Below are 115343 nucleotides of genomic sequence, written 5' to 3' on the forward strand. Positions count from 1 at the left end.
CATAAACGGGCGTATTCATGGGCTTGGTTTACGCCACCTTGAATGCGTGTATAGACTTTGTCATTGCCAATTAATGCAAAGCCCACTTCAGCCTCTTCTTGAATAATGCGGATTTCCTCTAAAGCGTCATAAGGAAGGTGATCGCTTTCATCAATAACGACTAAACCTTGCGTACCTTTAATTTTCTTGGTGATAAGGCGACTTAAGCGGTCTTTACGACGTGGTGCATCATTAATGCCAAGCTCTAATGCAAGTTCGTATAAAATTGAACTTAGCGTTGCTCTTGCTGGGCTTGCGGTAATCATCCACACGTTTTGATTATGCTTTTTGTATTCTTGGCAGGCTTTTGTCTTACCCACACCTGAAGCACCGTAAACAGTGACCATTGTGGGTAAAATGCGTGCCATATCTAACGCACCAAATACTTTCTTAGCAGTTGGAATTTCGATAAAGTGCGGTGCTTCTACGAAGACTTTTTCTTTCTTTTCTTGTGTCGCAAGCCAGTTCGTGAGTGCACTCTCGATGTTGTCGATATTGCCTGCATAATTACCCTTTAAATAAGCACTCAATGCACCTGCTGAAATGCCAATTTGCTGTGCAATATCACGTTGACTAATATTTCCTGATGCTTTAATTGCATTGATTTGGTTAATTAAGCTCATTTGATTTCTCCTATTTAATGCCTTTTTCCTGTTTAATCATTTCAAGACCTTTACGCCAGCCCTGCTCGAAGGTATCTTCTTCATCATCAAGAACGACTTCTGTCTTTTTCACTACATTGCCTTGTGTGTGAAAGAGTTCAATAATTTGGGGTTGTTGGATTTCTTCTTCAAAAGTTGGCTCTGGTAGAAAACGAGCAGACTCCTGAGCATCCATAGAAAGTTGTGCTTTTGCCGCTTGTTTTTGCGCTTTAACCCATTTTTTACGTGCTTTATCGTGTTCACGACCTGCTGCTTTATCACCGAATGCTTTAGCACTTGAACAGAAAGCTTCTGCTAAGAAAATGCCGTCTAATGAATACACCCAAACTTTGTTGTGTAGGTCGGCAGGGTCAAACTTAACCACCACTTTTTTATGGTGGGAGCCGATGAGATCAATTGCTTCGTATTCGTTTTTACCGCCGTGGACTTTACCCCCAACATCAAGTGTAAATTTGCCGTTTTTCTTGAGGGTAGTTGCCTCACTCATGAGCATTAAGAAACGCATTTGTTCTTGGCTGGCTTTACGCACTCTCGCTTTTGCATAGTCACGTTCAAACACTTGGCTGAAACTGTAAACGCCTTGACAGATTTCGGTTTCACGACCTTCTCGTTCGTTAAAGGTACGGATGCCATCTTCTAACGCTAAGATAAAGGTGTCATAGTCCACACCTGCTTTCCCACCATTGTAGTTGTCGGGTTTGTTGTAGATATTTTCCCCTGCGTAGAACCCTGCTAATTTAGGGTGTTTATCTACTAACTCACCAAGCCCCCCGTGAGAAAATGCACGTTCAACTGGTTTTGCTTGTCCGTGACCTTTACCAAACTGTATAGAAGTCCATAACAATTCGATACCTAGCAGAGGAATGATCCCTTTCACGTCATCTTCTTTTACTTTGAAGCGATAGCGGTTTTTCACCCCACCTGTCATCCATTTATTCGCAGCAGCCCTTGTGTTATCAATCGTGCATTTTTTCGGTATGCCGTATTTCCAGATTAAATCCATCAAGCTTAGGCGGATGGTGTCGCTGTTTTCGCTTAAATCGACACGGTACGCTAAGATTTTGCGTGTTCTAATGTCTTGCCAAATCCAAGTTTTCGGTCTGACGATGTCGCCGTTATGCCATTCAACAAACACGTTGTGCTGATAGCCATCACCGTTGATCCATTCCAAGGCTTCTAAATCAGCCACACTGCGTTGCATGGTTGGGTAATATTGGCTAAGAGCATGCTCGCCATCTCTTAAAAACACTTGTTGCACTTTTGGTATTTCACGTTCGATTTTGCGTTTCACACTGCTTAGGGAAGGGATGACCCAACCTTGTTCATGTGCGGCACGTTTTAATCTTTCATAACAAGAACCAAGCTGTGGGCGTTCATTGCGGAAATAATCTGCTTTGAAGGATTCCCACGCTTCAGGCGTGAACTCAGCTTCTGCACTTTTTCTGTTTGTGCCGTGTTTATCAATCAATAACGGCAACCAATCAGAACGTTCAAAGGTTCTCACTTTGTAGTACCAGCGTTTAAGTGAGCCTTTCGCTACATTAAACTCGGTCGCCACCATCTCTAATGCATCCATTAACTTGATATTATTGCGAGTTAAATCATCAATTTTGTGTAACAAAACTAGCTTTTGTTGTGCTTCCGAACGTTGTTTTTCACTCGCTTTGTCAAACGGTGCCCAAATGACTTCAGGTAAGTAGTTTTTGTGCGCTACACCACGAGTTGGCTCTGTAAAACATTTGTTCTCAGTGTGTTTTAATAAAATTTCAGCTTGGATTTCTTGCGGTAAACTCTCAAATGCATATTCAAGTCCACCACCGCGACCTTCACGTTTACGTGCGGTCCAACACTCACGTTTTGCTTTTTCTTGTACATTTTTGTGTGCGTGCGGTGCAGAATTTAACTTAAATGATGCAATCTCCATTGCAGAGTAGTGCGTTTTTATTTTTAAGTTACTCATAAACGTTCCTTTTCTCTTTCATTTAACGTAAAAGTTGTTTATGATTAAAACTTATCAATTAATTTTGGACGAAAATTACGTTGTGAAAATCGCTCAGCCCATATAACTTCAGGCGGTACGCCAATTGCATTCGCAATGATTCGTTCACATTTTGGATAAGATTTGTTTAACGCAGATTTGAGTGTGCTGTAGCTCAGCTCACATTCTTCTGCTAAGGAACGTAATGACCAGCCATTCTTTTTTAAGGCTGCGATGATATCCGCACGATGCCAGTCTGTTGCGGCTTTTTTAGTTTCGTTTAATACACCCATTTTATACACCCTTTGAGCTGTCTTAATGAGTGTATTAAAATGTAAAAGTTTAATTAAATCAGGCGTAAATGTTTAAATGTTTGAATTATTTTATGTAAAAGTTTAATTTTATATAAAAAACAAACACTTAAAACAAACATTTATGCGTAAATCTTTGCGCGACAAAAGGTAAAAGATGAGTAAGCCAAACATTTACGATAAGGACTTTTCTGAGAGAATGTCTTTAATTGCAAAAACACTGTTTAAAGATAACTACAGTGAATTTGCAAGAGCAGTAGGAGTTGTACAGCCATCACTTGTTAGATGGGTCAAGGGAGAAGCTGACACGAGCCGAACCAATTTGATAAAAATTGCAGAAGTAACCAACGTAAGTGTTGAATGGTTACTGACAGGAAAAGGAGAAATGTTTAAAAGCGCTGAAAACACTATAAAGAAAAACGCAACATCTGTATCTGAGCCATCAAATGTGGTGATGATACCAAGTTATTCGTCCGTTCAGGTTTCAGCAGGATTTGGTAGCTTTAATGATGGCGTGACTAAACCTGATGATTATATTCCTTACCCAACGTCATTATTACAAAAACTGGGCGTTAAACCACAATTTGCTGCGGTATTTTGGGCGAATGGTACGTCAATGCGCCCAACCATAGATGATAAAGATCAAATGTTAGTGGATTTAGCTAGAAAAGAAATCAAGGGCAATAACATTTATTTGGTTCAGAGTGAGTCCAGCGTTTGGGTGAAGCGTGTAAAAATGAATTGGAACAGTATAGAATTGATTTCAGACAACCAAGAAGAGTACAAGCCAATTATTCTTTCAAAAGATGAAGCTGAAAAACTTCAAGTTATTGGGCTAGTCACCCATATTGGAAAAAATATGATTTAAACGCAATTTAAACACTTTTAAACTTGGTTTTTAATTTCCCATTTTAAACGGTTAAATTTGCATTTTCGCGAATTTTTTCCCATTTCATTATTTTTCTTTTTTCTTGATATAAAACAGGGGCTAAATTCTCTCAAGCCCCTGTTTATGCGGTTTCCGTCCCATTTAATCCCGAATTTTCCCGCCAAATCCCTATTTCTCTTTTTTTCTCATTTTAAATGGTTGGTTACAAAAGTATATAACTTATACTAAGTTTAGAAGCTGAGCTTCAATTTATTGAGGTAATAAAATCAATAACTTTATATAATTTCACAAATTATTTAAAATCTTCAAGAGGTTAATTTATGTCAACTATTGATAAAGCAATATTAGATACAGATAAAGTTATTTGTAGAAATATAGATAATCTATGTGGAGAGAGAGGTTTTTTATCTCAAAATATATTGTCTCATTTAAGAAACTTAATAGAATATATTAGTCAGAAAATATTTGTTTGTTATTCTGAACCTAATGATTATGAAAGTAAAAAGAAAGCGTTAAAAAATTTAAAATATAAAAAACAAGGGGAGTTAAAGTTTCTATATGATTTTCATGAGCTATTGCAAAAATCCGTTTCTCATTACACTCTTGATGAAAATAGTTCAGAAAGATTAATGTTGAAATATTATGAATATTTATTAAAAACTAAGAGCTACTTGAAAAATCATTATGAGCTAGAAATTTTAGGTAATATTCATAAATTTCCAATAAATATAGATAAGGGATTGCAGGAGTATTACGAGAAAATTTATGCGAAAATATTTCACGCATCAAAAGAAGGAAAATATTTAGATTATCAGGATAGATATTATATTAAAAAAGTAAAACCAGTTTTTTTTAATGGTGATGTTTTCTATGAAGTTACTTTTAATATTGCAGATGATAAAGTAAGTAAATTTGACCGAATAATTGCATTTACTAGGCTTGATATTTTAAATAATTATGCAGTAAAACTAAATATAAGGGAAGAGTTTATTGATGTTTTAGAAAATAAAATGCCTATAAAAATTATTGATGCTTGGGAGGTATCAATTAGACCATGTGAGTTGAAAAGCTTTTCAAAAATATTTGGAATGCCATCTGTGCATCATGCAAGCAAAGAATATTCTGCATTAATGTATTTATTAACAAGCAGAAATATAAATTTTTTAGATGTTATTAAGTTTGAAGATAATGAATATGATAATTTTAAACAAGAAATTATTGATAAAGCTAAGACTGATAATTTTGTTAGAGTATTAGATAGATGTAGAAGTATTGTATTAGGACAAATAAAAGGATGTAATGTCATAGCTTATTTGCTTTATAGATTGAATAATAAAATTATAAAAAAACAGTATTCTGAAAATAAATGTCATCAGCTATCTGATTTAAATTTATCGTATGGTTGTATTCCTTTTGACGAGATGCCATTTGCAACATCTTTAGTGAATCACAATCCAACAATATATGATTTGATGGGTAGTATAAATGATGTTGGTAGAGAACATGAATTCTTAGCTAGGAGTATTAAAAATAAAACGGAGACTGATGGCACGCTTTTTGTTCATAAAAATAATTTAGTAAACTTTCCTAATTTAAGTAATTTGCTACAAACTTATAATGGTAAGATATATCACAAGCATAATAATAGAAAACTCATTGAATATGGAGATTATATTTATACGAAGGGTTATGTAGAAGATTGTAACTATATAATAGATAAAATAAAATCATTATCAAAATCTGGTTTGTCAGGATATGCTAATTCAGTTGATTCTTGGCTTGAAAATACTTCAAATAATATTGACTGCCCACAAAAATTAGGTTTATTAAAGAATATGTTCAAAGATTCAAAGGTTTCTCTTATTTATGGATCAGCAGGAACAGGAAAGTCAACTATGATAAATCACATTTCTAAATTCTGGTCGGATAAAAATAAAGTATTTTTAACTAATACAAACCCAGCAATAAATAACTTAAAAAGAAAAGTAACTTCTAGTAATTGTACTTTTTATACAATAAATAAATTTCTTATTTCTAAACATATAAATAGAAAAATGGATATATTGATTATTGATGAGTGTAGTACTGTTAGTAATAGAGATATGAAAGAGATTTTAAATGTATCAAAGTTTGAATTACTTGTTTTAGTTGGGGATTCTTATCAAATTGAATCTATAGTATTTGGAAATTGGTTCTATATAATAAAAGATTTTATTAAATCTTCATCAATACTTGAACTTACTATCCCATATAGAACCTCAAATAAAAAGCTATTAACTATTTGGGATAGAGTAAGAAATCTCGATATTGCAATATTGGAACCTTTGGTTAAGAATGATTACTCCACTTATTTAGATACATCTATTCTAGAAAAAAGAGAAGATGATGAGATTATACTTTGTCTAAATTATGATGGTATATATGGAATTAATAATATTAATAAATTCTTACAAAGCTCTAACGAAAATGAAGCAATAACTTGGGGGGTTAATACTTATAAAATTGGCGATCCAATATTATTTAACGAAATAGAAAGGTTTTACCCTCTTATTCATAATAATATGAAAGGTAAAATTATAGATATTAATAAATATGATAAAAAAATCGATTTTACTATTGAGCTGGATATAGCAATAAATGAATTGGATGCGAAGATATATGACTTTACTTTATTGGGGAATTCAAATAATAGTAACTCAATAATTAGATTTTCAGTTAATCAATATCCAGGGACTGATGAGGATGATGACTCATCTAGCTCTCTAGTACCATTCCAAATTGCTTATGCGGTATCAATACATAAAGCACAAGGATTAGAATATAAGTCAGTAAAAATTGTGGTCACTAATGAGGTTCAAGAGTTAGTTACCCATAATATCTTTTATACGGCTATTACGAGAGCTAAAGAAAAACTCAAAATTTACTGGTCTCCAGAATCAGAAAAGAAAGTTCTAGAAGGTTTTAAACTTAAGAATTCCAATATAGACATAGGATTGTTAAGAAAAATAATGAATAATTGATATAGAAAAAGTTTTAATTTGGTCTGGTTATATAATCTATTTAACTTAGATAGTGTTTTAAAAACTCTATTTTTTATAGTTTGAGTTATTATTAAGGCACTAGTAAATAAGTGAGTAAGTGCTAGATTTAAAGTAATAAGTTTGCGTTTGCTCATCCATAAAACTTCAAGAAAATAAGCAATTTTAAGTGGCTATGATAGCTAAAATTATCTATATTCGCATCTACTTAAAACAAACTCTGCTGCCCTTCCAAAAACTCAGGCTTGGCTTTCACATCAAATCCAAGCTCCGCCAAATAGCCTTTTAACGTTTCGATATTGTAGAACGAATGGCTTTTAGTAGTGTTTTGGAAATAGAGATAGAGCCTGTCAAATTCGGCTCGGCGTTGGTGGAGTAGGAGAGCTAAACCTTGTAATTCGGCTTCGATATAGCGGTAATCGTGGCGTTCTGCCGCGGATTGGGCTTTGTGCCAGTGCGGATTGCGACCGTGTAGACGCAGGTAAGCAGTGCGTTGGTTGGGGTAAAATTGAAAGTCGGGCAGCCCGATATTTTGCGGATAATCCACATTACACCAAATGAGGTTCTCTTTGCCGCGAAAATAGTCCAACACCGACTGCGTATGCCAACTTGGGTGGCGAAATTCAATCGAGAGCGGGTAGTCGGCAAACCACGACACCAGCTCAGCAAGATAGTAGCGGTTGGCGTGAGTGCGTTCAAAACTGGACGGAAACTGCACGAACAAATTCGCCAAGCAATTTGCTTCCACCAACACTTGCAACGCCTGTAAAAAAGCAATTGCTTGCGCGCGCGTGGCGGTGCGTTTATGGCTAAAATCCTGATGTAATTTTACCGAAAACTTGAGCCGCCCCTGCGCCTTTTTCAGCATTCCCTGCAACGCCTTCGCCCCAATCGGCGCGTGAAAGGTGCTGTTGATCTCAACTGTATCGTAGTGCTGGCTGTAAATGGATAGAAATTCGGTTTTTTCTGTACCAAAAGGGTACAGCGACCCGATTAAATCAGTATCGCTGTAACCGCCTGTGCCGATGAGGATTTGGGGTGTTTGCATAGGAAAATGATTAATTATGTAAATATACTACTGAATTTATAAATTGCCCCTAAAATTCCTGCTAATACAATGAATAATGTATAGGCTGGGTGGGCTTTTATTAATTCTGGAATAATTGAGTAATGGAATCCATACTTTTCTCTAAATGTTCCGTTGTTTATCAATGTGTTGGCATGAGCACGATCAAAAAAATTAGCTAGCATATCTAGTTTTCTTAGCGTGGACATATGTAGGGCTTTGTAGCCTTTATTTTTAAAGGCGTTTGCTTCATCTTCACCATTCATTGCATCTTTTATTGCGACATTATTCATAGCCGCTAGAACCATCATTCGTCCATTATATGTAACACCGTCTTTTTCATATTTATGGCTGGCGTAATTACGGCCATATAAAGAAACTAGCACTCTTGCTAGATCAAACTTGCGATTATCTGACATAACAAATGGTTCACCTCCAAGAACCCTATATCTATGCTCTAAAGCTTGAAAGCCATAATTAATATCTCTCATGTTCCAATGAATATAATGAGCTTTTGGATTCATTCGAATAAAGTTAAAATAAGAGTCTAAAACATCTTTTTCTAGTTCATCTAATGATGAATCTATCTCATTTTTTTTCTTTATTTCTGCGGATAGCCAAATTGACCAATAGTGTGTTTGAGCATCTTCTAAATTTCTTAACCCGATAGATGTTACTCTTCCGGTTCTAAACTCTTTCTTTTCTTCATCATAAAATGATTCGCAAGAATAGTGAACTATGTAATTATTGGATTTATTGGAATAAATTTCATTCATTAGCTCACGATTACGTTTTCTATTTTTTAATCGTTCTAGTTCTGATACTGCTGTTTTACTCATTAGCCATATCCTTAAGTTACAAAAATATTTTAAATGGTCGTTAAAGAAGTTTTAATTTCACTTCATCACCACCCCCAACCACTTCACCATTTCTCTCTCATCCCACCCTTTCCTTTTCGCATAATCCATCGCTTGATCTTCATCAATCCGTCCTAGTGTGAAGTAGCTACTCGCAGGGTGGGAGAAGTACCAGCCACAAACTGACGCCGCAGGCCACATTGCGTAGCTTTCGGTGAGTTTCATACCGATGCGTTGTTCGACTTCGAGCAAGTCCCAGATGATTTCTTTTTCGGTGTGTTCTGGGCAGCTTGGGTAGCCGGGGGCGGGGCGGATGCCGATGTATTTTTCGTCAATTAGGTCTTGATTGTTGAAGCCCTCGTTTGGCGAATATCCCCAAATTTTTAACCGCACTTGGTGGTGCAGATATTCCGCCATTGCTTCGGCGAGGCGGTCGCCGACCGCTTGCAGCAAGATGGCGTTATAGTCGTCGCCAGCGGCTTTGTAGCCCTCGACTAAGTCGTGCTCTTCCGTGCCGGCGCACACAGCGAACATTCCGAGCCAGTCTTTTTGTCCGCTTTCTTTATCGGCGATAAAGTCGCTCAAGCAGAGGTTATACGGACTTTTGCTGTTTTTGCTGCGTTCGCTCTGTTGGCGCAAGTGGTAGCAAGTGCCTGCCACTTCGGTGCGCGCTTCATCGCGGTAAACCACAATATCATCGCCCACGCGTTCGGCAGGGAAGATGCCCAAAATCCCCGTTGGGTTGAGCTTGCGGTTTTGTGCCAGTTCGTCCAGCACCACTTGCGCATCGTTCCACACTTTGCGCGCTTCTTCGCCGCCTTCAGGGAAGTCGAAGGCGTCAGGGTAGCCACCCATCAAGCCCCACACGCGGAAGAACGGCGACCAGTCGATATACTCGCGCAATGTTTCGATTGGGACGTGTTTGAATTCGACAATTCCTGTTTGCTGCGGCTGTGGCACTTGGTAATCCGCCCATTCGCCCGCGAAGGCGTTGAAACGGTTTTCGCGCGCCTGTTCGATTGGCAACTGTTTGCGCAGCGGTTTGCGGTTGGAGAACGATTGCTGAATTTGCTCGTACTCTTTTTTGGTGCGCTCCCACAGTTCCGCTTTGGTTTCAGGGTTCATCAACGCCGCACAAACCGTTACCGCGCGCGAAGCGTTGGTGGTGTAGATCACTTCGTATTTATATTTCGGGTAGAGCTTGATCGCGGTGTGTTCTTTGGAGGTGGTCGCGCCGCCGATTAACACAGGAATGTTCAAGCCCAAGCGGTTCATTTCGTCGAGGAAATATTCCATTTCGTCCAGCGATGGTGTGATTAAGCCGCTCAAGCCGATGATGTCGGCTTTTTCGTTGATCGCGGTTTCGATGATTTTGTCTGCCGGCACCATTACGCCAAGGTCGATCACTTCAAAGTTGTTACATTGCAGCACCACGCTCACGATGTTTTTACCGATGTCGTGTACGTCGCCTTTCACGGTGGCGATCACGACTTTACCGCTCGATGAACCTTTCTGTTTGGTGGCGTTGATAAACGGCTCAAGGTAGGCGACCGACTGCTTCATCACACGCGCCGATTTCACCACTTGCGGCAGGAACATTTTGCCGTCGCCGAACAGGTCGCCGACCACGTCCATTCCTGCCATTAGCGGCCCTTCGATCACTTCCAGCGGCGAGCTAAATTGTTGGCGCGCTTCCTCGGTGTCTTCGATGATGTGAGTGGTAATGCCCTTGACCAGCGCGTGTTTGAGGCGTTCAGCTACCGGCAAAAGTCGCCATTCTGCGACCGCACTTTCGTTGTCGCTACAAGCGGTCTGATCGCGTAATTTTTCTGCAAATTCGAGCAAGCGGTCGGTGGCGTCCGCATTGCGATTGAGCACCGCATCTTCCACCACTTCGCGCAGTTCAGGATCGAGATCGTCATAGATCGCCAACTGCCCTGCGTTCACAATCCCCATATCCATTCCCTGCTTGATCGCGTGGTAGAGAAACACGGCGTGAATCGCCTCGCGCATTGGGTTGTTGCCGCGGAAGGAGAACGACACGTTCGACACACCGCCCGAAATTTTGGCGTGCGGCAGACTGCGTTTAATGCGCCCTGTGGCGTTGATGAAGTCCACGCCGTAGTTGTTGTGTTCTTCGATCCCCGTGCCGATGGCGAAAATGTTCGGGTCGAAAATGATGTCTTCAGGCGGGAAGCCGACTTGCTCCACTAAGATGTTGTAAGCGCGGGTACAAATTTCCACTTTTCGATCTTCGGTGTCCGCTTGCCCCACTTCATCGAACGCCATTACGACCACCGCCGCGCCGTAGCGGCGCACCAGCTTGGCTTGGCGGATGAAGTTTTCCTCGCCTTCTTTGAGTGAGATCGAGTTCACAATCCCTTTGCCTTGAATGGATTGCAAGCCTGCCTCAATCACTTCCCATTTGGAAGAGTCAATCATCACGGGGACTTTCGCCGCATCGGGTTCGGTCGCCATAATGTTGAGGAAGCGCGTCATACATTTTTTGGAGTCGAGCAGGGCTTCGTCCATATTGACATCAATCACTTGCGCGCCGTTTTCCACCTGATCGATCGCGATCTCCATCGCCTCGGCGTATTTTTCTTCCTTAATTAACCGCTTGAACTTCGCCGAACCCGTTACGTTATTGCGCTCGCCCACGTTCACAAACAGGCTTTCGTCATCAATGTTGAGCGGCTCCAAGCCCGACAAACGCATTGCGGTTTTGAGCTGCGGCAGGGCGCGCGGTTTGATGCCTTTAGTTACTTCGGCAAAGGCTTTGATGTGTTCGGGCGTTGTGCCACAGCAGCCGCCGACAATATTCAAAAAGCCGCTCTCTGCCCACTCTTTGATGTGCGCCGCCATTTCGTCCGCGCCCAAATCGTAGCCGCCAAAGGCGTTCGGCAAGCCTGCGTTCGGGTGGGTGGAAACGTAGCACTCACAGATTTTGGATAATTGTTCCATATATTGTCGCAGTTCTTTGGGTCCCAAGGCACAGTTTAAGCCAAAGCTGATTGGTTTAGCATGCCGAAGAGAATTGTAGAATGCCTCGGTAGTTTGCCCTGACAATGTGCGACCAGATGCATCAGTAATTGTGCCAGAAATCATAACTGGTAGTTCGATATTTAATTCTTCAAATACTTGATCAATCGCAAAGGCAGCTGCTTTAGCATTGAGAGTATCAAAAATAGTTTCGATCATAATCAGATCTGCACCACCAGTAATGAGCCCTCTCGTTGCTTCGGCGTAAGCATCAACTAATTGCATAAACGTGACATTGCGAAAACCTGGGTCATTAACATCTGGCGAGATCGAGGCTGTACGGTTGGTCGGACCTAAAATTCCAGCAACGAAACGCGGTTTTTCTGGTGTAGAGTATTGATCTGCAATTTCACGAGCCAGTTTCGCGCTTTCAAAATTAAGCTCATAGGCAATTGATTCTAAGGCATAATCGGCTTGAGCAATGGTCGTTGAGCTAAAGGTATTGGTTTCAATGATATCTGCGCCAGCTTGTAAGTATTGTGCGTGAATTTCTCGGATGATTTCTGGTTTGGTTAAGCTCAATAGATCATTGTTGCCGCGTAAATCAATTGCGCTATTGGCAAAACGTTCGCCGCGAAAATCTTGTTCTGTGAGCTTATATTTTTGGATCATTGTACCCATCGCACCATCTAAGATTAGAATGCGTTGTGCGAGGGCGTTTTTAAGTAATACAGTTGTGTTTTTCAAAGTAATTGTGTCCATTTTCGAGTGTTTTATAAACTAAATGAATAATAAAAAGCCACTATAACACTGTCAAATTTTATCTTTATATTTTGTATCAATATGATATGAGGAGGAAAATGGGACTATTTATGATAGTTTCTTGCACCAAAAATTGCAGTACCAATTCTTACCATTGTTGAACCGCACTGAATTGCACTTGCCATATCATCGGTCATGCCCATAGAAAGCGTATCAATTTGAGCGTCAGGGAATGATTGTTGCAATTCTATAAATAATGCGTTCATTGCATTAAATGCTTGTTCTTGCTGTTGAATGTCATCTGTTGGAGCAGGGATTGCCATTAAACCACGTAAGCGTAAGTGCGGTAAGTTTTGAATGTGCTTTGCTAAAGTCAACATTTCGCTTGGTACAATACCTGATTTACTGTTTTCGTCGCTGATATTAATTTGAATTAGAATATTTAATGGTGCTTTGTAATAAGGACGTTGTTCATTGAGGCGGTCGGCAATTTTTATACGATCAAGCGTTTGCATCCAGTCAAAGTGTTCTGCGACTAAACGTGTTTTATTCGACTGTAAGGGACCAATGAAATGCCATTCTAATTCGATATTTTGTTGTTGAAAATAACTAATTTTGTCGATGCCTTCTTGTACATAATTTTCACCGAATGCTATTTGCCCCGCTTGATATGCCGCTAAAATGGCATCAACGGGCTTAGTTTTAGAAACTGCTAATAACTTGACTGCACTTTGAGGGCGGTTGGCTTGGTCTAAATAGTAATTTATTTGAGTTTGAATTTGGGTAATATTTTGTTGGATTGTCATACAGAAGGTATCCTGCTAGGAAATCGTTTGCAATTATGGTTGAGTTAAAAAATATCAGCTATATTACAAGAACTTGCCGGATTTGAAAAATTTATAATATTTTTGCATTTTCTGTTTGACAACCCCAGTAAATTTAGGTATTTCTTACACATCCTTTTTTTATTTTTAACCAATATGATGAATAAACGCACTTCTGTAACCATGATGATTATGACCACCACCATTATTATGATGAATGGTGCGGGTTAGTGCGTAGCAAAAAGATCGAATTCGACAAAACCCGTGCTCAGTAAAAAGTGCGGGTTTTTTTATGAAATTTTTATAATATTTTGAAATTCACAACATCTAGGAGATTTTATTATGCGTGTATTAAAATTCGGGGGGACTTCGTTAGCTAATCCAGAGCGTTTCTCGCAGGCGGCACAACTGATTGAAAAAGCACACTTTGAAGAACAAGCCGCGGGCGTTTTATCTGCACCTGCTAAAATTACTAACCATCTTGTCGCCCTTTCTGAAAAAGCCAGTTTAAATCAACCTACCGATACGCATTTTGATGAAGCTTTAGAGATTTTTTATCACATTATTAATGGATTACACGCAGAAAATAATCAATTCGATCTTGCTGGTACTAAAGCATTGATTGATGCTGAATTTGCACAGATCAAAGCAGCTTTAGAAGAAATTCGTCAGCAAGGTTTTGTTTCTGATGCGTTAAAAGCAAGCATTGATTGTCGAGGGGAAAAATTATCAATTGCGATGATGAAAGCTTGGTTTGAAGCGCGTGGTTATGAGGTCACATTAATTAATCCTGTTGAGAAATTATTAGCGCATGGCAGTTATTTAGAATCTTCAGTGGACATTGAAGAATCGACTAAACGTGTTGATGCAAAATCTATTCCAACAAAAAACGTGGTTCTGATGGCAGGTTTTACCGCAGGCAATGAAAAAGGCGAGTTAGTTTTATTAGGACGTAATGGCTCTGATTATTCGGCTGCGTGTTTAGCTGCGTGTTTAGGTGCCAGTGCTTGTGAGATTTGGACTGATGTTGATGGGGTTTTCACTTGTGATCCGCGTTTAGTGCCAGATGCTCGCCTGTTACCAAGTTTATCTTACCGTGAAGCGATGGAACTTTCTTATTTCGGTGCGAAAGTGATTCACCCTCGTACCATCGGTCCTTTAGTACAAGGTAATATTCCTTGTTTAATTAAAAATACAGGGAATCCAACCGCACCAGGTTCAATTATTGATGGCAATGTGAAATCTGAACAGCTACAAGTCAAGGGGATTACAAATTTAGATAATGTGGCTATGTTTAATGTTTCTGGCCCTGGTATGCAAGGTATGGTGGGGATGGCTACACGTGTTTTCTCTGCGATGTCGAATGCGGGGGTATCAGTTATTTTAATCACGCAGTCTTCGTCGGAATATAGTATTAGTTTCTGTGTACCGGCAAAATTAGTCGATGTGGCAAAACAGGCGTTGGAAAAAGAATTTGAGCAAGAGTTGAAAACAAATGATCTTGAGCCAATAGACGTGATTAAAGATTTGTCGATTATTTCAGTTGTTGGTGATGGAATGAAGCAAGCGAAGGGGATTGCGGCGCGTTTCTTCTCAGCACTTGCTCAAGCTAATCTCAGTATTGTTGCGATTGCACAAGGTTCATCGGAACGTTCAATTTCTGCGGTCGTGTCATTAAATAAAGCGATTGAAGCAGTAAAAGCCACACATCAAGCGTTATTTAATAATAAAAAAGTGGTGGATGTCTTTTTAGTTGGTGTTGGTGGTGTTGGTGGTGAGTTAATCGAACAAATTAAAAACCAAAAAGCGTATTTAGCAAAAAAGGACATTGAAATTCGTGTTTGTGCAATTGCTAATTCTAATAAGATGTTACTTAAAGCGGATGGATTATGTTTAGAGAATTGGCAATCTGAATTAGAAAATGCGACGCAACCCTCTGATTTTGATGTATTGCTTTCATTCATTAAGTTACATCATGTCGTGAATCCTGTATTCGTTGACTGTACTTCGGCTGAATCAGTATCGGGCTTGTATGCAAGAGCACTAAGTGAAGGATTCCATGTGGTTACGCCAAATAAAAAGGCCAATACACGTGAGTTAGCCTATTATAATGCATTGCGTGAAAATGCGCGTAGTAACCAACGTAAGTTCTTATATGATACAAACGTGGGTGCGGGTTTACCTGTAATTGAAAATTTGCAGAATTTGTTAGCCGCAGGTGATGAGGTGATGAAATTTAATGGCATTTTATCGGGTTCATTGTCATTTATTTTTGGTGAATTAGAAAATGGGCTTTCATTATCGGCAGCAACTGCACTTGCACGTGAAAAAGGGTTTACTGAACCTGACCCGAGAGAAGATTTGTCTGGGCAAGATGTCGCACGTAAGTTGCTTATTTTGGCTCGTGAAACAGGATTACAACTTGAGCTAACTGATGTGGAAGTAGAAAGTGTATTACCTGTAGGATTTGCAGAAGGAAAAACGACTGCTGAATTTATGGCGATGTTACCTGAGTTAGATAGTGAATTTGCAGCCCGTGTTGAGAAAGCTAAATCAATGGGTAAAGTACTACGCTATGTTGGGCAAATTGAAAACGGCAAATGTAAGGTGTCTATTGTAGAAGTGGATGCAGAAGACCCATTGTATAAAGTAAAAAATGGTGAAAATGCTTTAGCCTTTTATACACGTTATTATCAACCAGCACCGTTACTTTTACGTGGTTATGGCGCAGGTAATGCTGTGACGGCGGCGGGTATTTTTGCTGATATTTTAAGAACGCTACAAGCTTAATTAGGTAAATAGATGGAAAAGAATATGCTTAGAATTTATGCACCTGCATCAAGTGCGAATTTAAGTGTGGGATTTGATACTTTGGGGGCAGCAGTGTCCCCTATTGATGGTTCATTATTGGGTGATGTGGTGCAAATTGACGCAATTGCAGCTGGATTTGAGCTAGAAAATGCGGGTTATTTTGTACGTAAATTACCAAAAGAGCCGCAAAAGAACATTGTATATCAAGCTTATGTGTTATTCAGTGAGCGTTTAAAGTTACGTGGTATATCAGTTCGTTCATTACGTTTAACACTTGAAAAAAATATGCCAATTGGCTCTGGCCTTGGTTCGAGTGCTTGTTCAATCGTGGCAGCATTAGTTGCCTTAAATCAATTCCATGACGAACCTTTTTCTAAGATGGAATTATTAGAGATGATGGGGGAGTTAGAGGGGCGTATTTCAGGCTCGATTCACTATGATAACGTAGCGCCTTGTTATTTAGGTGGTGTGCAATTAATGGTGCAGTCTTTAGGGAATATTTGTCAGCGATTGCCATTTTTTGATGATTGGTATTGGGTGCTAGCTTATCCGGGAATTGAAGTGTCAACTGCAGAAGCGCGTGCGATTTTACCAAAGAGTTATACGCGCCAAGATGTGATTGCACAGGCGCGTCATTTAGGTAGTTTTGTGCATGCTTGTCATACTAAACAAGCACAACTTGCAGCGTTAATGATGAAAGATGTTATCGCAGAGCCTTATCGTGAAGTTTTATTACCGAACTTTGCTGATGTAAAACAAGCGACACGTGATTTAGGGGCATTAGTGACAGGTATTTCAGGTTCAGGTCCAACGATTTTTGCTATCGCACCTGATTTAGCTACAGCAATGAAATTATCGACGTATTTAGAAAATCATTACTTGCAAAATAATGAAGGTTTTGTACATATTTGTAAGGTTGATAATGTGGGTGCAAGAGCACTAGGTTAATTGAAAAAACGGAAAGAATATGAATTTATACAACATCAAACATCCTGAAGAACAAGTCAACTTCGCTCAAGCTGTACGCCAAGGTCTAGGTAAGAACCAAGGTTTATTTTTCCCTGAAAACATACCGCACTTTGATGATATCGATGAATTATTGGCATTGCCGCTAGTTGAACGTAGTCAAAAAATTCTTAGTGCATTAATCAGTACAGAAATGACAGAAAGCCAGTTAGCGCAAATGGTAAAAAATGCGTTCACCTTTCCTGCGCCTGTCGTGAAGGTCGAAGATAATGTGTATGCCTTAGAATTATTTCATGGTCCGACATTAGCTTTTAAAGATTTTGGTGGGCGTTTTATGGCACAAGCCTTAGCGACAGTGCGTGGCGATGGTAAAATTACAATTTTAACGGCAACATCTGGTGATACAGGGGCGGCCGTTGCCCATGCCTTCTATGGCTTAGAAAATATTGATGTAGTAATTTTGTATCCACAAGGCAAAATCAGTCCGTTACAAGAAAAACTATTTTGCACTTTAGGTGGTAATATTCGCACAGTGGCAATTAAAGGGGATTTTGATGATTGCCAAGCCTTAGTGAAGCAAGCTTTTGATGATGTTGAATTGCGCCAAACGATTGGATTAAATTCAGCCAACTCAATTAATATTAGTCGCTTGCTAGCCCAAGTTTGTTATTACTTTGAAGCAATGGCTCAATTACCAAAAGAGATGCGTAATAATGTCGTTGTCTCTGTACCAAGTGGTAACTTTGGTAACTTAACTGCGGGGTTAATTGCTAAGTCATTAGGTTTACCAATTAAACGTTTTGTCGCTTCAACTAATGTTAATGACACGGTACCACGTTATTTACGTAGTGGTAATTGGCAGCCGAATGATACTGTTGCAACACTGTCTAATGCGATGGATGTGAGCCGTCCAAATAACTGGCCACGTGTTGAGGAGTTATTTAAACGTAATGGGTGGGCATTATCAGAACTGCATTCTGATGCAGTGAATGACAGTGAAACTGAGCAAACTTTAAAACAAATGTATGATAAAGGTTATTTATGTGAACCACATGGTGCGGTTGCGTACCGTGTTTTAAAGCAAGATTTGCAAGAGGGTGAAAATGGATTATTTTTATGTACAGCTCATCCTGCGAAATTTAAGGAAAGTGTCGAACGTATTCTGCAACTTGAATTAGATTTACCAGAAACCTTAGCGAAACATGCTGCATTGCCATTATTATCCGATGTAATGGAAAATGATTTTGCAACCTTGAGAGCTTATTTATTAGGATAAACTATTTTCCCCTCTTGGTTTCAAGAGGGGAAAATATTGAGATAAGCAATCTGTGTTTATGCCATGAAAAATCAAGACAAATGATGTTAAAGAAGAAGGAAAAGAGATTTTTAAATGAGCACTTTTATTGCTTACGCTAACATCCACCAGCCCTATCCTCTAGACACTATTCCTTCTGAACTGTTAAGTGAGAAGCTACGCCAACCTTTAAAAAGCCAAAATCAACGAGTAAAAACACGTCATCGTTGTCGCTGGGTTGCGCATTTCTTATTATGGGAATTACTCAAAATTTCTCAAAAACCGACCGCACTTTTAAAACACATTGACTATAGTGAAAATGGTCGCCCACAATTACCTATTGATGAGGTAGATTTTAATATCAGTCATTCTGGCGATTGGGTAGCGGTTATTTTACATGTTGTGCCTCAAGGAAAAAGTACCGTAGGGATTGATATTGAATGCCCAAATAAAAAACGTGATTTTACTGCACTATTAGCCCATTTTGCTGCGCAACCAGAGCAAGATTGGTTTCAGCAACAGCAAGATCATCAGGCTGCTTTTTATTTAACTTGGTGTTTGCGTGAAGCTGTATTGAAATCGCAAGGGATTGGAATTGTAAAGTTGGCGGAGGTGAGCCATGACCCGATTTTACGTCAAATAAGATCAGATTATTGTCCAACAGGTCAGCTTATTTTTAGTCAAAAACTCCCTTTTTATTTGGCTTTTTTTGTGAATACGCTTGAGCCAATTGATTTTCGTTATTTTGCGTGGGATGGTCAACAATTAGCTATAACCGCTTCACCACCCTATATTCATTATGTTGTAAATCAAAAGTGACGAAGATGGCATTAATTATGTTGTTTTCAGAGTATCTTGTAGCGCTGGAACAACGTGTCATGTGGAATGATTATAAAGGTTATACTAGTAAGATTAAGTAAAAATCACCACAATGTCTGATTTAACAGCGAGGCGACAAAAACATTGTATTTCAATTATTTATCATTTTTTATCAATGCTATCTGATAGTGATTTTTTAGTAGTTTTAGTGCTTAAAAAATGGAAATGTGTCATGGTTCCTCTTAGCTTGCGGCTTATTTTTTTGTTGGCACTTTAAATCGTAAAAAATATCCCCATTTAGTAACGGGTTTCGTTAGACTTAATACAATATTTTGTTTAGACTGTTAAAATTTGTTTAAGCAAGTAACAATTTTTTGACAAATGGAGAACGTAATGTCATTGAACGGTTCAGATCAAGATCCTTGGGGCAAACCAGGGCAGAAAAAGCCTGAAAACAATCGTCCTGATAATGAGGGTGGACAGCCGAATTGGAACGATAATTCACGCGGAAAACAAAACAATCGCGATCAATCGCCACCAGATATTGAAGAAATGTTTAATAATCTTCTGAAAAAGCTCGGAGGGACAGGTAATGGCGGTAAACGTAATAACTCAAATCAACCTCCAGTATTGAATTTGGGTAAATTATTACCTGTTGCAGCAGTAGTTGGTGCTATTGTTTGGGGTGTGAGTGGTTTTTATACCGTGAAAGAAGCCGAGCGTGGTGTTGTCATGCGTTTTGGTGAATTGCACTCAATTGTACAACCTGGTTTAAACTGGAAACCGACTTTTATCGATCGTGTTATTCCTGTTAACGTCGAACAAGTGAAAGAGTTAAGAACTCAAGGTGCTATGTTAACGCAAGATGAAAACATGGTGAAAGTGGAAATGACTGTGCAATATCGTGTGCATGATCCTGCTAAATATTTATTTAGTGTGACTAATGCGGATGATAGTTTGAACCAAGCAACAGATAGTGCATTACGTTATGTGATTGGTCATATGTCGATGGACGATATTTTAACCACTGGTCGTTCTGTTGTGCGTGAGAATACTTGGAAGACCTTGAACACAATTATTGAGTCTTATGATATGGGGCTTGAGGTTGTTGATGTTAACTTCCAATCAGCTCGTCCGCCAGAAGAAGTAAAAGATGCTTTTGATGATGCGATTAAAGCGCAAGAAGATGAACAGCGTTATATTCGTGAAGCAGAAGCTTATGCGCGTGAACGTGAGCCAATTGCTCGTGGTGACGCACAACGTATTTTAGAAGAAGCAACAGCTTATAAAGATCGCGTAGTATTAGATGCGAAAGGGGAAGTCGAACGTTTTGAGCGTTTATTACCTGAATTTAAAGCAGCACCAGAATTATTACGTGAGCGTTTGTATATTCAAACGATGGAAAAAGTGATGGCAAATACACCTAAAGTGATGTTAGATGCAAATAGTGGTAATAATTTAACTATATTGCCATTAGAACAAATTTTAAAAGGGCAAGCGAATAAATCTAAAGCGACTCAAAGTAATGTTGAAGAAAGTCGTCCTGTTATTCGCGTTGAAACACAATCAACAACGCCATCATATTCTGCACCTGCAACAAGACAAGAGAATACTCGCCAAGGGAGATTTAACTAATGCGTAAATTTTTAACCCCTGTTATCGTGATTATTGCGGCAATTTTGTATTCTAGTATTGTGATTGTCTCAGAAGGCACACGTGGCATTATGCTTCGTTTTAGTAAAGTACATCGTGATGCAGATAATAAAGTTGTTGTTTACAATCCAGGTTTACATTTCAAAATTCCATTTATTGATTCTATTAAGATTTTAGATGCTCGTATTCGCACTCTTGATGGACAAGCCGATCGTTTTGTCACTGTAGAGAAAAAAGACTTACTCGTAGATTCTTACGTGAAATGGCGAATTAGTGATTTTGGTCGCTTCTATACTGCTACAGGTGGTGGTGACTATGCACAAGCCTCTAATTTATTACGTCGTAAAGTGAATGACCGTTTACGTTCTGAAACAGGTTCAAGAACAATTAAAGATATTGTATCTGGTACGCGTGGTGAATTAATGGAAGGTGCACGTAAAGCACTTAATACTGGTGCAGATAGTACGGCAGAGCTAGGGATTGAAGTCGTTGATGTGCGTGTAAAACAAATTAATTTACCTGATGAAGTATCCTCATCTATTTATCAACGTATGCGTGCAGAGCGTGATGCTGTAGCGCGTGAACATCGTTCACAAGGTCGTGAAAAAGCGGCATTTATTCAAGCAGACGTTGATCGTAAAGTGACTTTAATTTTGGCTAATGCAAATAGAACAGCACAGGAATTACGCGGTTCTGGTGATGCAACTGCAGCAAAAGTATTTTCTGATGCGTTTTCACAAGAGCCACAATTCTATAGCTTCTTGAGAAGTTTAAAGGCTTATGAAAGTAGCTTTGCAAATTCAGAGAATATGATGATTTTAAAGCCTGACAGTGAATTTTTCCGCTTCATGCAGGCACCAACCAAGTAACGCTTTGTGAATTGTAAAAAAGGCGTTAGTTTCAAAACTAACGCCTTTTGTCTTTTGAGGGACATTTGTTATTCTTCTAACATTAATTCTTTCAAATACTGAAAAATTTCGCGATATGCTTTTGGTGGTTTATTTTGCGCTTTTTCTTTTTGGGCAGAACGGATTAAATAACGTAAATGCTGACGATCTGCTTCAGGATGTTGGTCTAAAAATTGTGTAAAAGCATCATCATTGTCAATTAATGTATCACGTAACATTTCCAGTTTATGTAACAGTGCTTGCTGTTGATTATGCTTATTTTCTAGCTTGTCTAATGCTTCTTGAATCGGCTCAACTTCAATATTGCGTAACAATTTACCGATATATTGTAGCTGGCGGCGCTTTGCTTCTTTTTGTAAACGTTGTGCTAACTCAATCGCTTCGAGTAACTTATCTTCTAATGGAATTTTATCTAATTTTGCTTTGTTGAGGTTAACCAACTTTTCACCGAGTTTTTTTAATGCTTCGGCATCACGTTTAATTTCACTTTTACTCACCCAAATAATTTCTTCTTGTTCTTCAGCGTCCCAATCGGTGTTATCCCAATCAATGTTCTTTTTGCCACGCTTTGCCATTTTCTTTCCTTTATCTTACAAAAAATAAGCCAACATTTTAGCATGAAAATTGAAAATAGGATAAAATGCCACAAATTTGTTTGAAGGAATCAATATGGAAAATACTGAAAAATCGACCGCACTTTTATTGCAACAAGAGCAAGAATTGCGTGAAGCAGTAAGTTATGCTGTGGCCATCGCACAAAAGGCAGGGGCAACTGCTGAAGTGGCTGTGACTAAAGTAAGTGGTTTATCTGTTTCAACGCGTTTACAAGAAGTTGAAAATGTTGAATTTAATAATGATGGTGCCCTAGGTATTTCAGTATATTTAGGCAAGCAAAAAGGCAATGCGTCGACTTCGGATTTAAGTCATGATGCAATTAAAAGTGCGGTTGAAGCGGCATTGGCGATTGCGAAATATACTTCACCTGATGAGTGTGCTGGTTTAGCTGATCGTGAATTAATGGCATTTGATGCACCTGATTTGGATTTATATCATGCTGCAGAGATTGATGTAGATCAGGCGCTAGAACTTGCTTTAAGAACAGAACAAGCAGCATTGGAATATGATAAACGCATCGTGAATAGTGAAGGTGCAGCATTTAATTCGCATACTGGAGTACGTGTGTATGGTAATAGCCATGGTATGTTGCAAAGTTATTTATCAAGTCGCTATTCGCTCTCATGTTCTGTCATTGGTGGTATTGATGCTCAATTAGAGCGTGATTATGAATATACTATTTCACGTAATGTCAATCAGTTAGAAAGTGCCAATTGGGTGGGGGAGAACTGTGCTAAGAAAGCCTTAGCACGCTTGCAACCTCAGAAATTGGCAACTCAGCAAGTGCCAGTGATTTTTGCTAATGATGTTGCAACAGGATTAATGAGTCATTTAACTGCTGCGATTAGTGGTGGAAGTTTATACCGTAAAGCCAGCTTTTTATTGGATCATTTAGGTAAGCAAGTGTTGCCAGATTGGTTTCAGATTAGTGAGCGTCCACATTTAATTGGGCAATTAGCATCGTCACCTTTTGATAGTGAAGGAGTACGTACTCAGAACCGTGAGATCATCGAACAAGGGATTTTACAAACATATTTATTGACCAGTTATAGTGGTAAAAAGTTAGGGATGCAAAGCACGGGACATGCTGGTGGTATTCATAATTGGTTAGTCAAACCAAATTTAACGGGTGGCTTGCAAGCACTGTTACGTCAAATGGGGACAGGTTTACTCGTCACTGAGCTAATGGGACAGGGGATAAACTTAGTGACTGGTGACTATTCACGCGGTGCAGCGGGTTTCTGGGTTGAAAATGGTGAAATTCAATATCCTGTCGCTGAAATTACTATTGCAGGGCAATTGAAAGATATGTTGGCGAATATCGTTGCAGTAACTGATGATATTGAGTATCGTTCTAATATTCAAACTGGATCAATTTTATTAGATAACTTAAAAGTATCGGGTAATTAATTTTTGAAAATGAGAATAATTCCTATTGACATGTATAAATTATTTGCTAAGATACGTACATCTGTTAGAGATTCGGTTGAGAATGATAGAGTAGGTCGTTTTCAGTTAGGGTCATACTCCAAACAGGTAGAGTAGAAAGTAAATTCGTTAGGGTATTTGTGGGCTGAAGGTTTAAACTTCAGCCTTTTTTTTGTAGAATGCACTTTTACAATCCCTATATAAGGTAAAACAAAATGAAAAAACACCATGTTGGTATTTTAATCTCAGAAGAGAAAGTTCGTGCTCGTATTCAAGAACTTGGTCGTGAAATTACGCAGTATTACCAACAAAAAGCAGTAGATAAATTGATTGTTGTTGGACTTTTACGTGGTTCATTTATGTTTATGGCGGATTTGGTCCGTGAAATTAGTTTGCCAGTTGAAATTGAATTTATGACAACGTCAAGCTATGGCAGTGGCATGACAACGAATCATGATGTGAAAATTAGTAAAGATCTTGATGGCGATATTAAAGATGAACATGTCTTGATTATTGAAGATATTATTGATACTGGTTATACCTTACAAAAAGTGCGTGAGATCTTGAAATTACGCGATCCAACGTCTCTTACTATCTGTACACTACTTGATAAACCCTCTCGTCGTGAAGTTGAAGTGCCTGTTGAATGGGTAGGTTTCACTATTCCAGATGAATTTGTTGTAGGCTATGGTATTGATTATGCACAGCGTTATCGTAACTTAGGCTATATTGGTCATGTTGTTTTAGAAGAAGAATAAAATTATTGTTGGAGATTAAGTAAAAGGAGAATTTATGTATTTTGATCAAATTAAAGCGGAATTAAATGAAGCGGCTGAAGTTTTAAATAAATTTATTAGTGATGAAAATAACATGAAATTAATTCAGCAGGCCGCGTTATTAATTTCGAATAGCTTCCAGCAAGGTGGCAAAGTATTATCTTGTGGTAATGGTGGATCACATTGCGATGCAATGCATTTTGCAGAAGAGTTGACAGGACGTTATCGTGAAAATCGTCCGGGTTATCCTGCAATTGCAATTTCTGATGTTAGCCACATAAGCTGTGTGAGTAACGACTTTGGTTATGAATATGTCTTTTCACGTTATGTTGAAGCAGTTGGTCAAAAAGGAGATGTATTGTTTGGTTTATCCACATCAGGTAATTCAAAAAATATTCTGAATGCTATTCAGGCAGCAAAAGAAAAAGGCATGAAAGTGATTGCATTGACAGGTAAAGATGGTGGTCAGATGGCTGGTCTTGCGGATGTTGAAATTCGTGTTCCACATTTTGGTTATGCAGATCGAATTCAAGAGATCCATATTAAAGTCATTCATATTTTAATGATGTTAATTGAATTTGAGATGGCAAAAGCGCAATAGTCTTTGTTTTGACCGTAAAAAAGTGCGGTCAATTTTGTTACTTTTTTATATAGTACAATCCTCAATCATTGCATGATTGGGGATTTTTTTATTGGTGATATTTTTTCTACAATATTTATTGCATAATTATGCAATAAATATTAATATTATTGCAGTTTTGCAAATATAGAGATTTTTTAAACAATGGCAATTAGTGTTAAAAATTTAAACTTTTTTTATGGTTCTTCACAGGCTCTGTTTGATATCAGCCTAAACGCAGAAGAAGGCGATACTGTCGTATTGTTAGGACCAAGTGGGGCGGGAAAAAGTACATTAATTCGTACTTTAAATTTATTAGAAGTGCCGGCATCTGGTGAGTTAGTTATTGCAAATAACAAATTTGACTTATCAGCAACAACGACTAACCCAAAACAAATTTGTCGTTTGCGTCAAGATGTTGGGATGGTTTTCCAACAATACAACCTATGGCCACATTTAACAGTTATTGAAAATTTGATTGAAGCACCTAAAAAAGTGCTACAGCTTGATGATCATACGGCACGAAAAGAAGCATTGGAGTTATTAACACGTTTACGTTTAGCACAATTTGCAGACCGTTTTCCATTACATTTATCGGGTGGTCAACAACAGCGTGTGGCGATTGCTCGTGCATTAATGATGAAACCACAAGTTTTGTTATTTGATGAGCCAACTGCCGCGTTAGATCCTGAAATTACAGCACAGGTTGTTGATATTATTAAAGAACTGCAACAAACGGGGATTACCCAAGTGATTGTTACCCATGAGGTTGCCGTGGCTAAAAAAGTTGCGACTAAAGTTGTATATATGGAACAAGGTCACATTGTAGAAATGGGCGATGCAAGTTGTTTTGTACAACCCAAAACAGAACAATTCAAACAATATTTATCACACTAAAATAAGGACACAACATGAAAAAATTACTTTTAACTGCACTTTTAGCAAGTACTGCGTTTGCTGCGACGGCGAAGGATATTACATTTGCCATGGAGCCAAGTTATCCACCATTTGAGTTAACAAATGAGAAAGGGGAAATTATTGGTTTTGATGTGGACATTGCGAATGCAATTTGTAAAGAAATCCAAGCAACTTGCCATTTTAAAGGACAAGCCTTCGATAGTTTAATTACGGGATTGCGTTCTAAGCATTTTGATGCGGCGATTTCTGCAATCGATATTACAGAAGCTCGTGCAAAACAAGTGAGCTTTAGTGATCCTTACTATGATAGCTCGACGAGCTTTATTGCGGTGAAAGGTAAGCTAAATGATTTAACTCAAGTGAAAAAAGTTGGTGTGCAAAATGGAACAACGTATCAACAATACATTGTTGCTGAAGCGAAACAATATCAACCAGTACCTTATGCAAGCTTACAAAATGCAGTATTGGATTTGAAAAATGGCCGTATTGATGTGATTTTTGGTGATACTGCGGTATTAGTTGATATGCTACAAAAAGAAGAAAGCTTAGGTTTTATTGGAGATAAAGTGACAAACCAAAAATATTTTGGTAACGGTTTTGGCATTGCAGTTAATAAAGCAAGTAAAGAGCTATTAGCAGATCTTAATAAAGGATTGGCTGCGATTAAAGCAAGTGGCGAATACCAAAAAATTTATGATAAATGGATGACACAATAATCGATTATGTTTTTTGATTATCTTTCTTTGATGTATAGCGCAACCCTAATGACCTTAGGGTTAGCGCTTTGTTCATTAATTGTTGGCTTAATTTTGTCTGTACTATTTGTGGTATTAGAAACCAGCAAATGGGCATTAATTCGTAAACCAACTTCTGTTGTCGTCACTTTACTACGTGGCTTACCTGAAATTCTCGTCGTGTTATTAATTTATTTTGGTTCAACTGAAGTCGTTGAAATGATAACTGGAGAATTCATTCAATTTAGTGCTTTTAGTTGTGGTGTGTTTGCACTTTCAATTATTTTTGCTGCTTATGCTTCTCAATCATTGCGTGGTGCGATTCAAGCTATTCCGTTGGGACAGTGGGAATCAGGCGCAGCGTTAGGTTTAAGTCGAGGTTATACTTTTGTACATATTGTGATGCCACAAGTATGGCGCCATGCACTACCGGGACTAAGTAATCAATGGTTAGTGTTGTTAAAAGATACTGCACTTGTTTCACTAATTGGTGTAGAAGATTTAATGCGTCAAGCAGAACTGGTCAATACTGTCACTCATCAGCCTTTCACTTGGTATGGTATCGCTGCGTTATTATATTTAGTGATTACTTTGGTAAGCCAATTTATTATTCGTAAATTGGAACTGCGTTTTACTCGTTTTGAAAGAGAGGTGAAATAATGTTTCAAGAATATTTCATGGTGATTATTCAAGGTATCCCGACTAGCCTATTATTGACTGTAGTTTCCTTAGTAGTTGCCTTTGTGCTCGCTTTACTATTCACTTTTGCTTTATCTATTGGGAATAAGTTAGTTAAATGTGCGATTAATGTTTATTTGACTTTATTTACTGGTACGCCATTGTTAGTCCAGTTTTTCTTGATTTATGCAGGACCGGGACAGTTCCAATGGGTGGTCGACAGCGCGTTATGGCCGTTGTTTTCAAATGCATGGTTTTGTGCAATGTTGACATTAGCGTTAAACAGTGCGGCTTATTCAACGCAACTTTTTCATGGTGCGGTGAAAGCAATTAGTAAAGGGCAATGGGAAAGCTGTGCTGCGCTTGGGTTTACCCGTTTAGAAACCTTAAAAATTTTGATGCCATATGCTTTGAAACGAGCATTACCTTCTTATAGTAATGAAATTATCTTAGTGTTTAAAGGCACAGCGCTTGCTTCAACAATCACTATTATGGATATCATGGGCTATGCTCGACAGCTTTATGGTACGGAGTATGATGCATTAACTATTTATGGTATTGCTGGCGCAATTTATTTAGTCATCACTGCACTGGCGACAGTATTATTGCGTAGACTTGAAACGAAAGTGCTTACCTTTGAGCGTTTAGAGGTTGAGAAAACATAATTAGCTAGAGTTAAGTGCGGTGGAAAAAAAGCGAATTTTAAACAAAATTCGCTTTTTTGGTTAATTAACAATCCAACTAGCAATACTAATGACTAAAGCAAAAATAATAAACCACACTAAATGTAATTTAGCACTTTGTTTATTAATTTCTTGATTATGTAAACGTCGTTCTTCTAGCTTCTGTCGATAAAGCGCCAAATCTTCTTCTTTAAATGAAAAGCCACAATGAGGGCAACTGAGTGCACTGTCACTTACTTTATGCCGACATTCTGGACAACGATGTAAAGCCATTTTTCCTCTCTGATTGCAATTTTTGCTCGGATCCTATCATAGTCATATTGAAAAGTGCGGTCATTTTTTTACAAATTTTAAACAAAATTACATCACAAGAAGCAATAAATTTCATTTTAAAGTAATAGATTAACTGCTAAATCGTGATAGGTATCACAAAGTACACCTGTTTCCATATGATCAGTGTATGGGACTGCTAAATCGTGATAGGTATCACAAAGTTGTAAATATTTTGTAGTGTCAATTTATTATACAGTTTACTTGCTTGTAACAAGTGAAATAAAATACGCAATGCTTTTTATAAGAAAAGTTGTTTTAATATTTCATCTATTAAAATAGGTACTTTATTATGTTATGGTTCTTCTTTTGCGTTGCAATTTTATTGCTTGGTTATTTTGTATACGGAAAATTCATTGAAAAGGTCTTTGTGATCAATCCAAGAAAAACAACACCAGCTTATAGCATGAATGACGGTGTTGACTATATGCCAATGTCAACCAAGAAAATTTGGTTAATTCAGTTATTAAATATTGCTGGTACAGGTCCAATTTTTGGTCCGATTTTAGGGGCATTATATGGACCAGTTGCAATGTTATGGATTGTGATTGGTTGTATCTTTGCTGGCGCGGTACATGATTATTTTTGTGGTATGTTAAGTGTACGCAATGGTGGAGCATCAATGCCAACATTAGCTGGTCGCTATTTAGGTGCGCCGGTCAAAGCGTTCATTAATTTACTTGCTGTTGTGTTATTACTTTTAGTTGGTGTAGTATTCGTTGCAAGTCCTGCGAAATTATTGAGTACAATTACAGTCGATAATTTAGGTGTTGTTGAAAGTGCAGGGGCAGCTGCAACAGTATTTGGTTACGATGCTGCAACAGTATTAGTGATTTGGACAACTATCATCTTTGTGTATTACATCATCGCGACATTATTACCAATTGATAAAATTATTGGTCGTATCTATCCATTATTTGGAGCATTATTGCTCTTCATGACATTTGGTATGATGTATGGTTTAGTCAGCAGCCACTTAAATTCAGCTGAACCAATTGAGTTTTTCCGTACAGTTGGTGGTTTAGATTTCGATAAATTCTTCCAAAACCTGCAACCTAAAGGTGATTTACCAATTTGGCCATTATTATTCTTAACGATTTCTTGTGGTGCATTATCAGGTTTCCATGCTACACAAACACCATTGATGGCACGTTGTGCACAAAATGAAAAAGAAGGGCGCTTTATTTTCTATGGTGCAATGATTGCAGAAGGGGGTGATTGCATTAGTATGGTGTGCGGTAGGTTTAAGTTTCTATCAAGATCCAGCAGCATTACAAGCTGTTATTGATGCTGGTTCACCATCAAAAGTGGTTTATGATTCATCAATATATTTCTTAGGTGCTGTAGGTGGTGTATTTGCAATTTTAGGTGTTGTTGTATTGCCAATTACTTCTGGAGATACTGCTTTCCGTGCTGCTCGTTTAATTATTGCTGAGTTCTTTAAATTTGAACAAAAAACACTGGTTAAGCGTTTAGTGATTGCGATTCCATTATTTGTGTTAGGTTTTATCGTATCGAAAATTGACTTTAGCGTATTATGGCGTTACTTCAGTTGGGCAAATCAAACCACTGCGATGGTGATGTTATGGACTGCTGCTGCTTATTTATTCCGCTACGGCAAATTCCACTGGGTATGTACTTTACCAGCGATGTTTATCAGCACCGTATGCTTTACATACTTAGCTTACAACAAGATCGGTTTCAACTTAGATTACCAACTTTCCGTTTATATTGGTTTAGGGTTAACTGTATTCTGTAGTATCTTATTCTTCACCTTATTAAAACCAATTGCAAAAGGTGATCCTGACGCGTTAGTCGATGACTTAGTCAAACAGTAATCATATCAAATTTAAGTATTTACTACACCCTATCAATTCATATTGGTAGGGTGTTTTTTATTCTGCTTTCTTACTTATGTTTAAGTAACAACATTATTGCATAGCTTACTTTTTCATCTAATGAAAAATATACAAAACTTTACTTCTGAAACAGTTAAATTGCTTGCAAGTTAAGCAAACTAATAATAAACTTAAGAAAAGTGGTAATAAGTGGAGTTTTGTGGTAAAAGTTAGCAAAAATTCCTAAATTTCATCTTGTAACAATCACAAAAGGGAAACAATGATGTTTCGTGGTGCTTCAGCAGTTAATTTAGATTCGAAAGGTCGCATTGCGATCCCGACTCGTTATCGTGCTGAAATTCTTGAGCAGAATGCCGGTCAAATGGTATGCACTGTGGATATTCGCCAACCTTGTTTGTTACTTTATCCATTAAAAGAATGGGAATTAGTCGAACAAAAACTTTTAGCGCTATCAAATTTCGATCCGAATCAACGTAGTTTACAACGCGTCATGTTAGGTTATGCCACCGAATGTGAGTTAGATAGTGCAGGACGTATCTTAATTAGCGGTCCATTACGCCATCACGCGAAATTAGAAAAGAGCCTAATGCTTGTTGGGCAATTAAATAAATTTGAAATTTGGAGCGATGCAGAATGGCAAGCTCAAATTGAAAAAGATATGGTGTTAGGTACGAGTGGTCAATTTGCACTATCAGAAGAATTAAAAATGCTGTCATTATAAAGAAAGGTGACTTTCTCACAACAGAACAGCAGCACTAGCAAAAGATAAGCGGTGCTAAGCACCGCGTTATCTTACCTTAACATTTTATCCCTTTTATTTTTTGTACCATTGGTAACTGTTATGAATATGCAAAATACTTTTTCATCGCCTGAACATATCACCGTTTTATTACATGAAGCGGTTAATGGGTTAGCATTGAAAGAAAAAGGTATTTATATTGATGGTACATTCGGACGAGGTGGTCATTCTCGTTTGATCCTTTCCCAACTTGCCGATAATGGTCGTTTGATTGCAATTGATCGTGATCCACGAGCTATTGCAGAAGCAAATAAAATTCAAGATCCACGTTTTCATATTGAACATAATAGTTTTTCTGCAATTCCAGCAATTTGTGAAAAACTTGGATTAACAGGCAAGATAGATGGCATTTTATTAGATCTTGGTGTGTCTTCTCCACAACTTGATGAAGCAGAACGTGGTTTTAGCTTTATGAAAGATGGTCCGTTAGATATGCGAATGGATACCACACAAGGTCTGTCTGCCGCTCAGTGGTTACAACAAGTTTCTGAACAAGACTTGGCTTGGGTGCTAAAAACTTTTGGTGAAGAGCGTTTTGCTAAACGTATTGCGAATGCCATCGTCAATTACAACAAAAGTGCATTACAAAATAATACAGAACCTTTAACACGAACATTACAGCTTGCTGAATTAGTAGCTGATGCAGTGCCTTTTAAAGACAAACATAAACACCCTGCTACGCGAACTTTTCAAGCCATTCGTATCTTTATTAATGCTGAATTAGATGAATTAGAAAGCGTATTGCAGTCGGCACTTGCGATGTTAGCAGAAAAAGGACGTTTAGCAATTATCAGTTTTCACTCGTTAGAAGATCGTATGGTGAAGCACTTTATGCGTAAGCAAACTAAGGGGGAGACGCTACCAAAAGGTTTACCATTACGTGATGACCAAATTAAACGTACACAAACTTTAAAAACCATTGGTAAAGCAATTATGCCAAGTGAACAAGAGCAGGCACAGAATCCACGCTCAAGAAGTGCGGTATTACGTATTGCGGAGAAGATTTGATGTTAGAAAATAATGATCGCTATCCGCTACAAAATATTATTTTAGAAGATTTATTTAATTCAAATAAAACTATCATGGCATTGTTGTTACTGATTGTGGTTACTGCATTAGCGACTATTTGGATGACACATCAAACGCGTATTTTAGTCGCTGAAAAGGGACAGTTAGTACTAGAACACCAAGCTCTTGAAAATGAATATTTGAATTTAAAATTAGAAGAAGCAACGCAAAGTGATAATACACGTATTGAGGCGATTGCGAGTCAATTAGGTATGAAGCGAGTTCAACCAGAACAAGAAGTGTTGATCCTAGAGTAATATTTGAGGATAACAGTATGGTTAAATTTAATACGACAAAGAAAATTAAACGAGCGAAAAGTGTAAAAATAGCAAAAAATGACGCGATTAAACTAAATAAGCCAAAAGTGGTTTATGAAAATAGTTTTTTAAAATGGCGTTATTTTGCCGCATTGGCTGTTATTATGAGTTGCTTAGTCGTGTTAATTGGTAAAGCTGCGAATGTGCAAATCATTAATGCGGATTCTTTAGCTGATGAAGCAGATAAACGTTCTTTGCGTACACAGGAAATTCAATCTGTGCGTGGCTCGATTTTAGATCGGCATGGACAATTACTTTCTGTTAGTGTACCGATGTATTCTATCGTGGCAGATCCTAAAGATATTTTTGAGAAAAATTCTTTGGTGGATAAAGAGCGTTGGAAAGCTTTAGCGGAAGCCTTAGGGGTTTCTTATAATGATATTCTCAAGCGTATCGAAAAAAATCCAAAATCACGCTTTGTTTATCTTTCGCGTCAAGTATCGCCAACAGTCGCCGATTATGTGCGTGAATTAAAATTAAAAGGAGTTGTACTGAAAAATGAAGCACGCCGTTTTTATCCGCGTGTTGAAGAAGTCGCTCATTTGGTTGGTTATACCAATATTGATGGTGAAGGAATTGAAGGAATTGAAAAGAGTTTTGATTCATTATTAATTGGTAAATCAGGTTCTCGTACTTATCGTAAAGATAAATTCGGCAATATTGTTGAGAACATTGCAGATGTTAAAAAATATGATGCACAAGATGTCACCTTAAGTATTGATGAAAAATTACAATCCATGGTGTATCGTGAAATTAAAAAAGCAGTAGCAGAGAACAAAGCTGAGTCTGGTACCGCAGTATTAGTGGATGTGCGTACTGGTGAAGTATTAGCAATGGCAAATGCCCCTTCTTATAACCCAAATAATCGTGTTGGCGTCAAAGCGGATTTAATGCGTAACCGAGCAATTACGGACACTTTTGAACCAGGTTCAACAGTCAAACCATTTGTGGTGCTTGCGGCATTACAGCGCGGAGCTGCGAAACGTAATGAAGTGATTAATACTGGTCCTTTGGTGTTGAATGGGCATGAAGTACGAGATGTTGCGCCTCGTGATCAATTAACACTAGATGGTATTTTAGAACATTCAAGTAACCGTGGTGTGAGTCGTTTAGCATTACGTATGCCACCAAATGCCTTAATGGAAACTTATATGAATGCGGGGTTAGGCAAGCCAACTGATCTTGGTTTAATTGGTGAACAATCGGGTTTGTTAAATGCAAACCGTAAACGTTGGTCTGATATTGAACGCGCTAACGTCGCTTATGGTTATGGCATCAATGCAACACCATTACAAATTGCGCGAGCTTATGTCACCTTAGGAAGTTTCGGTATTTATCGTCCACTTTCTATCACTAAAGTTGATCCGCCTGTTATCGGACAACGTGTGTATTCTGAAAAGATTACACGTGAAGTGGTGAATATGATGGAAAAAGTAGCGATTAAGAATAAAAAAGCGATGGTAGAAGGCTACCGTGTTGGTATTAAAACGGGGACTGCCAAAAAACTTGAGAATGGTCGCTATGTGGATAAATATATTGCTTATACTGCGGGTGTCGCCCCAATTTCAGATCCTCGTTATGCTTTGATTGTATTAATTAATGATCCAAAAGCAGGGCAATATTATGGTGGGGCAATTTCAGCACCAGTGTTCTCAAATATTATGGGCTATGCACTGAGAACTAATAATATTCCACCAGATGCAATGCCACAAGATAAAACGGCAAGACGCGTTGTGCGTTTGAATAGTGATAATGGAACGAAAACCAATTAAGAAAAAATTATGCGAAAATTGACCGCACTTTTGGGGCAAGTTGAACTTGCCCCAAACATTGAACTTACGGAAATGATTTTAGACAGTCGAGCAGTACAGCAAGGCTGTCTTTTCGTTGCTTTAAAAGGACATCAAGTAGATGGTCGTCACTACATTTCACAAGCTATTGAAAATGGAGCGGCTGCTGTATTATCTGAAGCCGATTTGGCAACACAGCATCTACAAATCCGCTTTGAACAGCATGTACCTATCATTTCTTTCTATCAACTCAGTCAACATTTATCGCAGCTAGCTGATCTTTTCTACAATCATCCATCGCAAAAACTAACCTTAGTTGGTGTGACCGGAACGAATGGTAAAACCACAATTTCACAGCTTTTAGCACAGTGGACAACATTACTAGGACATAAAAGTGCAGTCATGGGGACGATTGGAAATGGCTTATTTGGACAAGTAGAAGAAGCTGCGAATACGACAGGGTCTGCTATTGAAATCCAATCTGGATTAGCCAGTTTTGTTAAACAGGGGGCTGAGTTTGCTGCGATAGAAGTATCATCACATGGTTTGGTGCAACATCGTGTCGAAGCACTCGATTTTGCGGTCACTATTTTTACAAATTTAAGTCGCGATCATCTTGATTATCATCACACGATGGAAAACTATGCAGCAGCGAAAAAGCGCTTGTTTACTGAATTAAGGTCAAAACATCAGATTATTAATGTGGACGATGAGATCGGTCGTGCTTGGTTAACACAACTTCCTTCGGCAGTCGCGGTGAGCTGTAATCCAAATTTCCAAACAACGCAGCAACAATGGCTAAAAGCGACACGTATTGTTTTTAACAATAAAGGTGCTCATGTGCATTTTGAATCAAGCTGGGGTAATGGTGAACTACAAAGCCATCTAATTGGCGAATTTAATGTGAGTAATTTACTGTTAGTGTTTGCTGCTTTGCTTTCTCTTGGTTATGAGCAACAACAATTAATGCAGAGCGTCGCACAATTAACGGGCGTTTGTGGGCGTATGGAAATGTTGAGTGCAGAAAAGCATGCGACTGCAATTGTAGATTATGCACATACGCCAGATGCACTAGAAAAAGCATTACAAGCTGCACGTTTACATTGTCATGGTCAGTTGTGGTGTGTGTTTGGCTGTGGTGGTGATCGTGATCGTGGTAAACGTCCGTTAATGGCGGCAATCGCTGAACAATTGGCGGATAAAGTCATTGTGACTGATGATAACCCTCGTACTGAGTCGCCTATTCAAATTGTTTCCGATATTTTGGCGGGGTTTAGTTCACAAGCTGAAGTAAAAGTGATTCATGAGCGTGAAAATGCTATTGCTTTTGCTATTCAACAAGCAGCAAAAGATGATGTGATTTTGATCGCAGGGAAGGGACATGAGGATTACCAAATTATTGGTCAACAAAAGCAGCATTTTTCTGATCAAGAAACGGTTCGAAAATATTTTAATATGAGTTATTAGCATGCTTAAACTGACAACAAAACAATTAGCTGAAATTTTAAATGCACAGCTTGTAGGCAGCAGCGATGTCGTGGTGGAAAATATCAATACTGACACACGTCAAACGGTTGGCAAAAGCCTTTTTTTTGCGTTAAAGGGTGAACATTTTGATGCACATAATTATTTAGCGCAGGCTGTTGAACAAGGGGCGGTTGCTTTAGTTGTACAACAATGGGATCCAAACGTTTTCGTACCGCAATTGGTCGTGCAGGATAGTCGAGTCGCGTTAGGAGTATTAGCCAAGTGGATAAAAGCTAAAGTTGCACCTTTAACTGTTGCTATGACGGGATCTTCTGGTAAGACAACCGTGAAAGAGATGACGGCAAGTATCTTACAAAGTGCGGTCGGTTTTGACAAAGTTTTGTTTACTCAAGGTAACTTTAATAATGATATTGGCGTGCCGTTGACTTTATTACGTCTGACTGAGCAACATCAATTTGCGGTGATTGAATTAGGCGCTAATCATCAAGGTGAAATTGCTTATACTACCAGTTTAGCTCAACCAGATGTGGCGTTAGTAAATAATGTTGCTGCGGCACATTTAGAAGGCTTTGGTAGCCTTGAGGGCGTGGCAAAAGCGAAGGGGGAAATTTTTCGCGGTTTGCCAGATCGTGGCATTGCTATTGTTAATAAAGAGCATGATTACTGTCCATCAATGTGGGCTGCGGAAATTGGTGAGTGTAAAGTCCAATATTTTGCTTATGAAGACAGTAGAGCCGATTTTTATGCAGATAAAATACAATTTACAGAATCAGGTTCCATTTTTGATTTACATACCCCAGCAGGGCATGTTCAAATTCAATTGCCTTATTTAGGTGAGCATAATATTAAAAATGCTTTAGCCGCCACAGCGTTGGCAATGAATGTTGGAGCAAGCTTAGCACAAGTTAAACACGGCTTGGAAGTGCGTTCACAGGTAAAAGGGCGTTTATTTCCGGTACAACCCTGCGCTAATTTATTGTTATTAGATGATACTTATAATGCGAATGTGGATTCATTACAATCTGCGATTAATGTGCTAAAAAAATATACTGCTTTTCGCATTTTAGTCGTTGGCGATATGGCAGAATTGGGTGAAAATACGCAATTTTGTCATCAACAAGTTGCGGATTATGCTAAAGCCGCGCAATTAGAGTTAGTGTTATCTTTTGGCTCAGAAAGTGCGTCAATTTCTCAAGCTTGTTTAGGACAACATTTTACTGAAAAAGCACCACTTTGTGCTTATTTAACGACTTTGATTAAAGAAAAATTACAACAAAATCAAAAGATTGTATTATTAGCAAAAGGATCGCGTCGGATGAAAATGGAAGATGTGATTAATACCTTAAAGGATAATTTTATATGTTAGTCTGGCTTGGTGAGTTTTTACAGCAATATCACAGTGGATTTAATGTGATTTCTTATATTACAGTGCGTGCAATTCTTGCATTATTGACCGCACTTTTATTGTCGTTATGGATTGGACCTAAAGTGATTCGCCGCTTACAACTACTAAAATTTGGGCAAGAAGTGCGTGATGATGGTCCAGAAAGCCATTTTAGTAAGCGTGGTACACCGACAATGGGTGGCGTAATGATTTTATTTTCTATTGGGGTGAGTACTATTTTATGGGCAAATTTAGCTAATCCTTATATTTGGTTTAGCTTGTTTGTGTTATTTGGTTATGGTGCAGTGGGTTTTATTGATGACTACCGCAAGATTACACGTAAAAATACCGATGGTCTGATTGCGCGTTGGAAATATTTTTGGTTATCCGCCATTGCACTTGTTGCTGTATTTGGTATGTATACGTTAGGTAAAGATACTGATGCTACGCGTTTAGTCGTACCATTCTTTAAAGAAGTTATGCCTCAATTAGGCTTATTTTATATTGTATTAGCTTATTTTGTGATTGTTGGCACAAGTAATGCAGTTAATTTAACTGATGGTTTAGATGGCTTAGCCATTATGCCAACCGTTTTTGTCGCAGGTGCATTTGCTTTGATCGCATGGGCGACTGGTAACATTAATTTTGCTGAATATTTACATATTCCTTATATTAAATTTAGTGCTGAATTAGTTGTCTTTTGTACTGCTATTGTCGGTGCAGGACTAGGATTCCTATGGTTTAATACTTATCCTGCTCAAGTTTTTATGGGCGATGTGGGTTCCCTTGCGCTTGGCGGCGCATTAGGTGTAGTGGCAGTGTTAGTACGCCAAGAGTTTTTATTAGTAATTATGGGCGGGGTGTTTGTGGTTGAAACCTTATCTGTGATTTTGCAAGTAGGCTCCTATAAGTTACGTAAGCAACGTATTTTCCGGATGGCACCAATTCATCACCATTTTGAATTAAAAGGCTGGCCAGAACCACGTGTGATTGTGCGTTTTTGGATTATTTCTTTAATGCTTGTGTTAATTGGCTTAGTCACCTTGAAATTGCGTTAACGATAAAATTATAAGAGAAAAACAATGCAAACTTCCTATCAAAATAAAAAAGTCTGTGTTATTGGATTAGGCAAAACGGGTTTATCCTGTGTTGATTTTTTGTTAGCAAAACAAGCCGATGTGCGTGTTATTGATACGCGTCAACAACCAACAGGGGCAGAACAATTAGCACAGCATATCCCACTGCATACTGGAAGCTTAAACCAACAGTGGTTGTTGGAAAGTGATTTAATCGTGATTAGCCCAGGCTTGGCTATCAAAACGCCTGAAATTCAGACCGCACTTGCTGCTGGGGTAGAGGTAGTTGGTGATATTGAGTTATTTTGCCGTGAAGCAGACAAACCGATTATTGCTATTACAGGCTCGAATGGCAAAAGTACTGTCACAACATTAGTCGCAGAAATGGCAAAAGCAGCAGGCTTAAAAGTCGGTATGGGGGGAAATATTGGTATTCCGGTCCTTTCTTTACTGGATCAAGTTTATGATATTTATGTGCTAGAACTTTCTAGTTTTCAGCTAGAAACCACTTATAGTTTACAAGCAATATCTGCCACAGTATTAAATGTGACAGAAGATCACATGAATCGTTATGTTGATTTAGAAGACTATCGCCAAGCTAAATTAAAAATTTATCATAATGCAAAAACGGCAGTGGTCAATATCGAGGATCCATTAACGTCAACAGAAAGTGTGAAAAGTGCGGTCAGTTTTGGCGAAAAAAATGCGGATTATTGGTTAAAAACAGAAAATGGCCAGCAGTATTTAATGGCAAAAGAGCAAATGATTTTGCCTTGTGATGAAATGAAATTAGTTGGTCGTCATAATTATATGAATGCGTTAGCCGCTATAGCTTTGGCACAGGCTGCTGGTATTAATCTGGAAGGCATTCGTACTGCATTACGCCACTTTGCAGGTTTAGCGCATCGTTTCCAATTGGCACATGTTGCTCATGGTGTGCGTTGGGTCAATGATTCAAAAGCAACGAATGTGGGAAGTACTGTTGCAGCATTAACAGGATTACATGTCGAAGGTAATTTGCACTTGCTCTTAGGTGGTGATGGCAAAGGTGCTGATTTTTCAGAATTAGCACATTTAATTAACCAGCCACATATTTATTGTTATTGTTTTGGGCAAGATGGGGCAAAATTAGCCAATTTATCAACGCAAAGTCAACTTTTTGATAATATGGAACAAGCGATTATGCAGCTACGCTCTCGTTTAAAAGCGGGTGATATGGTACTCCTTTCTCCTGCTTGTGCTAGTTTAGATCAATTTCCAAGTTTTGAGAAACGCGGTGAAGCGTTTACCCGTTTAGCCCAATTAAGTTAGGTAATACATCAATGCAATTTTTAGAAGAAGTAAAACAGCAATATGATCGTTGGACGCGTATTACACCGACCAACTTGTTGTACGATCGTGCCTTACTTTGGTTATTTATTGTATTACTTTTAATTGGATTGCTGGCAGTTTCTTCAGCCTCTATTCCTGTCGGCACACGCTTGTTTAAAGATCCATTCCATTTTGCGAAACGTGATGCGATTTATGTTTTTCTTTCTTGTGTAACTTGTTATTTGTGTGTACAGATTCCAATTGAAAAATGGGAGAAATGGCATGTACGTATTTTTGCCTTAGCTTTATTTTTATTGGTTATTGTTTTGATTCCTGGGATCGGTTTATCTGTTAATGGCGCTCGGCGTTGGATTCCAATGATGTTGTTTAATTTTCAGCCAGCAGAATTTGCCAAGCTCGCACTCACTTGTTTTTTAGCCAGTTATTTTACCCGTAAATATGATGAGGTTCGTAGCCGTAAATTAAGTGCTTTTAAGCCTTTTGCTTTAATGGGGATCATGGGGGCATTTTTACTTTTACAGCCCGACTTAGGGAGTACCGTCGTACTTTTTGTGATTACTTTTGGGTTGTTATTTATTGTTGGCGCGAATTTCTGGCAGTTCGTGGGGTTAATCGCATTTGGTGGACTTTTATTTGTCTGGTTAGTCCTTTCTTCTGCCTATCGTTTAAAACGTTTCACTGGCTTTTTAGATCCATTCAAAGACCCTTATGGTACAGGTTTCCAATTATCTAATTCACTGATGGCATTTGGTCGCGGTGAATGGGGTGGTGAAGGCTTAGGTAACTCGATTCAAAAATTAGAGTATTTGCCAGAAGCGCATACTGACTTTGTGATGGCGGTAGTGGGTGAAGAATTTGGTTTCTTTGGCATTGTGGTGATTGTTATTCTGCTTGGTTTATTAATTCTACGCGCCATGAAAATTGGGCGAGAATCTTTATTATTAGAGCAACGTTTCAGAGGCTTTTTAGCATTTGGGATTAGTTTTTGGATTTTCTTTCAGGGCTTTGTCAATTTAGGCATGTCATTAGGTTTATTACCAACCAAAGGGCTTACTTTCCCTTTGATCAGTTATGGTGGTTCAAGTTTAATTATTATGTCTATGACTGTAGGGTTGTTATTACGTATCGATCATGAAAATCGTTTAATGCAGATTGGTCAAGCTCGTTTGCGAGACGATTAAAATTGGTAAAAAATCGACTGCACTTTTGTTAAAAGTAACATTAACTGGCAAATCGCAAATAAGATAAAAAAGGAAAGAATGTGACGGGGCAAAACAAAAGATTATTAGTTATGGCAGGCGGAACGGGCGGGCATGTGTTTCCTGCGATTGCTGTTGCACAATGTTTACAAGAACACGGCTGGGAGATCTGTTGGTTGGGAACGAAAGATCGTATGGAAGCCCAGTTGGTCCCAAAACACGGAATCCCAATTCGATTTATTCAAATTTCTGGTTTACGAGGTAAAGGCATTAAAGCGTTACTTGCGGCGCCTTTTGCTATTTTTCGCGCAGTATTGCAGGCTCGACAAATTATTAAAGAATATCAACCTCATGCAGTATTAGGCATGGGTGGCTATGTTTCAGGACCGGGTGGACTTGCTGCAAAACTTTGTGGTGTACCAGTCATTTTACATGAACAAAATGCCGTAGCTGGATTAACAAATAGTTGGCTAGCTAAAATTGCAAGGCGTGTATTGCAGGCTTTTCCAACTGCCTTTCCAAACGCTGAAGTCGTGGGCAACCCTGTCCGCCAAGATCTGTTTTTACAACCAACTCCAGAGCAACGCTTTGCTGATCGTGAAGGTAAATTACGTATCTTAGTGGTTGGTGGTAGTCAAGGGGCAAGAGTATTAAATCATACTTTACCCCAAGTGATTGCCCAATTGAGCGATAAGCTTGAAGTGCGTCATCAAGTAGGAAAAGGTGCAGTAGAAGAAGTAGAAGCACTATATGCAACTCATGCTGCTGTGAGTGTGACAGAATTTATTGATGACATAGCAGAAGCTTATGCTTGGGCAGATATTGTTATTTGCCGTTCTGGGGCGTTAACTGTTTGTGAATTAGCTGCCGTCGGCACAGCGGCTATTTTTGTGCCATTCCAACATAAAGACCAACAACAATATTTAAATGCAAAATATTTGGCTGATGTCGGTGCAGCAGAAATTATTCAGCAAAAAGATTTGAGTGCACAAGCATTAGTTGATTTATTAAATCAATTGGATCGCGAAAAACTGCGAGTAATGGCAACCAAAGCCAAAGCGATGGCAACACCACTTGCTGCACAACGCGTCGCTGACGTGATCATTGAAGAAGCAAATTAAAAAGTAGGACAGAAGCATGATGAGATCAAAATGTGGAAAAGAATTTCAACAACGAGTACGCGATGTTATTCCTGAAATGCGCCGTGTACGCCAGATTCATTTTGTAGGAATTGGTGGTGCTGGTATGGGAGGAATTGCTGAAGTCTTACTGAATGAAGGATATTTTGTGACAGGCTCTGACATTATGGAAAGTGCGGTCACAAATCGTTTAATTTCATTAGGAGCCAAAATTCATTTTTCCCATGCCGCAGAAAACATTGATGGCGCAAGCGTAGTTGTTGTATCAAGTGCAATTAAGCCAGATAATCTTGAAGTTGTTGCTGCTCAAGAAAAACGTATTCCTGTGATCCAACGTGCACAGATGTTAGCAGAAATTATGCGTTTTCGTCATGGCATTGCTATTGCTGGGACACATGGTAAAACTACAACTACCGCAATGATTTCAATGATTTATGCTCAGGCAGGATTAGACCCTACTTTTGTTAATGGGGGATTGGTTAAATCAGCAGGAACTAATGCCCATTTAGGTTGTAGTCGCTATTTAATTGCAGAGGCGGATGAAAGTGATGCGTCTTTTTTACATTTGCAACCTATGGTGTCTGTTGTAACGAATATTGAACCAGATCATATGGAAACTTATCATGGCTCTTTTGAGGAAATGAAACAAACTTATGTGAATTTTCTCCATAACTTACCTTTCTACGGTTTAGCCGTTCTTTGTGCTGATGATGATGTTCTTACTGAGCTGACACCTAAAGTTGGACGTCAAGTGATTACTTATGGTTTTACTGAAAAAGCAGATTATCGCATTGAAGATTATCAACAAACGGGCTTCCAAGGACATTATACGGTAATTACACCAACAGGTGAGTGTATTGATGTTTTGTTAAATGTACCGGGTCGTCACAATGCATTAAATGCAACAGCTGCTTTAGCTGTAGCAAAAGAAGAAGGTATTGCTAATGAAGCGATTTTAGCTGCATTAGCAGATTTCCAAGGAGCTGGTCGCCGTTTTGATCAATTAGGGCAATTCATTCGTCCAAATGGCAAAGTGATGTTGGTAGACGATTATGGTCATCATCCAACAGAAGTTGGAGTCACTATTCAAGCGGCACGTCAAGGCTGGGGAAATAAACGTGTTGTGATGATTTTCCAACCTCATCGTTATTCAAGAACCAGAGATTTGTTTGATGATTTTGTCCAAGTGCTTTCGCAAGTTGACACATTGGTTATGCTTGATGTGTATGCTGCTGGTGAGGCACCAATTGCAGGTGCAGATAGTCGTTCGTTATGCCGTTCAATTCGCAATTTGGGTAAAGTCGATCCGATTTTTGTTGCTGATCATAGCCAATTAGGTGAGATTCTCGATCAAGTATTACAAGACGGTGATTTAATTTTGGCACAAGGTGCTGGCAATGTGAGTAAAATTGCGCGTCAATTAGCGGAAAGCTGGAGCAAAGCATAAATGGATAACAAGATGAAAAAAGCACTAAAACAACAAAAAATAGCAGTGTTATTAGGCGGAACCTCGGCGGAACGAGAAGTATCGTTAAATTCAGGCCAAGCGGTATTAAATGCGCTATTGAATCAGGGCTTTAATGCTCATCCAATCGATCCAAAAGAGTTCCCTGTTGCGACATTAAAAGAACAAGGTTTTGATCGCGTATTTAATATCTTACATGGCCGTGGTGGTGAAGATGGCACGATGCAAGGTCTATTAGAACAAATTGGTATTCCTTATACTGGTTGTGGCGTGATGGCATCTGCATTAACAATGGATAAAATGCGTACAAAAATGTTATGGAAAGCCTTTGGTTTGCCTGTGGCCGAGATGGAAATTGTGACGAAAAACAATGTATCAGAACTTAATCCAAGCGCTGTTGTCGAAAAATTAGGCTTGCCACTTATGGTAAAACCTTCGTTAGAGGGATCCAGTGTTGGGTTAACGAAGGTCAACACTGTTGGAGAATTGAAAAGTGCGGTAGATTTCGCACTTAAATATGATGAAACAGTGTTAATTGAAGAGTGGCTAGCGGGTGATGAATTGACCGTGCCTGTATTAGATAATGAAGTGTTGCCATCAATTCGTATTGTACCTGAAGGTGAATTTTATGATTATGAGGCAAAATATGTTTCAGATAATACACAATATTTTTGCCCGTCTGGTTTGAGTGAAGAACGAGAATTAAAATTAAAACAATTAGTTAAGCGTGCTTATGATGTTGTAGGTTGTCGTGGTTGGAGCCGTGTTGATGTTATGTTAGATAGCAAAGGCGAGTTCCGTTTAGTGGAAGTCAATACTAACCCAGGCATGACAAGCCATAGTTTGTTTCCTAAATCTGCAGCAACAGTTGGCTATTCTTTCGAACAATTAGTAGTCAGAATTTTGGAGTTGAGCGCTGAATGAAAGGCTTAAAACGTAAAACGACCCAAGGTATTAAAAAACCAAGTGATTCAAAAGCACTTCTGATTAAGAATGTGAAATTAGTTTGCTTGTTATTTTTTGCTGCGGTGTTTTTTTATGCTTATTCCAATTGGCAAAAATTGATGGAACGGTTAGATAATAAGCCAATTAGCGCGTTTATTCTTGCTGGTACGCCAGGTTTTACTACCTATGATGATATACGAGATGCTGTGTTGAAAATGGGTGAACTGAAAGGTTTTTTTGGGCAAGATATTGATGCAGTTCGTGAACAAATTGAAACGATGCCTTGGGTAAAAGGTGCTGTCGTACGCAAAATATGGCCTGATAAGTTAAGTATTACGTTGGCTGAATATACACCAATTGCCATTTGGAATGAGAGTGAATTTTTATCCAGCGATGGTTCTATCTTTCAGTTACCATTTGAAAAGTTAAATGATAAAAACTTACCGCACTTATCTGGACCTGACTATCAAAGTGCCAAAGTATTAGAGGCTTGGAATCAAGTTTATGCAAATCTAAAAGAAAAAGGTTTGGTTTTAAAAGCAGTTGCAATTGATGATCGTGGTGCATGGCAAATTGTACTTGATAATGATCTTGTATTAAAATTAGGCAGAGGTGAGTGGAAGGCAAAACTTGACCGTTTTGTCACAATTTATCCACAAATTGAAGTCCCAGAGAATAAGAAATTATCTTATGTTGATTTGAGATATCGTGTTGGTGCAGCAATTGGATTTTCAGATACTAACACAAATTAGTTTAGATAATATGAAGTGATAAAAAATGGCAAAAATTGTGGAATCAAAAATTATTGTTGGATTGGAGGTGGGCACCTCTAAAGTGGTTGCGTTAGTTGGAGAACTTTTACCTGATGGCGTAGTGAATATTTTAGGCGTAGGAAGTTGTCCAGCAAAGGGGATTGATAAAGGAAATATTACGGATTTGAATGCTGTTGTCACTTCAGTTCAGCGTGCTATTGAACTTGCCGAATCTGTCGCAGATTGTGAAATTATTAGTGTGACTTTAGCCATTACTGGTCAACATATTCAAAGTTGGAATGATAGCGGAGCAGCACCAATTGCAGATGGTGAAGTGACTCAAGAGGATATTGATGCTGCTTTGCATACGGCAAGCTCCATTAAAATGCCAGAAGGATTGGCGGTTTTACACCGTTTGCCACAAGAATATGCAGTTGATCAGCAAAAAAATATTAAAAATCCACTAGGATTCCAGGGTGGTCGTTTAACTTCAAATGTGCACTTAATTGCTTGTCACCAAGATTGGTTAAATAATTTACGTCAAGCGGTTGAACGTTGTAAGTTAAAAATTGATAAAGTGATTTTTTCAGGGATTGCAACGAGCCATTCTGTATTAACAGAAGATGAAAAAGATTTAGGTGTTTGCTTGATTGATTTTGGTGCAGGTACGATGGAAGTCATGGTTTATACCAATGGCTCTTTGCGTTTTAGTAAAGTCATTCCTTATGCAGGTAATCGTGTGACTGATGATATAGCATATGATTTAACTACTTCACGAGTAGAAGCAGAAAACATCAAAGTAAAATATGGCAGTGCAGTTAGCCCACCAAGACAAAATCCAGATGAGCAATTTGATGTGATGAGTATTGATGGCAGTGTAATTGAGCGTTGTTCGAAAGCACGTTTATCTATGGTGACTGCGGGACGCTATCGAGAAATTCTAGAACTAGTCAAAGAAGAGCTCATTCAGCTTAAATATGATTTAGAAAGTAAACAAATGAAATTTGAGCTCATTGCTGGTATTGTGATTACTGGTGGTGGGGCACAAATTAAAGATTTAAAAGAGTGTGCAACGGAAGTATTTGGGTTGCATGTACGTATTGGTAATCCATTAAATATTACAGGGGTAACTCACCTTGTTGAGAAAAAACCGCAATATTCTACTGTACTGGGTTTGTTACAATATGAATATAGCAGTAATGATGAAAGTCCGATGAATGATGCTTATAGTAATGAAAGTGGATTTTTTGGTTCTTTATGGTCGGGAATGAAAAAATTTGCAAAGAAAGTGGGTTCAGAATTTTGAGAATTCCAGTTTTTCATCTACAATAAGAAATATTTAGGTTTTAATAATGTGCTAGCAGAGAATTAGCATTGACGGAGAATGAATATGTTTGAACCAGTAGATTACGATCTTGGTGAAATGGACGGAGCTCTCATCAAAGTTGTGGGCGTCGGTGGCGGCGGTGGTAACGCTGTAAACCATATGGTAGCCAGTATGATTAAAAATGATATTGGTGGTACGCTATTAGACGAAGCTATAATGAATTCAGATGAACATGGCAAAATTATTTTTTATGCTGTGAATACTGATGCTCAAGCGTTACGCAAAAGCCAAGTTCAACAAACTGTACAGATTGGTGGTTCAACAACGAAAGGCTTAGGTGCAGGTGCAAATCCAAATGTTGGACGTAAAGCTGCAGAAGACGATCAAGAAGCTATTCGTGCAATGCTTGAAGGTGCTGATATGGTCTTTATTGCTGCTGGTATGGGTGGTGGTACAGGGACTGGTGCTGCTCCAATTGTTGCGCAGATTGCAAAAGAGCTTGGTATTTTAACCGTTGCTGTTGTTACTAAACCATTCTCATTTGAAGGCAAAAAGCGTATGTTGTTTGCTGAAATGGGGATTAAAGAACTTTCTAAACACGTCGATTCTCTAATTATTATTCCTAATGAACAATTAGCTAAAGCATTACCTAAAAATGCAACATTACTCCAAGCCTTCTCTGCTGCTAATGATGTGTTACGTAATTCAGTAACAGGTATTTCAGATATGATTACTTCACCAGGTTTAATCAACGTGGACTTTGCAGACGTTCGTACCGTTATGTCTGAAATGGGACAAGCTATGATTGGCTTTGGTTCTTGTAAAGGTCCTGCTGGTGAAGGTCGTGCAGAAGATGCGACACGCATTGCAGTAAAAAGTGATTTATTAGAACGTGTCGATCTTTCTGGTGCGAAAGGTGTGTTAGTCAATATCACCTCTGGTATGGATCTTGGTTTAGACGAGTTTAATGTAGTTGGTCAAACTGTAGCTGAGTTTGCTTCTGAAGAAGCAACGGTTGTAATTGGAACAACATTAGTACCAGAAATGGTAGATGAAATTCGTGTAACTATTGTAGCAACAGGTATTGGTGATATTGAAGGACCAGAAATGCCGCAAATGCATCGTCAACAACCTATTCAACATACTACTGCTGGCGAATCAAGACCATTACAACCTGCTAATTTAAGTAGTCATCCAGCAGCGACACAGGGCTATGGGGCACAACCAAACCATGTTCCACCACGCCCAACAGATTTGACTAAAACAAGTATTTTGGACACACCAATTACTGCGCGTCCAACGAATAACTTGCAAAAAGATGAAAATTTGTTTAATGTACAAAATTTCATCCGTAATACAGATAAATAATTTGCAATTAATCTTGTTGTACACACAATAAGTTAAGAGAAGAATATGATTAAACAGAGAACATTAAAACAAAGCATTAAAGTAACTGGTGTGGGGTTGCATAGTGGTAATAAAGTCACATTGACTTTACGCCCTGCGATGCCAAACACAGGGGTGATTTATTGTCGTACAGATTTAAATCCACCGGTCACTTTTCCTGCAAATGCTAATGCAGTGCGTGATACCATGCTTTGTACTTGTTTAGTAAATGAAGAAGGTGTGCGTATTTCGACAGTTGAACACTTAAATGCAGCACTTGCTGGTTTAGGGATTGATAACGTCATTATTGAAGTTGATGCACCAGAAATTCCAATTATGGATGGTAGTGCAAGTCCGTTTATCTACCTTTTACTTGATGCTGGTATTGAAGAGCAAAATGCAGCGAAGAAATTTATTCGTGTAAAACAAAAAGTACGTGTAGAAGACGGTGATAAATGGGCTGAATTTACGCCATATAATGGTTTTCACTTAGATTTCACGATTGATTTTGAACATCCTGCAATTGGTAAAGATGTTCGTAACTATGTTATGGATTTTTCAGCACAGGCTTTTGTTCAACAAATTAGCCGTGCAAGAACGTTTGGTTTTATGAAAGATATTGAATATCTTCAGTCGCAAGGTCTTGCATTAGGTGGTAGTTTAGATAATGCGATTGTATTAGATGATTACCGTATTTTGAATGAAGATGGCTTACGTTTTAAAGATGAATTAGTTCGCCATAAAATGTTGGATGCTATCGGTGATTTATATATGGCTGGTTATAATATTATTGGTGATTTTAAAGCTTATAAATCAGGTCATGGCTTAAATAACAAATTGTTAAGAGCGGTGTTAGAGAATCAAGATGCTTGGGAGTTCGTTACTTTTGAAGACAAGCAAACTGTGCCGCAAGGTTATGCCGCACCAACGCAAGTGTTGATTTAATTCGCTTATTTTGATGAAAAAGCTATACTTTTAACCGAGTATAGCTTTTTTATTTTCTCGTATATTTAGCTGTTAAGATCAGCTCAGTATTAAGTATATTGCTGACAAGGAATTTGAAGCTTAATTAGAACTAAAACACTATTGCTAGTGCTAACGTGTTAAAATTTGCGAAAAATTGACCGCACTTTAAATATCGTGTGAGTACTATTTCATCAAAAGGAGAATGAGTATGCTTAATTTTACATTCCAATTACCTACATTAGCGATGTTTGGTAAAGGTCAAATTCAGGCTATCAATAAGCACATTCCGCGAAATGCTCGTATTCTAGTTACTACAGGTGGTGGTAGTGTGAGGAAAAATGGTGTATTTGCACAGGTTGAACAAGCATTAGATGGTTTTCATTGGGTTGAGTTTTCTGGTATTGAGCCAAATCCAACTTATGAAACTTTGATGAATGCCGTTGCACTGGTTAAGCAAGAAAACTTAGATTTTATTCTGGCTGTGGGAGGTGGTTCTGTATTAGATGGTAGCAAGTTTATTGCTAGTGCGGTTCACTTTAATGGGGAAGCTTGGGATATTTTGGCAAAACATGCACGAATTGAACGTGCTTTACCGATTGGTGTTATCATGACATTGCCTGCGACTGGCTCAGAAATGAATAGCTATGCGGTAATTAGCCGTAAACAAACCGCTGAAAAATTATCTTTTGCTTCGCGTTTGATTCGCCCACAATTTGCTGTACTTGATCCCACCACGACTTATTCTTTACCTGCTCGACAAACTGCAAATGGGGTAGTAGATGCCTTTGTACACACTTTTGAGCAGTATATGACATATCCTGTTAATGCAAAAATTCAAGATCGTTTTGCAGAAGGGGTATTCCAAACCTTAATTGAAGAAGGACCAAAAGCACTGGTTAATCCAACAGATTATGATGTAAAAGCAAATATTATGTGGTCAGCAACGATGGCATTAAATGATATTTTAGGTGTTGGTGTACCGCAAGATTGGGCATCCCATGCCATTGGACACGAACTGACCGCACAATATGGCTTAGATCATGCTCAAACATTAGCTGTCATTGTCCCTGCTTTAATGGCATATCAAAAAGCACATAAACGTGAAAAATTAATTCAATTCGCACAACGTGTGTGGGGCTATCAAGGTCAGGATCAAGATGAAGCTGTACAAGTTGCTATTGATAAAACCCGCTACTTCTTTGAACAAATGGGGGTTAAAACACGTTTTCGTGATTATGCTATTGATGACAGCCAATTTTCTGTTATTTTAGATAAATTAATTAAACATCAAGGTAGTAACTTAGGTGAACATAAGAACTTAGATCGTCAGGCGATCAAGGAAATCTTATATGCCGCATTATAATACTTAGCGAAAGTGCGGTTAGTTTTTCCCGAGTTTTGATTTGATACAGGAAAGTCATATGTCTTTTGATTTAAGTGAAATTCGTCAGCAAATTACACAAATTGATCGTAATTTGTTGAAATTATTATCTGAGCGCCATCGTTTGGCTTTTGATGTTGCACGCAGTAAAGAAGTCAGCCAAAAGCCATTACGTGATTTGGAGCGCGAACAACAGTTATTACAGGAATTAATTCAATTCGCACAAACGCAGAATTATCAGCTTGAAGCGCAATATATTACTCAAATTTTTCAACGGATCATTGAAGATTCTGTCGCTACACAGCAAGTCTATTTACAGAAAAAATTAAATGAGCAGCGCGAGCAAAATATTCATATTGCGTTCTTAGGTAAACGAGGTTCTTATTCGCATTTGGCAGCTCGTAATTATGCCACGCGATATCAGGAACAGTTAGTCGAATTAAGTTGTAGTACCTTTGATGAGATTTTTGCCAAAGTGAGTCAAGGGGAGGCTGATTATGGTGTATTACCTTTAGAAAATACGACTTCAGGCGCGATTAATGAAGTCTATGATTTGTTACAACATACTGATTTATCCTTAGTTGGCGAGCTAGCATATCCTATTCGTCATTGTGTATTAGTGAATGAGCAAGAGGATTTTAGCCAAATTGATACGCTATATAGCCATCCCCAAGTAATCCAGCAATGTAGCCAATTTATTAAAAGCTTAGATCGTGTTCATATTGAATATTGTGAAAGCAGCTCTCATGCAATGCAACTCGTAGCGAGTTTAAATAAACCCAATATTGCTGCATTGGGTAATGAAGATGGTGGGCTTTTATATGGATTGAAAGTACTAAAAACCGATATTGCGAATCAATCAAATAATATTACGCGCTTTATTGTTGTTGCCAAGACAGCATTAAAAGTATCGCCTCAAATTCATACTAAAACGTTACTTTTGATGAGTACTGCACAAAGAGCAGGGGCATTGGTTGATGCTTTGTTAGTCTTTAAAAGGCATCAAATTAATATGACTAAATTAGAATCGCGTCCTATTTATGGTAAACCTTGGGAGGAGATGTTTTATTTAGAAATCGAAGCGAATATTCATAATCCTGAAACACAACAAGCGCTTGAAGAGCTTAAACAATACAGTAACTATTTAAAAGTATTAGGTTGCTATCCAAGTGAAATTATCAAACCCGTTGAACTTGAGGTATAACATATCTTTTTTGTGATGTATTTATTTCTTTAAAAGTCAAAAAGTTTAAGTATTGAAGGAGATTGAATCTTGATAAAGAGCAATTTCCTTTTTTATTTAGGTATTAAATGTCGTAATGGAACGATTGATTGGATTATGATGAATACCATCAGACTAAGAGTGGTTCTTTAATAAGCAAAACGAAACAAACAAGTTATGATGTTATTAATACAGCTATTCATCAAGGCAGCCAGTTTGCAGCGCAAAATATTGTGTTACAGGCAGGTAATCAGTTGAATAGTACTGGATTGAAAACAAGCGCCAAACAGATTCAAGCTGACGCGAAGGCGATTGAATTAGGCACAGTCACAGATGATCGTGCGGAAACCCATTGGTCACAACGAAGTAAATGAGGCTTAGTTGGTAGTGCCAAAGGTGGCGTGGCTGTGAGGCATTAGCGTCTAAAAGGCGAGCATAATAGTAAAACATTTGATGAGAACGTGCAGGTCAGCCAATTTGCGACAGAAGGGGATATTCGTCTGAAAGCGAATGAGGCATTGACTTTAAATGCAGCGCAATTGCGAGCCGAGCAGGATATTTATTTAGAAAGTAAGACAGTTAATATCAATGTTGTTGATGAGGCATATCGTAGTCATGATAGCCACTACAGTCAAACTTTAGGCATTGGTATCGATATGGTATATAACTCTAAGGAAAATAAAATGTGGCATATTTATAAAGATGATCATTCTGATCTTAATTTTGCATTAGAATGTTTATATTGCGATGCAATATCTTTACAAGAATTTAAGGAATGGATTGAATTGGTTATTTTGTCTATGGATATTGATGATATTCCATATTATATCTATGATCTTTTAGATTTTGATGAGCCATTATTTCATATACCTAAAATTATTGGCTTTGATGTTATTAACCAACTTTCTAGTAATGATATATATAGTATTTATGGTATTGCTTATTTAAGGGGAAATAATATATATGAATCACCAATAAATAGAGAAGAAGCAATATTAATCCTAAAGGATAATTTTTCTGTAGCAAATAATTTTAAAAAGTTTTTTCCTTTTATTGAAATTAAATTTTCAGATAAGAACTATCTTGGATAAATCTTTGAGGAGCAGATCAAAGTGCGGTCAATTTTAGAAAAGTATTAAAAGTTGTGAAAACTTGACTGCACTTTATTGGATGAGAGTTAGAATTGATAGGTGGCACCTAAGTTTATAAGTTCATTGTCTTTTTTACTGCCTTGAGTAGATAAGTTATAACCTACTTGTAAACTCAAACCATCTCGTAATGCATAAGAGGCACCCAATCCAAACCAAGAGATATGTTTATTTTGCGTCACACCATGAATATGTATTGTGTCTGCAAAGCCTGTGAATTTGGCATCAAACCCAAAATCATTATCTTTTGGTGTATATGCGTGGCTGAAACTGGTATTGAGAGTCAGCTTGTCGAATGTCATCTTCGTTCTCATACCAAGAATAACGGAATTCATGTGGTAAGTTTTTGCTTTGGCATCAATGCCAAAGGCGACATTTTCTTTAAAACTGCCTCGATTTATAGTATGGAAAGCATTTGCAATAAAAGGATTGATTTTGGTTTTAGCAAAATAGACATTAGTGCCTAATTCAGTATAGAAGTTATAAATTTTACTGTTAAATTTGCTCTCTACTTGTTTATCAATAACAACCCTATTTACATTATTGGTGGCATAGTTAAAGCCAGCAATTGTTGCTAAATAAAAGTTGTTAATATGATAAGCACCGTAGAGGGAAGCCGTTGTGCTTTTAGTTTTGCTTTTACCCGCCTCGTGATTAAACTCAGTATTAGTGGTGCTTTGATTTAGGGCAAGTCCCAATGTCAATGTCTCTGATATTTTGTTGTCAAAACCGATTTGTGAGCCAGTTGTTTTAGCATTAGCGCTTGCATACCCTTTTTGGTGAATCTTGCTATGTGCATAAATGCCATCTAACCAAAATCCATTTTTTGTGCTGTCATTGACAGACATAACACGCTGGCTTAAGGCTTGATTGGTGACTAGGTTTTGATTGATGATAGCCTGTTGGCTAGACGCATAAATTTCTCCTGAAAGCGAGTCGATAATTGCTGGTAACTGAGCTTTATCTACTTGCAATAGGCTTGCTGCAGCTGGACTAAAAGGATGATATTTATCACTACTTGCAAGCGTATCCAGTACTTTATCTATATTGCTCGCTGTTTGTATTGCGCTTTTAGGCGTGTAGTTTATTGTTTCAAGGACATAAGCGGTTGAGTTTCTCTTATATTTTACGTTTATCTCTTTATTTTCTTTGACGTAAAATTGAGAAATATCGATGTAATTGTTTATTTTATTCGCTTTTGCATAAGTGATATTTTGATGGTTTGAGATCGACTGCGCAGAAATGATTGTTCTCTCTTTTTCATTTTGACTTGGTATCCCATTAGGATTTGAAGTTAATGACGCTATTTCTTTTACATCAGCAACGATTTTACTTGAACCACCTAGATCCATAGTACCAGTCACTTCTAGTTTCGATTTATCTATATCAATTACGATTCTAGAATTGGCATTGCCTATATAGTTGCCATTTATAGTTAATCCTTCCCCATACACACTGAGCGAGCCATTATTTTTTACGGTGTAGTGTTGTGTATTTTCATTTTTTCCAAGAACGACTTTTTGGTTTTGGTTGTTATATTTTTTAGTATCAAATTCAGCTAAAAGCGTGCCACCTTGATTGATGATGACTTCAGATGTTAATGAGTGGCCTATACCTAATACACCACTATCAACAATGGTTTTACCTTGATATTGATTTTTACCATTTAGGTATAGGGTACCGCTACCTTGTTTTAATATACCTGCATCACCTTTAATGTCATTACTCCAAGTAAGTTTTTCTTTATCTTGGTAATGTCTAAAATCGAAATTGACCACTAATAGATCTTTACTGCTATTTTTACCTGAAATATTTATATTTTTCTCGAATTTATCATCATTTAATAATTTTGCATCTTTATTAGTCAGCAATCGTTTATCAAACAGTGCAGGTCCTTTTAAAGCCCGTCTTTCATTTAAAAGACCCCAACCAAATTTAGCTTCGGGATTTGTTGTTGGTTCACCGCATTCTCTCATATTCTCATTTTGGCATTCACCGTCTTGACCTTTTAAGAATGTGTCCGGTTTATCCGCAGTAGATAATATGCTGACGACGACTAAGTGATGATCCATCCAAGGAAATTTTGTCCATACATTCGCGGTTGCAGCAGTGACTCTCGGCGTTGCAAATGAAGTTCCTGTTGTAGGGACATTTTTGTATGAGTTGCTTTCTTGTGCTTTTAATAAAAACCTATAGGTTCCTTGCGCTGCAATGCCCCAAGTTTTTGCACTTTCACCTATGTAGTTAGAAGCGCTGTTTCTTCCGTATCTTTTTCGCTCAGTAGTTCCTTTGATTCCTTGGCTATAATCCGCCTCAGCAACACTTATCCAACCATTTCTTGCATCATCATCTATCATTGGATAGACAGAATCTGGGGTACCGTGATTTTGATTTTCATTGCCAGCGACCCATACAAAGATGCTATCTTCTTTAGCATATTTTACTATATTGCCGATAGGCTTTATTGGATATTCATGGACAAGTGCATCTGCACCATAAGAGTTATTAAAAATTCTTATGCCTTTATTGTGTGCTGTATCATAGTCATGGCTTCGTATTCTGAAGATTTCATTTGTATCATGGTATGCGTTATAAGCATCTATTATTGCGGTTTTGTTATATCGATTAATTACTGCGGCGACCATTGTGCCATGAGAATATGGCGTTAAAGTTAAGGCAGGATTTTGGTTATTTGTTTGTAATCTTAACTTACCCTTTTCATCTTTAAAGCTATCACTTAGGGAGTAGGAGGTATCTATTACGGCAATATTTTTCACTTTGTTTTCATCATCAATATATTGCATGTCCTTGGTTAAGGATAATGTGCCAGATGAATGGATATTGTGAGTTGCACTATTAGATTGTTCATCTTTATTATGTGGTGTAGGTCGCGGTGCCTGTGGATCGTTTTCAGACGATTTAGGCGCGTCTGGGCTTATAAGGAGATCTGGAGAATTTGGGGTAGAAGATGGTGGTGGATTATGAAGATGAGGATTCTCATTATTTTTATCCATTGGCGGTATTGGCAAATCCAAATTAGGTGCAGGCGCGACGTTTGAATTAGATTCCTTGTCTAAATCTAAATTCATACTGTCTAAGCCTATATTTTCTGATTGATCAGTATTAGGTAATGAAGAATGATTATTTGTTGATGAATCATGATGATTAATTGGCGGTGGAGGATTGGTACCGCCACCACCACCTCCACAAGAGGCAAAAAAGAGCGATAACGTCGGTATGATAATTTTTGATATTTTTGTTTCATAATTGGTTATTTTCTGAGATTGTTTAAAGTAATCATATAATTAGAATTTATCATCAGTTTTTTAGCAAATTAATAAAATTACCTGTTTAAAATTTAGGCTGATATTGACTGGTTGTGATGCTGTGTTAACGTATTGTTAACTATTTTATTATGACGAATAATATAAATGTGAATATAGCTAGTTAAAAATACATTATTGTAAATTTAAAGTATGCTTTTTTATTTGTTATTTTATGTAAAAATATTTTATAAATAAAATTATATCTATTTTGATATTACAGTTAATTGTTTAGTAAACTCATTACCGTTTTGCTTAATTTATCGTATTTTTAATATTTAATTTAGACTATTTTTCATAATTAATTAAGTTCATGTTTTTTATTAAACCCTTATTTAAAAATAAAGAATAGAACGTGGGATTGCCCACGTTTTCTGTTTATAAAGCTTGGATTGATTCGCGTAGGATAAGCTCAGGTTGTAGAAGTAAAGTGCGGTGTGTTTCTGATGGATTTTTAATACGTTGTAGTAGTGTTTCTACCGCTAGTTTTCCTAGTTCTGCTTTAGGTTGGTTGATCGTGCTAAGTGGTGGAGACATATATTGGGCAAGGGTAATATTATCGTAACCAATAATTGAAATATCTTGAGGGATAATTAAACCTTGCCGCCATATAGTTTGATAAGCACCAAAAGCGATACTATCACTACAAGCAAAAACTGCTGTTGGGCGCGGGGTGAGAGCAAGGACTTTTTCCATACCAATCATCCCTCCTTCAAAGTCAAAATGGCTTTCAATGATAAATTCAGATTTTAATGGAATGTTAGCTTCGGCAAGGGCTTTTTTATAGCCATTAAGTCTGTTATGCGCGAGTGATTTTTTGAGATTACCGGTGATAATTGCAATTTGTTGATGCCCTTTTTCGATTAACGCTTTTGTTGCAAGATAACCGCCATATTCTGAATTTTCAAAGATTTTATCTGCGTCTTCTTCAGTTGGCCACCAGTCCATAATGACAAAAGGCAAATTTAAATTGAGGTCTTTCCCAATTTGAATACGGGAGTCAGAACACATTAATAATAAGCCATCAACTTGCTTTTGGATTAGCGTCTGTAGATTGTTACGCAAGCGATCGGTATTACCTTCAGTATTAGATAAGATCAGATTGTAATTATGTTGATTACAATATTGTTCAACGCCACTTACTACTTCTGTAAAAAAAGGGTTATTTGTTGCGGTCACCAGTAAACCGATGGTTTTGGTTTCTTTTACTTTGAGGCTGCGGGCGAGGGCAGAGGGCGTATAGTTGAGCTCTTGAACGACATTGAGCACTTTAGCTCGGATTTCATCGCTGACAAAACGTGAATTATTAATGACATGAGATACGGTGGAAGTTGATACTTGTGCTATCCTAGCGATGTCTTTCATTGTTGCCATAACGTCATTTTTCCTTGTTTTTTAAGTATCTTACTTTCTTTGCTCAAGCAAAGAAAGTAAGCAAAGAAATGCACTCCGATTAAACTGCTATTCTTCTCTTAAAGAAAATCTTTTTAACCAACAATTTCACAGTTGTTTCTTTCAAAAAATGCCTTCAAGTCCGAGCGGTTTATACGGGTAAATTGATAACTATGTATTACTTTTTAGAAAATTCAGTGTTTCTTCTCTCGTTGGGATTGAAGGTTGGGCACCTTGTCTGGTGACGCTAATTGCGGCGGCGGCATGGGCAAAGCGGATTGCTTCAGCAAGCGGCTTATCTTCTAATAATGCTGTCATTAAGGCACCATTGAACGTATCACCTGCGGCAGTTGTATCTTTGGCTTCAACACGGAAACCCGTAATGATTTGGTTAGTTTTTCCTTGGCTAACATAAACACCTTTTGAGCCGAGCGTGATCAAAACGGTTTCAATGCCTTTTTGATGGAAAACTTGTGCTGCTTGTTGTGCACTTTGTTCATCTACTACTTTGACACCCGTTAAAATTTCGGTTTCTGTTTCATTGGGAGTGATCATATCTAACAGAGTAAGTAGTTCATCTGGTAGCGCTTGGGCAGGTGCTGGGTTTAAGACAACTTGAGTATGAGATGATTTGGCTAATTTTGCCGCAGAAATGACCGCACTTAATGGGGTTTCAAGTTGCATTAATAAGGCGTCTGCTTGCATGATTTTATCGGCAAATGTATCAACGATGTCTTCATTTAAATAGGCATTTGCACCAGCAGAAATGACTATGCTGTTTTCTCCACTCGCTGCAACTTGAATCATTGCAATACCTGTCATTTCATTTTTGATTTCAACAACAGCATCAGTATTCATACCATCTTGTATAAATGTTTTCTTCATTGCTTGACCAATATCATCGTCACCAATACAAGCAATAAAATCAATATTGGCGCCTAAGCGTGCTGCAGCAACTGCTTGGTTCGCACCTTTACCGCCATAAGCAATATGATAGTGGCTACCGGTGAGGGTTTCGCCTGGTTTAGCAAAATGAGGCACGGAAATCACATGATCGGCATTGACACTGCCAAGAACGGTTAATTTTTTCATCTTCTTTTCGCTTATCTTTGTCTGTTACTACATTTAAATTTGGGCAGATCTGATGATCTGCCCGATAAATCGCCATAAATACGATATATTATTGACTAATGACTTTTAAATCTACAGGGATTTTAGCGTCGACTTTTTCACCTTTTAACAGTTTATCTGCGGTAGCAACACCAAGTGCACCAATTAAATCAGGCTGTTGCGCAATTGTTGCTGCCATTTTACCTGTTTCAACTGCTTTTACACCATCATCGGTACCATCAAATCCGACGACTAAAACTTCTTTATTTGCAGCTTTGATCGCACGTAATGCACCTAATGCCATTTCGTCATTTTGCGCAAATACAGCTTTTACATCGCCTTTGCTTGCAAGCAAGTTTTCCATGACATTTAAGCCTTTGGTACGATCAAAATCAGCAGGTTGGCTTGCTAATACATCAAATTTGTGAGCTTCAATAGCTTGTTTGAAACCTTCACCGCGTTCACGTGCTGCTGATGTACCTGCGATACCTTCTAATTGAATAACTTTAGTACCAGCGCCTAATTTTTGTGCGATAAAATCACCTGCCATTTTACCACCTGCAACGTTATCTGAGGCAATATGGCTTACAACATCACCAGCAACTGCACCACGGTCTAACGTGATAACAGGGATCTTATTGCGATTTGCCATTTTCACTGCATTGACTACTGCTTCAGAATCTGTTGGGTTGATTAGTAATACTTTTACACCACGAACAGTGAGATCTTCAACATTAGCCAATTCTTTAGCGGGATCGTTTTGTGAATCAAGCACGACGAGTTTATAACCCAGCTCATCCGCTTTTTTCTGCGCACCATCTTTTAATGTCACGAAAAATGGGTTATCTAGGGTTGATACTGCTAATGCAATTGTTTCTTTAGCTAGTACAGTACCGCTAACTGCGAGGCTTAGCATTAATGCTGAAGTTAATGTGGTTAATTTTTGAAGTTTTTTCATAATGAGTTCTCCTACAAAGTGAGTGGGTTAAACTTTTTTCGTCCCTAAGTAATTATCGGCTAAAACTGCAACCAAAATAACTAAGGCTTTGGCAATCATCTGATAATAAGATGAGATATCTAATAGGTTGAGTGCATTGTTTAAGAAGCCAATAATTAATGCGCCAATTAATGTCCCCATGACACGTCCTTTACCGCCCATTAAGCTGGTACCACCAACAACAACCGCTGCGATAGCATCTAATTCATAAGAAACCCCTGCAGTAGGTTGGGCAGATGAGAGACGTGAAGTGACGATTAAACCTGCCAGTGCAGATAAGAAACCGCTGACTGCAAAGACAAAAATTTTGATTTTATTGACGTTTATGCCTGATAGTTGGGTGGCTGATTCATTACCACCTAGGGCATAGATATAGCGACCAATACGAGTATGTTTTAACACATACCAAGAAGCAGCAAAAACAAATGCCATAATCCAAATTGGTACAGGAATACCCAATATATAGCCAGTACCTAGGAAAGCAAAGGCGTCAGCACCTTCTGAGAAACCCGTGCTAATTGGGCGTCCATCGGTATAGACCATCGTCACACCACGTAATAATGTCATTGTCACTAAGGTCGCAATAAACGCCTGTACTTTACCTTTAGCCACGATCACACCGCTGACACCACCGAGTAATGTACCGATGAGAAGTGTCGCTGGAATGACGAGCAAAATAGGCAGCTCTGCGCCGACCATAGAAGCCGCAATGGCGCCTGTTAGCGCTAACACCGATCCTACTGAAAGATCGATACCAGCAATTAAAATGACAAAAGTCATGCCAACTGCAATAATTGCATTGACAGAAGTTTGACGTAGAATGTTGAGAATGTTATCAACACTGAAAAAATCAGGATTGATGATAGAAACAATCGCGATCAATACCAATAGTGCAATGACTGAGCGTTGTTCGATTAAAAATTTACCTAATTGAAAGGGTTTGGTTTGAGTTGTCATAATAAATCCTTAAAATTTAGACCGCACTTTTGCCAATGGCAGCTGCTAATAATTTCTCTTGAGTGGCTTCGCCACGTTGGAATTCCGCACTGATACGTCCTTCATGCATCACTAAAATACGATCGCTCATACCAAGTACTTCTGGCATTTCAGAAGAAACAATAATGATACTTAAGCCATCTTTTTTGAATTCATTGATCAGTTGGTAAATTTCTTTTTTGGCGCCCACATCAACACCTCGTGTTGGCTCATCTAAGATCAAGACTTTAGGGCGTGTCATTAACCCTTTTGCAATCGCGACTTTTTGTTGATTACCACCAGAAAGTAAGCCGATTTGTTGATCTTGGCTTGGCGTTTTAATGTTGAACATGGTGATAAAATCGCCGACAGCCAGTTTTTCTGCGCTATGATCGATTTGAATGGCTTTAGAAAAATAATCAAGGGCTGTCAATGACATATTTTCTTTGACCGACATGCCAAGAATTAAACCATCGCCTTTACGGTCTTCAGAAATATAGACAATGCCATTATTTAAACCATCTTGTGGACAAGTATTGTGAATTTCTTTCCCATTTAGACGTACTTTTCCACTACTACGTGGTAATGCTCCATAGAGGACTTTCATGAGTTCAGTTCGACCAGCGCCCATTAAACCTGAAATACCGAGAATTTCGCCTCGATGTAAATTAAAGGTCACATCATGTACACCACTACCAGTTAAGCCTTCTACTTCAAGTAATACCTCGCCTGCTGTTTGAGCTAAATGAGGATATTGTTCATCTAGGCGACGTCCGACCATCATTTCAATCAAGCGATCTTCATCAAGATCGACAACAGCAGCTTCACCAATGAACTGACCATCACGTAGTACGGTGACATCATCGCAAATTTCGAAAATTTCTTTAATGCGGTGTGAAATATAGACAATGCCACGTTTTTCAGCTTTTAGTTCACGAATGACTTTAAATAAGGCTTCAGTTTCAGTATCGGTTAACGCATCAGTTGGTTCATCCATAATGATGACTTTAGATTCAAAACTGAGCGCTTTGGCAATTTCCACCATTTGTTGTTCGCCAATAGACAGTTCAGCACAAAGCTGGTGGCTACTATGTGGTACACCAAGATGTTTGAGCAATTTATCGGCTTCTTGGTGCATTTTTTTCCAATCAATCCCGCCCCAAGGTGTGGTAAATTCGCGACCTAAGAAAATATTTTCAGCGATAGTTAAGTTACTGACTAAATTCAGTTCTTGATGGATAATACTGATTCCTGCTTCTTGAGAATCTTTAGGACCTTTAAACGCGACTTGTTGACCCAAATATTCAATGGTCCCTGCATCTTTGCTGTAAATACCAGTTAATACTTTCATTAGGGTTGATTTTCCCGCCCCATTTTCACCCATTAATGCCATTGCCCGTCCGGCATAAACCGATAAACATGCGTTACTGAGTGCTTTTACACCGGGGAAAGATTTATCAATACCGCTAATTTTGAGTAAAGGTTGATGTTGCATGTTGAGTACCCCTTAAAATGGTACGCCTGAATATAAAATGACATTGGCATAAGGTGAACATTCGCCACTGCGCACAATCGCTTTGCAGTGATAGGTATAAGCTTTGAATGCCTCATGATGAACATATTCCACTTTAATGTGATTTCCTTGTTGCTGTTCTAGCTGAGTAAGGCTGTTTAAAAGTGCGGTTAAAATTTTGGGATTTTTCTCTTTAATTTCTTGTGCGATCACTGCGCGCTCGACAAACATTTCTGTTGCTACTGCGTTGAAGGTTTGCAAGAAGCTTGGCACACCTGCACTTAAGGCTAAATCAACACGTTCAACGGGTGTTGGAATGGGTAAGCCTGCATCACAAATGGTTAAGCTATCTGTATGACCTAATTTGGCAATCACTTGGGATAATTGCGCATTGAGTACAGTTGTTTTTTTCATTACATACCTCAACTTTGTTTTGTTTCTTTTTTATCGAAACGTTTCGATAAGCTTTGAAGTTTAGTGTAAGAGTAAATAAAAAAAGTGCAAAAGGGTTTTATTCGATCTGTGAAGTAGATCAAACTATTTCGCTTTATACCTAGATTATTTGTATTTAAAATAACTTCAATTGATAGTTAAAACATAATGAAGGGAAGATAAAATGAAACGCATTTTGTTTGGATTACTTATTTTAATCATTTCTTATAATGCCGTCGCAAAACGAGTGAGCTGCAAGAGTTTTAAAACACAGGCACAAGCACAAGCTTATATGGAAAGGTATGCAGCATATCATTTAGATGGCGATGGTGATGGTGAGGCTTGTGAATGTTTACCGGGTGGGAGTAGCTATGGTTCTTCGAAGTGTCGCAAATAATAAAAAATGTGCTATTAACGGATGTTTTAATAGCACATTTTGCATATTAGGCCTTTTTCAAAAATTCAGATTTTAATGAAAAGCTTTGTCCATCAATTTTACAATCGACATCGTGATCTGCATCCACTAAACGAATGTTTTTTGCTTTAGTACCTTTCTTCAGGACAATTGAGGAACCTTTTACTTTTAAATCTTTAATTAGAATGACAGCATCACCATCTTGTAAAATATTACCGTTACTATCTTTAACGACTTTTTCATCATTTTCTACCACGTCGTTGCCAGACCATTCGTGACTACAATCGGGACAAACAAAATTGATTGAGTCATGATAAACATATTCGCTATGGCATTTTGGGCAATTTGGCATTTGTTCCATTCTTTAATTTCCTTCTTCAATAAAATGACGCGAAAGTATAGCAAAGAAGCAAGATTTTACCAAAATTCCGCGTTAACAACTCTGATTTGTTGAGATTCGCTTTTCCAGTAGAATCGCTGCATTTACTACAAAATAAGGAAAATAAAATGAAAAAAATTACCTTCAGTTTAGGGCTTGCTACCATGTTATTTGTTCCATCTTTATTTGCCCATAACATTCAATTGAATATGCATTTACCCGTAGTGAATGTTGCCACTGATGGTGAATTAATGCTACAAGGGGAACAAGTCAATTATCAAGCTTGGAATTCAGCAAATTTAGCTGGGAAAGTTCGTATTGTGCATCATTTTGCTGGACGCAGTAGCGTAAAGGAAAAAAATGAGCCTTTAATGGCTGCAATTAAGGCGGCACAATTGAGTGCAGAGAAATACCAAACGACGACAATTATTAATGCTGATGATGCAGTGTTTGGAACAGGTGGCTTTGTTAAAAGTAGTGCGGAGAAAGGGAAAAAAAGCAATGCGCGTAGTCAAGTAATTTTAGATCAGCAAAGTGCGGTCAAGAATGCATGGAATTTGAAAGAGAAAGAAAGCCTAATTGTGGTGCTAGATAAAAATGGTAAAGTGAAATTTGTCAATGAAGGCGCATTGTCAGCACAACAAGTGCAGGATGTGATTAGTTTAGTGACAGAATTAACCAAATAATAAACAAATATTGATAAAAATCTGTTCCTTAAATTATGTCAATGACATAATGTATCTCTGGGAACAGATTTTATGTTTCTATCTCATGCTGTCGATTGTAATAGGTTGTTTATCAACTTAGCGTTATCTCACAAGATACAAGAGAAAATTGCATCTGAGGTGATATCAGATGCCAGCCTTGCGGTTTTCAGCAGTATCTAACCAGACTTATCCAAATAGAATTTTTTATTATCCAGCACAAAAGGAGATCTTATGTCAATTAATCTCACTAGAGTACAGGGCATTATTAAAAAACTTGCTTCAATATCTTCTGTTGAAGGTGAGTTAACACGTTTAGCATTTAGTCCTGAAGATGAACTTGCACACAATTATTTGATTGAACTATGTCAAGGGTATGAGCTGTCGATTCGACGTGATGAAGTTGGTAATTTGTTTATTCGTAAAGCAGGAGTTGAAGATCATTTACCCGCAGTTGCTTTTGGTTCACATATTGATACTGTTGTTAATGCAGGCACTCTTGATGGGCCTTTAGGCTCTGTTGCCGGTTTGGAAATCTTATTAAACGCTTGTGAACAAGACATAAAAACACGCTACCCTTTGGAATTGATTATTTTTACTTGTGAAGAATCCAGCCGCTTTAATTATGCGACGCTAGGCAGTAAAGTTATGTGTGGTGTTGTGGATAAAGTGGGACTGAGCCTGTTAAAGGATAAACAAGGGAAAAGTTTAGCGGATGCGCTCGCAGAGGTGGGATTAAATTTTGAGTTAGTCGACAATGCACGACGCCAAGCTAACGAATTTAAATGTTTCTTTGAGCTACATATTGAGCAAGGACCTCGTTTAGAAAATGAAAATAAAACGATTGGTATCGTGACCGGGATTGCGGCACCAATTCGCTGTCGAGTGAAGATTAAAGGGCAAGCAGATCATTCTGGTGCGACAGCAATGCATTATCGCCATGATGCGTTATTAGGTGGTGCAGAGCTTGCTTTAGCTATTGAACAAGCGGCTATTGTAGCAGGACATTCAACCGTTGCAACCGTTGGAAATTTAGTGGCTAAACCCGGCGTGATGAATGTAGTTCCCGGTGATTGTGAATTGTTAGTGGATATTCGAGGTATTGATGTTGCTGCCAGAGAATCGGTTTTTATTGCCTTGCAGCAACAACTTGAGCAGGTTTCAGCAAGACGTGGTTTAGCGATAGAATTACAACTGATTTCTAAAGATAGTCCAGTTATATTATCTGATGGCATTATCGAGCTTATTCGTACGACAGCCGAACAGTTGGGTTATGATTATGAAATTATGCCAAGTGGTGCAGGGCATGATGCTATGCATATGGCAAAATTATGTCCAACAGGAATGATTTTTGTGCCATCTCGTGAGGGGATTAGCCATAATCCGTTGGAGTTTACTACATGGGAAGATATTGAGGCTGGAATTTGTGTATTACAACAGGTCGTGTTAACACAAGCAGAATTGATTAAGTCTTGAATGGGGCTGTTAGAGTAAAAGTGCGGTCAGTTTTTAGCAAATTTTATTATGATGTTGTTAATCAAGTGAGCAAGCTTTGATGTCACACTTATATTGAACTGTTAGAGTGGATATATGCATTTGAGTGTGATAATTCAGTAGATGAGAAGCTTATATTGTTGTAGATAAATACATCTTGAACAGTAAGTAAAAAATGGGCATCTTAAATGACAGGTCGTCGAAAGATGCCCATTTTTTAATTTGATACTTGCTATTTTTTGTAATAGACCTGCTCAAAAGGAATGCGATAACGCTCTCCCCAGATGCCCCTGCCTGCTTTACGTACACCACAAGCAACGATCATATTGATTTCAGCACCAGCTGGAAGCGCCAAAGTTTTCTTAACACGATTGCTGTCTAGCCCTTCGATTGGACAAGTATCATAGCCTTGTTCTGTCATTGCAAGCATGAACGTTTGTGCGACTAATCCACAACTTTTGTGGGTTACTATACGCATATCCGCTTCCGACATTTCGGTATAGATAGGGCGCCATAGGCTGATTGTTTTAGCTAATACTTTTCTAAATAAACCGAGTAGACCAAAACAACGGCGGTAAGCAAAGGGCATTAATTTGGCGTAATAATCCGTTTTGCCTTTAATACGATTAGCATGACGCTCGACAGGGCTGTTACGTTTTATGTTGTCAATTTCAAAATCTAAAATTGCCTGTGCACGCTGTTGATATAAATCTTGACGCGCGACAAACACAACCATTTGTTGTGCTGTTGTGGCTGCTTGTTGATTTAAACAAGCTTCGGCTAATTTGCTCAGTAATGCGTTATCCGTAATATGATAAAACTCATACAGTTGCATATTAGAACTGGTTGGCGCCAATGTGGCGAGCTGTAAGCAATGCTTTACTTTTTGGCTATCAAGAGGTTGCTCTGGATCGAAATAGCGTACGGCTCGGCGTCGCTGGAGAAGGTCGGATAAAGTCATCATAATTATTCCTTACAAAGAGATGAACTGCTTAATTTCAGTGTAGGTTAAGGGTGAATACTATAACAAACTGAGCAGGATATCGACTATGTATTTCGACAGATAAATTAGGATTTAACGCAATAAAATTAGCTGATGTACTTAAATTAGCAATAAGTTAAACGTTTTTTTACTATTTATTAAATCGTGCTGATCATTTTTTTAACGATTTTAATGTGGTGATATAGGTCAGTCCAAAAATCTCAATTTGTGTTAATACTTGCTGAAATTGCATACCAAGTTCAGTCAAACTGTATTCAACTCGTGGTGGAACTTCAGCAAAGACTTTTCTCTCTACTAATTTATCTTTTTCAAGTTGGCGCAATTGTCGAGTTAATACTGTTCGTGTTGCTTGTGGTATCAGCTTTTCAAGTTGATTAAATCGCTTAGTGCCAGTATTGAGATGATATAAAACCACAATTGCCCATTTTCCTTGTAATACTTTTTGCGTAGTAATGTAAGGGCATTGCTCATAATTAATTGACATAAAAATACCTTTTAAAATCAATGATAGTCATCTATTTGATACTATGTATTATAAATGTGCGTACTTGTTAAATGAAGACTAGGGAGTATAACATAGTTCAAGTTGAAGATGTCTTCTATTTTACTCAGGAGGATGAGCATGAAAAATGAGATGATGAAGGTATTTAATACTTATACCCAAGCGTTAGCTTCTGGTGATTTTGCCGCTGCATTTGCTTGTATGGCTGATGACATTAAATGGCATATGGGAGGAGAAAGTCCTTTATCTGGCTTAGTTGTTGGTAAATCTGCATTACAAGCACGTTTAGCCGAGTTTGTTAAGCGTAGCAATGGCACTTTTCGAGTTGTCACACATTGGGCAGCATGTAATGATGATTTTGTTGCGGCAAGTGTTGTTTCTTCTGCACAACGTAGTGCTCAAGATAGACTGAATATGCCAGGTATTGATTTATTTAAAATTACCGACGGCAAAATTCAAGAGGTATGGACCTTTGCTCAATTTCAGGATGTGGAAGATCTATTTTGGCAACAGTAGCTTGGTATCTAAGCTGAATCTAGAATCAATATCAGAAATGGCAAAAATGCACCAAAACTGACCGCACTTTTGCCTGATTGCAATTAGGTGAGATTGCTGATGTTATTGTACAGCGCAAAAACAAAGGCACCAGCAATCACAGATAACAAGATTTTCTCATTTGTTTTGAGTTGCAAGCATTTACCTTGATATTGGTATCTTGAATATAAATAAATAGCGATTCCGGGTACGTAAAGTAATACCGACAGTAATAAGTAGTTTAAGCCTGCGGCGTAAATAATCCATAAGCCATAGATCGATGCCATTAAACCCGTTAATTTAATGTACCAGGCGCTATTTTGTTGAATAGACAATTTGAGTAAATAAGCGCCAATTAACAAATAGGGTACGAGGATCATTGAGGTTGAGATCAGTAAAAGAGCATTATAACTTTTGCCTGTCATTAAGACTAAAATTAAACAGAATTGTACAATGAAGTTAGTGAACCAAAGAGAATTGATTGGTGTCTCGTTTTCATTTATTTTGTTCAAGATTTGTGGAAATGCGCCATTTTTTGCACCACGATAAGGGACTTCAGCAGAATACATTGTCCAACTAATGTATGAGGCGAGTACGGAAACAATTAAGCAAGCAGTAATAATGATTTTTCCACTATGACCAATCATATTTTCCAATAACCCCGCCATAGACGGATTCGGCATATTCGCAATAGTTTCGCGTGGTAAGATCCCGAGTGATAAAACTGTAATTGCAACATATAAAATTAATGCAATGACAATACCGAATACTGTTGCTAATCCTACATCACTGCGTTTTTTAGCATGTGCCGAAAGCACTGCCGCACCTTCAACACCAACAAACACCCATAATGTAATTAACATCGTATTTTTAACTTGATCTGAAATATTATTCTTTAATTCAACAGCGTTAATATCATGATTAAAAGTTTGTGGTGAGAAATACCAAGCCGCTAAGACAATGAATAATACGAGCGGAAATGCTTTGACAAAAGTTGCGAGTAGGTTAAGAAAAGCAGCCTCTTTCACGCCTCTTGTGATGAGCCAATGCACCAACCATACTACAATTGAAGCACCCAAAAATGCAAAAAATGTATTACCTTGCCCAAATAATACACGATCTTCATTATCAGTGAATAAACCTAATCCTTCAAAGGCAACGACCAAATATCCCACACTACCAATAGTCGCACACAACCAATATCCCCATGCGGAGAGGAAACCAACTAAATCACCAAAGCCTTCGCGCGCATAAGTATAAATACCGCCATCAAGCTCGGGTTTTAAACGCGAGATATAGAAAAAAGATAAGCCAAGAAAGATAATGCCGATACCTGTGATAACCCAGCCAATGATTAATGCTTGTGCGCCTGCGACTTCAGCCATATTCTGCGGCAAACTGAAAATTCCCGAACCAATCATTGAACTTAGCACTAATGCGGTGAGGGATAATAATCCGATTTTTTTATTCGACATCTTGTCTTCTCTTATTTTTATTATGAATGTGAATGAAAAAGCACCGCACTTTGGGAAGTAAAGTGCGGTGCTTTTTTAGTGAGTTTTATACGTTAAAGCGGAAATGCATGACATCGCCATCTTGTACAACATAATCTTTTCCTTCAAGGCGCCATTTACCCGCTTCTTTTGCACCAGCTTCACCTTTATATTGAATGAAATCTGCATAAGAGATCACTTCAGCACGAATAAAGCCTTTTTCAAAATCAGTATGAATTACCCCTGCTGATTTTGGTGCAGTTGCACCAATTGGAATTGTCCAAGCACGCACTTCTTTGACACCAGCGGTGAAGTAGGTTTGTAAATTAAGTAATTTATAACCAGCACGAATAACACGATTCAAGCCCGGTTCTTCAATGCCTAAATCTTGCAGAAAATCAACTTTTTCTTCATCATCTAATTCAGCAATTTCAGATTCAATTGCTGCACAAACAGGCACAACAACAGCACCTTCTTTCTCTGCAATGTCACGTACAAGATCTAAATAAGGGTTATTTTCAAAGCCATCTTCATTAACGTTAGCAATGTACATTGTGGGTTTTAAGGTTAAGAAATTGTAACCTTTGATAGCTTGTAATTCCTCTTTATCTAAACCTATCGAACGAATCATACCGGCATTTTCAAGTACTGGTAAGATTTTTTCCATAATAGAAAGCTCGAATTTAGCGTCTTTATCACCACCTTTAGCGCGTTTTTGTAAACGTTGGATTGCGCGTTCACAGCTATCTAAATCAGCTAAGGCAAGTTCGGTATTAATGGTGTCAATATCTTCGGCGGGATCAATTTTACCCGCGACGTGCACGATATCGTCATTTTCAAAACAACGCACAACATGACCAATTGCATCGGTTTCACGAATGTTGGCTAAGAACTTATTTCCTAAACCCTCGCCTTTACTGGCACCAGCGACTAAACCTGCAATATCGACAAATTCCATTGTCGTTGGCAGAATGCGTTCTGGATTGACGATAGCTGCGAGTGCATCTAAACGTGGATCTGGCATCGGTACTACGCCTGTATTGGGTTCAATCGTGCAGAAAGGGTAGTTTGCTGCTTCAATACCTGCTTTAGTTAATGCATTAAATAGTGTAGATTTTCCCACGTTAGGTAAACCTACAATGCCACATTTAAATCCCATAATTTTTCCTTACTTAATAAATTTGATTTTATTGAACTTTACTTACATCGTTTAAGTGGTACATTTTCCCCCACTTTCGCAGTGACTTTGCCTGTTGGTGTCTCAAGTGGGGTAAGCGTATTTATTCGAACAGAGCACTCTTTTCCCGTAAATTGATAATGCAGCTCATAGTCAACACCAGCTTTAGGCATAAACTCTGCATTGATTTCACAGTAAGTATTTGAGTGCGTTTTTGCATTGCCAACATAGCCAGTAGTGCCAAACCAAGTTGTACCACTGACGATTGCGGGTTCATTCGCAATAATACGCTGCTCAATAAATGAGACAGTATCAAAGTAGCTATCTCGTTTAAGCGTATCAACGCTATATTGTGTTTGGGGCATGCCAATCGAGACACTCTTTAATGTACGTCTCGGCAATCCATTATGCGTGTTTTCACTTTTAAACGGATTGCGACTACGGATCTGTTTTTGACCTTCTTGAACTTGTTTACAACTTGTTGCACTGAGTATCTTGGTTGTTTTATTACCATTTGATTGATAGATTCGAATTCTTGCATCTGTTGTTGGGTCATAGGCTGTTTTTTTCTGTACAAGTACTGCACGAGCAGAACAACCGCTTAATACAACAGCAATTAATAATGTAGGCAATAATTTTTTCATGTTTAGCTCCTCACAGTTAAGCTTTAAAACTATTTAAACGATTTGTTGCTTTTGTAATTCCTTCTTTGATTAAGATCTCTATACAATCCGTTGCTTCATCAAGAACTTTATCCATTAATTGCCAATCTGCTGGGGAAGGTTTACTAAGCACATAAGCAGAAACTAAATTTTTATCTCCTGGGTGACCAATACCAATGCGTAAACGATAGAAATTTTTGTTATTCGCTAGTTGTGTGATTGTATCGCGTAGCCCATTATGCCCACCATGCCCACCACCTTGTTTAATTTTAGCAACGCCAGGTGGTAGATCTAATTCATCATGAATGACTAAAATTTCTTCAGGTTTAATACGATAGAAGTTGGCTAGTGTGCTGACGGCTTTACCACTTAGATTCATAAATGTAGTAGGCACTAAAAAACGCACTTCATGTCCATGAATCAATGCGCGTGCTGTTTTACCAAAATACTTATTTTCTGGCACTAAATTAAGATTAAAACGACGCGTTAAACGCTCAATTAACCATTCTCCAGCATTGTGGCGAGTATCCGCATATTTATCGCCCGGATTTGCTAATCCCACAATTAATTTTATTTCAGACATTCTTCTCTTCCACGACTCAAAAATAGTGGCGTATTGTAGCGGAAAACTACTTTTTACTCAATGTTGTGATTTGTTGCGTTAACCAAGGAATTGCGTTTTCTAATGGAAAGTTTTGTGTATCGCCAGAATAAGTATTTTCTTGGTGAGCACTAATGATTTTAAGGTGAGGTACATGAGCAGGAATTAAGGGTTCCCAAGTGCCTAAATTAGGTTGACTATTCGCAAAAAAACTGAGTAATGGCTTTTGGAAAGCACAAGCTAAATGCAAAGAACCACCATCGACAGCAATCACGAAATCAGCACTTTCAATAAGCGCTAAATATTCATCTAGGCGGGTTTGTGGTGAAAGTTTAATGTCTAATGTTGGGCACAACGCATGAAGTTGTTGGTAATAATTAGGGACTGTTGGGGTGTAACCTATAATACATTCGACTTGTGTAGCTAAGTTGCTTGTTAAACTACGGTTCAGTAATTCAGCCAATTCGGCTGCGGGAATTTGACGTTTACTCCCCTGGGGGCAAAGCAGTAAACGAAATTTATTCGCTTGCCAATAAGCAGCAATTTTTTGCTGATTTTGTTGTGTCGTATGCAGCACACTTTCAGGTTCAGGCAGTGAAAAATGTTCTGCAAACACCGATTGCATTAAATAGTGACTTAAACGCTCATTATCCTTTTGTGGGCAATGAATATCGTAACTTTTAATTGTCTCAAAATTGTAATATTTCTTATTATATTTACGGAAAATGACAATCCATTTTGGCATCAAAATGCGATCCATAAAGAGGGATGCGGAATTAAAGTTGTTTTCAAAATCGAGTAAGAGATCCCACTTTTTGCAATGCTTGATATAGCTTGGCAGATTACGTTCTACAAATTCATCAACCAGTCCCGAAGCTTGGTAAATCGCTTTATTGGCACCACGTACAACAACCCCTAGTTTGGCTTTAGGAAAGAGAGTTTTAAGTTGTTTGAGGTGAGCGGTATGCACAGCAGCATCGCCAATTGCAAAGCCTAAAGGACGAAGTAGGATAGATTGAATTTGATCAAATTGAATTGGGGATGGGTGTTTTTGGCGATTTTCTAATAATAAAATAAATAGTTGTTTAAAGTTCATTGTTATTGTCCCAATTCTTTGCTTATTTAGAGCGCGCTTTTCCGCTATAATACACAAAATTTTTTTGAAAAATAAGTAGTAATAATATGCCAATAATTAATCAAAGTGCTTTGGTCGCCTATAGTGCTGAACAAATGTATCAATTAGTGAATAATTATGAACAATATCCTGAATTTGTACCTGGTTGCGTCGCAGGGCGAACATTAACCCACCAAGCAAATCAAGTGACAGCAGAGTTAGTGATTGCAAAAGCAGGGATTAGTCAACGTTTTACCACTCAAAACACGATGCTAACAAATCGTTCAATCAAAATGCAATTAGTTGAAGGACCATTTAAATTTTTACAGGGGGAATGGATTTTTGATGAGTTAGATGAACGTTGTTGTAAAATTGCATTAAGACTGGAGTTTGAATTTTCTAATCCCATTATTGCTATGGCTTTTGGACAAATTTTTACACATTTAACCACAAGAATGATCAACGCATTTAAACAGCGTGCAAAAGAGGTGTATGGTGGCACAAATTAATATTGAAATTGTTTATGCCTATCCTAATCGCCATTACTTAAAAAAATTAATGGTGGAAGAGGGCACGATGATTCAAACTGCTATTTTACAATCTGGTATTTTGCAGCAGTTTACCGAAATTGATTTACGTGAAAATAAAGTTGGGATTTTCAGTCGTCCTGCAAAATTAACAGATCAGTTAAAAGAGGGTGATCGGATTGAAATTTACCGTCCGTTATTAGCCGATCCAAAAGAAATTCGTCGCAAACGTGCTGAACAGCAAGCTGCGCAAGTCAAAGAAAAACAGAAATAGGATAACGAGATGACATTTTGCTTACCAGAAAAAATTACACCAGAGATTTTCTTACGTGATTATTGGCAAAAAAAGCCATTGCTAATTCGTCAGGGATTACCGCAAATTATTGGTCTATTTGAGCCTGTTGATATTATTGAATTGGCGCAGCAAGAAGAAGTTACTGCACGTCTTATCAAACAATTTTCTGAAGATAATTGGCAATTAAAGCGAAGCCCATTAAATGCAAAAGATTTTGAAAACTTGCCTACCCAATGGTCTGTGTTAGTCCAAAATTTAGAACAGTGGTCAACTGAACTGGGGAAACTTTGGAGCGCATTTGGTTTTATTCCACAATGGCAGCGTGATGATATTATGGCGTCTTATGCGCCTAGGGGTGGTTCAGTTGGGAAACACTATGATGAATATGATGTCTTTTTGGTTCAAGGCTATGGTCATCGCCGTTGGCAACTTGGTAAATGGTGCGATCCAAGTACTGAATTTAAACCAAATCAGCCAATTCGTATTTTTGATGATATGGGTGATTTGATTTTAGATGAAGTGATGGCACCTGGCGATATCTTATATGTCCCTTCTCGTCTATCGCATTATGGTGTTGCCGAAGATGATTGTTTGACTTTCTCATTTGGACTACGTTATCCCAACTTAGCAGATTTATTAGACCATGTTAACCAAGCTTTTGATCAGCCATATCCTGAAATTGATTTAAATGAGTTTAATATTCCATTGCGATTAAGTCCGAGTGTACAAAAAACAGGGAAGCTTGATCCAGCGATGGTACAAACTATGAAACAGCAGTTATTAGCTAAACTAGCAAGTTCAACACAATTTGATCGTTTATTCCAGCAAGCTGTGGCGACAGCTGTCAGTACAAGACGTTACGATCTACTGGAAACAGAAGAATATTGCGATTTAGATGAGATACGTTTGTTTTTGCAGCAAGGGGCTGTGTTGAGCCAAGACAATAATTGCAAATTACTTTATACAGAAAATCCATTACTGCTTTATGCTAATGGTGAATGGCTTGATGAGTTAAATGAAATTGAAGCTGAATTATTGAAGCGTTTAGCTGATGGTGAGCAATTAACTTGGCAAAATTTAACTACACTTTGTGCTCAGTCGACTGATCCAGCTAATGCAATGGCTCTACTGTTAGATACCTTATGCAATTGGATCGATGATGGCTGGGTATTGATTCAGTGAGCGATATAAAAAGTAAGTAAAAAATATATCTTGTAGTAAGTTATTTTGCGGCTAGATTTAATTTTTAATGAGGTATCTTATATATTATTCTCATTTATGAGTCTTATTTTTATCTTTTTAGTTACTCGTTATTTGAATTAAAAGGCAGAGGCATGTCCGATCAAATTTATTCTGTTTCTCAACTTAATCAATCCGTTCGTTTAATGCTTGAAAATCAGCTTAGGCAAGTTTGGTTGACTGGTGAGATTTCAAATTTTAGTCAGCCTGTATCAGGGCATTGGTACTTAACGTTAAAAGATGAGAATGCACAAGTGCGTGCCGCCATGTTTCGAATGAAAAATTTGCGTGTTGGCTTCCGTCCTCAAAATGGCATGCAAGTATTAGTGCGTGCCAGTGTCAGTTTGTATGAGCCGCGTGGTGATTATCAAATTATTATTGAAAGTATGCATCCTGCTGGAGAAGGTTTACTGCAACAACAGTTTGAGGCTTTAAAAATGAAGCTAGCGGCGGAAGGTTTGTTTGCACAAAATCTCAAGAAAAACATACCGCACTTTAGTAAAGCTGTAGGGATTGTGACTTCCAAAACAGGCGCAGCATTACAAGATATTTTGCATATTTTGCAGCGACGTGATCCTACTTTAAACGTAGTGATTTATCCTACTGCAGTACAAGGCAAAGAAGCTAGTACGGAAATTGTACAAATGATTGAGCTTGCTAATCGTCGTCAAGAAGTGGATGTGTTAATTGTGGGACGAGGTGGTGGCTCTTTAGAAGATCTCTGCTGTTTTAATGAAGAAGGTGTTGCTCGTGCAATTTTTAATTCTGTTATTCCTATTATCAGTGCAGTAGGTCATGAAACTGATGTGACAATTGCAGATTTCGTCGCTGATTTACGTGCACCAACGCCTTCTGCTGCGGCAGAACTTGTCAGTCGTAATCAACAAGAATTATTGCAACAGCTATATTATAAAAAGCAGCGTTTGGAAATGGCATTCGATCGTTTATTTAGCGAGAAAAACCAGGAACTACAACGCCTTCGCTTGCGTTTACAACATCAACATCCACACAATCAATTACGTTCTCAGCAGCAGAGAATGCAGCAATTATCTCATCGTTTGCAGTTCGCTATGCAAGGCATGGTGAATAAAAGTCGTTATAGATTGACCGCACTTTCAGAGCGAATTGAGAAAAATCCATTGCCTTTTCAAGTGCAAAAACAGCAGCAATATATTTATCAGCTTGAGGCAAGGTTACATGCTGGATTAAATCGTTCATTAACATATAAACAACATCAACTCGCGAGAATTTGTGACAAATTAGATGGATTAAGCCCATTAAAAGTATTAGCGAGGGGCTATTCTATTGCAGAAAATGTAAGAGGGCATACAGTGACTCAGATTGAGCAAGTGAGTATTGGGGAACGATTAACTACCAAATTAAGCAGCGGCGAAATTATTAGCCAAATCGTTGAATTAAAAGCAAACTAAAAAGAAACAATACTTGTTCCTTTTTTATTGTTAGCTTTTGATATGTTTAGCTAAAGATTTGTGCTGAATTTGCACATTTTTGCCTTTGGCTTGGAAATATTGTCCAAGCTGTTGAGTAATATACACGGAACGATGTTTTCCACCTGTACAGCCAATCGCGATAGTTAAGTAACTACGGTTATTCTGTTCTAACATCGGTAGCCAAGTTTCAATATAATTGCGTGTTAAATAGATAAAATTATTAACTTCGTTATGTTTATTTAAAAATTCAGCGACGGGTTCATCTAGACCAGTGAGGGGACGTAATTCTGAATGCCAATGTGGATTTGGTAAAAAGCGCACATCAAATACATAATCTGCATCTAATGGTACACCATACTTAAAGCCGAAAGATTGGAAAATAATTTTTAAGTCTTTATCTGATGTTCCGCATAAGAAATTACGTAAACGTTCTGCTAACTCATGAGTTGAAAGACGTGTAGTATCAATAATTAAATTAGCATGCTGAATCAATGGCTCTAAATGTTTTTGCTCTTCATCGATTGCGGCTTCTAGTGATAAATCTTGAATGGATAATGGGTGTAAGCGACGTGAATCGCTATAGCGGCGAATTAAAGTACCGCGATCAGTCTCTAGAAAAATAATCTTAATTTGATGTTGTGCTTGTACTTTATTGAGGAGCTGTTCGAGCGTTTGTGAAGAATGTGGTAAGTTACGAATATCTAGACTGATTGCCACAGATTTATGATTTACTGACAAAATGTCGGCTAATTTAGGCAGTAAATCCAGTGGTAAATTATCAACACAATAATAACCAATATCTTCTAAGGCTCGTAAAGCGACGGATTTACCAGCCCCAGAACGTCCACTTACAATAATAATATCCATAAGCCTACTCGTTACTAATTAAACAGATTTGTTATTGTCATCAACAATTTCATCATTATCTTGATGTTCATTTGGCATATTTTGTTGCATATTTAGCTGATCTACATTTTCAAAAATATGCCAAATCTCATCTGCATTTTGTGCTGTACGTAATTGCTTGCAAAGCGTTTTATCGGAAAGCGTTTCGGCAATTTGAGGCAAGACTGAAATATATTTTTCGCACATTTTCTCTGGCACCAATAAGGCAAATACTAAATCCACATTACGATGATCAGCGGACTCGTAGTCAATCGGTGAATCTAAATGAATAAAAACTGCTAGAGGGTCATTGCCTTCTGGAATACGCGCTTTGGGCATAGCGACGCCATTCCCTAAACCAGAGTTGCCAATTTTTTCACGACTTAATAAGCATTCAAAGCAAAACTGTTCTGCATTTTCTAATTGAATTTGATCTGCAATCACTTGTGTGATGATTTCAAATAAACGTTTTTTGCTAGAACAAATGAGTCCCTGACGAATATTCTCAGGTTTAAGTAATTCAGTAAATTTAAGCATAGTAAAGTTAAAGTTTAAATTCTTCACCTAAGTAAACACGTTTTACTTGTTCGTTATTGAGTATCTCTTCAGGTGTACCAGTTGCAATCATTTTTCCCGCGCTGACAATGTAAGCTCGTTCACATACATCAAGTGTTTCTCTTACGTTATGATCGGTAATTAATACACCTAAACCACGATCACGTAAATCCATGATAATCTTTTTGATATCAATCACTGAAATTGGATCAACGCCTGCAAAAGGTTCATCTAATAAAATAAATTTAGGGTTTGCTGCTAAAGCGCGTGCGATTTCAACACGACGGCGCTCACCACCAGATAAGGATTGACCTAAATTGTTGCGAATATGACCTATATTAAATTCATCGATCAGTTCATCTGCTCTAGCACGGCGTTGATCTAGACTGAGATCTTTGCGGATTTCAAGCACTGCCATCAAGTTATCATAGACACTTAAACGGCGAAAAATAGACGCTTCTTGCGGTAAGTAACCAATACCACGCTGTGCACGGTTATGCATGGGTAGTAAACTAATGTCTTGATCATCAATACGAATTTTACCTTGGTCGTGATTTACCAGACCGACTACCATATAGAAAGTGGTTGTTTTGCCAGCACCATTTGGACCAAGCAGACCCACAATTTCATTTGAATGCACGGTTAAACTTACATCTGAAACAACTTGGCGATTTTTGTAGCTTTTTGCTAAATTTTCAGCATAAAGAATAGACATACAAAACCTTATTTTTTATTTTTATCATTTAATTGAGTTGGAATGAGCACGGTTCGGACCCGTGAATGACCTGAACTATTCGCCTTTAATTGCTGTTTATTCACATCATAAGTAATTACGTCACTATTAATTTTACTATCTAACTGTTTTAATTCGGCGTTACCTGTTAACGTTAAAAACTCATGAGTCAGATCGTAATGAACTTTATTCGCTTGACCTTCAACAGGTTTTCCATCGTCTAGTTTTTGATAGAAAGTTACTGGATTGCCAAAGGCTTCGATCGTTTCTTTTTTGCCTGAATTTTCAGGTGGGCGTTTAATAATGACTTTACTTGCTTTGATTAAAATAGAGCCTTGTGTAATCACAACATTATCTGTAAAAGTCACGATACTATTATCCATATCTAAAGATTGGTGATCAGAGACAATATTAATTGGTTGCTGTGAATCATTTTTAAGCGCAAAAGCAGGCAATGTTACTGTAAATAATGCGGCTAAAAGGAAAATATTATTGCTTGTTAATTTCATAGTACGTATTTACCTGCTCTTTTAAAGTCGCTACTTGCTGTTGCAAGTTACCTGTTAATTTTAAACCTGTTGAGTGGAAGTTTTGTCCATAAATCTTCACTGTTTTATCGGATGTGATATCTTGTGTTGATAAATTAACGACAGCACTTTCTGTTTCAACACGTTGTAAACGAGAACTGGTAAAAAGACTTTCTGCAATAACATTTCCTTCTAAATAAAGCATGTTGTCTTTTGTTAAAATGGCTTTGCTCGCACTTAATTTCCAGCTTTCTTTCTCTTTTTCTGAATTTTCTTGTGTTTCAATTTCAAATAAATAAACCTCTGGCAATTGAAAATGAGTTTGTCCAGAAGTAGTGAAATGTTCAACGGATTCAGAGCTTGCTAAATATTGTTTTTTTCCAGTTGGAGAGAACACGGTTGTTCTCATTTTTTGTCCAGTATATTCAGGGCTATCTGATTTTTTGATAAGCGTATTTAAATCTTGTTCACTTTGATTGAGTGAATAAAACCAGCCTAATAGCGCAAGTGCAATAACTGATAAAACAATATTCCAACGAATATTCATAGAACTTATTTTCAATTTGCTAGGGTTAATCATTGAGCTGTAATCATAGCATAATTTTAATAAAACAAATCAAAGTGCGGTAGGTTTTCAGAAAATTTTTATGTTAAGGAACATTTTCAAACAACAATAGTCAAAAGAGCGTATGTTTTATATTGACGAAAATTTGACATTCAAGTGGAATTAATAGAATATCCCACTTTGTTTTGAGATAGCTTAATTTAAAAAGAGACGTTATGAGTAATCCCTTAATTGAAGTGAAAAATCTCACTTTTAAACGAGGCGAGCGAACCATCTATGACAACCTGAATTTGCAGTTTGAAAAAGGTAAAATTACTGCAATTATGGGACCATCCGGTATTGGTAAAACCACTTTATTAAAGTTAATTGGTGGGCAATTACATCCTGAAAAAGGTGAAATTTGGTTCGAAGGACAAGATATTTGCCAATTGTCTAATTCAGAACTGTATCAAGTACGCCAAAAAATGGGAATGCTATTCCAGTCAGGCGCACTATTCACTGATATTTCAACATTTGATAATGTTGCATTTCCAATTCGTGAGCATACTCGCCTGCCAGAAGAATTAATCCGTAAGATTGTGTTAATGAAGCTTGAAGCTGTTGGTTTACGCGGCGCAGCAGAGCTGATGCCTTCGGAGTTATCTGGAGGAATGGCAAGACGCGCAGCTTTAGCAAGAGCGATCGCGCTTGATCCTGAATTAATTATGTTTGATGAACCTTTTGCTGGACAAGATCCAATTAGCATGGGAGTGATCTTGAGTCTAATTAAGCGTTTAAATGAAGCATTGCAATTGACTTCTATTGTCGTTTCCCACGATGTGCAAGAAGTGTTAAGTATTGCGGATTATGCTTATATTATTGCAGACAAGCGTGTTATTGCAGAAGGGAGCGCAGCACAGTTGCTGCAAAGTGAAGATCCACAAGTTCGCCAATTCTTAGATGGTGAAGCGGATGGGCCTGTCCGTTTTCATTTTCCTGCGCAAGATTATGTGGAGGAACTGTTTAAATGATCAAATTTATTGCTAATTTTGGACACAATGCAATTAGTGCTTGCCGTGCAGTTGGGCGTGCTGGGTTTATGTTGTTTGGTGCGCTAGTGGGTCAGCCTCGAGTAAGAAAACATTTTCCTTTATTGGTAAAACAATTACATGTGCTTGGTGTGCAATCTTTACTTATTATTATGCTGTCAGGTCTATTTATTGGTATGGTGTTAGGTTTGCAAGGCTATGTTGTTTTAGTGGATTTTTCCGCTGAAACGAGTTTAGGGCAGCTTGTTGCACTTTCGCTATTACGTGAATTAGGACCCGTTGTGACCGCACTTTTATTTGCTGGTCGTGCGGGTTCTGCTTTAACTGCTGAAATCGGTTTAATGAAAGCAACAGAACAATTATCTAGTTTAGAGATGATGGCGGTAGATCCCTTACGTCGTGTGATTGCACCACGTTTTTGGGCGGGAGTCATGGCAATGCCAATTCTTGCTGTGATTTTTACCGCAATTGGTATTTGGGGCGGTTCTTTAGTCGGTGTAGATTGGAAAGGGGTTGATGCAGGTAGTTTTTGGTCTGTAATGCAGAATTCAGTGACTTGGGAAAATGATTTATTGAATGGCTTTATTAAAAGTGTTTGTTTTGCTATTGCAGTTGTTTGGATCGCATTATTTAATGGCTATGATTGTATTCCAACCTCAGAAGGGATTAGTAAAGCGACGACAAGAACAGTTGTACATGCTTCATTAGTTGTGTTGGGCTTAGATTTTGTATTAACAGCATTAATGTTTGGTGCAAGTTAATTACTGCTTGATTTAATTATTTGGATATTAAAGGAAATATTATGCGACAAACGCGGATATATGAATTTTGGGTTGGTTTGTTTTTGTTACTTGGTATTGGTGCATTGGTCTTTTTAGGCTTAAAGGTTGCCAATATACAAGGATTTAGTGAAACCAAATCTTATAAAATTCATGCAACTTTTGACAATATTGGTGGGCTAAAAGTCCGTGCACCACTGAAAGTGGGTGGTGTTGTTATTGGTCGAGTGACTGAGATTACATTAGATGAAAAAAGCTATTTACCCATTGTGACGGTGGCGATTGATGAACGCTATAATGAAATTCCAGAAACAAGTGCTTTGTCAATTAAAACATCTGGCTTATTAGGCGAACAATATATTGCATTAAGTGTTGGTTTTGATGATGGTGAAGTCGCAATGTGGAAAGAAGGTACTCGCGTTGTAGATACTAAATCTGCGTTAGTGTTGGAAGATTTAGTTGGACAATTCTTATATGGTGATCGTAATAAGAACGAGGCGAGCACAGCGCCAGGGGCAAGTGAACAATAGCGCTGAATGTTCAATTTTTTTAGGAAGTTAAGTAGGAGAATACTATGTTGGCAACATTGAAAAGCATGATGGCAAAAATTGTGGTAGTTTTGACCGCACTTTTTTCAGTTCAAGTATTTGCAGCAGAGACACCTTATGATTTAACCGTAGAAGTGTCTGAGAAATTATTTAAAAACATTACAGCTAATCAAGCTAAAATCAAACAAGATCCTAATTATTTGAGAACAATTGTACGTTCTGAACTTATGCCTTATGTTCATGTTAAATATGCAGGTTCAAAAGTATTAGGTAAAAATTTTAAAGCAACTACGCCAGAGCAAAGAGAAAAATTCTTTACTGCTTTTGAGCAATATATTGAACAAACTTATGCACAAGTACTAACTTTGTATTCGGATCAAAAATTACAAATTGATAAGCCAAAAACAGAATCAGCAGATAAAACGGCAAGTATTCGTGTCAAAGTTATTCAAAGTGGTAATCAAGCGCCAGTTAATTTAACTTTTTATTGGTATAAAAACAGTAAATCTGGGAAATGGCAAGTATTTGATATGAGCGCCGAAGGCGTAAGTATGGTAGAAACGAAAGAGAAAGAGTGGGCACCGATAATTGTAAAAAGCGGCTTAGATACACTCACTGAACAAGTTGAAAAAGCAGCAAAAGTACCAGTGACTTTAAGTAAATAAGCAAATGAAAACAGTAAAAAGTTTAACTTGGGCAATAAAACAAAATGATGATAATATAACTCTCCAATTCATTGGGGAGTTATCTCGTGACACGTTGCTGCCTTTATGGGAGCAACGTGCTTCTTTTTTATCAGCAGAAAAACGCAATACGTCATATATCTTTTGGGACCTATCCCAAGTGAGTAGAATTGATTCTGCTGGTTTTGCATTATTGTGTGATTTTTTGCAATATTGCCAAACTGTAGTAAAGCAGGAATATCACATTGTGTTAAAAAATGCACCAAGCCAATTATTCACATTGGCAGATTTATTTGGGCTATCCGCTTGGATAGCAACATTTGTTCAATCCGACGGAAATAATTAATGGAAACGCAAGAAATAGAACGAATTTTAAAAGAAGCATTAAACTTAGATGAGGTTTATGTTCAAGGTGAGAATGCGCATTATGGTGTGATTGCGGTTAGTGATGAGTTTGCAGGTTTATCAAGAGTCAAGCAACAACAACTTATTTATGCTCCATTAATGGAACATATTTCAAGTAACGCGATTCATGCATTGACAATTAAAACTTATACCGTTGACAAGTGGAAGCGTGAGCGCTTGTTTAATCAACCTTCTTAAAGTAAGCAGTAGGATATTCTTATGCAAAAATTTCGTGTTTATGGGCAATCTCGTTTAAAAGGTTCGGTTAATATTTCTGGTGCAAAAAATGCGGCATTACCTATTCTGTTCGCTGCTATTCTGGCGGAAGAACCAGTGACGTTAACGAATGTACCTGAGTTAAAGGATATTGAAACAACATTAAAAATTTTACGTAAATTAGGGGTTGTTGTAGAACGTGGTGAAAATGGCGCGGTGCATTTAGATGCGTCAAGTATCGATCATTTTGTTGCACCATATGAATTGGTTAAAACGATGCGTGCTTCTATTTGGGCTTTGGCGCCACTCGTTGCACGTTTTAACCAAGGACAAGTTTCATTGCCAGGTGGTTGCTCTATTGGTGCGCGTCCGGTAGATTTGCATATTAGCGGGTTAGAGCGTTTAGGGGCACAAATTGCATTAGAAGATGGTTATGTTAAAGCATTTGTTGATCATCGTTTAGTTGGAACGCGTATTGTTGTAGAGAAAGTGAGTGTAGGTGCCACTTTATCTATTATGATGGCAGCAACCTTAGCTAAAGGTAAAACAACGATCGAGAATGCCGCGCGTGAACCTGAAATTACAGATACTGCGATTTTCTTAAATAAAATGGGCGCTAAAATTTCAGGTGCTGGTACAGATACGATCATTGTAGAAGGTGTTGATCGTTTAACTGGTTGTGAACATCGTATTGTGCCAGATCGTATTGAAACGGGGACATTCCTGGTCGCTGCTGCAATTTCTGGTGGTCGTATTGAATGCCATAATACTAAAGCTGATACGCTTGATGCTGTGATCGATAAATTACGTGAAGCAGGTGCGCAAATTGATGTAACAGAAAACAGCATCGTTTTGGATATGTTAGGTAATCGTCCTCGTGCAGTAAATATTCGTACTGCACCATACCCGGGTTTCCCAACTGATATGCAAGCACAATTTACTTTATTAAATATGGTAGCTTCAGGTACAAGTATCATTACTGAAACTATTTTTGAAAACCGTTTCATGCATATTCCAGAATTAATTCGTATGGGCGGAAAAGCTGAAATTGAAGGAAATACGGCGATTTGTCATGGTGTCGATCATCTTTCTGGTGCTGAAGTCATGGCAACAGATCTGCGTGCATCAATTAGTCTTGTGCTAGCGGGCTGCATAGCAACAGGGGAAACGATTGTTGATCGTATATATCATATTGATCGTGGTTATGAACGTATCGAAGAAAAATTACGCGGTTTAGGTGCGCGAATTGAGCGTTTTTCAAGCGAAACAGAAGAGTGTTAATAGTTTGATGTGCTAATATTCTGTTTTTATTCTTTATTAAAAAACCACTTCAAGATAGGAAGTGGTTTTTTATAGGATTAATTTTTTAATTAACACTTTATTTTCTTATTTCTGCTGAACTGGGATGACAATAATACTCCTTGTTTCTTCTTTTACTTCGCAAAGTTGTACTTGGATCACATCGCCAATTTTGTAAGCAAGCTTACCTTGAATATAAAGTGAAAGCTCATCAGAATTAACGCTCATTTCCTCTTTATTGTCATGTAAAGTAGGTGCTGGAATAAAGGCATAAGCGCCATTTTCAAGCAGTTGGACACGTAAACCACTACGCATTACATCTTGTACTTTAGCTTCAAATTCGGGTTTTTGTGCAACTTTCTCGGCTAGATAACGACAATATAACCAATCTGCAATATCACGCTCAACTAAACGATTTTGACGACGTGCCTCTTGTAAGCGAAGCAAGATTTCATCTTGTGGTTTTTCATAGGGTTGATTAGTTAAAATGGCTTTAATTAAGCGGTGGTTTACCATATCTGAATATTTACGGATAGGTGAGGTCCAAGTAGCATAACCTGTCAATCCTAAGCCAAAATGTGGCGCGAATTCAGTTTTAAATTCTGCAAAAGTTAACAGACGGCGTAAACGAAATTCCAAATAATCATTGTCTACTTGTTCAATATCACGACGCATTTGGCAATAGCCTGTGAGCGTGGTGAGATTATCTACCGAATAGCGTTCTGTTAACAGAGCATGATTCGTGTCATTTGCCAAATTAGTGAGTAGAAAATGATGTGCTGTGTCAAGGTTCTTTTTATCGAAGCCTGCATGTGTATTGAAAATGCCACATTTTGCATGTTCATCTAAATATTCTGCTGCACAAATATTTGCAATAATCATGGCTTCTTCTACGATTTGATTCGCGATACGTCGATATTCCGCTTTGATTTCAGCCACTTTGCCATTTTCAGCCAAAATGAAGTGATAATCAGGTTTTTCTTTAAAAAGTAAAGAATGTTGCTTACGCCACTGGATACGTGCTTGTGTGAATTGATGTAGCCAGTCAATTTGTTGTGCTATTTCTACGGTTTCAGGCTGCCAAGCATTAACTGCTTGTTCTAAATAGTCAGAAACGTGTTCATAAACTAATTTCGCTTTTGATTGAATATAAGCAGAAACAAAATGCGGTTTTGCACTAAGATTTCCAGCTAAATCTGTTTCAATATAACAAACTAATGCTGGGCGAATTTGATCTTTGGTTAATGAACAGATTTCATCCGCTAGCTCTCTTGGTAACATTGGAATATTAAAGCCAGGTAAGTAATTAGTAAAACAACGTTGTTTGGCATCTTGTTCAATCGTTGAATCAGACGGTATGTATGCTGTTGGGTCCGCGATAGCAACAACTAATTTCCAGCCTGTTTGCTGCTCACCTTGCTTAATAGGTTCAATATATAGTGCATCATCCATATCAAGCGTGGTTTCGGCATCTATGGTAACAAAGTGAAGTGCGGTCAGATCTTCGCGAGTTTGCTGATCGTGCATTTGATAGCTCGTTAATCCATTTACTGGATAGCGAGATTGTTCATGGCGTGCCAAAGTAACCCACCATGGTGCGAATTCATCATCGGCATGACAAATAAATTCATTAATTTGTGCAAAGAAAAAGCGATCATCACGTAAAGGATGGGTTTTAAGGTTTGCTACGACCCAATCACCTTCTTGCAACTCTTCTTTGATCGCTTTTGCTTTATTTGCGCCAATTGCGTGGTTAATTTGCGGATGATCAACTAAGATTTGGAGTTTTTTCTCTTTATTAAAGCGCACACGTGCAATGAAGCGAGTCAGCATTGGTTCGAGGAGTTGATCTGGTTCAGCTTGTTCTTTGTCACCAATAACTTCAATCAAGGCTTTGATCTTATCGCCATGCATCACTTTTTTCATTGCTGCAGGAGGAATGAAATAACTTTTTTTGTCACATTCAAGGAAGCCAAAGGCTTTATCAGAGGCTTTAACCGTGCCTTCAACTTGCAGTTTACTTTCTCGGATTTGTTGTTTTAATTGGGAAAGAAGGGGATTGTTTTGGAACATTGAGAAATATCCATTAAAAAGTCAAAAAAAGCGGACAAGATCGTCCGCTTAGAATAAACAATAAAAACCTATTCAAGTTCGCCCATAGCGACAATGCTGAAACCTGCATCAACATGCAATACTTCACCAGTGACGCCAGCTGCAAGATCTGAACACAAGAATGCAGCAGAGTTACCAACATCTTCAATAGTTACAGTGCGGCGTAAAGGTGCAGTCTGTTCAAAATTGGCAAGCATTTTTTTGAAGTTTTTAATGCCTGATGCAGCCAGTGTGCGGATTGGTCCTGCAGAAATAGCATTGACTCGAATGCCTTCTTTTCCTAAAGACGCTGCCATAAAACGAGTATTTGCTTCTAGTGACGCTTTGGCTAAGCCCATTACGTTATAGTTTGGAATTGCACGCTCTGCACCTAAGTATGAAAGGGTTAATAAGGCAGAGTTTGGATTTAACATTTGGCGAGCAGCTTTGGCCATGGCAACGAAACTATAAGAACTGACATCATGAGCAATACGGAAACCTTCACGATTGACTGCATCAACATAATCGCCATCTAATTGATCCGCTGGTGCGAATGCAATTGAATGGACAAAACCATCAAATTTATCCCAATGTTTTGCTAGCTCAGTAAAACATTGTTCAATGCTTTCATCTGTCCCTACGTCACAAGGGATGACAATATCTGAACCTAATTCTTTTGCAAATTCTTCCACACGGCTTTTTAATTTGTCATTTTGATAGGTGAAGGCTAATTCAGCACCTTCACGTTTCATCGCTTGCGCAATACCGTAAGCAATAGAACGATTGCTTGCAACCCCAGCAATTAAAATACGTTTATTTGTTAAAAACCCCATAATCAATACCTTTTCGTATGTTAAAAATTGTGGCTAGTATAAGGGAAAATATGGATAAATACAAAGCTGACCTTATTTAAGCCGGATTATCAATATCTTTAAACTCAACAGCTAAACCATAAGTTTGTGTTAGCCATTCGCCTAATGCTTGGATACCATAACGCTCAGTAGCATGATGACCAGCAGCGAAGAAATGAATGCCTTGTTCACGGGCTGAATGGATAGTTTGTTCTGATACTTCGCCTGTAATAAAAGCATCAATGTCTTGATTAGCGGCTAAATCGATATAACCTTGACCACCACCAGTACAGATTGCAACAGTACGGATTAAGTGTGGTGCGTGATCACTGCATACTAGCGGTTTTCGTTTTAATACTTGCTCAATACGTTGTGCAAAAGTCTCACTAGTTAAGGGGGTTTTTAGTGTACCATAAACGGGAATACTGATAGTACCTTGTTCTAAAGGTTGTAGGTTTTCGATTTCTAATAAAGCTGCTAAACGGGTATTATTTCCTAATTCAGCATGTACGTCTAACGGTAAGTGGTAAGCATATAAATTAATATCATTGACTAATAAACTTTTAATGCGTTTACCTTTCATGCCGCGAATACAAAGACTTTCACTTTTCCAAAAATAGCCGTGGTGAACTAAGATGGCATCAGCTTGTTGAGATATTGCGTAATCAATCAGAGCTTGGCTAGCAGTAACTCCAGTGATGATTTTATTAACTTCAGTTTTTCCTTCAACCTGTAGACCATTGGGTGCGTAGTCTGAAATACTTTGGCTATTTAATTTCTGATTTAGAATTTGCTCAAGTTCAATGTGATTCATGCTGGTTAGTAATCCTATAGTGATAAAAGAATGAGGCAATGGTAAAGGATTTGAGGTGGAATAAGAAGAAAAAAATGGCTAATGTGAAAATCTTTTTCAAGATTATGGGGGAGTGCTCACATTAGCCGAATTGTTTTACTACTTGAATAAGAAAATAGATTCATTATATATTTTATTATATAATGATCAAGTGAAATATGAATAAAAATGAAAAAAGGTGATAAATCACCTTTTATTCAATTCCTATTAATTTGTGAGCTTGTATACTTAACTGCCATTTTGGTTTATTAACTCGTTGATTTAAAACACCTAATTGTGTAATTGTTTTAAGTAAATTCATTTCACCATTGACTTCACAAGGTGATAAATAGTAATGATTTGCTTTGATTCGTTGTTCGATTTGCTCGCAAAAATCTAATACATCTTCATCTGCAACAATGCGGACTTCATGAGCAAAGGGAATGCACTGTTGCTGATATTTATGCTGATATAATCGCTTTGGGCTAGTAGCAATATAGTCGATTTGTGCTGGAACTGTTTTTAACCCATTGGTTTCAATCGCGAGAAAATAACCTTCTGCTTTTAAGTGATCAAGTAGCTGATCAATTTTAGGTACAATAGTGGGCTCACCGCCAGTGATAATGATATTTTTGCTAGAAAATGACCGCACTTTATCTAGAATTTGTGAAAGCGTCCAAAGGCTATGTTGGTTGTAATTGGTATCACACCATGGGCAAGCCAGATTACATTTGCCAAGACGTACAAAAATACTTGGCATGCCAGTATTCAACCCCTCACCCTGCAAACTTTCAAAAATTTCGACAATGTGATATTTCAATTGTAAAACATCTTGAATTGGCACTGCACTTATTCCTCATATTCACAAAACGAAGTAGGAGTTTCCCAAAGACGAATAGCAGAAATAGGTAAATTTTCCTCATATTTCAAACAATTGAAAATAAAACGAGCCATTTCTTCTGCAGTAGTACGCGTTGGCAAGGCAAAGATTTTAGAATCTAACGACTGTAATAATGTGGCAACTTTCGTTTCTTTTTCACTATGGCTATCATAAATAAAAGCATGATCCATAGGATCTAAAATACGTTGTTTAACAATTTTTTTTAAATCTGAAAAATCAATGACCATACCTCTTTTAGGGCCTGTTTGATGCAGATCGCCACAAAGTTCTACTTGTAGCTTATACGTATGCCCATGTAAATTTTTACACTTACCATCATGTCCATCGAGCATATGTGCCATATCAAAGCTAAATTCTTTCGTAATTTTAAACATAAATTAGACCACCGCACTTTTCATTGAAAGATATTCTTGTAACCCCTTTTCACGTAATATACAACTTGGGCATTCAGCGCAACCTTGTTCAACACCCATGTAACAAGTATGGGTATGCTGGCGAATATAGTCTAAGGCACCGAGTTCATCTGCCAACTGCCATGTTTGTGCTTTGGTGAGATACATTAAAGGTGTTTTGAGATTAAATTGGTAATCCATTGCGAGATTTAATGTGACATTCATGGATTTAATAAAGATATCACGGCAATCAGGATAACCACTAAAATCTGTTTCGCATACACCAGTAATAATATCTTGAATTCCTTGCCCTTTAGCATAAATTGCGCTGTAGAGTAGAAATAAGGCATTGCGCCCATCAACGAAAGTATTGGGAATATTTCCTTGTTGCACAATTTTAGCTTCATTATCCATTAAGGCATTTGTCGTAATTGCTTGAATGACAGAGGTATCAATCAATGTTTGTTTTACGCCAAGATCTTGTGCTATCCATTGTGCTTTTGCTAGCTCAATAACATGACGTTGCCCGTACTGGAAAGTGATAGTTTCCACATTTTTGACACCATAGTCTTGAATCGCTTGAATTAGACAAGTGGTAGAATCTTGTCCACCAGAAAAGATGACAATCGCTTTACGATCGTTATTTGGATTAGTTAACTGCATTATTTTTCCTAGTTTTGTTTCGGGCAAATAAACTATTTATTTGCCCAAGTGGGATGGTTACGAACCACTTTTGAATGTCATTGGATAGGAGAATTCCCTATCGCCATATAACGAATTTCGGTTATTTGTTTGATAAAATTTCCGCTAATTCGAGATCCTGTTTAACATCAATATCTACAGAACGATAAGTTGGCATTAAATAAAATTTTAATGGTGGAATAAAGAAGTATTTTTCTTTGAGTAAGCTATCGATATCATTAATGTAAATAGCGCCATTAGCGCGATACATTTTAGGCAATGTTTGACGTGCAGCTTCAAAATCATGGATTTCACGAACAGGTAAGACTTCATGATTTTCATCTAAAGAGAAAGCCTTATAAGGGTGATGTTCACATTCGCAAGCTGAAACGACGGATTTGACACCGCCATTAATATACATATCCATTGCGTTTTTTATATCAAGGTGATCACGTAATGGGCTTGTCGGTTGCAATAAGGTACAAGTACCTTGTTTAAGACCTAATGTTTGTAATGCGTGTAAAACTGCATCAATTGTTCGTGAGTTATCTTGGGCTAATTCAACTGGTCTTTTAATTGTTATTGCACCATATTTTTTGGTTTCAGCTAAAATGTTATCCCCATCTGAAGTTACTATGATTTGATCAAATACGTTAGCATTTTTCGCTGCTAAAATAGCACGACCGATAAGAGAGTGTCCGCCAACAAGCTGAAGGTTTTTATCAGGAATTCCTTTTGAACCTGCGCGTGCTGGGATAATTGCGATACTTACCATAATAAGCCCCCTATTTATTACCAATTACAACTGTTTTAATGTATCCCAAAAAATAACTTGAGATTCATCAATGATACCCAAACGTTGCATCACTTTTACATATGGATTATTAAGTGCATCTTCTTTACTTTTTACTTGTTTATTAGTGGTAAATATAATGTGGCTAATTTTTTCTTTCGGTAATGAAAAATAAAGTGAACTTGCAATTCCGCCAACTTTGTCAGGTAATAAACCTGTCATCATTAAGATTTCAAAAGAGATATTGGCAGGGATATTAATAATATCTTTGGCATTATTTAGAATATATTCATTAATTTCATCCCCTTTAGGATGACCTTTGAAATAGACTTTATAGTCATCTCCAATGAATAATTCTCCATTAGGTTGCGTAAAGTGTTTTAAGAGATTAAGCTGCTGTTGAGCATAGTACTCTCTGACATCTGTCTTCGCTTCCCAAGTCGTGGTACCGGTGAATATAAATTTTTTCTCAGTCGTTTCTAATAATTGTTTAATTTGATCATTAAAACCAACTAACTTTAAATATAGGGCTTGTTTTTCTGAAGATAAATCTTGATAAGCAAATAACGCCATTTTTTGGTAGTTGTCTTGTAAATATTCTTTAAGTGGTTTAATAAATGCTGCTTTTTCAAAATATTCAGGACTTAAAAAATGATATTTTACAGGAAACTGTGATTGCCATACATAACGAGCAACGATTGGGTTATCGAATTTGGCTTTTCCAGTCATTAAAAAAGAAGCTAATTGTTGCTCTGCTTGAGCAATAGCTTTTGGAATATCAACATCTTGCAGATTTTCTAAACCTACATATTCTAATGAGCCGTCATCATATAAATTAAGACTACGGATAGAAACTCGTGATGGATGTTTAAAGCGGTACGCTAAAATAGGTTGAATGAGTTTTGTTGCATGTGCAATACTCATATGTAAATCTAATTCTAACGATTCAGGATATTGATCTAAAATTGAGAAGAGTTCCTCGGTTGGTTTTTCATCTTTAATACCTACCATATCGATATGTTGGTATTGCTTTTGAATCTCTTCCGGCATTTTAAAACGAGTATGGCCAAAAATGCGTGCAGTTTCTTTATCATCACTTTTTTGCGTAAAATCCATCAATTGATTTAAGGCAGGAAGGGATGCCGGATCTAAATAAATAGTCACTGATTTAGCCCAATTTGATGCACTTATTATCGATAAAATACAAAAGATGGCAATTTTGAATTTGAATAAATAATTTTTCATATTGAGCTCCTATAAACTTATCCCCAACATTGCGCTGGGGAATAAATGTTTGTTTATTTTTGTTTCATTGCAGGGAAGAGAATAACATCTCTAATTGAGGCAACGTTAGCAAATAACATCGCTAAACGGTCGATCCCTAGACCTTCTCCTGCTGTTGGCGGTAAACCGTGTTCAAGTGCGGTGACAAAATCTTCATCTTTGAACATTGCTTCATCATCGCCTGCTTCTTTTGCTGCAACCTGAGCATCGAAACGTTCGTTTTGATCTTCGGCGTCATTTAATTCTGAGAAGCCATTACCAATTTCGCGTCCACCAATAAATAGCTCAAAACGATCTGTCACCTCTGGATTTGCATCATTACGGCGTGCTAGTGGTGAAATTTCAGCAGGATGTGCCATTAAGAAAGTAGGTTGAATTAAATGATGTTCTGCGACTTCTTCAAAAATAACATTGATAAGGCTACCTAATCCCCATGATTTTTGTACTTCAATACCTAACTTCTGCGCGATAGCAACAGCACGATCAAAATCATATAAATCTTCTTTTACAATGCCTTTGTCTGCACCATATTTTAAGATCGCGTCATGCATAGTAATGCGTTCAAACGGTTTACCGAAGTCAAATTCGTCGTCACCATAAGGAACCAGAGTTGTTCCCAAAATATCAAGCGCTAATTTGCGCAACAATTCTTCTGTATTATCCATTAAATCGTGATAATCTGCATAAGCTTGGTAGTATTCAAGCATAGTAAATTCAGGATTATGGCGAATAGATACGCCTTCATTGCGGAAGTTGCGGTTTAATTCAAATACGCGCTCAAATCCACCAACCACTAAACGTTTTAAGTAAAGTTCAGGTGCAATACGTAAATACATATCTACGTCTAATGCATTGTGGTGTGTTACAAATGGACGCGCAGAAGCACCACCCGGAATGATTTGTAACATCGGTGTTTCTACTTCCATAAAGCCTTTCGAGATAAAATAGTCACGAATCCCCGCGATGACTTTTGAACGAATAATAAACGTGCGGCGTGAGTCTTCATTTGAGATCAGATCTAAATAACGTTGACGATAACGGGTTTCCTGATCGCTTAAGCCATGGAATTTATCTGGTAATGGACGAAGTGCTTTAGTTAATAATTCGACTTCAGTACAACGTACAGTTAATTCGTTAGTTTTGGTTTTAAATAGCGTTCCTTTAACACCAATAATATCGCCTAAATCCCAACTGCCTACATCTTCTGCATAAACACCTTCAGGTAAATTGTCACGCGCAATATAGAGTTGGATACGACCCGACATATCTTGTAGTGTAATGAAAGTTGCTTTACCCATTGCACGACGTGTCATGATACGACCAGCTACTTTGACTTCTACTTCTTGTGCTTTTAACGCTTCGCCTTCTATGTCGTCATATTTGATATGTAACTCTTGCGCAAGCGCATCGCGACGGAAAGTATTTGGAAATGGGTTGCCTTTGGCACGCAATGCGGCTAATTTTTCACGACGAACTAACATTTCGCCATTAAGGTCAAGTTCTTGGATTTGTTCTGACATATTTTTCCTTTCAATTTAAATTAATTTTTGATCAAGTGCGGTCGATTTTTAGCAAATTTTGACCCTACTTTTTAAATCATAATCCTGCTTTTAAACTGGCTTCAATAAAACGATCTAAATCGCCATCTAATACTGCTTGTGTATTACGATTTTCGACGCCAGTACGCAAATCTTTGATACGTGAATCATCGAGTACATAAGAACGAATTTGGCTGCCCCAGCCAATGTCCGATTTGTTATCTTCCATGGCTTGCTTATCGGCATTTTTTTTCTGTAATTCCATCTCATATAGTTTCGCTTTCAACTGTTTCATACATTGATCTTTGTTTTTATGTTGAGAGCGATCATTTTGACATTGTACAACGATGCCACTTGGGATATGGGTAATTCGTACCGCACTTTCAGTTTTATTCACATGCTGACCACCTGCACCAGAAGCACGATATACATCAATGCGCAAGTCAGCAGGATTGATCTCTATATCAATATCATCATCAATTTCAGGATAAACAAAGGCCGCACTAAATGAAGTATGACGGCGGTTGTTTGAATCAAATGGACTTTTGCGTACTAAACGATGAATGCCTGTTTCGGTACGTAACCACCCAAAAGCATATTCACCAGAAATCTTGATAGTCGCTGATTTAATACCTGCCACATCGCCATCAGATACTTCCATTAATTCTGTTTTAAAACCTTTGCTTTCTGCCCAACGCAAATACATGCGTAGTAGCATTTCAGTCCAGTCTTGTGCTTCCGTACCACCAGAGCCTGCTTGTAAATCTACATAGCAATCTGCTGAGTCGTGTTGGCCGCTAAACATACGACGAAATTCTAATTGGGCTAATTTTTGTTCTAGCTCTTCAAGTTCTGTATTTGCTTCATTGAAGGTTTCTTCATCTTCTGCCTCAATAGCAAGTTCAAGTAGACCTTCTACATCTTCTAAGCCTTGATCCAGTGTTTTGATCGTATCAACAATAGCTTCAAGCGCTACTCGTTCTTTACCTAATGCTTGTGCTTTTTCTGGCTCATTCCAGACATCAGGTTGTTCAAGCTCGGCATTCACTTCTTCTAAACGTTCAACTTTGGCATCAAAGTCAAAGATACCCCCTCAGCACTTGTGTGCGTTCGATAAGGTCTGAGATTTTATTTTTTATTGGGTTAATTTCAAACATACTGCAAGTTTTTTATAGTGAAAAATTAAACGCTAATTATATGCTATTTTGGGGTTATATGGTAGGCAATTTTATGCTTCTTTGCTTGCACAAATACGGAATCTCTTTATAATCTTTATGTTTGTCTTTTGAGATATCGATTATCAGTGTGATTAATTTATAGGAATAAAAAAATGAAAAAATTTTTGGCTGTGCTTGTCGGATTAACTTTATCAGCACCACTTTTTGCTTCGACAAAGGCGATTTCTGAGCGCCTTAATCATATGGGCATTAAAAATGTTGAATTGAAAGATTCACCAGTTAATGGATTAAAAACAGCGATTACTGAGCAAGGTATTTTTTATATTACAGAAGATGCAAAATATGTTGTAGATGGCAAATTATATGAACTCAGTGATAAGGGCGTTACGGATGTTTCAGCGGGAATTTTGTTAGAGCAATTAAATAAATTTGATAAGGAAATGATCGTTTATCCAGCTAAAAATGAAAAACATGTTGTCACAGTCTTTATGGATATTAGCTGTCATTATTGTAAGGTGCTACATGAGAAGATTAAGGGCTATAATGATTTGGGAATTACGGTACGTTATCTCGCTTTTCCTCGTGCAGGTATAAACTCAAAAGTAGCGCGCCAGATGGAAACGATTTTTACTGCTAAAGACCCACAATTTGCATTGAATGAAGCGGAAAAAGGTCATTTTCCAAAAGAGTTAAAAACACCAGATATCGTGAAAAAACATTATCAGTTAGGTCTTCAATTTGGTGTAAATGGTACGCCAGCTATTATCACTCCAACAGGTGAATTAATTGGTGGATACTTAGAACCGAAAGCGCTACTTGCGGAATTAAATCGTCAATAGGTAACGCATTTCAATTAAATAAGGACGCCTTTTAGCGTCCTTAATTCCTTAATCTATTCATTTTTGTTGTAGGTTGGTTTGGTGAATAAATTAATTCAACGTCGCATTGTGCCACATGGCGAATCAATTTGTGCAGATCCCTTATTAGATCGTTTATATCGTGCCCGTCATATTCAAAACTCGCAACAATTAGACCGCACTTTAGCTGCCTTATTAAATCCCAAATTATTACAAGGTATAGAGCAAGCTGTTGCGTTGTTAGTTGAAGCGTATTTTCAACAACAAAAAATTGTCATAGTGGGTGACTTTGATGCAGATGGCGCAACAAGTACCGCACTGACAGTTCTTGCCTTACGTCAATTAGGCTTTACTAATGTCACATTTTTAGTACCAAATCGTTTTGAGCAAGGTTATGGTTTAAGTATTGCGGTGGCAGAACAAGCTTTGGCACAACAGGTACAATTATTAATAACGGTTGATAATGGGGTTTCTTCTGTAGATGGCGTGGCTTTTTTACAACAATATGGCGTTAAAGTATTAATTACTGATCATCATTTGCCACCAGAGGTCTTGCCTAATGCCGATGCTATTGTAAATCCTAATTTAAGCAATTGTAGCTTTCCATCAAAATCTTTAGCCGGTGTTGGGGTTGCTTTTTATTTAATGTTGGCATTACGTGCTAAGTTACGTGAAATGGGGCTTTTTGATCAAAAAACGCAACCTAATTTTAGTGATTTATTAGATCTTGTCGCACTTGGGACAATTGCTGATGTTGTGCCATTAGATCAAAACAACCGCATTTTAGCTTATCAAGGTTTAAATCGTATTCGTGCTTCGCATTGCTGTTGTGGTATTCGTGCTTTAGCTGAGGTTGCAAATCGTGATATTAGCCAGTTTTCTGCTGCTGATCTTGGCTTTTCAATCGCGCCACGTTTAAATGCTGCTGGACGACTAGATAATATGTCTGTTGGTGTTGAATTATTGTTAGCAGAAGACATGACAACAGCACGTGCACTAGCATTAGAGCTGGATGGGCTAAATCAAACACGCAGAGAAATTGAGCAGGGAATGAAGCTTGAAGCACTTGAAATTTGCCGAAAACTGACCGCACTTGAACAGACACTTCCTATGGGGATTGTACTATATCAAGCTGATTGGCATCAGGGTGTATTAGGGATTTTAGCTTCGAGAATTAAAGATCAATTTCATCGTCCAGTGGTGGCGTTTGCTCGTGAACAAGAAGGCATTTTAAAAGGCTCCGCGCGTTCAGTAGAAGGCATACATTTACGTGATGCATTGGAGCGTATTTATAGTAAATGCCCTGACATGATTTTAAAATTTGGGGGGCATGCAATGGCTGCTGGTTTAACAATTCGTGAAGAATGTTTGGTCGAGTTTCAAACTGAATTTAATCAACTGATGAATGAGTGGCTAGGAGAGGATGAATTACAAGGCATTATTTGGACTGATGGAGAGCTGAGTTCACAACAATTTAGCCTTGATATAGCGGAAATGCTAAAACAAGCAGGACCTTGGGGGCAAGCTTTTCCCGAACCTGTGTTCGATGGCGAGTTTAAAATCTTACAGCAGCGTTTAGTCGGGGATAAACATTTGAAAATGATGGTAGAGCCAAAACAAGGCGGACCATTACTTGATGCCATTGCCTTTAATGTCGATACTCGTTATTATCCTGATTTGTCTATCAAGTCAGCAAAATTAGCATATAAATTAGATATTAACGAATTTAGAGGCAATCGTAGTGTGCAATTGTTAGTCGACTATATTGCACCTGTGGCGAGTTGATCATTTTACATGTGGCGAATTGGTTTTTTATTTGTTTTATTCTGTTTTTCTTGTTTTACATTAGTTGCTAATGGAACGCCTTCGCTACATTTAAACGAAGATAAACCGCAACATTTTTTAGAAGGGCGAGATTATTTTTCATACCAAGCGCCTATTTATATTTCGAATCCGAATGATCCCTTGTTGATCCAATTCTTTTTTGATTATGATTGCCGTGTATGCTCTTCAGCATTAGATATCCTAGAGTTATATTCTCAAATTAATTTCGATAAAGTGAAGCTAATAGAACAACCTGTTGCGACCGATAAAGCACAATATTCCGCTTTAGTTTTTTATGCTTTACAAGCAATTAAAGCAGAGGATTTATCCGCGTTGTTATTATTTGAAACGGCAGAAAAACAGCGTTTTTCACAGCTTGCTCGTTTTAATGAATTACGAGCATGGCTAGAGACACAAGGGATAAATACGGACGATTTTACGAAAGCATTTTATTCCGCTAAAGTTGCACACGAAGTTGAACTTGCAGAAAAACGTACTGAAGAATATGGGGTATTTACTTATCCTTATGTCGTGATCGATGGACGATATGTGTTAACTGCAAGTACATTATATAATGACGATTATAGCTTTGCAGTGTTAGATTTTTTAGTGAATAAATTAATAAAGGAAAAATAATGAAAATTGGTATTGTGGGTGCAATGGCACAAGAAGTTGAAATTTTAGCCAATTTGATGGAAAGCAAAGTGGTTACTCAAGTTGCGAGCTGCACTATTTATGAAGGGGATATTCAGGGTAAATCTGTCGCTTTATTGCAATCAGGTATTGGTAAAGTCGCGGCAGCAATGGGAACAACAGCATTATTACAATTGAGTCAACCAGATATCGTCATTAATACGGGGTCTGCTGGTGGTGTGTCAACTGGCTTGAAAGTCGGGGATATTGTAATTTCAAGTGAAACTATTTATCACGATGCAGATGTGACGGCATTTGGTTATGCCAAAGGGCAGTTACCCGCTTGCCCTCCTGCCTTTATTTCTGATAAAAAATTATCTGATTTAGCAGAGAAAGTGGCATTAGCACAAGGGCATAATGTAAAACGAGGTTTGATATGCTCTGGTGATAGTTTTATTCATGGTGGCGCAGCATTAGCCAAAATTAAAGCTGATTTTCCACATGTGATGGCAGTCGAAATGGAGGCGACTGCCATTGCTCAAGTATGCCATGCTTTTAATATACCTTTTGTGGTCGTGAGAGCCATTTCTGATGCAGGAGATGGCGAAGCTAGTATGTCTTTTGAGGAGTTTTTGCCCCTTGCCGCAAAACAATCTTCTCAAATGGTGTTGGGGATGTTAGACAAACTATAAGCTTTTTATCAAAGAATAAGAAAAAGTGCGGTCGAAATTTTGAAAATTTTCACCGCACTTTTTATGCTGAGGAAAGCTGCTTTCAATCAGAGCAGCTTTATATGGTTATTTGTTTTTAGCTTGATTAATTAAAAATTGCACTAATAATGGAACAGGGCGGCCAGTTGCACCCTTATTGGCACCTTGTAACCATGCAGTACCCGCAATATCTAAATGTGCCCAACGATATTTATCTGTAAAGTTTGATAAAAATGCGCCCGCTGTAATTGCACCGCCCCAGCGCCCGCCAATATTCGCCAGATCAGCAAAGTTCGATTTCAATTGTTCTTGGTATTCTTCACCTAATGGTAAACGCCATGCTTTATCTGTCGTTTCTGTTGCTGCTTGTGTTAATTCTTCTGCGAGTTCATCATCAGTTGAGATTAAACCACTATTGTGCGCGCCTAATGCGACTACGCAAGCGCCTGTGAGTGTTGCTACATCAATCACTAATTCTGGCTCGAAACGCTCCACGTAAGTTAAGGTATCACACAACACTAAACGCCCTTCTGCATCTGTATTTAATACTTCAACAGTGAGACCTTTCATTGTTGTTAAAATATCGCCAGGGCGGTAAGCATGACCATCAGGTAAGTTTTCACAACCCGCTAATACACCAATGACGTTTAATGGCAGTTGCAGTTCAGCGAGTGCATGCATCACACCATAAACTGCAGCAGCACCGCCCATATCGTATTTCATTTCATCCATTGCTTCAGCTGGTTTAAGTGAAATACCACCCGCATCAAAAGTCAAACCTTTCCCTACGAGTACGATAGGTTTGGCATTAGGATTTGGATGATTGCGATATTCAATAATTGAAAGTTGAGCTTCATTCACAGAGCCTTGTGATACTGCCAAATAAGCGTTCATGTTTAATTCCGCCATGTCTTTTTCGCCAAGTACTGTGGTTTTCATTAATGCAGAACTTGCAGCTAAGTTTTTTGCTTGTTCTGCTAAATAAACAGGATGACAAATATTTGGTGGACAGTTCGCCACATCTTTAGCGAATTTCACGCCCAAAGCAACTGCCTTTGCATGTTCAATGGCTTGTTGAGCAACTTCGCCTTCAGTGCTAAAAATAAACTCTGTTAATGTAATATGTTGTTCATTTTTCTTACTTTTGAATTGTTCAAATTGATAGAAGCTGGCTTCAATGGTTTCTACGCTAAAACGAATGTTCCAGTACAGGTCACGATGTTTAATTTCAATGTCAGATAAGTAGCTGATGATTTGTTGGGCTTTAGTGGCTTTTACTGCTTGGATAGTGCTTTCGATAATTTGTTTAAATTGTTTTTCGTTTATTTCACCTTTTTTACCTGCGCCCACTACAAAAATACGTTGAGCGTTATAATTGGGTAGATGACGTAACACGACTACTTGCCCAATTTTGCCAGTGAGCTCGCCAGATTCAAGTAAACCAGTTAGGTAGCTTTGCGAAATTTCATCAATTTTTCTTGCCGCAGAGGAAAGTTTACCCTCTTCAAAAATACTAACAATAATATTACTTTTTATATCTAAAAGTGCGGTCGATTTTGCACAATATTTCATTTTATCCTCACAAAGATTTTTACTGTTTTCGGTTGAAAAATAAGTTATCATACGCCAACAAAGTAGCCAATTAAACCATTCTATATAAATTGCAAGAAAAATATAGGCAATAATGTGATTTTAACCCGATATTTAACTAAAGAAGTGTTTAAGAGCCAAATTGCGATCTTATTTATCTTACTTCTGATTTTCTTTTGTCAACAACTCGTTCGTGTATTAGGCTCTGCTGCAAGTGGTAAAGTGCCAGCAGATTTAGTCATGTCTTTGCTTGGATTAGGTATGCCAACTATGGCACAACTGATGTTGCCATTATGCTTATTCATTGCAATTTTATTAACTTTTGGCCGTTTATACGCAGAGAGCGAAATTACTGTGATGCGTGCCTGTGGTGTTGGGCAACGTATTTTAGTCCGTGTAGTATTAATTCTTTCCTTATTTACTGCGGCTTTAGCAGCATACAATGTATTTTGGTTAACGCCTTGGGCAATTCAAAAGCAAGGTGAGATCCTAGAAGATGCTAAAGCGAATCCAACGATGGGAGCGCTAGCCGCTGGACAATTTATTAATACCAATAATAATGAGTTCGTGTTGTTTATTGATAAGATTGAAAACAATACTATTCATGATGTTTATGTATTTCAAACACGCAAAAAAGGTAACTTAAAACCTTCAGTGCTTGTGGCTGAACAGGGTGAGTTAACCGCTTTGCCTAATGGTGATCAAATTTTAAAATTAGAAAATAGCCAACGTGTTGAAGGTAGCAGTGCTTTTCCTGATTTTCGAATTACACATTTTGATGAATACCAAGCTTATTTAGGTTACCAAAATACGAATAGTGATGAGCGTGACGCAGAGGAGTTGGGTTTTTCTGCTTTAATTCATACTAACACTCCTGCCGCGAAAGCAGAATTAAATTGGCGTTTAAGCTTGATTTTAGCAGTGCCTTTAATGGCATTGGTGGCAGTACCATTAAGCCGTGTTAATCCGCGACAGGGACGCTTTGCTAAAATTATTCCTGCACTATTATTATATTTAATTTATTTCTTATTACAGAGTTCCTTAAAATCAGCTTGGGGCGCAGGGAAATTAGATGCTAGTTTCTTAATGCCATTAGTGAATGTGATGTTCTTTATTTTGGGTATTGTATTGAATAGCTGGGGTAGTGCATCAATGTACAAAGCACGTCATTGGTTCAATAGAAGCGTTGCAATAAAAGGATAGTCAAAAAATGATGAATACCTTAGACCGTTATCTTGGTAAAAGCATTTTAGGTGCAATTTTTGCTACATTAGTGATGTTAGTTGGTTTGTCTGGCATTATTAAGTTCGTTGAGCAGTTTCGTAGTGTAGGAAAAGGTACTTATGATATTTGGCAAGCCATTCTTTATACAGTGCTGACTATTCCAAAAGATATTGAAACTTTTTTCCCAATGGCAGCTTTGTTAGGTGCACTGATTGCTTTAGGCAATTTAGCCAGTCGAAGTGAGCTTGTCGTGATGCAGGCATCAGGGTTTTCTCGTTTACAAATTGGTTTTGCTGTGATGAAAACCGCGTTGCCATTGGTTCTTTTGACTATGTTGATTGGTGAATGGGGTATTCCTCAAACTGAACAATTTGCACGTGATATGCGCTCAAAAGCGATTTCTGGTGGCTCATTATTGTCTGTGAAAAATGGGATTTGGGCAAAAGATGGCAATGATTTTATTTATATTAAACGGATTACGGATGATATTGAGCTAAGTGATATTTATATTTATAGTTTTGCCGATAATCGCCAATTAAAACGTGTAAAACATGCCAATTCCGCTTCTTATCGAGATGGTAAATGGAGCTTAGCACAGCTTAACGAATCGGAAATTTTAGATGATGAAATTAAGACAGTGAATCAATTGAATGCAGAATGGCAAACTAGCTTAACACCAGATAAATTGGGTATTGCTTCTTTACGACCAACTTCGTTGTCTATTTCTGGATTATCCAACTACATCGCATTTTTAAAAGAAACTGGGCAAGAATCTAAGAAATTTGAGCTGACTTATTGGCGTAAATTGTTTCAACCACTTTCTGTAGGAGTGATGATGATGCTCGCATTGTCCTTTATTTTTGGACCATTACGCAGTGTCACTGCAGGTGCGAGAATTGTCACAGGTATTTGTTTTGGTTTCTTATTTTATGTCGTCAATGAAATTTTTGGTCCATTAAGTTTGGTCTATAATGTAACTCCTTTAGCTGGTGCATTAATGCCAAGCATTTTATTTTTATTAATTACGTGGTGGTTGTTAAGTCGAAAGCGTACTTAAAATTGGCTAAAAACAGACCGCACTTAGCGGATAGGATAGCGATGGAAGGGTAGCTAGATGAGCTGCCTTTTTTATGCTATTTATTCGATATATTATTTGGTGTTGTTACAAAATATTTTATGTTCAGTAAGAAGATAAATTTGAACGAGAGCTTTAAATGTCTATGTAGTTATTAATTTTGTGTAGGCACAATGAATATTGAACCGCTTATTTTTATCGCTTACTTTATAAACAATCAAGTGAGCTTGATAGGCTAAGCATGCAATAAGAATTAAAGTGCGGTTAGATTTTTCTTGATTTTATCAGTAAGACAATTAAAGAAAAAATAAGGTGGATAAGAATCCACCTTATTATTAGGTTATGAGAATTATAAACTAAACACAGCAAAGCAAACTAATACTGTATAAAGTGTTGATAATCCGTAGAAAATGACGCCACTTGCTGGAATGTGGATTTTGAAATCATGCATACCATGATGAATACGGTGCATAGCCCCCCACATTGGGAAAATTAATAATACAAGTAGCAACAGTTTTCCAAGACCTGTATGTAAAAAAGCAACAAGTTCAATGGTATTTTTCGGATCAATCAAACCAAATGGCAATAAGAAGCCGAAGACTAGTACGAGTACAGGGTAGAACATTGCACTGACAGTTGTTCCTGCACCGAATAATAACCATACAACAGGTTCATTAGAACGTTTTGGTGTATCTTTCATTTTTCTCTCCTCGCTATACATACATGAACACTAAAATGACGAGGCTGATAAATCCAGTGACAGCCCATAATGCCGTTGTAATAATTTTTGGATTAATACGTTCACTTTTTACAATGATATTTAATACTTTAGGTGTCATTACGTAGTAAGTGACCGTATTTAATAGCATTGCACCAAGTGTAATGATGTTGAGAATAATCACGATTGGATTTTTTAAGAAAGAAATAAAATTAGCAAAACTTTCTAAATTTCCTAAGCTGATTACGCCATAAAGTAATACTAAACAGAACCAAAGTGTTGGAATTGCTGTTGCTTCACGTGCAATATAAAGTTTGTAAAAGTCTAACTTTTTCCACCAAGTTGGCTTCATCTCACGCACATATTTTTTGCGTTTACTGGTTGTTGCTGTCATTTTACACTCCTTACTTTTGCGGTTTAAGCATTGCAATTACAAAGTCTTTTGCACTTTCGACTTTACCTTGGTTTACCGCTGAAGCTGGATCAACATGTTTTGGACAGACTTCTGAACAATATCCAACGAAGGTACAGCTCCAAACACCGTTTTTACCATTGATAATTTTCATACGTTCTTCTTTACCATGATCACGATTATCAAGATTGTAACGATGTGCAAGAGTTAATGCTGCAGGACCAACGAATTCTGGGTTTAACCCAAATTGTGGGCAAGCTGCATAACATAAGCCACAGTTAATACACATTGAAAATGTACGATATTTTTCCAACTGTGCTGGTGTTTGCTTAGTACGGCTTTTGGCTAATTCTGCAGATGGATGTGGTTTTCCATCTAATGCAGGCGCTTGATTACCAATAATGTAAGGCTTTATTGCTTCTAAACTTTCGATAAAGTGGCTTAAATCAACAACTAAGTCACGCTCGATAGGGAAGTTAGCTAATGGTTCAATGCGCATATGACCACTGTAATCGCGCAAGAAGGTTTTACAAGCCAGTTTTGGCTTGTTATTTACCATCATACCGCAAGAGCCACAGATCGCCATACGACAAGACCAGCGATAAGATAATTCTGGTTCAAGTTTATCTTTGATATAACCCAATGCATCAAGTAATGAGGTTTGGTTATCATAAGGTACTTGATAAGTACGTAAGTATGGTTCTTTGTCCTGTTCTGGATTGTAACGCAATACTTCAATATTCATGATAGCTTGATTAACCATTTGCGTTCTCCTTATTTGCTTCAGTGGCTTGTGCTTTTGCTGCTTCTTGAGCTTCAGCTTCTGCACCATAAACACGTTTTGCAGGTTGTGATTTAGTAATTTTCACGTCGCTGTATTCGATACGCGGCGCATCATCACCATTATAGAATGCAAGGGTATGTTTCAAGTAATTTACATCATCACGTTCTGTGTAATCTAAACGTTGATGTGCACCACGAGATTCTTTACGTTCAATCGCTGAGTTTGCAATTGATTGGGCAACATCTAAGATATAGCCTAATTCAACGGTATATAATACATTGGTGTTGAATACACTGGAGCGGTCTGCAATACGGATACGTTTATAACGTTCTTTTAATTCAGCAATCTTATCTACCGCTTTTTGCATACTTTCTTGTGTACGATAGATACCACAGCCTTCTTCCATTGTATCGCCCATTTCATCTCGGATTTCTGACCAAGATTCAGTACCTTCTTGGTTATAGAGTTCATCTAAGCGTTGAACAATATCTTTTGCTTGTGCATCTACTGCGATTTGGTTTACTGCTGGTGCCTCAACTGCACGTTGAGCCGCATATTCACCTGCAACACGACCTAATACCACTAGTTCTGCAAGTGAATTTGAACCTAAACGGTTTGCACCATGTAAACCAGAAGAAGCACATTCACCAACTGCAAATAAGCCTTTGATGCGAGTTTCGCTGTTAAAGTCCACTTCAATACCACCCATTGTATAGTGAACAACAGGACGCACTGGAATTGGTGCTTTAGCTGGGTCAACTCCTTCATACGCTTTTGCTAATTCACAGATGAACGGTAGACGCTCATGTAAGTATTTTTCACCTAAATGGCGTAAATCTAAGTGAACAATATCAACACCTTTTGCGGTTTTTAAGGTGTTGCCTCTTTGTAATTCTTGCCAGAATGCTTGTGAAACTTTATCACGCGGACCCAATTCCATGTATTTATTTTCAGGTTTACCAATTGGGGTTTCTGGTCCTAGACCGTAATCTTGTAAATAGCGATAACCATCTTTATTAACTAAGATACCGCCTTCGCCACGGCAACCTTCAGTCATTAAAATACCTGTATTTGGTAAGCCTGTAGGGTGATATTGTACAAATTCCATATCACGTAACGGTACGCCATGACGATACGCCATTGAAAGACCATCACCTGTTACGATACCGCCGTTAGTATTAAAACGGAATGCTCGGCAACCACCACCTGTAGCTATGACAACGGCATTGGCATTGATTTGGACTAAACTACCTTCCATCATATTCATCGCTACCATACCGCGCACGTGACCGTCATCAACAAGGATATCTAATACGAAGTGTTCATCAAAACGAACGATTTGTGGATATTGGATGGAAGTTTGGAATAAGGTATGGAGTAGGTGGAAACCTGTTTTGTCAGCAGCAAACCAAGTACGCTCGATTTTCATACCACCAAAACGGCGTACGTTAACATCACCATCTGTTTTACGGCTCCAAGGACAACCCCAGCGTTCAAGCTGAGTCATTTCAACAGGTGAGTGTTGTACAAAATATTCTACAACGTCTTGTTCACATAGCCAATCGCCACCTGCCACAGTATCGTGGAAATGTTTATCATAAGAATCTTCTTCTTTGATAACCGCTGCGGCGCCACCTTCAGCAGCAACCGTGTGGCTACGCATAGGATATACTTTTGAAACTAAAGCGATTTTTAAGTTAGGGTTTGCTTCTGCTGCTGCAATAGCTGCGCGTAAACCGCCACCACCAGCACCGACAATTGCAATATCGACATTAACAGTTTGCACGATATTCCTCCAATCAAGAAAGTAAAAAATAAAAATAAACCAAAATTGGTTAATTTAGGGTTTCTTCATTTTGCCATTATTTTCAAAGATTAATAATCTTTTTTTACAATAAAAACTCAGTTTCGTGATCTACCTCAAAAAAGTTAAAAATGGTTTATTTTATAGCCATTACTCTCGATCTAAATTTTGTTTAAAACTCTATTTTTATCTATCTAATGTGCAAAATTTGCAAAAAATTGACCGCACTTTTACACCAAAAAAACGGATTTTGCATAACAATATTCTTTGTTTGCGCTATGGCTTAATTTGAAATAAGTGGGTTAGCTGGTTAGAATACGCTAATTCAATTTATATTGCGGATAAGATTATGTTTGAATCTGAACAATGGCAGCCTTCTGCCCCAATTAAAAATTTGCTCGCACGTGCAAAAATTATCGCGGAAATTCGCCGTTTTTTTACTGATCGTGGCTTGCTTGAAGTTGAAACACCAGTGTTAAGTGAATTCGGTGTCACAGATGTACATTTATCAACTTTTCATACAGAGTTTGTTTCTCCTTTTGCAGCGCAATCAAAAAGGTTATGGCTTTCTACCAGTCCTGAATATCATATGAAACGCTTATTAGCTGCTGGCAGTGGTCCTATTTTTCAGCTTTGTCATGTATTTAGGAATGAAGAATCTGGGCTGCGTCATAATCCTGAATTTACCATGTTAGAATGGTATCGACCGCACTTTGATATGTATCGTTTGATCAATGAAGTGGATGACTTGTTGCAGCAAATTTTAGATTGTAAACCAACAGAAAGTTTAAGCTACCAGTTTGTTTTCCAAGAATATGTCGGTTTAGATCCACTTTCTGCGGAGAAGGCGGAATTAATAGCTAAAGCGAAGCAATATAACTTGTTGAGTGCTACTGAAGAAGATCGAGATACTTTATTGCAATTTTTGTTTAGTACAGTAGTTGAACCCAATATTGGTAAAGACCATCCCGTCGCCGTATATCATTTTCCCGCGACACAAGCTGCATTGGCTCAAATTAGCTCAGAAGATCATCGTGTTGCAGAGCGTTTTGAGTTTTATTATCAAGGATTGGAATTAGCCAATGGTTTCCATGAGCTCACTGATGCAAATGAACAATTACACCGTTTTGAACAAGATAATGTGCAACGTCAAAAAATGGGGTTGGCGCAACGTGTAATTGATAAGCGCTTATTAGCTGCGTTACAAGCAGGTATACCAAATTGTTCGGGCGTTGCATTAGGGGTTGATCGCTTATTGATGATCGCATTAGGTGCACAAACAATTAAAGAAGTTATTGCATTTGGTATCGAAAATGCCTAGTGTGTTACTTATTCAATAAAAATACGTTACTTATTCAATAAAAAATAGGCAGCCTTGATAAGCTGCCTATTTAGTTGTGTTATTTCATCAGTTTTACTTCTTTAACCCATTTATCGGTCAAACGTTTTCCTTCTGCACTTGCACCAAAGCGATCGAAATCATAGTTAATTAATTTCAATTGTTTTGGATTAACGGATTGTGGTGACGCTTCTGCATGAATATTCGTTGGAATTTGGTAAACTTTAGTTTCACGCCAGACAAGTTCTTGCGCTTCTTTACTTAATGCCCAATCAGCGAATAATTTAGCATTATCTAGATTACGTGCATTTTTGATAATACTCATCCCACCTAGAGAATAGCCATCACCTTCGCAAGGCAAGATGCTTTCAACTGGTGCGCCTTTTTCTTTTTCAGTAGCATAGCTATGGATAAACCCCACTGCAACAGCAGATTCACCACGCGAAAGATTCGTTGTAACTAACGCACTTTTCACATATTCGGATACGTTAGCATTCAGTTTTTTGAGATAGTCAAAGGCTTCCTGTTCTCCCCACAGTTCAATTAACGTAGCAATAGCAGTATAAGTTGTGCCTGAAATTTGCGGATCTGGCATTTGGACATAGCCTTGTAAGCGAGGGTCAAGCAGATCTGACCAACATTTTGGTGGTTCAGTGATACCTAATTGCTTAAGCTTTTCGGTATTTACACCAAAACCGAGTACTAAGAGATAAACGATTGACGTCAGATCACCGCGTTTGTCTGTTAACGCTTTAAACTGCGGCATAATTTCAGCTTGGCGTGGAGAACGATAAGGAGTGAATAAACCTAAATCGCCTGCTTGGAAATGATGTTCAATTGTACCGCCATACCAAATATCTGCTTGTGGATTATTTTTTTCAGCAATCAGTTTAGCTAATGTTGCGCCAGTACTGTTACGAATGAATTTAGTTTCAATATCATATTTTTTACTAAAGGTTTGTATCATTTTTTCGCAGGTTGTATTTTGTACACTGCAATACACCGTTAATTTTCCTTCAGCAGAAGCATGATTAGATAAGAGGATTGGTAATGTTAAGCCAAGTGCGGTCAGTTTGGTTGCAATTTTCATTTAAGAATTCCTTTTACTGTTTTTAGTTGACATCAATGATAAAGATTTCAGATTGTGAGCCTAAACGCATTGGAATACCCCAGAAGCCATATCCTGAGGTGACGAAAAAATGTCCGTTGCCTATTCTCTCATAACCGTAATCTAAAGGGTAGAGAAGATGAGTAATGATGTTTGCTGGAAAAATCTGCCCTTTATGTGCATGACCAGAAACTTGAATATCAATTGGTAGTTTGGCATGTTTTTCTATTTCAGTTGGGCGATGATCAAGTAGAATGACAGGCAGTTCTGTATTGACATTTTGTAGTAGTTGTTCTGCACTTGGGCGAGTTTTGAGTAGATCGTCATTGCGACCAACTAAGACAAATTCATGATTAATCACTTTACTTTGATCGAATAATACTTCAATGCCAGCTTGCTCTAATTCTTGTTTAATGGCTTGTTGATGACCAAAAAAATCATGATTACCTAAGGTTGCATAAACGCCTAATGGTGCTCGTAATTTTGATAAATGGGGGCGCATATTTTCAGCTACATAAGCATGCGTATTATCATCCATAATATCGCCGGGCATGAGGATAATATCAACGTTTTGTTGTTGCATGAGTTCCGCGAGCTTGTCTAGTTGACGGCTACCAAATAAGGTGCCTAAATGAAGATCACTGGCTACCCCTAGCCGTATTGGTGTGATTGGCTTATCAAGTTGAACTTGATAATGAATGACAACTGGGGTATAGGCGTTATACACACTTAGCCCAAGTAAACTCAATAGTGCAATTGGATAGCCGAAACGAAGCGCAGTATGAAGTTTACTTAATGGAATAAAAGATTTGAGCAGATAATGACAGAGTAAACAACCTATGCTGATAAATGCAGAGAATAATAAAAATGCTAATAAAAATGCACTAAAACGGAATAAAGGAAACACACGAAAGATTGTCAATAAGATAATGCTATTTGCGATCAAATAATTAGATACAAATAAAATTTTGCGGGTTTTGCTTGTCAGTATAGCCGCCAATAGCCAACTCAAAGTGCGGTTAAAAATAAAGATAAAAAGTTGTAGCAGGAGGGTAGCTGCAAAGAAAATAATATAATGTCGTAATTCCAAAATACTTTCCTAGTGAGATTAATGGCTTAACAAAAAAGAGGGGAACCACAGTTCCCCTTGTGTTAGTAAATATCTTAACAAAATTTCGCCAAATTATACCACACTTTGAAAGATAACGTTATCGGCTTTTTGAGTATAACTATTGATTTGATCAAAGTTCATATAGCGATAAGTGTCTTCTTTATCTTGTTGCAGATCTGCCGCGAATGCTAAATATTCTTCTGCGCTTGGTAATTTACCCAAAATGGCAGATACCGCAGCTAATTCTGCTGAGGCAAGATAAACATTGGCACCTTGTCCTAAACGATTTGGGAAATTGCGCGTTGAAGTTGAAACGACAGTCGCATTATCTGCAACACGGGCTTGGTTGCCCATACATAATGAACAACCCGGCACTTCAATTCGTGCGCCGCTTTTGCCGTAAATGCTATAGTAACCCTCTTCACTTAACAATGCGGCATCCATTTTTGTTGGCGGTGCAATCCATAAACGTGTAGGAATCATCCCTTTAAATTTGGCTAATAATTTACCAGCGGCACGGAAATGACCAATATTCGTCATACAAGAACCGATGAATACTTCGTCTATTTTATCGCCTTGCATTTCTGATAATAAACGAGCATCATCAGGATCATTTGGCGCACATAAAATGGGTTCTGTGATTTCGTTTAGATTAATATCAATTACTGCAGCATATTCTGCGTCTTGGTCAGCTTCGATAAGTTGTGGATTTGCTAACCATTGTTCCATGTTCTTAATACGACGTTCAAGCGTACGAGCATCACCATAACTTTCAGCAATCATATATTTCAATAACACAATATTAGATTGTAAATATTCGATAATTGGCTCTTTAGCCAGTTTAATTGTACAAGCCGCAGCAGAACGTTCAGCAGAGGCATCAGAAAGCTCAAAAGCTTGTTCTACTTTTAAATTTTCTAAACCTTCAATTTCTAAAATACGACCAGAAAAAATATTTTTCTTCCCTTTTTTCTCTACAGTGAGCAACCCTTGTTTGATCGCATAATAAGGGATGGCATGTACTAAATCACGTAATGTAATACCCGGCTGCATTTCTCCTTTAAAGCGGACTAAGACAGACTCTGGCATATCTAATGGCATTACACCTGTTGCAGCAGCAAATGCAACTAAACCAGACCCTGCTGGGAAAGAAATACCAATCGGGAAACGTGTATGAGAATCACCACCTGTGCCTACAGTATCAGGTAATAACATACGATTTAGCCATGAGTGAATGACACCATCACCTGGACGTAATGATACACCGCCACGATTCATAATAAAGTCAGGGAGAGTATGGTGAGTAACGACATCGACAGGTTTCGGATAAGCAGCTGTATGGCAGAACGATTGCATGACGAGATCGGCTGAAAAGCCTAAACAGGCAAGATCTTTCAACTCATCACGTGTCATTGGTCCCGTTGTATCTTGTGAACCGACAGATGTCATGCGAGGCTCACAATATTGTCCTGGACGGATACCTTCTACATCACAGGCGCGACCTACCATTTTTTGTGCAAGGGTAAAGCCTTTGTGACTTTCAGTACTACATTGTGGTTTAGCAAAAACATCTGTTTCAGGTAAGCCTAATTCACCGCGTGCCTTATGGGTTAAGCCGCGACCAATAATTAATGGGATACGCCCACCAGCACGGACTTCGTCTAATAATACATTCGTTTTCAAGGTAAATTCAGCTAATACCGCTTCTGTATCATGGAGGCAAATTTTGCCTGCGTAAGGATAAATATCAATGACATCACCCATATTCAATTGACTTACATCGACTTCAATAGGGAGTGAACCTGCATCTTCCATCGTATTAAAGAAGATTGGTGCAATTTTACCGCCAAGCACCACACCACCAGCACGTTTGTTTGGAATATAAGGAATATCCTCACCCATAAACCAGAGTACTGAGTTGGTCGCTGACTTACGTGAAGAACCTGTTCCTACTACATCTCCTACGTAAGCTAATGGAAACCCTTTTTCTTTTAATTTTTCTAATTGTTTAATTGGTCCTACATTACCGGCTTCATCAGGTTCGATTCCATCACGTGGATTTTTTAGCATAGCGAGTGCGTGTAGTGGAATATCAGGACGCGACCAAGCATCTTGAGCTGGAGATAAGTCATCAGTATTGGTTTCACCTGTCACTTTAAATACAGTGACAGTAATTTTTTCATCTAATTTAGGACGAGATAAATACCATTCAGCGTCTGCCCAAGATTGTAAAACTTGCTGTGCAAACAAGTTCCCTTTTTTGGCTTTTTCTGCTACATCATGAAAATTATCAAACATTAAAAGAGTGAATGAGAGCGCTTCGGCAGCAGTTGGCGCAAGTTCTTCATCATCAAGCGCGTTTAATAAGGGCTCAATATTGTAACCACCTTGCATTGTGCCCAGTAATTTAACAGCTTTTTGGGAACAAATGAGTGGCGAACTGACTTCTTTTTTAGCGACTGCTGCAAGAAACGAGGCTTTCACGTAAGCTGCTTCATCAACACCTGCAGGAATACGATTTTCAAATAAATCAAGTAGATAAACTTCTTTGCCTGCGGGGGGATTTTTTAAGAGTTCGATGAGTTGTACTGTTTGTTCCGCATCTAATGGTTTCGGCACAATGCCTAATGCTGCGCGTTCATCAATATGTTGTTGATAGGATTGTAGAAAGTTAGACATAGGTTACCTCGTCGGCTTTACTTTTATCTGTTAGGGTAAACCGCATTAGAGTAGGTGCGGTAAGATTTCGTTACGAAATTGTTAAAATATAATAATACGGAAAAATCCCTCTCTCAACAGGAAAAAGTTGAATTTTCAGTCTAGATCACGTTTCTTTATTTTCAATGTACGGATTTTTAGTTAAAATGCCTCTCAATTTTTAATTAACAAATGGAAAAAATTATGTTTGGAAAAGGTGGCTTAGGCAACTTAATGAAGCAAGCACAACAGATGCAAGATCGTATGCAAAAAATGCAAGAAGAAATTGCACAGCTTGAAGTAACAGGTGAATCTGGCGCAGGTTTAGTAAAAATTACAATTAACGGTGCACATAATTGCCGCCGTGTCGAAATTGATCCTTCTTTAATGGAAGATGATAAAGAAATGCTTGAAGATCTGATCGCTGCCGCATTCAATGATGCAGTTCGCCGTGCGGAAGAATTGCAGAAAGAAAAAATGGCATCAGTGACAGCGGGTATGTCATTGCCGCCAGGATTTAAAATGCCATTTTGATTTATTACTTTTTGCTCGTGCAAAAATGTAACTAAAGATTATGCCCTGACGAAATAGTGTTAGCTCATTACAGGAAATTTTTTCATAGAAAATGAAGTTTCAAACAACTTTCATTTTCCTAAAAATTTTTCTATATTCGGGTAGTCTACACAGGGAATAGTATGGCGAATTAATACTTATCCAAGTATAAAAACGTTGTTCAATTCGACCGCACTTTTTTAAAGTGCGGTCTGTTTTTTATCAATATTTAGCAATATGTTGTTAAATGATTTGAACGCTGCATAGTTTGTCCGTATAGAGGCTTTTTAGGAAAGCTATGTTAACCAATCAAATCATGATATCGTCAGAACGAAGCAACTTAGTTGGCGTGTGTTTTTTTGCTTACTGTGCTTGATATAAGCAAAAAGAAAAGTAAATTACGTTAAGGCGAAATCTAACCTAAATCCTAATCAAAAGAGAAAAAATAATGCAAACAAGCCCATTACTCGAACACCTTATCGAAAGTTTACGCTGCTTGCCGGGGGTTGGACCAAAATCAGCGCAGCGTATGGCATATCACTTGCTGCAACGTAATCGGCATGGTGGAATGGATTTAGCTCGAGCACTTATGGAAGCTATGTCAAAAATTGGTCATTGCCAGCATTGTCGTACTTTTACTGAAGAAGATATTTGTACTATTTGTAATAATCCGCGTCGTCAAAATTCAGGGCAACTATGTATTGTTGAACAACCTTCTGACATTCAAGCGATTGAACAAACGGGACAGTTTTCAGGGCGCTATTTTGTATTAATGGGGCATTTATCACCTTTAGATGGTATTGGGCCACGTGAAATAGGACTTGATTTATTACAAAAGCGTTTAGTACATGAAAGCTTCCATGAGGTGATCTTAGCGACGAATCCAACCGTTGAAGGGGATGCGACCGCCAATTACATTGCTGAACTTTGTGTCCAGCAAAATATTAAAGTCACTCGTATTGCACATGGTATTCCTGTTGGAGGTGAATTAGAAATGGTTGATGGGACGACTTTAACGCATTCTTTCTTAGGTCGTCGTCAACTGGGATAAATTGATTTCATGCGATTATTTATAGCGGAAAAACCAAGTCTTGCACGTGCGATAGCAGATGTATTGCCAAAACCACATCAACGTGGTGATGGTTTTATTAAATGTGGTGAACAAGATTATGTGACTTGGTGTGTGGGGCACTTGCTTGAGCAAGCAGAGCCTGATGTTTATGATCCTAAATTTAAACAATGGCGTTTAGAACATTTACCTATTATTCCTGATAAATGGCAACTGATTCCACGTAAAGCAGTATATAAACAACTGAAGATCGTAGAAAAACTTATTCATCAAGCGGATCTATTAATCAATGCAGGCGACCCTGATCGTGAAGGGCAATTGTTAGTAGATGAAGTGTTTAGTTATACACAATTAAGTGTGGATAAACTGAATCAAATCCAACGTTGTTTAATTAGTGACTTAAATCCTAACGCAGTAGCAAAAGCAGTCAATAAATTACAACCAAACCGTCACTTTATCCCTCTTGCTACATCTGCGCTCGCGCGTGCACGCGCTGATTGGTTATATGGTATTAATATGACACGTGCTTATACGATTCGTGGTCGGCAAGCTGGTTATAATGGTGTGCTTTCTGTCGGACGTGTACAAACGCCTATATTGGGGTTGATCGTACGTCGTGATCTGGAAATTGAAAATTTTAAGCCCAAAGACTTTTATGAAGTACTAGCACATGTCCAGCCTGAAACACCTGAAAAAGTGACCGCACTTTCTGAGCAAGAACGAGAAAATATTCCTGTATTTAAAGCGTTATGGCAACCAAGTAAAGCCTGTGAAGACTATCAAGATGAAGATGGACGAGTACTGTCATTAGGATTGGCGGAAAATGTAGTTAAACGCATTACTGAACAGCCTGCGGAAGTAGTGGAATATATCGATAAGCGTGAAAAAGAAACTGCGCCATTACCTTATTCTTTATCCGCTTTGCAAATTGATGCAGCTAAACGTTATGGTTTATCGGCGCAAGATGTATTGGATATTTGTCAACGTTTATATGAAACACATCGCTTAATTACTTATCCTCGTTCTGATTGTCGTTATTTACCAGAAGAACATTTTG

106 protein-coding genes and 2 pseudogenes (2 of these 108 cut by a window edge) are annotated in these 115343 nt (G+C 37.9%); 61 read left to right on the forward strand and 47 right to left on the reverse strand.

Annotated elements, in window-relative coordinates; all coding sequences use genetic code 11:
- The 3 genes in view from C0975_RS01445 to C0975_RS01455 are tightly spaced (at most 44 nt apart) and all read right to left on the reverse strand, a layout consistent with a single transcriptional unit that may run on beyond the window.
- Positions 1-662, reverse strand: partial view of an AAA family ATPase gene (locus C0975_RS01445; RefSeq protein ID WP_101774619.1) — the 5' portion only. It extends 256 nt beyond the left edge of the window; 662 of the gene's 918 nt are visible here — the first part of the coding sequence; it begins with the start codon at positions 660-662; its stop codon lies off the left edge, out of view.
- Between the two features lie 10 nt (positions 663-672).
- The gene (locus C0975_RS01450; RefSeq protein WP_101774620.1) at positions 673-2661 is read right to left on the reverse strand and encodes a transposase domain-containing protein; all 1989 of its coding nucleotides are present in this window, start codon (positions 2659-2661) and stop codon (positions 673-675) included.
- Between the two features lie 44 nt (positions 2662-2705).
- Positions 2706-2972, reverse strand: a complete 267-nt coding sequence (locus C0975_RS01455; protein WP_101774621.1) for a helix-turn-helix domain-containing protein — start codon at positions 2970-2972, stop codon at positions 2706-2708.
- A 175-nt stretch (positions 2973-3147) separates the two neighbouring features.
- On the opposite strand from C0975_RS01455, the gene C0975_RS01460 reads away from it, so the two are divergent.
- The gene (locus C0975_RS01460; RefSeq protein ID WP_101774622.1) at positions 3148-3858 is read left to right on the forward strand and encodes an XRE family transcriptional regulator; all 711 of its coding nucleotides are present in this window, start codon (positions 3148-3150) and stop codon (positions 3856-3858) included.
- 341 nt (positions 3859-4199) lie between these two features.
- Complete coding sequence (locus tag C0975_RS11545) at positions 4200-6899, forward strand: ATP-dependent DNA helicase (protein ID WP_101774623.1); 2700 nt, start codon at positions 4200-4202, stop codon at positions 6897-6899.
- 226 nt (positions 6900-7125) lie between these two features.
- Here the strand turns inward: C0975_RS11545 and C0975_RS01470 are convergent, their stop codons facing one another.
- The 4 genes from C0975_RS01470 to C0975_RS01485 form a co-directional block, all read right to left on the reverse strand.
- Positions 7126-7965: a DUF72 domain-containing protein gene (locus C0975_RS01470; protein ID WP_101774624.1), complete on the reverse strand. Its 840-nt coding sequence runs from the start codon at positions 7963-7965 to the stop codon at positions 7126-7128.
- Between the two features lie 14 nt (positions 7966-7979).
- Positions 7980-8822: a hypothetical protein gene (locus C0975_RS01475; protein ID WP_101774625.1), complete on the reverse strand. Its 843-nt coding sequence runs from the start codon at positions 8820-8822 to the stop codon at positions 7980-7982.
- Positions 8823-8879: 57 nt separating this feature from the next.
- Positions 8880-12584: a methionine synthase gene (gene metH, locus C0975_RS01480; RefSeq protein WP_101774626.1), complete on the reverse strand. Its 3705-nt coding sequence runs from the start codon at positions 12582-12584 to the stop codon at positions 8880-8882.
- A gap of 104 nt (positions 12585-12688) precedes the next feature.
- A complete protein-coding gene (locus tag C0975_RS01485) occupies positions 12689-13390 on the reverse strand; it encodes a YggS family pyridoxal phosphate-dependent enzyme (RefSeq protein WP_101774627.1) in 702 nt (233 codons plus the stop codon).
- A gap of 360 nt (positions 13391-13750) precedes the next feature.
- Here C0975_RS01485 and thrA point away from each other — a divergent pair, with 360 nt between their 5' ends.
- The 6 genes from thrA (at position 13751) to hflC (ending at position 21820) form a co-directional block, all read left to right on the forward strand.
- The gene (gene thrA / locus C0975_RS01490; protein ID WP_101774628.1) at positions 13751-16198 is read left to right on the forward strand and encodes a bifunctional aspartate kinase/homoserine dehydrogenase I; all 2448 of its coding nucleotides are present in this window, start codon (positions 13751-13753) and stop codon (positions 16196-16198) included.
- Between the two features lie 24 nt (positions 16199-16222).
- On the forward strand, positions 16223-17167 hold the full coding sequence (gene thrB, locus C0975_RS01495) for a homoserine kinase (RefSeq protein ID WP_101774816.1): 945 nt from the start codon (positions 16223-16225) through the stop codon (positions 17165-17167).
- Positions 17168-17186: 19 nt separating this feature from the next.
- Positions 17187-18461, forward strand: coding sequence for a threonine synthase (thrC, locus tag C0975_RS01500; RefSeq protein ID WP_101774629.1), 1275 nt, complete (start codon positions 17187-17189; stop codon positions 18459-18461).
- A 114-nt stretch (positions 18462-18575) separates the two neighbouring features.
- Entirely contained in the window at positions 18576-19298 is a 723-nt protein-coding gene (locus tag C0975_RS01505; protein ID WP_101774630.1) for a 4'-phosphopantetheinyl transferase family protein, read from the forward strand.
- Between the two features lie 393 nt (positions 19299-19691).
- Positions 19692-20933 (forward strand): FtsH protease activity modulator HflK, encoded by a 1242-nt coding sequence (gene hflK / locus C0975_RS01510; RefSeq protein ID WP_167383022.1) that lies wholly within the window; start codon positions 19692-19694, stop codon positions 20931-20933.
- Positions 20933-21820 carry a protease modulator HflC gene (hflC, locus tag C0975_RS01515; protein ID WP_101774632.1) on the forward strand — a complete coding sequence of 296 codons (888 nt, stop codon included), beginning with the start codon at positions 20933-20935 and terminating at the stop codon, positions 21818-21820. Before hflK ends, hflC begins: the two co-directional genes overlap by 1 nt.
- A gap of 68 nt (positions 21821-21888) precedes the next feature.
- Here the strand turns inward: hflC and yjgA are convergent, their stop codons facing one another.
- The gene (yjgA, locus tag C0975_RS01520; RefSeq protein ID WP_101774633.1) at positions 21889-22434 is read right to left on the reverse strand and encodes a ribosome biogenesis factor YjgA; all 546 of its coding nucleotides are present in this window, start codon (positions 22432-22434) and stop codon (positions 21889-21891) included.
- Positions 22435-22528: 94 nt separating this feature from the next.
- Here yjgA and pmbA point away from each other — a divergent pair, with 94 nt between their 5' ends.
- The 7 genes from pmbA to artM all read left to right on the forward strand — a co-directional run bounded on the left by pmbA (position 22529) and on the right by artM (position 28292).
- On the forward strand, positions 22529-23884 hold the full coding sequence (pmbA, locus tag C0975_RS01525) for a metalloprotease PmbA (protein ID WP_101774634.1): 1356 nt from the start codon (positions 22529-22531) through the stop codon (positions 23882-23884).
- A gap of 233 nt (positions 23885-24117) precedes the next feature.
- Positions 24118-24660, forward strand: coding sequence for a hypoxanthine phosphoribosyltransferase (gene hpt, locus C0975_RS01530; RefSeq protein WP_101774635.1), 543 nt, complete (start codon positions 24118-24120; stop codon positions 24658-24660).
- A gap of 34 nt (positions 24661-24694) precedes the next feature.
- Positions 24695-25279 (forward strand): D-sedoheptulose 7-phosphate isomerase, encoded by a 585-nt coding sequence (gene lpcA, locus C0975_RS01535; RefSeq protein WP_101774636.1) that lies wholly within the window; start codon positions 24695-24697, stop codon positions 25277-25279.
- Between the two features lie 183 nt (positions 25280-25462).
- On the forward strand, positions 25463-26194 hold the full coding sequence (gene artP, locus C0975_RS01540) for an arginine ABC transporter ATP-binding protein ArtP (RefSeq protein ID WP_101774637.1): 732 nt from the start codon (positions 25463-25465) through the stop codon (positions 26192-26194).
- Between the two features lie 14 nt (positions 26195-26208).
- The gene (locus tag C0975_RS01545) at positions 26209-26931 is read left to right on the forward strand and encodes a lysine/arginine/ornithine ABC transporter substrate-binding protein (RefSeq protein WP_101774638.1); all 723 of its coding nucleotides are present in this window, start codon (positions 26209-26211) and stop codon (positions 26929-26931) included.
- A gap of 6 nt (positions 26932-26937) precedes the next feature.
- The gene (artQ, locus tag C0975_RS01550) at positions 26938-27609 is read left to right on the forward strand and encodes an arginine ABC transporter permease ArtQ (RefSeq protein ID WP_101774639.1); all 672 of its coding nucleotides are present in this window, start codon (positions 26938-26940) and stop codon (positions 27607-27609) included.
- Positions 27609-28292, forward strand: a complete 684-nt coding sequence (gene artM, locus C0975_RS01555; RefSeq protein WP_101774640.1) for an arginine ABC transporter permease ArtM — start codon at positions 27609-27611, stop codon at positions 28290-28292. The genes artQ and artM overlap by 1 nt, the downstream gene beginning before the upstream one ends.
- Before the next feature lie 60 nt (positions 28293-28352).
- On the opposite strand, the gene C0975_RS01560 is transcribed toward artM, so the two are convergent.
- The gene (locus C0975_RS01560; RefSeq protein WP_101774641.1) at positions 28353-28583 is read right to left on the reverse strand and encodes a zinc ribbon domain-containing protein; all 231 of its coding nucleotides are present in this window, start codon (positions 28581-28583) and stop codon (positions 28353-28355) included.
- Between the two features lie 349 nt (positions 28584-28932).
- Between C0975_RS01560 and C0975_RS01565 the strand changes: the two are divergent.
- The 21 genes and pseudogenes from C0975_RS01565 to C0975_RS11555 all read left to right on the forward strand — a co-directional run.
- Positions 28933-30478, forward strand: a pseudogene (locus C0975_RS01565) (carbon starvation CstA family protein).
- 283 nt (positions 30479-30761) lie between these two features.
- Complete coding sequence (mraZ, locus tag C0975_RS01570) at positions 30762-31220, forward strand: division/cell wall cluster transcriptional repressor MraZ (RefSeq protein WP_101774642.1); 459 nt, start codon at positions 30762-30764, stop codon at positions 31218-31220.
- 120 nt (positions 31221-31340) lie between these two features.
- Entirely contained in the window at positions 31341-32306 is a 966-nt protein-coding gene (rsmH, locus tag C0975_RS01575; protein WP_101774643.1) for a 16S rRNA (cytosine(1402)-N(4))-methyltransferase RsmH, read from the forward strand.
- Positions 32306-32623: a cell division protein FtsL gene (ftsL, locus tag C0975_RS01580; protein ID WP_101774644.1), complete on the forward strand. Its 318-nt coding sequence runs from the start codon at positions 32306-32308 to the stop codon at positions 32621-32623. The genes rsmH and ftsL overlap by 1 nt, the downstream gene beginning before the upstream one ends.
- Before the next feature lie 17 nt (positions 32624-32640).
- On the forward strand, positions 32641-34455 hold the full coding sequence (gene ftsI / locus C0975_RS01585; RefSeq protein ID WP_101774645.1) for a peptidoglycan glycosyltransferase FtsI: 1815 nt from the start codon (positions 32641-32643) through the stop codon (positions 34453-34455).
- Positions 34456-34464: 9 nt separating this feature from the next.
- Positions 34465-35940 carry a UDP-N-acetylmuramoyl-L-alanyl-D-glutamate--2,6-diaminopimelate ligase gene (murE, locus tag C0975_RS01590; RefSeq protein WP_101774646.1) on the forward strand — a complete coding sequence of 492 codons (1476 nt, stop codon included), beginning with the start codon at positions 34465-34467 and terminating at the stop codon, positions 35938-35940.
- A gap of 1 nt (position 35941) precedes the next feature.
- Positions 35942-37327 carry a UDP-N-acetylmuramoyl-tripeptide--D-alanyl-D-alanine ligase gene (murF, locus tag C0975_RS01595; protein ID WP_101774647.1) on the forward strand — a complete coding sequence of 462 codons (1386 nt, stop codon included), beginning with the start codon at positions 35942-35944 and terminating at the stop codon, positions 37325-37327.
- The gene (gene mraY, locus C0975_RS01600) at positions 37321-38403 is read left to right on the forward strand and encodes a phospho-N-acetylmuramoyl-pentapeptide-transferase (RefSeq protein ID WP_101774648.1); all 1083 of its coding nucleotides are present in this window, start codon (positions 37321-37323) and stop codon (positions 38401-38403) included. Before murF ends, mraY begins: the two co-directional genes overlap by 7 nt.
- 24 nt (positions 38404-38427) lie before the next feature.
- Positions 38428-39732 carry a UDP-N-acetylmuramoyl-L-alanine--D-glutamate ligase gene (murD, locus tag C0975_RS01605; protein ID WP_101774649.1) on the forward strand — a complete coding sequence of 435 codons (1305 nt, stop codon included), beginning with the start codon at positions 38428-38430 and terminating at the stop codon, positions 39730-39732.
- 11 nt (positions 39733-39743) lie between these two features.
- The gene (gene ftsW / locus C0975_RS01610) at positions 39744-40934 is read left to right on the forward strand and encodes a putative lipid II flippase FtsW (protein WP_101774650.1); all 1191 of its coding nucleotides are present in this window, start codon (positions 39744-39746) and stop codon (positions 40932-40934) included.
- A gap of 80 nt (positions 40935-41014) precedes the next feature.
- Complete coding sequence (gene murG, locus C0975_RS01615; RefSeq protein ID WP_101774651.1) at positions 41015-42073, forward strand: undecaprenyldiphospho-muramoylpentapeptide beta-N-acetylglucosaminyltransferase; 1059 nt, start codon at positions 41015-41017, stop codon at positions 42071-42073.
- Positions 42074-42089: 16 nt separating this feature from the next.
- Positions 42090-43538, forward strand: a complete 1449-nt coding sequence (gene murC, locus C0975_RS01620) for a UDP-N-acetylmuramate--L-alanine ligase (RefSeq protein ID WP_101774652.1) — start codon at positions 42090-42092, stop codon at positions 43536-43538.
- 12 nt (positions 43539-43550) lie between these two features.
- Complete coding sequence (locus C0975_RS01625) at positions 43551-44480, forward strand: D-alanine--D-alanine ligase (RefSeq protein WP_101774653.1); 930 nt, start codon at positions 43551-43553, stop codon at positions 44478-44480.
- Complete coding sequence (locus C0975_RS01630) at positions 44477-45253, forward strand: cell division protein FtsQ/DivIB (RefSeq protein WP_101774654.1); 777 nt, start codon at positions 44477-44479, stop codon at positions 45251-45253. The genes C0975_RS01625 and C0975_RS01630 overlap by 4 nt, the downstream gene beginning before the upstream one ends.
- A 25-nt stretch (positions 45254-45278) precedes the next feature.
- Positions 45279-46559, forward strand: a complete 1281-nt coding sequence (gene ftsA / locus C0975_RS01635) for a cell division protein FtsA (protein WP_101774655.1) — start codon at positions 45279-45281, stop codon at positions 46557-46559.
- Positions 46560-46643: 84 nt separating this feature from the next.
- A complete protein-coding gene (gene ftsZ, locus C0975_RS01640) occupies positions 46644-47948 on the forward strand; it encodes a cell division protein FtsZ (protein ID WP_101774656.1) in 1305 nt (434 codons plus the stop codon).
- Positions 47949-47993: 45 nt separating this feature from the next.
- The gene (gene lpxC / locus C0975_RS01645) at positions 47994-48911 is read left to right on the forward strand and encodes a UDP-3-O-acyl-N-acetylglucosamine deacetylase (protein ID WP_101774657.1); all 918 of its coding nucleotides are present in this window, start codon (positions 47994-47996) and stop codon (positions 48909-48911) included.
- 229 nt (positions 48912-49140) lie between these two features.
- Entirely contained in the window at positions 49141-50295 is a 1155-nt protein-coding gene (locus tag C0975_RS01650) for an iron-containing alcohol dehydrogenase (RefSeq protein WP_101774658.1), read from the forward strand.
- A gap of 58 nt (positions 50296-50353) precedes the next feature.
- Positions 50354-51517 (forward strand): chorismate mutase, encoded by a 1164-nt coding sequence (locus C0975_RS01655; protein WP_101774659.1) that lies wholly within the window; start codon positions 50354-50356, stop codon positions 51515-51517.
- Between the two features lie 128 nt (positions 51518-51645).
- Entirely contained in the window at positions 51646-51909 is a 264-nt protein-coding gene (locus tag C0975_RS11550) for a hypothetical protein (RefSeq protein ID WP_245853273.1), read from the forward strand.
- Positions 51910-51975: 66 nt separating this feature from the next.
- Positions 51976-52626 (forward strand): annotated as a pseudogene (locus C0975_RS11555) (hemagglutinin repeat-containing protein); the annotation flags it as partial.
- An 86-nt stretch (positions 52627-52712) separates the two neighbouring features.
- Here the strand turns inward: C0975_RS11555 and C0975_RS01665 are convergent.
- From C0975_RS01665 to rbsD, 7 genes are all read right to left on the reverse strand, one after another.
- Complete coding sequence (locus tag C0975_RS01665; RefSeq protein WP_101774660.1) at positions 52713-55772, reverse strand: autotransporter domain-containing protein; 3060 nt, start codon at positions 55770-55772, stop codon at positions 52713-52715.
- 612 nt (positions 55773-56384) lie between these two features.
- Entirely contained in the window at positions 56385-57380 is a 996-nt protein-coding gene (locus C0975_RS01670) for a substrate-binding domain-containing protein (protein ID WP_101774661.1), read from the reverse strand.
- A gap of 189 nt (positions 57381-57569) precedes the next feature.
- Positions 57570-58490, reverse strand: a complete 921-nt coding sequence (gene rbsK, locus C0975_RS01675; RefSeq protein ID WP_101774662.1) for a ribokinase — start codon at positions 58488-58490, stop codon at positions 57570-57572.
- 88 nt (positions 58491-58578) lie between these two features.
- A complete protein-coding gene (gene rbsB, locus C0975_RS01680) occupies positions 58579-59466 on the reverse strand; it encodes a ribose ABC transporter substrate-binding protein RbsB (protein ID WP_101774663.1) in 888 nt (295 codons plus the stop codon).
- A gap of 27 nt (positions 59467-59493) precedes the next feature.
- The gene (rbsC, locus tag C0975_RS01685) at positions 59494-60462 is read right to left on the reverse strand and encodes a ribose ABC transporter permease (RefSeq protein ID WP_101774664.1); all 969 of its coding nucleotides are present in this window, start codon (positions 60460-60462) and stop codon (positions 59494-59496) included.
- 16 nt (positions 60463-60478) lie between these two features.
- Positions 60479-61975 carry a ribose ABC transporter ATP-binding protein RbsA gene (rbsA, locus tag C0975_RS01690; RefSeq protein ID WP_101774665.1) on the reverse strand — a complete coding sequence of 499 codons (1497 nt, stop codon included), beginning with the start codon at positions 61973-61975 and terminating at the stop codon, positions 60479-60481.
- A gap of 12 nt (positions 61976-61987) precedes the next feature.
- Positions 61988-62407 carry a D-ribose pyranase gene (gene rbsD, locus C0975_RS01695; protein WP_101774666.1) on the reverse strand — a complete coding sequence of 140 codons (420 nt, stop codon included), beginning with the start codon at positions 62405-62407 and terminating at the stop codon, positions 61988-61990.
- A gap of 202 nt (positions 62408-62609) precedes the next feature.
- On the opposite strand from rbsD, the gene C0975_RS01700 reads away from it, so the two are divergent.
- Positions 62610-62822 carry an excalibur calcium-binding domain-containing protein gene (locus C0975_RS01700; RefSeq protein ID WP_101774667.1) on the forward strand — a complete coding sequence of 71 codons (213 nt, stop codon included), beginning with the start codon at positions 62610-62612 and terminating at the stop codon, positions 62820-62822.
- 46 nt (positions 62823-62868) lie between these two features.
- On the opposite strand, the gene C0975_RS01705 is transcribed toward C0975_RS01700, so the two are convergent.
- Entirely contained in the window at positions 62869-63201 is a 333-nt protein-coding gene (locus C0975_RS01705; RefSeq protein WP_101774668.1) for a zinc ribbon domain-containing protein YjdM, read from the reverse strand.
- Between the two features lie 146 nt (positions 63202-63347).
- On the opposite strand from C0975_RS01705, the gene C0975_RS01710 reads away from it, so the two are divergent.
- Complete coding sequence (locus C0975_RS01710) at positions 63348-63905, forward strand: YtfJ family protein (protein WP_101774669.1); 558 nt, start codon at positions 63348-63350, stop codon at positions 63903-63905.
- Between the two features lie 252 nt (positions 63906-64157).
- On the forward strand, positions 64158-65399 hold the full coding sequence (locus C0975_RS01715; RefSeq protein WP_101774670.1) for a Zn-dependent hydrolase: 1242 nt from the start codon (positions 64158-64160) through the stop codon (positions 65397-65399).
- 250 nt (positions 65400-65649) lie between these two features.
- Here C0975_RS01715 and C0975_RS01720 read toward each other — a convergent pair whose 3' ends face one another.
- Complete coding sequence (locus C0975_RS01720) at positions 65650-66378, reverse strand: nitroreductase family protein (protein ID WP_101774817.1); 729 nt, start codon at positions 66376-66378, stop codon at positions 65650-65652.
- Positions 66379-66571: 193 nt separating this feature from the next.
- The gene (locus C0975_RS01725) at positions 66572-66904 is read right to left on the reverse strand and encodes a winged helix-turn-helix transcriptional regulator (protein ID WP_101774671.1); all 333 of its coding nucleotides are present in this window, start codon (positions 66902-66904) and stop codon (positions 66572-66574) included.
- A 138-nt stretch (positions 66905-67042) separates the two neighbouring features.
- On the opposite strand from C0975_RS01725, the gene C0975_RS01730 reads away from it, so the two are divergent.
- Positions 67043-67438 carry a nuclear transport factor 2 family protein gene (locus tag C0975_RS01730; protein WP_101774672.1) on the forward strand — a complete coding sequence of 132 codons (396 nt, stop codon included), beginning with the start codon at positions 67043-67045 and terminating at the stop codon, positions 67436-67438.
- An 83-nt stretch (positions 67439-67521) separates the two neighbouring features.
- Here the strand turns inward: C0975_RS01730 and C0975_RS01735 are convergent, their stop codons facing one another.
- The 5 genes from C0975_RS01735 to C0975_RS01755 form a co-directional block, all read right to left on the reverse strand.
- On the reverse strand, positions 67522-68931 hold the full coding sequence (locus C0975_RS01735; protein ID WP_101774673.1) for a basic amino acid/polyamine antiporter: 1410 nt from the start codon (positions 68929-68931) through the stop codon (positions 67522-67524).
- A gap of 85 nt (positions 68932-69016) precedes the next feature.
- Positions 69017-70108 carry a redox-regulated ATPase YchF gene (gene ychF, locus C0975_RS01740; protein ID WP_101774674.1) on the reverse strand — a complete coding sequence of 364 codons (1092 nt, stop codon included), beginning with the start codon at positions 70106-70108 and terminating at the stop codon, positions 69017-69019.
- Positions 70109-70146: 38 nt separating this feature from the next.
- Positions 70147-70770, reverse strand: a complete 624-nt coding sequence (locus tag C0975_RS01745) for a lipoprotein (protein WP_101774675.1) — start codon at positions 70768-70770, stop codon at positions 70147-70149.
- Between the two features lie 16 nt (positions 70771-70786).
- Positions 70787-71371, reverse strand: a complete 585-nt coding sequence (gene pth, locus C0975_RS01750; RefSeq protein ID WP_101774676.1) for an aminoacyl-tRNA hydrolase — start codon at positions 71369-71371, stop codon at positions 70787-70789.
- A gap of 46 nt (positions 71372-71417) precedes the next feature.
- Positions 71418-72485 carry a glycosyltransferase family 9 protein gene (locus C0975_RS01755; protein WP_101774677.1) on the reverse strand — a complete coding sequence of 356 codons (1068 nt, stop codon included), beginning with the start codon at positions 72483-72485 and terminating at the stop codon, positions 71418-71420.
- 86 nt (positions 72486-72571) lie between these two features.
- Here C0975_RS01755 and C0975_RS01760 point away from each other — a divergent pair, with 86 nt between their 5' ends.
- The 4 genes from C0975_RS01760 (at position 72572) to xseA (ending at position 75994) form a co-directional block, all read left to right on the forward strand.
- Positions 72572-73012 (forward strand): type II toxin-antitoxin system RatA family toxin, encoded by a 441-nt coding sequence (locus tag C0975_RS01760; RefSeq protein WP_101774678.1) that lies wholly within the window; start codon positions 72572-72574, stop codon positions 73010-73012.
- Positions 72996-73304 (forward strand): RnfH family protein, encoded by a 309-nt coding sequence (locus C0975_RS01765; RefSeq protein ID WP_101774679.1) that lies wholly within the window; start codon positions 72996-72998, stop codon positions 73302-73304. The genes C0975_RS01760 and C0975_RS01765 overlap by 17 nt, the downstream gene beginning before the upstream one ends.
- A gap of 9 nt (positions 73305-73313) precedes the next feature.
- Positions 73314-74507 carry a ribosomal protein uL16 3-hydroxylase gene (locus C0975_RS01770; RefSeq protein WP_101774680.1) on the forward strand — a complete coding sequence of 398 codons (1194 nt, stop codon included), beginning with the start codon at positions 73314-73316 and terminating at the stop codon, positions 74505-74507.
- A 152-nt stretch (positions 74508-74659) separates the two neighbouring features.
- Entirely contained in the window at positions 74660-75994 is a 1335-nt protein-coding gene (gene xseA, locus C0975_RS01775; RefSeq protein ID WP_101774681.1) for an exodeoxyribonuclease VII large subunit, read from the forward strand.
- 30 nt (positions 75995-76024) lie between these two features.
- Here the strand turns inward: xseA and rapZ are convergent, their stop codons facing one another.
- Genes rapZ through lptC form a run of 5 tightly spaced genes read right to left on the reverse strand, consistent with a single transcriptional unit; the run spans position 76025 to position 79262 of the window.
- On the reverse strand, positions 76025-76882 hold the full coding sequence (gene rapZ, locus C0975_RS01780) for an RNase adapter RapZ (RefSeq protein ID WP_101774682.1): 858 nt from the start codon (positions 76880-76882) through the stop codon (positions 76025-76027).
- An 18-nt stretch (positions 76883-76900) separates the two neighbouring features.
- Positions 76901-77437, reverse strand: coding sequence for a PTS IIA-like nitrogen regulatory protein PtsN (ptsN, locus tag C0975_RS01785; protein ID WP_101774683.1), 537 nt, complete (start codon positions 77435-77437; stop codon positions 76901-76903).
- A 7-nt stretch (positions 77438-77444) separates the two neighbouring features.
- On the reverse strand, positions 77445-78170 hold the full coding sequence (gene lptB / locus C0975_RS01790) for an LPS export ABC transporter ATP-binding protein (protein WP_101774684.1): 726 nt from the start codon (positions 78168-78170) through the stop codon (positions 77445-77447).
- An 8-nt stretch (positions 78171-78178) separates the two neighbouring features.
- Positions 78179-78697, reverse strand: a complete 519-nt coding sequence (gene lptA / locus C0975_RS01795) for a lipopolysaccharide transport periplasmic protein LptA (protein ID WP_101774685.1) — start codon at positions 78695-78697, stop codon at positions 78179-78181.
- Positions 78678-79262 carry an LPS export ABC transporter periplasmic protein LptC gene (lptC, locus tag C0975_RS01800; protein WP_101774686.1) on the reverse strand — a complete coding sequence of 195 codons (585 nt, stop codon included), beginning with the start codon at positions 79260-79262 and terminating at the stop codon, positions 78678-78680. The genes lptA and lptC overlap by 20 nt, the downstream gene beginning before the upstream one ends.
- A 233-nt stretch (positions 79263-79495) precedes the next feature.
- On the opposite strand from lptC, the gene mlaF reads away from it, so the two are divergent.
- The 7 genes from mlaF to murA are packed head-to-tail and all read left to right on the forward strand — an operon-like array spanning position 79496 to position 84220.
- Positions 79496-80290, forward strand: coding sequence for a phospholipid ABC transporter ATP-binding protein MlaF (gene mlaF, locus C0975_RS01805; protein ID WP_101774687.1), 795 nt, complete (start codon positions 79496-79498; stop codon positions 80288-80290).
- Positions 80287-81069: a lipid asymmetry maintenance ABC transporter permease subunit MlaE gene (mlaE, locus tag C0975_RS01810; protein ID WP_101774688.1), complete on the forward strand. Its 783-nt coding sequence runs from the start codon at positions 80287-80289 to the stop codon at positions 81067-81069. The genes mlaF and mlaE overlap by 4 nt, the downstream gene beginning before the upstream one ends.
- Positions 81070-81110: 41 nt before the next feature.
- Positions 81111-81617 (forward strand): outer membrane lipid asymmetry maintenance protein MlaD, encoded by a 507-nt coding sequence (mlaD, locus tag C0975_RS01815; protein ID WP_101774689.1) that lies wholly within the window; start codon positions 81111-81113, stop codon positions 81615-81617.
- Positions 81618-81661: 44 nt separating this feature from the next.
- Entirely contained in the window at positions 81662-82300 is a 639-nt protein-coding gene (mlaC, locus tag C0975_RS01820) for a phospholipid-binding protein MlaC (RefSeq protein WP_101774690.1), read from the forward strand.
- A gap of 4 nt (positions 82301-82304) precedes the next feature.
- Positions 82305-82664 (forward strand): STAS domain-containing protein, encoded by a 360-nt coding sequence (locus tag C0975_RS01825; RefSeq protein WP_101774691.1) that lies wholly within the window; start codon positions 82305-82307, stop codon positions 82662-82664.
- Entirely contained in the window at positions 82664-82921 is a 258-nt protein-coding gene (locus tag C0975_RS01830; protein ID WP_101774692.1) for a BolA family protein, read from the forward strand. The genes C0975_RS01825 and C0975_RS01830 overlap by 1 nt, the downstream gene beginning before the upstream one ends.
- Positions 82922-82942: 21 nt before the next feature.
- Entirely contained in the window at positions 82943-84220 is a 1278-nt protein-coding gene (murA, locus tag C0975_RS01835) for a UDP-N-acetylglucosamine 1-carboxyvinyltransferase (protein ID WP_101774693.1), read from the forward strand.
- 105 nt (positions 84221-84325) lie between these two features.
- On the opposite strand, the gene rnb is transcribed toward murA, so the two are convergent.
- The 10 genes from rnb to prfB form a co-directional block, all read right to left on the reverse strand.
- Positions 84326-86311, reverse strand: coding sequence for an exoribonuclease II (rnb, locus tag C0975_RS01840; RefSeq protein ID WP_101774694.1), 1986 nt, complete (start codon positions 86309-86311; stop codon positions 84326-84328).
- A 68-nt stretch (positions 86312-86379) separates the two neighbouring features.
- Positions 86380-87162 (reverse strand): enoyl-ACP reductase FabI, encoded by a 783-nt coding sequence (gene fabI, locus C0975_RS01845; RefSeq protein ID WP_101774695.1) that lies wholly within the window; start codon positions 87160-87162, stop codon positions 86380-86382.
- Between the two features lie 76 nt (positions 87163-87238).
- Complete coding sequence (locus C0975_RS01850; protein WP_101774696.1) at positions 87239-87994, reverse strand: Nif3-like dinuclear metal center hexameric protein; 756 nt, start codon at positions 87992-87994, stop codon at positions 87239-87241.
- Between the two features lie 232 nt (positions 87995-88226).
- Positions 88227-88772, reverse strand: a complete 546-nt coding sequence (locus tag C0975_RS01855; RefSeq protein WP_425440136.1) for a 7-carboxy-7-deazaguanine synthase QueE — start codon at positions 88770-88772, stop codon at positions 88227-88229.
- 89 nt (positions 88773-88861) lie between these two features.
- A complete protein-coding gene (gene queD / locus C0975_RS01860; RefSeq protein WP_101774698.1) occupies positions 88862-89287 on the reverse strand; it encodes a 6-carboxytetrahydropterin synthase QueD in 426 nt (141 codons plus the stop codon).
- 3 nt (positions 89288-89290) lie between these two features.
- Positions 89291-89968 (reverse strand): 7-cyano-7-deazaguanine synthase QueC, encoded by a 678-nt coding sequence (queC, locus tag C0975_RS01865; protein ID WP_101774699.1) that lies wholly within the window; start codon positions 89966-89968, stop codon positions 89291-89293.
- 121 nt (positions 89969-90089) lie between these two features.
- Positions 90090-90761 carry an acylneuraminate cytidylyltransferase family protein gene (locus tag C0975_RS01870; protein WP_101774700.1) on the reverse strand — a complete coding sequence of 224 codons (672 nt, stop codon included), beginning with the start codon at positions 90759-90761 and terminating at the stop codon, positions 90090-90092.
- A gap of 24 nt (positions 90762-90785) precedes the next feature.
- Positions 90786-92024, reverse strand: coding sequence for a multifunctional sialyltransferase (locus C0975_RS01875; protein ID WP_101774701.1), 1239 nt, complete (start codon positions 92022-92024; stop codon positions 90786-90788).
- A gap of 53 nt (positions 92025-92077) precedes the next feature.
- Positions 92078-93583, reverse strand: coding sequence for a lysine--tRNA ligase (lysS, locus tag C0975_RS01880; protein WP_101774702.1), 1506 nt, complete (start codon positions 93581-93583; stop codon positions 92078-92080).
- A gap of 76 nt (positions 93584-93659) precedes the next feature.
- Positions 93660-94758 (reverse strand): peptide chain release factor 2 gene (gene prfB / locus C0975_RS01885; RefSeq protein ID WP_101774703.1). Its coding sequence is split into 2 segments (ribosomal slippage): positions 93660-94682 and positions 94684-94758, totalling 1098 coding nucleotides; the frame shifts between segments, so codons are not numbered across the junction.
- Between the two features lie 173 nt (positions 94759-94931).
- Between prfB and dsbC the strand changes: the two genes are divergently transcribed.
- From dsbC to C0975_RS01905, 4 genes are all read left to right on the forward strand, one after another.
- Positions 94932-95618 (forward strand): bifunctional protein-disulfide isomerase/oxidoreductase DsbC, encoded by a 687-nt coding sequence (dsbC, locus tag C0975_RS01890; RefSeq protein ID WP_101774704.1) that lies wholly within the window; start codon positions 94932-94934, stop codon positions 95616-95618.
- 81 nt (positions 95619-95699) lie between these two features.
- Positions 95700-97421 carry a single-stranded-DNA-specific exonuclease RecJ gene (gene recJ / locus C0975_RS01895; RefSeq protein WP_101774705.1) on the forward strand — a complete coding sequence of 574 codons (1722 nt, stop codon included), beginning with the start codon at positions 95700-95702 and terminating at the stop codon, positions 97419-97421.
- A 9-nt stretch (positions 97422-97430) separates the two neighbouring features.
- Complete coding sequence (locus tag C0975_RS01900; protein ID WP_101774706.1) at positions 97431-98096, forward strand: thiol:disulfide interchange protein DsbA/DsbL; 666 nt, start codon at positions 97431-97433, stop codon at positions 98094-98096.
- Positions 98096-98785 (forward strand): 5'-methylthioadenosine/adenosylhomocysteine nucleosidase, encoded by a 690-nt coding sequence (locus C0975_RS01905; protein WP_101774707.1) that lies wholly within the window; start codon positions 98096-98098, stop codon positions 98783-98785. The genes C0975_RS01900 and C0975_RS01905 overlap by 1 nt, the downstream gene beginning before the upstream one ends.
- 105 nt (positions 98786-98890) lie before the next feature.
- Here C0975_RS01905 and C0975_RS01910 read toward each other — a convergent pair whose 3' ends face one another.
- Positions 98891-100375, reverse strand: a complete 1485-nt coding sequence (locus C0975_RS01910) for a leucyl aminopeptidase (RefSeq protein WP_101774708.1) — start codon at positions 100373-100375, stop codon at positions 98891-98893.
- A 114-nt stretch (positions 100376-100489) separates the two neighbouring features.
- Between C0975_RS01910 and lptF the strand changes: the two genes are divergently transcribed.
- Entirely contained in the window at positions 100490-101596 is a 1107-nt protein-coding gene (gene lptF / locus C0975_RS01915) for an LPS export ABC transporter permease LptF (RefSeq protein ID WP_217349310.1), read from the forward strand.
- 7 nt (positions 101597-101603) lie between these two features.
- Complete coding sequence (lptG, locus tag C0975_RS01920) at positions 101604-102674, forward strand: LPS export ABC transporter permease LptG (protein WP_101774710.1); 1071 nt, start codon at positions 101604-101606, stop codon at positions 102672-102674.
- Between the two features lie 367 nt (positions 102675-103041).
- Here lptG and frdD read toward each other — a convergent pair whose 3' ends face one another.
- The 4 genes from frdD to frdA are packed head-to-tail and all read right to left on the reverse strand — an operon-like array spanning position 103042 to position 106392.
- Complete coding sequence (gene frdD / locus C0975_RS01925; protein WP_101774711.1) at positions 103042-103392, reverse strand: fumarate reductase subunit FrdD; 351 nt, start codon at positions 103390-103392, stop codon at positions 103042-103044.
- 13 nt (positions 103393-103405) lie between these two features.
- The gene (gene frdC / locus C0975_RS01930; RefSeq protein WP_101774712.1) at positions 103406-103804 is read right to left on the reverse strand and encodes a fumarate reductase subunit FrdC; all 399 of its coding nucleotides are present in this window, start codon (positions 103802-103804) and stop codon (positions 103406-103408) included.
- A 10-nt stretch (positions 103805-103814) separates the two neighbouring features.
- Positions 103815-104585 (reverse strand): succinate dehydrogenase/fumarate reductase iron-sulfur subunit, encoded by a 771-nt coding sequence (locus C0975_RS01935; RefSeq protein ID WP_049216061.1) that lies wholly within the window; start codon positions 104583-104585, stop codon positions 103815-103817.
- Positions 104578-106392: a fumarate reductase (quinol) flavoprotein subunit gene (frdA, locus tag C0975_RS01940; RefSeq protein WP_101774713.1), complete on the reverse strand. Its 1815-nt coding sequence runs from the start codon at positions 106390-106392 to the stop codon at positions 104578-104580. Before frdA ends, C0975_RS01935 begins: the two co-directional genes overlap by 8 nt.
- Positions 106393-106759: 367 nt before the next feature.
- Here frdA and epmA point away from each other — a divergent pair, with 367 nt between their 5' ends.
- Positions 106760-107731: an elongation factor P--(R)-beta-lysine ligase gene (epmA, locus tag C0975_RS01945; protein ID WP_101774714.1), complete on the forward strand. Its 972-nt coding sequence runs from the start codon at positions 106760-106762 to the stop codon at positions 107729-107731.
- Between the two features lie 79 nt (positions 107732-107810).
- On the opposite strand, the gene C0975_RS01950 is transcribed toward epmA, so the two are convergent.
- The 3 genes from C0975_RS01950 to acnB form a co-directional block, all read right to left on the reverse strand.
- Complete coding sequence (locus tag C0975_RS01950) at positions 107811-108839, reverse strand: ABC transporter substrate-binding protein (protein ID WP_101774715.1); 1029 nt, start codon at positions 108837-108839, stop codon at positions 107811-107813.
- A 22-nt stretch (positions 108840-108861) separates the two neighbouring features.
- Complete coding sequence (locus C0975_RS01955) at positions 108862-109947, reverse strand: metallophosphoesterase (protein WP_101774716.1); 1086 nt, start codon at positions 109945-109947, stop codon at positions 108862-108864.
- Positions 109948-110040: 93 nt separating this feature from the next.
- A complete protein-coding gene (acnB, locus tag C0975_RS01960; protein ID WP_101774717.1) occupies positions 110041-112647 on the reverse strand; it encodes a bifunctional aconitate hydratase 2/2-methylisocitrate dehydratase in 2607 nt (868 codons plus the stop codon).
- 222 nt (positions 112648-112869) lie between these two features.
- On the opposite strand from acnB, the gene C0975_RS01965 reads away from it, so the two are divergent.
- The 3 genes from C0975_RS01965 to C0975_RS01975 all read left to right on the forward strand — a co-directional run.
- Positions 112870-113199 (forward strand): YbaB/EbfC family nucleoid-associated protein, encoded by a 330-nt coding sequence (locus tag C0975_RS01965; RefSeq protein ID WP_005546714.1) that lies wholly within the window; start codon positions 112870-112872, stop codon positions 113197-113199.
- A gap of 466 nt (positions 113200-113665) precedes the next feature.
- The gene (recR, locus tag C0975_RS01970; RefSeq protein ID WP_101774718.1) at positions 113666-114268 is read left to right on the forward strand and encodes a recombination mediator RecR; all 603 of its coding nucleotides are present in this window, start codon (positions 113666-113668) and stop codon (positions 114266-114268) included.
- Between the two features lie 9 nt (positions 114269-114277).
- Positions 114278-115343, forward strand: the 5' portion of a protein-coding gene (locus C0975_RS01975; protein ID WP_101774719.1) for a DNA topoisomerase III. 902 nt of this gene lie beyond the right edge of the window; the window shows 1066 of its 1968 coding nt (coding positions 1-1066); the start codon lies at positions 114278-114280; its stop codon lies off the right edge, out of view.

The sequence above is a fragment of the Pasteurella oralis genome (assembly GCF_002850605.1).
GTDB lineage: Bacteria > Pseudomonadota > Gammaproteobacteria > Enterobacterales > Pasteurellaceae > Pasteurella > Pasteurella oralis.

Bases quoted from the DNA above. Each gene is read 5' to 3' on its own strand.
- metH (WP_101774626.1), bottom strand. From the start codon at position 12,584: ATGGACACAATTACTTTGAAAAACACAACTGTATTACTTAAAAACGCC.
- murA (WP_101774693.1), top strand. From the start codon at position 82,943: ATGCAAAAATTTCGTGTTTATGGGCAATCTCGTTTAAAAGGTTCGGTT.
- C0975_RS01505 (WP_101774630.1), top strand. From the start codon at position 18,576: ATGAGCACTTTTATTGCTTACGCTAACATCCACCAGCCCTATCCTCTA.
- C0975_RS01545 (WP_101774638.1), top strand. From the start codon at position 26,209: ATGAAAAAATTACTTTTAACTGCACTTTTAGCAAGTACTGCGTTTGCT.
- lptG (WP_101774710.1), top strand. From the start codon at position 101,604: ATGATGAATACCTTAGACCGTTATCTTGGTAAAAGCATTTTAGGTGCA.
- murE (WP_101774646.1), top strand. From the start codon at position 34,465: ATGCGAAAATTGACCGCACTTTTGGGGCAAGTTGAACTTGCCCCAAAC.
- mraZ (WP_101774642.1), top strand. From the start codon at position 30,762: ATGTTTCGTGGTGCTTCAGCAGTTAATTTAGATTCGAAAGGTCGCATT.
- hpt (WP_101774635.1), top strand. From the start codon at position 24,118: ATGAAAAAACACCATGTTGGTATTTTAATCTCAGAAGAGAAAGTTCGT.
- C0975_RS01715 (WP_101774670.1), top strand. From the start codon at position 64,158: ATGTCAATTAATCTCACTAGAGTACAGGGCATTATTAAAAAACTTGCT.
- mlaC (WP_101774690.1), top strand. From the start codon at position 81,662: ATGTTGGCAACATTGAAAAGCATGATGGCAAAAATTGTGGTAGTTTTG.
- lptB (WP_101774684.1), bottom strand. From the start codon at position 78,170: ATGTCTATTCTTTATGCTGAAAATTTAGCAAAAAGCTACAAAAATCGC.
- rbsC (WP_101774664.1), bottom strand. From the start codon at position 60,462: ATGACAACTCAAACCAAACCCTTTCAATTAGGTAAATTTTTAATCGAA.
- yjgA (WP_101774633.1), bottom strand. From the start codon at position 22,434: ATGGCAAAGCGTGGCAAAAAGAACATTGATTGGGATAACACCGATTGG.
- C0975_RS01450 (WP_101774620.1), bottom strand. From the start codon at position 2,661: ATGAGTAACTTAAAAATAAAAACGCACTACTCTGCAATGGAGATTGCA.
- fabI (WP_101774695.1), bottom strand. From the start codon at position 87,162: ATGGGGTTTTTAACAAATAAACGTATTTTAATTGCTGGGGTTGCAAGC.
- lptC (WP_101774686.1), bottom strand. From the start codon at position 79,262: ATGAATATTCGTTGGAATATTGTTTTATCAGTTATTGCACTTGCGCTA.
- C0975_RS01710 (WP_101774669.1), top strand. From the start codon at position 63,348: ATGAAAAAAATTACCTTCAGTTTAGGGCTTGCTACCATGTTATTTGTT.
- C0975_RS01485 (WP_101774627.1), bottom strand. From the start codon at position 13,390: ATGACAATCCAACAAAATATTACCCAAATTCAAACTCAAATAAATTAC.
- rapZ (WP_101774682.1), bottom strand. From the start codon at position 76,882: ATGGATATTATTATTGTAAGTGGACGTTCTGGGGCTGGTAAATCCGTC.
- C0975_RS01965 (WP_005546714.1), top strand. From the start codon at position 112,870: ATGTTTGGAAAAGGTGGCTTAGGCAACTTAATGAAGCAAGCACAACAG.
- ftsA (WP_101774655.1), top strand. From the start codon at position 45,279: ATGGCAAAAATTGTGGAATCAAAAATTATTGTTGGATTGGAGGTGGGC.
- pth (WP_101774676.1), bottom strand. From the start codon at position 71,371: ATGTCTGAAATAAAATTAATTGTGGGATTAGCAAATCCGGGCGATAAA.
- C0975_RS01670 (WP_101774661.1), bottom strand. From the start codon at position 57,380: ATGGCAACAATGAAAGACATCGCTAGGATAGCACAAGTATCAACTTCC.
- C0975_RS01455 (WP_101774621.1), bottom strand. From the start codon at position 2,972: ATGGGTGTATTAAACGAAACTAAAAAAGCCGCAACAGACTGGCATCGT.
- C0975_RS01725 (WP_101774671.1), bottom strand. From the start codon at position 66,904: ATGTCAATTAATTATGAGCAATGCCCTTACATTACTACGCAAAAAGTA.
- ftsZ (WP_101774656.1), top strand. From the start codon at position 46,644: ATGTTTGAACCAGTAGATTACGATCTTGGTGAAATGGACGGAGCTCTC.
- C0975_RS01870 (WP_101774700.1), bottom strand. From the start codon at position 90,761: ATGGTAAGTATCGCAATTATCCCAGCACGCGCAGGTTCAAAAGGAATT.
- C0975_RS01850 (WP_101774696.1), bottom strand. From the start codon at position 87,994: ATGAATCACATTGAACTTGAGCAAATTCTAAATCAGAAATTAAATAGC.
- rnb (WP_101774694.1), bottom strand. From the start codon at position 86,311: ATGTTCCAAAACAATCCCCTTCTTTCCCAATTAAAACAACAAATCCGA.
- rbsA (WP_101774665.1), bottom strand. From the start codon at position 61,975: ATGCAACATCAACCTTTACTCAAAATTAGCGGTATTGATAAATCTTTC.
- murD (WP_101774649.1), top strand. From the start codon at position 38,428: ATGCAAACTTCCTATCAAAATAAAAAAGTCTGTGTTATTGGATTAGGC.
- C0975_RS01745 (WP_101774675.1), bottom strand. From the start codon at position 70,770: ATGAAAAAATTATTGCCTACATTATTAATTGCTGTTGTATTAAGCGGT.
- lpcA (WP_101774636.1), top strand. From the start codon at position 24,695: ATGTATTTTGATCAAATTAAAGCGGAATTAAATGAAGCGGCTGAAGTT.
- thrA (WP_101774628.1), top strand. From the start codon at position 13,751: ATGCGTGTATTAAAATTCGGGGGGACTTCGTTAGCTAATCCAGAGCGT.
- queC (WP_101774699.1), bottom strand. From the start codon at position 89,968: ATGCAGTTAACTAATCCAAATAACGATCGTAAAGCGATTGTCATCTTT.
- murC (WP_101774652.1), top strand. From the start codon at position 42,090: ATGATGAGATCAAAATGTGGAAAAGAATTTCAACAACGAGTACGCGAT.
- C0975_RS01700 (WP_101774667.1), top strand. From the start codon at position 62,610: ATGAAACGCATTTTGTTTGGATTACTTATTTTAATCATTTCTTATAAT.
- ptsN (WP_101774683.1), bottom strand. From the start codon at position 77,437: ATGCTTAAATTTACTGAATTACTTAAACCTGAGAATATTCGTCAGGGA.
- C0975_RS01560 (WP_101774641.1), bottom strand. From the start codon at position 28,583: ATGGCTTTACATCGTTGTCCAGAATGTCGGCATAAAGTAAGTGACAGT.
- C0975_RS01935 (WP_049216061.1), bottom strand. From the start codon at position 104,585: ATGGTTAATCAAGCTATCATGAATATTGAAGTATTGCGTTACAATCCA.
- C0975_RS01735 (WP_101774673.1), bottom strand. From the start codon at position 68,931: ATGTCGAATAAAAAAATCGGATTATTATCCCTCACCGCATTAGTGCTA.
- C0975_RS01765 (WP_101774679.1), top strand. From the start codon at position 72,996: ATGGTGGCACAAATTAATATTGAAATTGTTTATGCCTATCCTAATCGC.
- C0975_RS01950 (WP_101774715.1), bottom strand. From the start codon at position 108,839: ATGAAAATTGCAACCAAACTGACCGCACTTGGCTTAACATTACCAATC.
- hflC (WP_101774632.1), top strand. From the start codon at position 20,933: ATGCGTAAATTTTTAACCCCTGTTATCGTGATTATTGCGGCAATTTTG.
- rbsK (WP_101774662.1), bottom strand. From the start codon at position 58,490: ATGAAAAAATTAACCGTTCTTGGCAGTGTCAATGCCGATCATGTGATT.
- C0975_RS01830 (WP_101774692.1), top strand. From the start codon at position 82,664: ATGGAAACGCAAGAAATAGAACGAATTTTAAAAGAAGCATTAAACTTA.
- ychF (WP_101774674.1), bottom strand. From the start codon at position 70,108: ATGGGATTTAAATGTGGCATTGTAGGTTTACCTAACGTGGGAAAATCT.
- lpxC (WP_101774657.1), top strand. From the start codon at position 47,994: ATGATTAAACAGAGAACATTAAAACAAAGCATTAAAGTAACTGGTGTG.
- mlaF (WP_101774687.1), top strand. From the start codon at position 79,496: ATGAGTAATCCCTTAATTGAAGTGAAAAATCTCACTTTTAAACGAGGC.
- artQ (WP_101774639.1), top strand. From the start codon at position 26,938: ATGTTTTTTGATTATCTTTCTTTGATGTATAGCGCAACCCTAATGACC.
- C0975_RS01855 (WP_425440136.1), bottom strand. From the start codon at position 88,772: ATGCCAAGTATTTTTGTACGTCTTGGCAAATGTAATCTGGCTTGCCCA.
- dsbC (WP_101774704.1), top strand. From the start codon at position 94,932: ATGAAAAAATTTTTGGCTGTGCTTGTCGGATTAACTTTATCAGCACCA.
- mraY (WP_101774648.1), top strand. From the start codon at position 37,321: ATGTTAGTCTGGCTTGGTGAGTTTTTACAGCAATATCACAGTGGATTT.
- C0975_RS11545 (WP_101774623.1), top strand. From the start codon at position 4,200: ATGTCAACTATTGATAAAGCAATATTAGATACAGATAAAGTTATTTGT.
- mlaD (WP_101774689.1), top strand. From the start codon at position 81,111: ATGCGACAAACGCGGATATATGAATTTTGGGTTGGTTTGTTTTTGTTA.
- lysS (WP_101774702.1), bottom strand. From the start codon at position 93,583: ATGTCAGAACAAATCCAAGAACTTGACCTTAATGGCGAAATGTTAGTT.
- xseA (WP_101774681.1), top strand. From the start codon at position 74,660: ATGTCCGATCAAATTTATTCTGTTTCTCAACTTAATCAATCCGTTCGT.
- C0975_RS01905 (WP_101774707.1), top strand. From the start codon at position 98,096: ATGAAAATTGGTATTGTGGGTGCAATGGCACAAGAAGTTGAAATTTTA.
- frdC (WP_101774712.1), bottom strand. From the start codon at position 103,804: ATGACAGCAACAACCAGTAAACGCAAAAAATATGTGCGTGAGATGAAG.
- C0975_RS01730 (WP_101774672.1), top strand. From the start codon at position 67,043: ATGAAAAATGAGATGATGAAGGTATTTAATACTTATACCCAAGCGTTA.
- C0975_RS01655 (WP_101774659.1), top strand. From the start codon at position 50,354: ATGTCTTTTGATTTAAGTGAAATTCGTCAGCAAATTACACAAATTGAT.
- C0975_RS01755 (WP_101774677.1), bottom strand. From the start codon at position 72,485: ATGAACTTTAAACAACTATTTATTTTATTATTAGAAAATCGCCAAAAA.
- C0975_RS01770 (WP_101774680.1), top strand. From the start codon at position 73,314: ATGACATTTTGCTTACCAGAAAAAATTACACCAGAGATTTTCTTACGT.
- thrB (WP_101774816.1), top strand. From the start codon at position 16,223: ATGCTTAGAATTTATGCACCTGCATCAAGTGCGAATTTAAGTGTGGGA.
- recR (WP_101774718.1), top strand. From the start codon at position 113,666: ATGCAAACAAGCCCATTACTCGAACACCTTATCGAAAGTTTACGCTGC.
- frdD (WP_101774711.1), bottom strand. From the start codon at position 103,392: ATGAAAGATACACCAAAACGTTCTAATGAACCTGTTGTATGGTTATTA.
- ftsW (WP_101774650.1), top strand. From the start codon at position 39,744: ATGCAATTTTTAGAAGAAGTAAAACAGCAATATGATCGTTGGACGCGT.
- epmA (WP_101774714.1), top strand. From the start codon at position 106,760: ATGTTTGAATCTGAACAATGGCAGCCTTCTGCCCCAATTAAAAATTTG.
- ftsI (WP_101774645.1), top strand. From the start codon at position 32,641: ATGGTTAAATTTAATACGACAAAGAAAATTAAACGAGCGAAAAGTGTA.
- hflK (WP_167383022.1), top strand. From the start codon at position 19,692: ATGTCATTGAACGGTTCAGATCAAGATCCTTGGGGCAAACCAGGGCAG.
- C0975_RS01875 (WP_101774701.1), bottom strand. From the start codon at position 92,024: ATGAAAAATTATTTATTCAAATTCAAAATTGCCATCTTTTGTATTTTA.
- queD (WP_101774698.1), bottom strand. From the start codon at position 89,287: ATGTTTAAAATTACGAAAGAATTTAGCTTTGATATGGCACATATGCTC.
- ftsL (WP_101774644.1), top strand. From the start codon at position 32,306: ATGTTAGAAAATAATGATCGCTATCCGCTACAAAATATTATTTTAGAA.
- C0975_RS01470 (WP_101774624.1), bottom strand. From the start codon at position 7,965: ATGCAAACACCCCAAATCCTCATCGGCACAGGCGGTTACAGCGATACT.
- lptA (WP_101774685.1), bottom strand. From the start codon at position 78,697: ATGAAATTAACAAGCAATAATATTTTCCTTTTAGCCGCATTATTTACA.
- rsmH (WP_101774643.1), top strand. From the start codon at position 31,341: ATGAATATGCAAAATACTTTTTCATCGCCTGAACATATCACCGTTTTA.
- C0975_RS01910 (WP_101774708.1), bottom strand. From the start codon at position 100,375: ATGAAATATTGTGCAAAATCGACCGCACTTTTAGATATAAAAAGTAAT.
- C0975_RS01665 (WP_101774660.1), bottom strand. From the start codon at position 55,772: ATGAATTTAGATTTAGACAAGGAATCTAATTCAAACGTCGCGCCTGCA.
- C0975_RS01760 (WP_101774678.1), top strand. From the start codon at position 72,572: ATGCCAATAATTAATCAAAGTGCTTTGGTCGCCTATAGTGCTGAACAA.
- artM (WP_101774640.1), top strand. From the start codon at position 27,609: ATGTTTCAAGAATATTTCATGGTGATTATTCAAGGTATCCCGACTAGC.
- C0975_RS01625 (WP_101774653.1), top strand. From the start codon at position 43,551: ATGAAAAAAGCACTAAAACAACAAAAAATAGCAGTGTTATTAGGCGGA.
- C0975_RS01720 (WP_101774817.1), bottom strand. From the start codon at position 66,378: ATGACTTTATCCGACCTTCTCCAGCGACGCCGAGCCGTACGCTATTTC.
- artP (WP_101774637.1), top strand. From the start codon at position 25,463: ATGGCAATTAGTGTTAAAAATTTAAACTTTTTTTATGGTTCTTCACAG.
- C0975_RS01900 (WP_101774706.1), top strand. From the start codon at position 97,431: ATGTGGCGAATTGGTTTTTTATTTGTTTTATTCTGTTTTTCTTGTTTT.
- murF (WP_101774647.1), top strand. From the start codon at position 35,942: ATGCTTAAACTGACAACAAAACAATTAGCTGAAATTTTAAATGCACAG.
- C0975_RS01630 (WP_101774654.1), top strand. From the start codon at position 44,477: ATGAAAGGCTTAAAACGTAAAACGACCCAAGGTATTAAAAAACCAAGT.
- C0975_RS01825 (WP_101774691.1), top strand. From the start codon at position 82,305: ATGAAAACAGTAAAAAGTTTAACTTGGGCAATAAAACAAAATGATGAT.
- pmbA (WP_101774634.1), top strand. From the start codon at position 22,529: ATGGAAAATACTGAAAAATCGACCGCACTTTTATTGCAACAAGAGCAA.
- acnB (WP_101774717.1), bottom strand. From the start codon at position 112,647: ATGTCTAACTTTCTACAATCCTATCAACAACATATTGATGAACGCGCA.
- thrC (WP_101774629.1), top strand. From the start codon at position 17,187: ATGAATTTATACAACATCAAACATCCTGAAGAACAAGTCAACTTCGCT.
- C0975_RS01475 (WP_101774625.1), bottom strand. From the start codon at position 8,822: ATGAGTAAAACAGCAGTATCAGAACTAGAACGATTAAAAAATAGAAAA.
- C0975_RS01460 (WP_101774622.1), top strand. From the start codon at position 3,148: ATGAGTAAGCCAAACATTTACGATAAGGACTTTTCTGAGAGAATGTCT.
- rbsB (WP_101774663.1), bottom strand. From the start codon at position 59,466: ATGAAAAAACTTCAAAAATTAACCACATTAACTTCAGCATTAATGCTA.
- rbsD (WP_101774666.1), bottom strand. From the start codon at position 62,407: ATGAAAAAAACAACTGTACTCAATGCGCAATTATCCCAAGTGATTGCC.
- C0975_RS01705 (WP_101774668.1), bottom strand. From the start codon at position 63,201: ATGGAACAAATGCCAAATTGCCCAAAATGCCATAGCGAATATGTTTAT.
- mlaE (WP_101774688.1), top strand. From the start codon at position 80,287: ATGATCAAATTTATTGCTAATTTTGGACACAATGCAATTAGTGCTTGC.
- C0975_RS01650 (WP_101774658.1), top strand. From the start codon at position 49,141: ATGCTTAATTTTACATTCCAATTACCTACATTAGCGATGTTTGGTAAA.